Source organism: Janthinobacterium sp. GW822-FHT07H10, from assembly GCF_058798675.1.
In genome coordinates, this window is sequence record NZ_JBXAKS010000003.1 from 284,409 (window position 1) to 396,077 (window position 111,669).

Here is a 111,669-nt window from a genome sequence, read left to right on the forward strand (position 1 = left end):
CGAGGCCAGGTCGGAAGCGATCGCATAGCGCACGGGGATCACGTCCAGGTCCGTCGAGGCGGGCACGTCGAGCGCGGCGATGATCTTCGCCAGGCGCTTGAGGTTATCCGCGTAATCGGTGATCACCAGCGAGTTGTTGCCCGGGTTGGCATTGATCGTGTTGTTCGGCGAGATCAGCGGACGCAGCACGGCCAGCAGGTTGGCCGACGACTCGTAGTTCAGGTAAAACACCTGGGTGGCGATCTGGTCGCCCTTCACCTGGCTGCTGCCGTTGCCCACCTGGGTCGGCACGGATTGCAGCTTGGCGTCCGCTTCCGGCACCACCTTGGCGTAGCCGTCGCCCGAGACCACCGCGTAGCCCTGCAGGCGCAGCGCCGAGGCCAGCAGCCCGAACGCCTGCGTCTTGCTGATCGACTTTTCCGACACCAGCGTGATCGTGCCCTTGACGCGCGGGTCGATGACGAAATTGATGTTGGTGTAATGGCCGACCGCCTTGATCACCGACTCGATGTCGGCGCCGACGAAATTGAGCGCCGCTTCGTCGCCGGGCGCGGCCCAGACGGGCGCCGGCATGCCGGCCACGGAACAGCACAGCAAGGCGGCGGCGGAGAGGCGGCGCAGCGAGAAGGTGGAGGTATTTGGGCTCACGGATGGTTTTTTCATTGTCTAAACTCTAAGGCGATGATGTTTTTTTCGCTATTGCTACGGCGCTGTCCCAGCAAATTCAACAAACTCGCCAAGGTCTCTTCATATCCTGCTGCGGCCTGGGCCTGGCCGGAAAACTGCATGCGCCCCTGATTCAGGCTGCCGCTGCCATCGAGCAGCAGCGGTCCCTTGATGGAGCGCAAGGTCAATGCCGCCTGCTGCCCCTGCCAATCGAAATCGAGTTCATAACTGCCCAGCGGACGCAGGGACGACAGGCGCGACGCCATGTCCGTCATTTGCAGGGTGGTGCGGCCGACGGCGGAAAACTGCCGCTGCTCCAGCGCCAGCTGCAAGGTGCTCCACGACAGGCGCATGCTGCCCGTCGGCGCCACCGTGTTCAGCGGCGCGCCGAGGCCGCCCAGGCCATCGGCCGGCAGCAGCAACGCCGCCGGGCTGACTTGCCAGTGCGACCACGACCCGCGCAGGTTGACGGCCTGCGACAGCGCCTCTGCATTCTGCAGCTCCACGTCGACCGCACCCCACAGCACGGACGGCGAAATGCGCCAGCTGAAGCGTCCCGGCAGCAGCGGCGTCACGGCGCCATTCGCGCTGGCCGCCCCGCCGATAAAGGCCGAGCCGCGCCACAGGGTACCTTGCGCGTCGCCCAAGGTCAAACGTCCGCCCGTCTGCCTTTCCACGATGCCGGCTACCCAGCCGGCCGGGAAAAACACCAGCAGGGTGATGCAGACGCTGGCGATGATGGCCAGCAGCCATCCGAGCACGCGCATCATCGTGCCGCGCCCGGGCTCTGGTGCAGGCTCAGGCTGGCGTCCACCAGGCCGGCCTTGGTCTGCGCCGTGATCTTCGCTTCCTGCACGGCGATGCGGCCTTCGCGGCGCAAGCCATCGAGCCACAGCATGACGCTGGCAAACGGCACGCCCGTCAGCTGCACGCGCGCATATTCGCCCGTCAGCGACAGCGATTGCGGCGTCAGGCCGCGCGCCTTCAGCGATGCCTCGAGGCCGGCGCGGCTCATGGGCGCCACCTGCACCGGCGTCTGGCGCGACAATTCACCGGCTTCGCGCGCCAGCGCCTGCAGCTGGGCCGCGCTCTGGCGCAGCTCGGGCAAGCTCTTTTGCAATTCGATGCGTCCCGTCCAGGCCGGCTCGAAAAACACGGCGTAGACGAGGGCCAGGCCCGCCACCACGCCACCGATGGCCAGCAGCTTGCGCTCCTGCTGCGTGCGTTCGGCCCAGAAGGCCTGCGCGGCTTGCTGGCGGCCGGCCAGCGCGGCGCGGCCCCTGTTCAATGCTGCACTCATGCTTTTGCTCCCGTGGCCGGCGTGATCTTCCACACGCCCGGCTCCGTTTCATTCAGGGCCAGCTTGCGCGCGGCCAGGCCATCGCGCACCTGCGCCTGGGCGCTGGCGTCGACCATGTCCGGCTTCAGGCGCACGATCAGGCTGCGCTCGCGGTATTCGAGCGAAGCCACCACGCCGCGTCCGGCCAGGCCGCCCAGCGCCTCGCCCAGGGCCGCGCTCATGCTGGTGAAGTCATCCATGCTGGCTTGCCCGCCCTGCAGGCGGGCGGCGGCGATATTGCGCCGCATCTGCTCCGCTTCCAGGCCATACACGGGCGCCTCGTTCGGGTAGGCCGCCTTGAAGGTTTGCTGCATCGAGGTGCGCACGGTGGCCACCTCGCGCTTCAGACGCATCCATTCGATATTCATGCCCACCAGGTTGACGACCACCGTCAGCAGCGCCAGGCGCAGCGGCCAGCGCCAGCGGCGCCAGTCGGCGGCCGCACCCGTCGCCGTGCCCAGCGCACCCGCCAGGTCCAGCGCTGCGGCGCGGGCGCCGGCGATCCAGTGCGCCCAATGGTCAAGCTCGACCGTCACGCCATCCATGCCTGCGGCCAATTGTTGATATTGCGCAAGCTCCGCCTGCGCCACGTACACGGTCAGCGGCACGTCGCCGGCAAATGCGCGCGTCGTCAGCAGCGCCTGCTGCGGCTGGGGCGGCAGCACCAGGCCCAGTCCCTCCTGCGGCGCCTGGCGCAAGGCCAGTTCCAGGCCATCGCCGCTCGCCTGCAGGGCGGCCGTCACGCTGCCCGGCTGCAACGGCAGGCACAGCTGCGACGGCAGCAGCGCCACCTTGCGCGCGCCCTGCGCCAGCAAGGCTTTTACCAGCACCTCGACCCAGGCACGCTGCGCCACGGCCACCGTGCGCATGCCGGCCGCATCGGGCGCGCCGGCGGCCAGCAGGCAATCCTGGGCGTCGCCGAGGATGTGCTCTTCCACCAGGCCCGGCAAGGCCGCGCGCAGGCGGGCGCCGGCCAGGGGCGGAGTCTTCAGGCGCAGCAGGGTCACGTCGGCCGCCGCCAGCAGCAGCACCACGCGCTGCGCGCCGGCGATCAGCTGGCCCAGGCCGCCCAGCGGCGCACTGCCCTGCTGCAGCAAGGCGCCGCCGTCGCCGGCCAGCACGAAGGAGCAGGCCGGTGCGCTGTCGGTGGACGCCTTGGCCGGGTGCCGGATATACAAAGTTGTCAAGGTGACTCGCTTTCAGGGGTTAATTTTCCCGCAACCAGACCAGGCTGGTGGTGCGCTGCGGATCCGTTTTTCGATTGACGAGCGCCACGGCATCGAGGGCGGCGCGGTCCAGCCGCACCCGGATCACGGTGAGGAAGTAGCGGCTCTTCACATCGATATCCACGCCGTCGATCGGTTTCTTGCCATTGATATTATTCTGGAAATTTGCTCTATCGACAAACTTTTTACGCGGATTGCTCAAAGTCAGGGCGCTGGCCTCGGACAAGGACATGTCCGTGATGGCCGACAGCACTTCGGCCGGCGCCGTGTTCACGTTCACGGCCGTCAGTTCCGGCAGCACGATGACGAAATCGCGCAGTTTTTCGATGATTTGCGGCGTATAGCCGGGCACGGCCAGCAAATCCTCGACCTGCGTGAAGGCCACCGGCTCGCTGCCGCCGCCCGCCGTCTTGCCGGCCGCCTTGCCATCCTTGCCATCCTTGCCGCTGTCGCTGGCGACGCGCGGCACCGGCTTGGCGCGCAGCACGGCGTCGGCCGTGGCCTGCGCCAGGCCGCTGTCGAGTTGCAAATTGGACAGCAAGCGCTGGTAAGCCTGCACCTGGTTCGGATCGACGCCGCCCGTGGCCGCCGCCAGGTTGGTGATGTTGAAGCGCGCCTGCGCGTCGAGCGCGCGGCCCGACACGGTGGCGTCAAATTTTTCCGTGTCGACCTTTTCACGGTCGACGTAGTCGTCGAGCCGCGCTTCCTCGATGGGCGTGGCCCACACGCCGTCGGCGGCCGTCAGCATGGGATTGTCCTGGCGCAACCAGAAACGGGCGAAGTCGACCATGCCGCGCATGGCCCACTGCGTCTGCAGGCGCAAACGCTGGTTTTCCATCGAGCGCACCTGCACCTGCTGTTGCCAGAACAGGCTGGCAACCACCGTGATGGCCAGCGCCGTCAGCAGCAAGGCCGTGATGACGGCCACGCCGCGCTGGCGCGAGGGGCGGGTGTATGGCTTCATCCCGGCCCCAATAAAAAGACTTTGGACAGGCCCGCCGCCTGGCCCGGCATCTGCAAGGTCACTTCCAGGCCCGGCACCTGCGTGGAAATGGTGGCGCCCGCCGTCAGCACGTTCCAGGCGCCATTGTTCCAGCCGCGCATGACCATGCTGTCGACGCCGCGCATCAGGGTCACGTCGGCGCTGCCCGTGTCCGTATCGTCGCGCGCCGCCTGCCACAGGGTGTCGAGCACGGCCAGGTCGCGCGTGCCGTTCGACTCGCGCCGGATCAGCACGCCGCCGCGCAGCAGGTAAGTGACCACTTGCAACTGTTGCGGTTCCTGCTCCGAGGCGGCCAGGCGCACCAGGGTCAGGCGGTCATTCTCGGCCGTCAGGTTGGTGCGGCCATTGAGCAGGTTGTTGCCCTGGCCGGCGCCGGCCAGGTGGTCGCAATCGCTCTGCATCTGGGCGAATGCCAGCTGCATGCCGCGCGCCTGCTCCAGCTGGCTGGTGAGCACTTCGCGCGAGCGCATGATGCTGTCCAGGCCGCGCCAGCCCAGCACGGCCACCATGGCCAGGATGCCGATGGCCACGAGCAGCTCGATCAGGGTGAAACCCGCAGCGGAAAGGTTGCGGCGCGCCATCAGTCGTTAAACGAAAGCAGGACCAGGCGCACGATGCGCCGGGCCGGATACTGGGCGTCATAGACGTTGACGCGCACTTGCCGGATGCGGGGGTTCGGCGTGGCCACCACTTCTTCCTCGCAAATCAGTTGCAGGTCGCCTTGCGGGCATTCGACCGTGCGCTTGCCCGTCTGCGGGAAGGTTTTCGCCAGGCGCAGGCGCACCAGGTGGTTTTCCGCCGACCAGGTGGCCATCATGGCGCTGCGCAAGCCGTCGCTGTTCTGCGTCAGGCTGCCCACGGCGCGCAGGGACGCGCCCAGGGCCGTGCCGACGATGACGAGGGCCACCAATACCTCGAGCAAAGTAAAGCCGCGCTGGCGGCGTTGGCAGGAGTAGCCCATCATTGCTCGACCGTGAAATGGCCGATGCCGTCAGCGCGGATGGCCACGCTGCGTTCGCCGCTGGCCAGGGTCAGGACAAACGGCTTGTCGACCGGTTCGCGGCCGAAGATGATGCGCAGCGGCTGCGCCACGCTGTTCGATGGCTGCACGCTGAGCAGCATGGGCGTATTCGCAAACGTCCGTTCGCGCAGCAGGTCGTCCTGCGTCACGGGCTGCCACAGCTTTTCATTGAGCACCAGGAAACGGTATTGATTTTCATCCGCCTCGAACGCCACTTGCCGGCTGCGCACGATGGCTTCATCGCGCGCCAGCTGCAGCAGCAGGGCGATGCGCTCGGCTTCCTTTTGCAGGGCTTGCTGGCCATTCGGCATGGCGTTCAGCGACACGAGGCCCAGGGTGACGCCGATGATGACCATCACCACCAGCAATTCGATCAGCGTGAAGCCACGGCTGCGCTGCTGGCCTGCCCTGCGTCGCCGGCTCATGATGGTCATGAAGGGAGAAACTTACAGGTCCCACGAGCCGAGATCGGCGTCGTCGCCGCTACCGCCAGGCTGGCCGTCGGCGCCCAGCGAGATGATGTCGACTTCGCCCTTCAGGCCTGGTGACAGGTACTGGTAGGGATTGCCCCACGGATCTTTCGGCATCTTTTCCAGGTAGCCGCCCGCCTTCCAGCCGTTCGCGGCCGGGCCGGTCGTGGGCTTTTCGATCAGCGCATGCAAGCCCTGCTCGGTGGTCGGGTAGCGCTGGTTGTCCAGGCGGTACAGTTTCAAGGCTTGCATCACGGTGGCGATGTCGACTTTCGCCGCCGCCACTTTCGACTCGCCCGTGCGGGCGATCAGCTTGGGCACCACGAGCGAGGCGAGGATGCCCATGATCACCACCACGACCATGATTTCGATCAAGGTGAAGCCGCGCGCGCGGCGCTGGCGTATCGGATGGTTTGCTGCGTTTTGCATAAGAAAGAGAGAAGAAGGTGAGTAATGAGAGCAGAGTATAAAGCGGAAATATGACAAAGCCTGTCATATGGGGAAAAAATTCTGCAGGGGCTGTCAGGCCGACAAGACCACTTCGCCGCAGACGGCGCAGGCGGGGTCGCGCGCCACGCGCATGCTGCTCCATTCCATGTGCAAGCCGTCGAGCAGCAGCAGCCGTCCGGCCAGCGATTCCCCCACGCCCATCACCAGTTTCAGGGCCTCGGCCGCCTGCATGGCGCCGACCACGCCGACCAGCGGCGCGAACACGCCCATGGTCGAACATGCCTCGTCCGTGAACTGCTGCTCCTGCGGAAACAGGCAGGAATAGCACGGCTGCGTGCCCGTGCGCGGGTCGAACACGCTCACCTGGCCGTCGAAGCGGATCACGGCGCCCGACACCAGCGGCACCCTGGCCGCCACGCAGGCGCGGTTGACGGCATGGCGCGTGGCGAAGTTGTCCGTACAGTCGAGCACGACCGTGGCCGACAAGACCAGTTCGGCCAGGCGCGCTCCGTCGAGCCTTTCCTTTAATGCAACAATTTCGATCTCGGGATTGATACCGAGCAAGGTTTCGCGTGCCGACTGCACTTTCGGCTGGCCCACGCGGGCCGTCGTGTGGGCGATCTGGCGCTGCAGATTGGTCAGGTCGACCGTATCGTCGTCGACCAGGGTCAGCTTGCCGATGCCGCTGGCGGCCAGGTACATGGCGGCCGGCGAACCGAGCCCGCCCGCGCCGATCACCAGCGCATGGGCGTCGAGCAACGCTTGCTGGCCTTCGATGCCGATCTCGTTGAGCAGGATATGGCGCGAATAGCGCAGCAATTGGGCGTCATGCATGGCGGCGACTACGGTTTCTGCACAGGAATCTTTTTATCGTCGGCCTTGATGTCGGAGGCGATCTCGGGCTTGGCGCCGATCTTCTCCACCTTGGCATCGACCTTGGCCAGCTGTACCGGCAAGCCCTGGAAGTGGTTCAAGGCTTGCTGCAATTGGAAATCGTCCTTGGCGCCGTATTCGAGCGGCTTGCGCTTTTTCGCCGTGGCGATCAGGCGCTGCTCTTCCTCGAGCTGCTCGTGCATGCCTTCCATCGTCGGCTTGGCCGCTTCCGGCTTGCCGTCGTCGCTGCTCAAGTGTTTTTCCAGGTCCGCCTCGCGCACGCGCAGGCTGTTCCAGCCATCGCCGTCGGCCGTCTCATCGACCAACAGGTCGGGCACGATGCCGCGCGCCTGGATGGCGCGGCCTTTCGGCGTGTAATAGCGGGCCGTCGTCAGCTTGACGGCCGTATCGGCCGTGATCTGGCGCAAGGTTTGCACGGAACCCTTGCCGAACGTTTGCGTGCCGATGACGGTGGCGCGCTGGTAATCCTGCAGGGCGCCGGCAACGATTTCCGAGGCCGATGCGGAACCGGCGTTGACCAGCACCACCAGCGGCACGGTTTTCAGCGCGGCCGGCAGCTTGGCCAGCGGATCGGCCCTGGTGCCGGGCGGCGCATAGAATTCGCGGCGGCCATAGAACACCTGTTTCGACTCGGGCAGCTGGCCCTTGGTCGAGACGATGATGGAGTTGCCTGGCAGAAAAGCTGTCGCCACGCCGATGGCGCCCGGCACCACGCCACCGGGATCGTTGCGCAAGTCCAGCACCAGGCCCTTGAGCTTGGGGTCTTGCGCATACAGCGCGTTGATCTTTTTGACCATGTCATCGACGGTCGGTTCCTGGAACTGGGCGATGCGCAACCAGGCATAGCCGGGCGCGACCATCTTGGCCTTCACGCTTTGCACGCGGATTTCCTCGCGCACGATGGGGAATACCAGCGGCTTGCTCTCGCCCTTGCGCGACATGGTCAGCACCAGCTTGCTGCCGGGCTGGCCGCGCATCTTCTTGATGACTTCTTCCAGCTGCAAGCCTTTCAGCGGAATATTGTCGAGACGGGTGATCAGGTCGCCCGCCTGGATGCCGGCCTTGGCGGCGGGGCTGTCCTCGATGGGCGAGACCACTTTCACATAGCCGTCTTCCATGCTCACTTCGATGCCGATGCCGACAAACTTGCCTTGCACGCTTTCGCGCATTTCCTTGAAGGCATTTTTATCGAGGTAGACGGAATGCGGGTCCAGCGACGACACCATGCCGGAAATGGCTTCCGTCAGCAGTTTCTTGTCTTCCACCTTCTCGACGTAATCGGTCTTGATCAGGCCGAAGACGTCGGACAGCTGGCGCAGCTCGTCGAGCGGCAGCGGGGCATTCGTGATTTTTTGCGCCACGGCCGGGTACTGCAGCGACAGGCCGATGCCGGCCAGTACGCCCAGACCGATCAGGCCGATACTTTTGACTTTGATGCCCATGTGTTCTTCGCAATCTACAAATTCGATGCCGCAGCAATGGTGGGGAACTTAAAACTTCACCCAGGTGGCTGGATCGAAGGCGCGGCCCTGATGACGCAGTTCAAAGTATAGCCCTGATTCCTCGTTGCCGCCGCTGTTGCCCGCGCTGGCGATGGTCTCGCCGCCCTTGACGGCGTCGCCCACGCGTTTCAGCAAGGACTGGTTATTGCCATAAATACTCATGTACTGGCCGCCATGGTCGACGATGATCAGGTTGCCAAAGCCGCGCAGCCAGTCGGAAAACACCACGCGTCCGCCGGCGATGGCGTGGATCTCGCTGCCCTCGCCCGTGCGGATGAAGACGCCCTTCCAGCTGGGGCCGTCACCGCGCTTGCTGCCGAAACGGGCCGCGATCTTGCCCGCCACGGGCGCGCGCAACTGCCCTTTCAGGCTGGCAAAGGCGCCGGCCGGCGAGGCCGGGCCCAGGCTTGGACGCTCGGGCTCCGGCTTCGGTTCGGGTTTCGGCACCACCTTGGCCACCTGCGGCGGCTCGTCGTCATCGATGGGGTCGAGTTTCACGGGCGGCGGTGGCGGCGTCTGCGGCTTGATCTTGCCCGATTTATTTTGTTGCTCCTTAGCAATGCGTTCGCGTTCGGCCTGCGCCTGGGCCGCCTTGGCGCGCGCGGCCAGCAGGCGTTCGCGTTTTTCCGCGGCAATCTTGGCGTCGGCGGCCGCTTTCGCGGCGGCGCGCTGCTCGGCCAGCAATTGCTGGCGTTTCTTCTCGGCCGCGGCGGCGGCGGCCTGTTCTTCGATCAGCTTGGCCAGCTTGTCGACCAGGTTGCCCATGCGCTGTTCGTCGCGCTCGACATTGCCCACTTCCTTGCGCTGCGCCACCAGGCGCTGCGACAAGCTCGTCAGCAAGGCGGCGCGGCGCGCCTTTTCCTGCACCAGCAGGGCTTTCTGGTCGCGCTCTTCCTGCGCGATCTCTTCCAGCTCATCCTTGGCGTTCTGTACGTCCGCCTGGTTCTTTTCCACGGCCAGCAAGTTGGCGCGCAAGGCTTCCAGCAGGCGCGCCTGCGCCTGCGACACATACGCCATGAATTGCAGGTCGCGGTTGATGCGGTTCGGGTTGTCGCCCGACAAGAGCAGCTTGATGCGGTCCTCGTTGCCGGCGACATATTGTTCACGCAGCAATTTTGACAGCTGCGCCTTCTGTTTCTCGACCGTCGCCGTCAGCCGCTGGTGTTCCTGCCCCAGCGCACCCAGTTTGACGCCCGTCTCGCTTTGTTCCTGCGCCAGGTCGCGCAAGGCGCGGTTGGCGTTGGAAATCGCCTCTTCCGACTCGGCCAGGGTATCGGCCGCGTCATCCTTGGCGCTTTCCGTGCGGCTGATGTCGCGCTTGAGCTCTGTCAGCTTTTGTTGCAGGCCAGCACGTTGTGCTTCCGCGGCCGCCTTCTGCTTGCTGCGTTCGGTGGGTTTGGCGCCCTGCGCCGCGCCGCTCGACAGCAGCAGCGCCAGGCACAGCATGGCACCGGCGCGCCACGCCGGCAGGGGTCGTTCAGCAGAGGGGGCGAGCGCTGTGCCGCGGAAGAAAGACGACAAAGTTACTTGGCCTTCCCTTGGTTCGCGACGGCAGCTTGCGCCGCCGCGATCGCTGCCGGGTCGCCCAGGTAGTAATGACGGATCGGTTTCAGGTCGGCGTCGAGCTCATACACGAGCGGCTGGCCGTTCGGGATGTTCAGGCCGACGATGTCGCTGTCGCTGATGCCGTCGAGCATCTTGATCAGCGCGCGCAGGCTGTTGCCGTGGGCCGAGATGATGATCTTCTTGCCGGCGCGGATGGCCGGGGCGATTTCCTCGTCCCAGGACGGCATCACGCGCGCCACGGTGTCCTTCAGGCATTCCGTCAGCGGAATCGCGGCCTTCGGCAAGCCGGCGTAGCGCGGGTCGTTGAACGAGGCGCGGTCGTCGTCGGCTTCCAGCGGCGGCGGCGGCGTGTCGTAGCTGCGGCGCCATACCAGCACTTGCTCGTCGCCATACTTGGCGGCCGTCTCGCCCTTGTCCAGGCCTTGCAGGGCGCCGTAATGACGTTCGTTCAGGCGCCAGTCGTTCTTGATCGGCAGATACATCATGTCCATCTCGTCGAGGGCCAGCCACAGGGTGCGGATGGCGCGCTTCAGGACCGAGGTGTAAGCGACATCGAACGTAAAGCCTTCCTGCTTGAGGATCTGGCCGGCGGCCCTGGCTTCGTTGACGCCCTTTTCCGTCAGATCGACGTCGGTCCAGCCGGTGAAGCGGTTATCGAGGTTCCAGGTGGACTCGCCGTGACGCATGAAAACGATTTTGTACATAGTTCTATCTTCTCAAGGGGTTCAAATCAAAAAAGCAAAACGTAAAAAGACCTCGTCCAGCTTCTATTTTATAATGCGCGGATTGACTTAAACCATTGGACCCTACGTGAAATTCATTATCGACCACATTTTTCTGTTTGCTATCGTCATTATTTCCGGCGGCGCCCTCCTCTGGCCACTGCTGTCGATGCGCGGCAAGCGCGCGACCGTGCTGGAAGTCACGCAACTGATCAACCGTGGCAAGACCACCATCGTCGACGTGCGCAGCAAGGAAGAATTCGCCACGGGCCACTTGCCTGACGCGAAAAATATTCCGCTGCCGGAACTGGCAAAACGCCTGGGCGAGCTGGAAAAATTCAAAACGCGCCCCATTGTAGTGGTTTGCCAGAAAGGTTCGCGTTCGGCAACGGCTGTCGGCCTGCTGGGCAAAGCCGGTTTCGCTGAAGCAACGAGCCTGGAAGGCGGCATCGACGAATGGAAAAAACAGGGTTTGCCACTGAAAACCTTGTCGCTGGCGAAATAAACATCCGCCTGCACTCATATAAGGAAACATCATGACTGTCCCAGTAATTGTCTATAGCACCGCCGTGTGCCCGTATTGCGTGCGCGCCGAGCGCCTGTTGGAAGCCAAGGGCGTGACCGTGCAAAAGATCCGCGTCGACCTCGACCCGGAAGAGCGCATCAAGATGATGGAACGCACGGGCCGCCGCACGGTGCCGCAAATCTATGTGGGCGATACCCACGTGGGCGGTTTCGACGATTTGTATGCGCTCGATCAAGCCGGCAAGCTGGACCCCTTGTTAAATGGCACGGCAGCCTGATATAAAGCGGGTTCGAGAAATTGCTTGGTTTTTTGTCGTATTGTTTTGATACAATTGCCCTCGCACCTGATCTGGCCGCGCCTACCCGGTGCGGTTTGAATACCGCAAGCACCATATTTGAACGGTGTGCCGTTCTTGTCCTTTACAACGAAAGCGTTCCATGTCTGACGAAAATCTGCAACCAGTCTTCCAAATCCAACGCGTCTACCTGAAAGACATGTCGCTGGAACAACCTAATTCCCCAGCAATCTTCCTGGAACAAGAAGCGCCAGCGATCGAAGTTGCTCTGGACGTGGGCGCCGCGCCTCTGGCCGACGGTATCTTCGAAGCCACCGTGACCATCACCGTGACGGCCAAGGTCGGCGATAAAGTCGCTTTCCTGGTTGAAGGCAAGCAAGCTGGTATCTTCGAAGCACGCAACATCCCTGCCGATCAACTCGATCCGCTGCTGGGAATCGGCTGCCCGAACATCATCTACCCTTACCTGCGCGCCAACATCGCCGACGTGATCACCCGTGCCGGCTTCCCGCCAGTGCACCTGGCCGAGATCAACTTCGAAGTGTTCTACCAACAACGTCTGCAAGCTATTGCTGACGCCGCTGCCGCAGCGCCAGCAGCCAGCGAAACGCACTAAGAACATCTCACCAAACCTGCGGCGCGGCGCGCCTTGCGGCCTGTGATGCGCGCTGTGCTCTGGCACAGCTGCGCTTCTCGGCCACGATGCACTGCCGCTCGCGACGGTTTTGTGAGTGTTCTATACTGCAGGTAAGAAACGGCGGCCTGGCCGCCGTGTTTCGTTAAGGTTCAAAAATATCATGTTGAAAAGTGCGCTCTTGAGCAAGTTCCGCTGGATCGCCGGCGCCGTACTGATGCTGGCCACTGCCGCCAGCCACGCCGTCGATTTCAAGACGGTGGGCGCGGCCCCCGTCATCCTGTATGACGCGCCGTCCGCCAAGGGCGGCAAGCTGTACGTGGCGCCACGCGGCATGCCGCTGGAAGTGGTGCTCAGCTACGGCGAATGGGTCAAGGTGCGCGACGCCAGCGGCGAAATGGCCTGGACGGAAGCGAAAGGCCTGTCGGCCAAGCGCAACGTCGTGGCGCGCGCCGCCAACCTCAAGGTTCGCGTCAGCCCCGACGACAACGCCTCGCCCCTGATCCTCGTCGACAAGGGCGTGCTGCTGGAAATGAGCGAACAGGCAAGCTCCGGCTGGGTCAAGGTGCGCCACAAGGACGGCCAGAGCGGCTACGTCAAGACCAGCGAAGTGTGGGGCCTGTAAGCACCGCCAGATTCATCCGGGCACCGGCCAGCCGTGCCGTGCCTCTCCCCCTGCCAGACTGAGGTTGCATGCAAGTTTCCCCTGAAAACACTCCCGATACCGCCGCCAAGGCCGACGCGCGCCGCATTACCGTGCTGGGCGCCGGCGCCTGGGGCACGGCCGTGGCCATGGCCCTGGCAGGCCGCCACGACGTGCTGCTGTGGGGCCGCAATGGCGAGGCCATGGCCGCCATGGCCGCCAGCGGCGAAAACAGTTATTTGCCCGGCTTCGCCCTGCCGCCGCAACTGCGCATCGGCGCCGATTTTGACGCCGCCGTCGCGCATGCCAGCGGCGAACATGGCCTGCTGATCGCCGCCTGCCCCGTGGCGGGCCTGCGCCCCCTGCTGCATCAGTTGAAAGACAAGGCCATCCCCAACCTAGTGTGGCTGTGCAAAGGGTTTGAAGGCGGCACGGGCATGCTGCCGCACCAGATCGTGCAGCAGGTGCTGGGGGACGCGATCCCCGCCGGCGCCCTGTCCGGCCCCTCGTTCGCGCAGGAAGTGGCGCGCGGCCTGCCGTGCGCGCTGACCATCGCCTCGCACAGCGCCAGTTTGCGCGCCTGCGTCGTGTCGGCATTGCATGGTGGAAATTTCCGCGTGTATGCGAGCGATGACCTGGTGGGCGTGGAAGTGGGCGGCGCCGTCAAGAACGTGCTGGCGATCGCCACCGGCGTGGCCGACGGCCTGGGCCTGGGCCTGAATGCGCGCGCCGCCCTGATCACGCGCGGCCTGGCGGAAATCACGCGCCTGGGCACGGCCCTCGGTGGCCAGACGGAAACCTTCATGGGCTTGACGGGCATGGGCGATTTGATTCTGACCTGCACGGGCGACCTGTCGCGCAACCGCCGCGTCGGCTTGGGCCTGGCGCAAGGCAAGGCGCTGGCCACCATCGTGGCCGAACTCGGCCATGTGGCCGAAGGCGTGCCCTGCGCCAAGGCCGTGCGCGAGCTGGCGCGCAGCATGGGTGTCGAGATGCCGATCACCAATGCGGTGGCCGGCGTGCTGTTCGATGGCGATTTGCCGCACGTGATGGTGCAGCAACTGCTGGCGCGCGATCCGCGCGACGAAGCCACCTGAAAGAATGACGAGGCCGGGCTTAGCGGCCCGCCTTGTGCATGAGTATGGTCAGCAGCAGCAAGCTGTCCTCGCGCGCGGCCAGCGCATGCGCCTGGCCGCCGTGCAGGTACAGCATCTGCCCCGGTCCCAGCACATGCACGCCGCCATGCGCTTCCACCGCCACCTCGCCTTGCAGGCACAGCAGGGTGATTTCTCCCAGTACATGATGCTCGGGCATGGTCTTGCCTTTGGGCATGCACATGCGGATCAATTCCAGTTCGTCCGTCTTGGCCAGCGCAATGGCGGAAAACTGCGACAGATTCTCGCCATCCGCCCCCTGCACGTCGATCACCTGGCCCGATGCTGCATGTACTAATGCCATCATCTTCTCCCGCTTAGCTAGACTACCGGTTCAAGCCGCCTCTTCCTCCGGCTCCTTCGCGCCGCGCATCCACTCGACCAGCGGCCACGCATCCTTCAAGCCTTCCGCCAGGGTTGGCAGCAGTTTCTCGGGCGCGTTGACGGGCAGCGGTATTTCGGTCCAGACAAAAAAGCTCTTCAGCTTGATGAATTCGATATGCTCGGCATCCGCCGCGAAGCCCTTCGGTGGACGCTGCAGCTTGCCCTCGTTCTGGATGGTGCCGTAACGGGCCTTCAGGCGCTTATTTTTCAGCACTTTGGAAAAACCTGGCGCGTCGTTGACCATGTGTTCGCGCAGGGCCTTCAGGCGACCAGAGGGCGGCATGTATTCGCCGGCGCCGAACAGCAAGTTGCCCTGGCCATCGATCTGCAGATAATACGTGGGACCGCCCGCCTTGCTGGGGCGGCGCATGTCGTTCGGCGCGATGGCGGCCGAAAAACGCGTTTTATAGGGGCTCTTGTCGTGCGCAAAGCGCACGTCGCGGTTGATGCGGAACAAGGCCTTCTTCGGATTGCAGTATTTCACGGCCGGGTCAAACTTGCCCAGCTCGCCGATCAGCGATGTCACCAGGGCGAGGAATTCCTCGCGCAGGATGTCGTAGCGGGGCTTGTTCATGACAAACCAGGGCCGGTTGTTGTTATCGCTCAGTTCACGTAAAAATTGGGTCAAGTCACGCACATGCATGTGTCAGCTTCCGATCAGCAACTATTTGGAAAGCTCTTTCGGGATGGGGCGCTTGCCCACCACCACGTCGAGCGCCGCTTCGCGATTCTTGCGCAGCACCGTCATTTTAGCTTTTCCGCCGGGCGCCAGTTGGGCGATCAGGTTCAGCATTTCCGTCGTATCGCCGACGGGCTTGCCATCGACGGCCAGCAGGATGTCGCCGGGCACGATGCCGGCCTTGTCGGCCGGGCCATTGCGCACGACGCCGGCGATGATGGCGCCGCTCGAGCGCTGCAAGCCGAAGCTTTGCGCCAGCTCAGGCGTGATGTCCTGCGTTTCCACGCCGATCCAGCCGCGCACCACGTGGCCGTCCTTGATGATGGCTTCCATCACGGTTTTCGCCGTCGAGACGGGAATGGCGAAGCCGATGCCGACGGAGCCGCCGCTTTGCGAATAGATGGCCGTATTGATGCCGATCAAGTTGCCGCGCGTATCGACGAGGGCGCCGCCCGAGTTGCCGAAATTGATGGCCGCGTCCGTCTGTATGAAGTTTTCGAAACTGTTGATGTGCAGATTGTTGCGTCCCAGCGCGGAGATGATGCCCATGGTCACCGTCTGGCCCACGCCGAACGGGTTGCCGATGGCCAGCACGACGTCGCCCACGCGCGCCAGTTCCGACTGGCCCAGCACAATCACGGGCAGCTTGTCGAGGTCGATCTTGATGACGGCCAGGTCCGTTTCCGGGTCCAGGCCCACCACCTTGGCGGGCGCCTTGCGGCCATCGGTGAGCACGACTTCGATTTCGTCGGCGCCTTCGACCACGTGGTTGTTGGTGAGGATATAGCCTTCATGGCTGACGATGACGCCGGAGCCGAGGCTGTTTTGCAGGGTGTCGTCATCGTCGGCGCCAGGATCGCGCTCGCCGAAGAAACGTTTGAAGAAGGGGTCGCGCGCCAGCGGATGGGCGCCGCGCTTGGGTACTTGCAGGGTGAGGATGTTGACGACGGCGGGCATGGCGCGCGCCGCCGCGTCGCGGTAGGAACCGGGCGCCAGGCTGCTCGACGCCGTTTCCACCACGGGCACCGGTTTCGCCGGCGAGCCCAGCTGCTGTACCCGGCTGGCCGGGCGCAGCGCGCCATACACAAAGTACAGCGCCAACGCGATGGTCACGGTTTGCGCAAACAATAACCAAAATCGTCGCATAGGGCTCTCTGTCCAGGTCAGCCGGCCCGGTGCCGGTCCGGCTTATTTTGCCAGATCGTTGCTCTTCTGTCCGTTCTTCTGCAGGGAGTCGCGGATTTCACGCAGCAGGACGATGTCTTCCGGCGTGGCAGGCGCGGCCGCCGGCGCTTCCGGCTGGGCGCGGCGGGCCTTGTTCATCAGGCGCACCATCTGGAAGATGATGAAGGCGAGGATGACGAAATTGAGCAGAATGGTGAGGAAGTTACCGTAGGCCAGCACGGCGCCCGCCTTTTTCGCTTCCACCAGGGTCAGGGTGGTGGCCTGGCCATTCAGCGGCAGATAATAGTTGGCGAAATCGAGGCCGCCGAAAATGCGCCCGATGGGCGGCATGATGACGTCTTGCACCAGGGAATCGACGATCTTGCCGAAGGCGCCACCGATAATGACACCGACCGCCAGATCGACGACGTTGCCCTTCATTGCAAATTCTTTAAATTCTTGCATCATTGCCATGAATTTCTCCTTCGGATATGTATAAAAAACATGCCGATCATACTATTGATTCCCAGTGCCACCAACTTCTGGTTGCCGGCGAGACCAATTCCGGCACAGCCTTGCGCATCTAGTTCGAAAGAACTAGCCACCTCCTGCAAAAGTATATAAATTATGGTACAAGCAACGTTTTTGTTTTATTCGTTGTTTGCTTCACTTATAATTTGCGGTTGCCAGAAGCACCTTTTTTGCTTCCGGATAATCAACAAGAAACTGGCACGGGCTGCGCCATTGGCCGAAGTTCCGCAGGGATGTTGTCACTTTACCGTACAAAGATGCGGGTTGCGGCAAACAGTGGGAAAGAGCTTCGGCGACGGGTTTTTCGCGGCTGCCACTCATAATAAAGATTCGCATTTTGACTGATTGGGGTTTGCATGAGTAACGAAAAGCAGGTCGATTCAGGCCGTCGCGGCTTGCTCGTCGCCACGTGCGCGGCGGGCAGTGTAGTTGGATTGGCAACCGCGGGAGCCTTGGTAAGCACCTTCCAGCCGTCGGAGCGCGCGAAAGCGGCTGGCGCGCCGGTCGAAGTAGACATCACCACCTTGCAACCCGGCGAAATGCGCACCGTCGAATGGCGCGGCAAGCCGGTCTGGATCATCAAGCGCACGCCGGAAATGGTCGCTTCGCTCAAGAAAACGGACGGCAAGGTCGCCGATGCCGATTCCAAACGCAACCCCGCCGAATTCACGCCCGAATACTGCATGAACGAATGGCGCTCCATCAAGCCTGAAATCCTCATCGCCGTCGGCATCTGTACCCACCTCGGCTGCTCCCCTTCCTCGAAATTTACCCCCGGCCCGCAACCGTCCCTGCCCGATGACTGGGAAGGCGGCTTCCTGTGCCCTTGCCATGGCTCCACCTTCGACATGGCGGGCCGCGTGTTCAAGAACAAGCCTGCGCCGGACAACCTGCAAGTGCCGCGCCATATGTACCTGAGCGACACCAAACTGCTGATAGGTAAAGACGAGAAAGGCGAGGCTTGATCATGGCTGCTTTCAAAGAAACGAAATTTCCCGCCGATGCACCCGCCGCTGAAAAAGCCCTGGGCTGGGTGGATGACCGCTTTCCCCTGACCAAGCTGTGGAATGACCAATGGGGCAAGTACTACGCCCCGAAAAACTTCAATTTCTGGTACATCTTCGGCTCGCTGGCCATGCTGGTGCTGGTGCTGCAGATCGTCACCGGCATCTTCCTGACCATGCACTACAAGCCCGATGCGGCGCTGGCCTTCAATTCCGTCGAATACATCATGCGCGAAGTGCCGTGGGGCTGGCTGGTGCGCTACATGCACTCGACGGGCGCCTCGGCCTTCTTCATCATCGTCTACCTGCACATGACGCGCGGCCTGCTGTACGGCTCCTACCGCAAGCCACGTGAACTGATCTGGCTGTTCGGTTTCGCCATCTTCCTGTGCCTGATGGCCGAAGCGTTCTTCGGCTACCTGCTGCCATGGGGCCAGATGTCGTACTGGGGTGCCCAGGTGATCGTCAACCTGTTCGGCGCCATCCCCTTCATCGGCCCTGACCTATCGCTATGGATACGCGGCGACTATGTGGTGTCCGACGCGACCCTGAACCGCTTCTTCGCCTTCCACGTGATCGCCATCCCGCTGGTCCTGCTGGGCCTGGTGGCAGCGCACTTGATCGCCCTGCATGAAGTCGGCTCGAGCAATCCGGACGGCATCGAAGTGAAGGAAAACCTGGGCGCCGACGGCCACCCGCTCGACTCGATTCCATCGCACCCGTACTACACCGTGCACGACCTGTTCGGCGTGTCGATCTTCCTCGTCATTTTCAGCGCCGTCGTCTTCTTTGCGCCGGAAATGGGCGGTTATTTCCTGGAATACAACAATTTCCTGCCAGGCGACTCGCTGAAGACCCCGCTGCACATCGCGCCAACCTGGTACTTCACGCCGTTCTACTCGGTGCTGCGCGCCACCACGGCCGACTTCATGTATGTGCTGATGGCTGCCGTGGCCGCCTACGTGGTGTTCATCTGGCTCAAGTCGCGCCTGTCGACGACTGTCAAGGCCATCATCGCCGCGATCGCGCTCGTCGCCATCGTCGGCATGCTGCCGCAGGTGCTGGACGCGAAATTCTGGGGCGTGGTGTTCTTTGGCGGTTCCGTCGTGATCCTGGCCTTCCTGCCATGGCTCGACCATTCGCCCGTGAAATCGATCCGCTACCGTCCGACCTGGCATAAATACATCTATGCCATCTTCGGCCTGTCGTTCCTGACCCTGGGCTACCTCGGTACCCAGGCGCCAACGGATGCGAAAACCATCGTCTCGCAAGTGTGCACCCTGATTTACTTCAGCTTTTTCCTGCTGATGCCATGGTGGAGTGCAATGGGCAAGTTCAAGACCGTGCCGTCGCGTGTGACGTTTCACCCGCACTAAGCCGCTCCCACGCCACGCTCAAAGGACATACATCATATGAAGATTGCAAAAAAACTGCTCGCCATCCTGGCACTCGTGCCCGCCATGGCCCTCGCCAGCGAAGGCGGCTTCCCGCTGGACAAGGCGCCCGACCGCCAGACCAACATGGCAGCGCTGCAACATGGCGCCAAATTGTTCGTCAATTATTGCCTCAATTGCCACTCTGCCGTGTCGATGCGCTACAACCGCCTGCGCGACCTGGGCTTGACGGAAGACCAGATCAAGCAGAACCTGTTGTTCACCAGCGATAAAGTCGGCGACCTGATGACCACTTCCCTGGCGCCGCAGGACGCCAAGGCGTTCTTTGGCGTCGTACCGCCCGATTTGTCGGTAATTTCGCGCGCGAAATCATCTTCCGCTGGCACAGGCGGCGACTACCTGTATACTTACCTGCGTACGTTCTATAAAGACGACACTCGTCCGACCGGCTGGAACAATATGGTCGTGCCGAATGTTGCTATGCCGCATGTGTTATGGGAATTGCAAGGTATCCAGACTGCCAAGTTCGTGGAAGAGAATGACCCGCACGAAGCGGGCAAGAAAATCCACAAATTTGTCGGCTTCGAGCAAGTCAAGCCAGGCACGTTGAACAAGATCGAGTATGACACTGCGGTAGCCGACCTGGTCGGCTACATGGAGTGGATGGCCGAACCGGCACAGCAGACACGCAAACGCCTGGGCGTGTGGGTGCTGCTGTTCCTGTCGGTTTTTGCTCTGCTGGCATGGCGCCTTAACGCGTCGTTCTGGAAAGAAGTCAAATAAGTGAGGCGCCGGCCGAAGGCCGGTTGGTGCCTGTTTCTGCGTTGTCCGCACGAGTGGACAAGCGACCTGGGGTGAGCCGTTCGCGGCTTCACCCCCTTTGTTTCTAAGGAACTATAAAAAATGATGGTTCTCTATTCGGGTACAACCTGCCCATTTTCGCAACGCTGCCGCCTGGTCCTGTTTGAAAAAGGCATGGACTTCGAAGTGCGCGACGTCGACCTGTTCAACAAACCGGAAGACATTTCGACCATGAACCCGTACGGTCAGGTGCCTATCCTGGTCGAACGCGAACTGATCCTGTATGAATCGAACATCATCAACGAGTACATCGATGAGCGCTTCCCGCATCCGCAACTGATGCCGGCCGATCCGCTGATGCGTGCCCGCGCGCGCCTGATGCTGTTCAACTTTGAAAAAGAACTGTTCGTGCACGTGCACGTGCTGGAAAGCGAACGCGCCAAGAGCAACGACAAGGCCCACGACAAGGCACGCGCGGAAATCCGCGACCGCCTGACGACGCTGGCGCCGCTGTTCCTGAAAAACAAGTACATGCTGGGCGACGAATTCTCGATGCTCGACGTGGCTGTCGCGCCGCTGCTGTGGCGCCTGGACCACTACGGCATCGAACTGTCGAAGACGGCTGCACCGCTGATGAAATACGCCGAACGCATCTTCTCGCGTCCTGCGTATATCGAAGCACTCACTCCTTCGGAGAAGGTGATGCGCCGCTAAAAGATATCCCCATCAAGCTACTGCGCAGCCCGCTCTCGACTTGGCGTTACTCGCCGTACTCAAGTACGGCTGCGTTGCTGAAGCCGATATCGGGCTTGCTCGCTACGCTTTCTGGGGCATCTTGGGCCATGTGTTAAAGTTGCTTTTTGCGCTGCCCAGTCTTTTGAATTACCGGTGCGCCCGCCTCATGCTTGACGGGGCGCTCCCGCCTCATAGTGCCTACCATGTCTGAAATCTCAACCAAACCTTATATGCTGCGCGCCATCTACGAGTGGTGCACCGACAGCGGCTACACGCCTTATCTCGCGGTCAAAGTCGATTCGCGCACCACGGTACCGATGGAATACGTGAAAAAGGGCGAAATCGTCCTCAACATCAGCTTCGGCGCCACCAGCGGCCTGAAGATGGACAACGACGCCATCCGCTTCCACGCCCGCTTTGGCGGTATCTCGCGCGAAATCTACGTGCCGGTCGACAACGTGATGGCCATCTACGCCAACGAAAACGGCCAGGGCATGGCCTTCGAGCCCGTGCTGGGCAACGACGACCCGGACGCGCAACCGACCGACAGCCCCGCCTCCGCCGACGTCCCGCCGCCAGTACTCGCCCCGGCCGCCAGCGCGCCGACCCTGTCGTCCGTGCCGACCAGCTCCCCCGAACAACGCGACAACGCCACGCCCGGCGACGACGAGCCACCAAAAAAAGGCGGCCGCCCGACCCTGACGCGCATTAAATAGCGTATAATTCGCAACGCGCAGTTTTTGCCGACTTAGCTCATTTGGTAGAGCAGTTGATTTGTAATCATCAGGTGGCCAGTTCGAAACCGGCAGTCGGCACCAGAATTCAGTAGGAAATCAAAGGGTTACCCGCTTCGGCTGGTAGCCCTTTTTTCTTTTCGACTCCTGCCGCTGCACGAGAGCGCACCGACGCTCGCCCCTGCACCGTGACTCCGGCAACGCCTCTGCAAACCCCGGCGGCACGGCAATCCCGTCAGAACGCCGGGGTGCCAACAGCCACCACAAAATGCCAGGCGGGAGTCTTCCCATCGATAGGGCGACCATCCGTACCTCGCCGCGATCAATTTGCGGTGGCCGCCGTAAAGGCACGCCTATTGGACATACCAACTGACCAGCCGCCACGCTGGCTGGCCAACAACAGGCACTTCCTACAGTCCCGACGTGAAATCGTGCTGCCTGTAGCGCGCAATCTGATGCCCCGATCAAGCCAGCCGGTATCACGCTGGACAGCCGCTGGCACTCGCTACGCGCGCAGCTTCTATCTTCAGCCACAACGGCTTTTTGCTCCACTACGGTTTATCAGGTGCCATTCATCTGCGCCCCTCTCACACCCCTAGAAACTTGCCCGATGGAAATTTATAATGCATACTTCTTTATTAATACTTTAGAAATTCATCTTCCATCATTTTTCTGTTACCTACCATACCCTGGAGAACGCTTTGACACTCAAGAAAAAAATTCTGCTGGCCTATTTTTCCATCGCCATCTTGTTCAGTGTATATGGCTGGTTATTTGGAGAGTTCAAGTACCGCGGGTTCTCTTACAACCTTGGCAGAGGCATTGTCTGGCCCGTTACCGTATTCCCCGCATTGGGCGAAATTATCGGTGCAATCATTATTGTGGCCGTTGTCATAGCGGTGCTCATTTTTGGAAAAAATAGAAATCGCTGATACGATTTTTCAAATCAATGACTATTTTCCATTTGCATGCCGACATTTTGCACATGAGGGGAAAAACTCTCCGGCGAACGGCATGCTTGTGAAATTTATTGCACAGATAATTGTCTTTGGCACGGGAGCATATTTTATTTTCCATGCGATAGGATTCTGGCGCCTGCTCTTTGGACCCATCGTGCTTACCCTCGCCAGCACCAAAAAATAACAGGCATCATTCTAAGGATCTATATTTTGAAAGCACAACTGAAGCAGTTGAGAAATTGGGGAGCTGTCATCGCATGCGGTTTCAGTATATTTCTGAGCGGCTGTACCAGCAGCGAGCATGAACAGATTATATCTATCGGGAAGTGTGCAAAAGCAGCCAACTACCTGGAGGACAGCAGCTTGAGAGCGGCGACAGAATACCGGGCCAAAATTGCACTGAAGGATGTTCCTGCCAATCCACGGTATGCGATGGAAGTTGCGCAGGAGATCAGGGATGAAGCTGAGCCTTATGGTTCGTCAACCAGCATTGTGGACGTATTGAAGGTAGCCCTGGAATGGAAAAATTCGTCTTACTGTAAACAAGTGGAGGCAGACTTTGCGACGCATATTGCTGAGCGAGTAAAGAGCAATCTGCCAGTCATTGCAGATACGACTGGCGATCCGGCAAGCTGTCAGAAATATGTCGCGCAAGTCGATATTTATACGAGTCGCCATGCAAAAAAATACCATGCACAAATGGGACAAGTATTGCAGGCAACACTGAACGCTTCTGCGGGACGGCTCAAGGATTTTCAGATGGATGCTGTCAAACACAAAATCAACAGTACGGATTTTGGCGAGTTCGCACTCGATGTATATGCACAATGCCAAGCCGGTGGTGCGCTGTCGGAGAAAATTGGAACAAGTCAATTCGTGCAAAAACTACAATCGCCAGCCACCAAGGAAATTAACTCTTTTTTGACAGAAGCACGCACAACCAAGGGTGATTGCGGCGAATTCCCTCAAGATTATTGCGCTGCTGACTTCATGATCATGGCTGCGGAAAGAGCCTTGCAAAGAAGTGTGCAATGCGATCGCAATCCATTGGAGAAAAATTGCACATCAACTTCCGACATACTGATCAAGCAAGAATTTAAAGCTCTGGAAAATGAAAAGTTAGTGAGCATGCAGGAAAAATATGAGAACTACATAGCCCATCCAGAGAAATATAATTACAACACCTATTCGAATATACATGCCATCGCAGACAAATGTAAACGGGTTGCAATCGATAAGGGCTTGCGTGACGGTGCATACAGCGACTACGTCGCCGCCAACTGCATGCCGCAAGCGAGGATAGCCTTTCTGAAACCACAACAGGAAATATTAGACAGAATAAAGGCTCGCCTGTCGAGTTGATGTCCTATAGCTGCTGATCGGCATCTGGATGGCAGACTCGGTTTTGCCTTCCAGACACCTTACCTTCAGCGATGTTTCAGGCCCGCTGTTTCAGGTAAGCCTCACGCGACGCATTGCTGCACTGCGTAATGACTGCGGCTGCGATTAGGCGCAAGATGGGTGCTTGTTAGCAAAGAAGAACCTTTCGATGTCCGGCTTTCCTACTGGGGAAACATCATGTCCGCACACACTTACAAGCTGATCGAACTGGTTGGCACATCGACCGAGAGCAGCGATCAGGCGATCCGCGATGCCATTGCCAAGGCGGCGCTCACGGTCAAGCACATGGACTGGTATGAAGTGACCGATTCGCGCGGGCATATCGTCGATGGCAAGGTGGCGCACTTCCAGGTCACGCTGAAGGTCGGCTTCCGCCTCGAATAAAGCCATGTGGCATGGGCGGCAGCGGCGTGCCCGCTGCGGCGCCTGGCCCAACCTTGCCCTCTCACTAGCGCCTGGCGACTGACCTGCTCTCCAGCCACTCCCGGCCGCCGTTGTCCAGCGCGGTCTCGATGACCTTGTCCGGCAAGCTGTAGACGGTTGCCCAGCTGGCGCGGCCGTCCTGCGTATTGGCGGGGAAACTGTGCGTCTCGATCGGCCAGTGGTATTTGCGCTTTAACGCCTTGACGATGGCGGCCAGCGAGACGCGGCCTTGCAGCGGTTCGGCGCCGGACTGGTCGCGGTTCGACAGCAGCACGGCCAGGACCTGGCCGCGGCCCGTGCGCGCGCCGGGGAAGGTGGGAGTTTTGTTTGCCATGACCTATTTTACCGGGCGAGGGTCGACTGCCGCACCTTTGATCTGGCGCAAGCGCCGCAGCAGCCTTACGGCCACGATGGGCATTTCGCCAGGCGTGCCGGCGCCCCTCCGGCGGCCTGGGCCATTCATCACGGGGCACAGGAGACAGTCATGGATAGCCTAAACATCCACGCCATGCAGTGGCAGCCCGTCGCCGATATTTCCGCCGTCAATCCCTTGCTGCCCGAGGACGTGGCCTGCTTTCGCGAGCTGCGCGACGTGCTGCAGCGCTACGGCGCACTCGAGCGTTTCGGCATTTCCCTGATCCACCGCCATTTCGATATCGCCGACGACGAGGAGCTGATGGAATACGCGGATGCGCAAGCGCGCACCCTGACGGTAAAACCTGTCAAGAAAAGCGACATCGACTGGCAGCATACGACGATTACCAACTGGAAACTGACGGCAGGCGAGGAAGTGGCGCGCATCGGCTGCGGTTGCGCGCGCAATTCCGGTGGGCATCTCGGCTACCACCGCGGCACCTGAGGCGCGGTAGCGACCGGCCGGCAAGCGGCGTCGGCCATTCTTACACTTTGCTTCCACCAGTCCAACCCGCTTTGCGCAAGCGTTTGATTCGACAGGATTTTCTTGTGTGGCACGCAAGCTGCTTATCTCCGTCTACGAGATGAATCCAGGCAAGTCGTCCTGGATTCTTTATCCCCCCGGATTTTCCGAGACTGACCACGATAAGAGGCTGCGATGAATGTCGATCACACACGAAGCAAGACCCTGGGCTGGCTGGGCGCACTGGCGGCGGCAAGCCTGCTGGCCAGCGGCCAGGCGCATGCCGGGGCGTACGGCCTGGCCGTCAATGAGTTGAGCAATTTCCGCATCACCACCAGCGCCGGCGCGCTGTCGCTGGCCGGCGCCAACCGCAACGCCAGCGACAGCGCCTTTTTCCAGGGCGGCGTGGCCGTCAATCCGCGCGCCGTCAACACGGGCCCGGCCGCCAATGCCGACGTGCCGCAAGTGTGTTCCGGCAGCGGTTGCACGGGCCTGCCGCAGAACCACTACGCCCCCACCACGGCACTGGAGTTTGCGCGCGGCGATGCCCACGCCTTCGGCAACATGCTCAACGGCACTGGATCCACCGTGCTGGCCGTTTCGGAGGCGCAGCGCAACACGGTGGGCGCCGCCTCGGCCACGGCCGGCGACACGCTGACCGGCTCCGTCAACCTGACCCTGTCGAGCGCCGGCTTCATCACCTTCAGCTTCATGGGACGGCGCGACCTGCGCACCAGCGTGACGGCGATGGGCGACAAGTCCAATGTGTCGATCATGGATATCTTCAATATCTCGTGCAACAGCGCCAGCCCCGTCGGCTGCCTGTCGCATGCCAATGCCGACGGCGTGATCTTCCAGTTCGCGCCCGATGGCGACGCCAACAATGGCAGCGACATCAACGGCAACCACGGCGCGGGCAGCCTGGATCCGTTCAGCCTGAACATGACGGCCGGCACCAACGATCCGTCCACAGGGCGCGCCTTCACGAATGGCCTGGCGCAATTTTCTCTGACGTCGAACTTCGCGCTGGCGGCCGGCAGCTACACCTTGAATTTTTCCAAGTCCACGCGCACCGATATCGTCGTGATCGATCCCGTGATCGTCGTGGTGCCGGCACCGGCCACCCTGCTGTTGCTAGGCACGGGCCTGGCGGCCCTGGCCTTCACGCGGCGGCGGCAACCCAAATAATTAGCAGCAAGCAAAAACACGCGGCGCCCGCCAGGGCGCCGCGTGTTTTTGCTTGGGCGGCTGCGCTTCAGCCCAGCCGCGCCAGCGCCTGGCGCGCCAGTTGCAGCTGCTGCAGATAGTAACGGTGCAAGGTGGCGGGGTCGCCGAAGTCGCGCCCGAGTACCAGGCGCAGTTCACTGGCGGGACAGTCGGCGGGCAGGGTTTGCACCGGCATCCCCAGTTGGCGGGCCAGCTGGCGCGCCGCCTGTTCCTGCGCGGGCCGGTATTCGACGCGCGTGCGCGCCACCTGGAACGAGCTGTCATTTCCCAGGCGCACCACCTGCACGGGCCCGCCGGCCAGGCTGCGCGCCAGCGCGGCGGCCATGCCCGGCACGCCATTGCCATTGAGGATTTCCAGGCGCGGACGCGGCGCGCCGGCCAGCGCCGCCGTTGCCGGCGCAGCGACAGCAATGGGGACGCCGCGCTCCGTCGCCGGCACGCGCCGCAACAGGGCCATGCCGTCGCGTTGCGTGATTTCCACGCGCGCCATGGCCGGTGCCGCCGCTACCGGCGCGAGCGCAACGGGTTCCGCCGCGCCGCGCAACAGGGCCGCATCGCGGCGCGGGTCGTGCTCTTGCAAGCTGTTCGCCTGGCGCCGCATCACGGCGGCGCGCTCGTGCTGCCCCAGCCGTTCCAGTACTTGCGCCAGGTGCTGCCAGGCCAGCGCATTGAGCGGATCGAGCAGGCAGGCCTGTTCCAGCACGGGCAAGGCCAGCGCATCGCGGCCGCTCAAGGCATAGGCGTGGCCGAGATTGCTGAACAGATAGGCCTGCTGCGGGCGCGGCGTGCCCGCTTCCTGCGTCAGGGCCAGCCAATGGGCGATGGCGGCGTCATGCTCGCCGCGCTGCGCGTGCAGCACGGCCAGCGCGTTGCGCGCATGCACATGGCGCGGCGCACTGCGCAGCGCTTGCTCATACGCCGCCTGCGCGGCGGGCAGGTCGCCCCGGTCGAAGGACTGGCGCCCCGCCGCATAGGCGCTGTCGGCGTCAGGCAGCGGCGACAACGGCGGCGGCGCGGGCGCCGTGTGGCTGGCGCAGGCGCCCAGGCCCAGGCAGGCGCAGGCGGCGGCCAGGCGGGAAATCGTCGAACGCATGGTATCTCCTTTCAGCGGCTGGCCATGGCCGGCACGAGCACGCGATAGACTTCGATCACGGCCGGCCCCATGAGGACCAGCATGAGGGTGGGAAAGACGCAAAAAATCAGGGGAAACAGCAATTTCAGGGCGATCTTGGCCGCAGCCTCCTCGGCCAGCAGGCTGCGCTTGCTGCGCAGGTTTTCCGAATGCACGCGCAAGGAGTCGCCCATGCTGGTGCCGAAGCGTTCGGACTGGATCAGCATGGCGACCAGCGTGTCGACGTCTTCCACGCCGCTGCGCAGGGCCAGGTTGCGCAACGCCTTTTCCTTGCTGAATCCGGCGCGCATTTCCATCAGCACCAGCTGCAATTCCTGCGCCAGCACCACGCTCTTGATGTGGATCTCGCCCGACACCTTCACCAGCGCCCGTTCCAGGCTCAGGCCCGCTTCCACGCACACGGTCAGCAAGTCGAGCGCGTCGGGAATGTTTTCGAAGATGTCGCGCTGGCGCCGCTTCGCCGTGCCCGACAGCACCAGGTTCGGCAGGTAATAACCGGCCGTGGCGCTGACGCACAGCAACAACAGCAGCACGCTGCGCAACTGCGCCGCCATGGCGCTGGCCGCATACAGCCCCAGCACGGTGGGAAACAGCAGGGCCAGCACGGTTTTCGCCGCAAAGTACAGGGCCGGCGCACTGGCTTGCCGCCAGCCCGCATTCATGAAACGCGTGCGCAGCGGCGAGCGCTCCCAGCCTTCTTCCGGCAGCGACAGCTTGCTGAACGGCTGCGCCACGCGCGCCACGCGCTCCACCCAGCCGCTCTCCGGCACGGCATCGCTGGCGGCCGGCGCCATGGTGCCGGACAGGCGCTGGCGCAAGGCGCCGGGAAAAAAGATCAGCCACGCCAGCAGGGCCAGCGCCACCACCACAGCAAAGACGATCAACAGGAACAGCAGTTGCGGGCCAGTCATGGCATTTCCTCCGATTGATCGACTGACAAAACGTTCGGGGCCAGGCAAGTACGACCGTACGACGAGGCGACGGCACAACGTCACGGACGTTTTTCAGGCGATCGCTTAAATGCGGATGCGGATGACCTTGCGCATCCAGACCACGCCCAGCGCCACCATGCCGGCCGCATACCACAGCAATTTGATGCCGCTGGGGTCGGTCCACAGCAGGCTGATGTACTGCGGGTTGACCAGCGCCATGACGCCGATCATCACCACCGGCATCAGCCCCAGCACCCAGGCCGACATGCGGCCCTCGGCCGACAGCACGCGCACCTGGCCCAGCAGCTTTAGGCGGGCGCGGATGATGCGGGCGATGCTGACCAGCACTTCGGCCAGATTCCCCCCCGATTCGCGCTGCACCAGCACGGCGATGACGAGGTAGCGCAAGTCCGTCAGCGGGATGCGCGCGGCCAGGTTTTGCAGCGCCTCGTTCATCGGCACGCCGTAATTGATCTCCTCGTGCGCCATCTTGAATTCGCCGCTGATCGGCTCGTTCAACTCGTCGCCCACCATTTGCAGCACGTTGGAAAACGAGTGGCCGGCGCGCAGCGCGCGGGCAAGGAAGTCGGCCGCCTCCGGCAACTGCGCCTCGATCTTTTGCAGCCGCGCCGCGCGCGCGCGCAGCACGACCATGACCGGTCCGCCGCCGGCCACGCCCAGCAACAGCACGGCGCCCGGCAGCGGCATGGGCCAGGCGGCCAGCAGCAGCAAGGCCGCCAGCAGCACGGCACCCGTGCCGCCGAGAAATTGCGCCACCGACCAGGACAGGCCCGATTGCAGCAGCAGCCGGTCCAGCTGCGCCGCCTGCGGCGCGCGCCGCAGCAGCCGGTCCAGGCCCGGCGCGCGCGCATAGCGGCGCTGCTTGAGGATGGACACCCGTTCGCCGCCCGCCTCGCCGCGCGCCGCCATCAGGCGCAGGCGCCGGTTGATGCGCCGCGCCGCGCTGCCGTGCGTGCCCGACCACCACAGCCAGGCCCCCTCCACCATCAGGATGCAGGCGGCGAACAGCAGCACGGCAAAGCCGTAGAACACCAGGTCCATGCTGCCTCCTATTCGTAGATGCGGTCCGGATCGAAGACCGTATCCGGCACGGGCGCGCCGAACATGCGCAGGCGCTCCGTGAAGCGGGGCCGCACGCCGGTGGCGCAGAAGTGGCCGAGCACCTTGCCGCCGGCATCGACGCCCGTCTGCTCGAAGCGGAAGATTTCGTGCATGGCGATGATGTCGCCTTCCATGCCCGTCACTTCCTGCAGGCTGACCAGCTTGCGCGCACCATCCGTCAGGCGCGACACCTGCATCACCACCGTCACGGCCGAACAGATCTGCTGGCGCGTGGCGCGCGGCGTCAGGTTCACGCTGGCCATGCCGACCATGTTTTCCAGCCGCGCCAGCGCGTCGCGCGCCGTGTTCGAGTGGATCGTCGCCAGCGAGCCTTCGTGACCCGTGTTCATCGCCTGCAGCATGTCGAGCGCCTCGGCGCCGCGCACCTCGCCCAGGATGATGCGGTCGGGGCGCATGCGCAGCGCGTTGCGCACCAGCGCGCGCTGGCTCACTTCGCCCTTGCCCTCGATATTCGGCGGCCGCGTTTCCAGGCGCACCACGTGCGGCTGGCGCAGCGCCAGTTCGGCCGCATCCTCGATGGTGACGATGCGCTCGCTGCCGGGGATGAAGCCGGACAGCACGTTGAGCAGCGTCGTCTTGCCGCTGCCCGTGCCGCCCGAGATCAGGATATTCACCTTGGCCTGGCCCAGCGCCTGCAGCACCTGCACCATGGGCGGCGTCAGGCTTTTGTAGTCGAGCAGGTTGGCGATCGTCAGCGGCTGCACGGCGAAGCGCCGGATCGACAGAATGGGACCATCGACGGCCAGCGGCGGGATGATGGCGTTCACGCGCGAACCGTCGGGCAGGCGCGCGTCGACCATCGGGCTCGATTCGTCGACGCGCCGGCCCACGCGCGAGACGATCTTTTCGATGATCTTCATCAGGTGTGCATTGTCGTGGAAGGTCACGTCCGTCAGCTGCAGGCGCCCGCCCCGCTCGACATACACCTTGTCGCAGGTGTTGACGAGGATATCGGAGACGCTGGCATCGGCCAGCAGCGGTTCCAGCGGACCAAAGCCGAGCATCTCGTGCTGGATGTCGAGCACCAGGCTATGCCGCTCGTGCTGGTTGAGGACGATGCGCTCTTCCTCGATGACGCGCTGCACCAGCAGCGCCAGCTCGTGCTTGAACTGCTCGGCCGTCAGGCGCTTCAGGCGCTCCAGGTCGATACGGTCGAGTATCGTCTGGTGCATGGTCTTCTTCAGCTCCTGGTACGCATGCAGCGCCAGTGCCCCCTGTCCATTGCTGACCGGCCGTGTCTGTTCATTCGCCGCCAGGCGTTCGCGTAAAGTCATCTCGGCTCCCATGATGGCTCCCGGCGGGAGCCTTTGCTGCTGTGTGCTGCGTCAAATTTCGCTGCGCTCGCCACGGCTGAACAGGCGGTCGAACAGGCCGCGGCTTTCCGTCACGCGGCGCGCCGTCACCAGTTCCACCAGCTCGGCCAGGCTGCGCGCCACGGCGCTGGTGCGCGACAGCTGCAGCAGCGGGATGCCCTGGTTGACGGAATCGGTGGCCGCGATGTAATCGTTGGGCACCGTGTGCACCACTTCCGCGCCCAGCGCCTGCTCCAGGTCCGCCAGGCGCAGGCGGCCGCCCTTCTCGTAGCGGTTGACGATCAGGCGCAGGCGCTCGCCCGGGTAGCCGAGCGAACGGAAGATGTCGAGCAGGCGGCGTCCGTCGCGGATGTCGGGCAGGGCCAGCTGCAGCACCGGGTAGATGGCGTCGGCATTGTCGAGCGCGCGCAGCGACAGCGCGTCGATCTGGCGTCCCACGTCGAGCACGATGTAGTCGTAGTGCTGGCGCGCCACGGCGAGGATGCGGTCCATGTGGTCGGGCTGCATGTCGACCTTGTGCGCCGGGTCGTCGGCCGCCGCCAGTACGCCGAAGTTCGGCGTCACGTGCACCAGGCACGAGGCGAGAAAGGCGCCATCCATGCGCGCGATCTGCGCGCAGATGTCGGACAGGGTCATGGCCGGCTTCTGGTCCGACACATACAGGGTGGCGTCGCCGAACTGGCCGTGCAGGTCGATCAGCAGCACCTTGCAGCCGGCCATCGTCGCCAGCGCGTAGGAAAAATTCGTCGACAGGAAGGTGGCGCCGCTGCCGCCCTTGCAGGAAATGAAGGCGAGCACCTTGCCGTCGCGCATCTGCGTCACGCCGGCCTGGATATCGACGCGGTCCATCGCTTCATGGAAGGCCTTGTGCACGAGCGGCAGCTGCAGCACTTCGCGCATGCCGGCGCGCATGGCGCGGATCAGCACATCCTGCTGCTGGCCGCGCGTGAGCAGCATCAGCACGGCCAGCGGATACTGGCGCGCCAGGCGCTCCAGCAAGTCCGCCTCGTCGGTCTCGATGGCGCTGGCGTCGACGATCACCAGCTCGGGCGGCTCGGGCAGCATGCGCTCGACGGCGTCGCGCAGGCCGCTGCGCCGTTCCAGCAGGCGCAGCACGGGCATGCGGGCCGCGCCCTGCGCCGCGATTTCATCGTGCAAGCTGGCGTCGCGGGTAATCATCAAGGCTTTCATCACACATCCTTCATTTCAGTGCAACACGATCGGCTGCGCCCGCCTGGCGGCGCTCAAGGACAAAAATTCGGATTGCCCGGATAACCGAGCGATTCGGCCACCGCCATGGTGCTGCCCGTGGGCAGGCGCACGGCCTGCGCGCCGGTGGGAAACATCATCCCCAGCAGCGGCAACATGGGCCGGTACGGCACGCCCTCGCAGCGCGCGCCCTGGGCCGGCACACACAGGCGCGCGCGCACGAAACGGATGCAGCTGGCGCCATGCGGATCGTCCAGGCAATTGATGCGGTTGCGCTGCGGACAGCCGGGCATCGCGCTCACCGGCAGCGCCGCCAGCGCCGCGCCGCCGCCCGACTCCGACAGGTAATCGATGCGCACATAGGCGTCGCTGATGGCGCCGCCCAGCGGCAGCGTGCCCGGCGTGGCGCGCAGCACGGCTTGCGCACGCACGGCCTGCAGCGCGCCGGTATTGCTGAAATCGGTGACGGCGGCGCCGCGCGCGGCGCGCCGCGTGACCTCATGCACCATGTTCCACAAATACACGGCGCGCGCCATTTCCAGCAGCGCAAACAGGAACAGGAAGAACAGCAGCGCCAGCATGGCGAACTCGACGACAAAAACGCCGTGCTGGCGCGGCAGGCGGCGCAGGCGGCGCAGGCGGTCAATTAACATAGCGCATCGTCACATTGGCGCGCAGCGGTATCGGCCCCAGCTGCGGCAGCCACTTGCGCGTCAGCTCAGGCAGGAACACCATGGGCATGTCCACGGTGACATTCAGGCGCACCTGCTGCGGCGCCGTCGCATGGTTGCCGCAACTGGAGAGCTCCTCGAAATACACGCAATCGACGCTGACGCGCGTCGATTCCATCTCGGGCCAGCTTTCCGCCATCGCCTCGACCACCATCTGCCGCGCAAACGCGGCGCCCTGGGCCGCTGAGCCGTTCTTGGCCATCTGCGGCAGCGGCATGGTGGCCATGTAGCGCGCCGCGTCGTGCACGCTTTTTTGCAGGGCCGTGTAGGTCAGCAGCGCGCGGCCGAACAGCAGCATGAAGGGCAGCAGCCCCATGAAAAACAGCAGGATCAGCGCCAGTTCGATGGCCGCCACGCCCCGCTGGCGGCGCGCCGTGCGGTACGGCGGCCTCATCGCAGCAACTCCACGGGACCGGCCAGCGTGCCTTCGGGCGCCAGGCCGGCAAATTCGGCGCTCAGCATGCCGTTGCTGGCCGGCGCCGTCATGTAGAAGCGGCCGATGCCGCGCACCTGGGCCAGCACGTCGCTGCCGGCCGGCACGGGACAGGCCAGCAAGGCGATATGCAGCAAGCGCCGCAGCGCCACGCCCGTGTTCACCGTCGGCGCCGTCTGGAAGGCCGGCGTCAGGTATGGCGATTTATCGGCCGGATACGAGGACTTGGCGGCCGGCGCGGCCGACGCGGCCGGATACAGCGCCGCCCAGTTGCTGGTGGCCAGCGCGAAATGGCCGTCGGCCGGCCGCTCGGCGTTGTAGCCCCACGCCCTGCCGAACGACCACAGCGGCCCGTAGCTGGCCGCCGTCGGCAGCGGCACGCTGGTTTCGGGATCGGCCACGGACAGCAGCGGGTTACCGCCGCTGAGGGCGCTGGGCGCGTCGGGCGCATTCGTCATCCACCAGTTCGCGGCCGTGTTCGGATAGGCGCGGATATTCGTGTCGGGCGGCGCCGTGACGGGGTGGCAGCCACCGCCCGCGTACTGGTTGAAGCGCGCATTGAATGCCGGCCACAGCGCGGCGGGAAATGGCCGGTGCACATGCATGCGCGCGCTGCCGATGCGCGGGTACAGCACGCTGCCCGTGCAAACGAATGGCTGCACGGCGGCCTCGCTCACCTGCGCCGACGGGCCCACCAGCCCCGGCTGGCCAAGCGGATTGAGCACGAAGTGTTCGGCCACCGGGCCGTGCGGGTTGAGCTTGAACAAGTTATATGCGACGCCACGGCGGAAGCCGAACTCGAGCACTTCCACCAGCGGCTGCAGCGCCACGTTCGTGCGTTTGGCCGCCGCGCTGGCCGACAGCGCGCAGATGGCCAGCGGCGCCACGCGCAGGCTGGTGCGGCCCGCCACGGCGCGCGCGCCCGTGTCCAGCGTGCGCAGGGCCGGCGACCAGGCGCCCAGGAAGGCCGTCGCCACGTGACCCAGCGGCGGCACGTTGGCCTGCGTATCGATGCGCACGAACAGGGCCGCGCCGGGGTCCGGCACGGCGCCGGCCGCATGCCACTCGCCGTCCGGCGCATCGACCGCGCTGGCGAAACGGATGCTGGCGTCCGACAGGACCACGCCCTGCATGCGGCGGCGGTACATATTCTTCTCGGCCGCGCTGGCCTTGGCTTTCGTCACGGCATTGGCCAGGCCGGCGGGCGTGCCTTCCAGTTCGGCGGCCGCCGCCAGCGCCGCATTGTCAGCCAGGTTCTGCAGTTCCGTCTTGCGGCCGATGACTTGCCCCACGTCGAGCGCCAGGCCGATAAAGCCCAGCACCACGATGAGCAGGATGGAAAAGGCGATCAGCATCGCCCCGCGCTGGCGTCGGCGTCTATTTGCCACTGCCGCCTCCCAGCATGAACTGCACCGGCTGCGGCGCCTGGCCATTCGTCTCGGCAAACGAGGCGCGGTAGCGCTGCATGACGGCATGCGCGCTGGGACCGTCGAGCCCGTCGGCCGGCTGGCGATTGGCGGCGGCGGCCGGATGACGCACCTGCTGCGCCGTGGACAGGCGCACGGCATCGCCAAAGCGCTGGTCCAGCAGCGGCGTGCTGCTGTGCGCGCAGGCGGCCAGCAGCAGCGCCAGGGCCGGCACCGCCAGGCGCCGCGGGCACGTCAGGAGCGAGTTCGGCATGGCGTATCTCCCCGTCTCATTTCAATTCGAAACCATGGGCCGCGCGCGGCGGCGGCACGGCGGGCGATGCTGGCGATGGTGGCGGCACGGGGCCTTCCATCTTGCCGCCCAACATCAGGGTCGCGCGTGACGGCGGTGCCAGCTGCGCCGTCGGCAGGACGGCGTCCGCCGGCAAGGGTTTCACCAGGTGCGCGGTAATGACGAACAGCAGTTCCGTGCGGTCATGCTGGAAGTCCGTGCTGCGAAACAGCGCGCCGAGGATGGGCAGCTCGCTGAGCCACGGCACGCCCGTGATATTGCTCACCTGGTTATTCTTGATGAGGCCGCCGATGGCGTAGCTCTGGCCATCGAACAGCTGCACCGTGGTCGAGGCGCGCCGCGTCGTGATGACGGGCAGGATCGAGCGTCCGCTGACGCCGGCGGCGGAAATGCCCACGCCTTCGCGCGACAGTTCCGACACTTCCGGCGCCACCTTCAGATTGATGCGCCCGCCCGACAGCACGGTGGGCGTGAAGCGCAGGCCGACGCCGTATTCGCGCTCTTCCAGCGTGATCTTGTTGTTGTCCTGGCCGACGGGAATGAAGATCTTGCCGCCCGCCAGGAAACTGCCCTCCTGGCCGCTGATCGCCATCACCGTCGGCTCGGCCAGGATGCGCACCAGGCCATCCTGCTTCTGCGCCTCGATCGTCAGCTGCTGGCCGTTCGACTTGCGCACGTCGAGCAAGCCGTTGGCCGTGCCGCTGAGGAAATTCGACAGCAAGGTGGTGGCCCAGCTGCCCGAGGCGAAGCGCAGGGTGGCGCCCACTTCCAGGCGCTCGAGCAGGGACTTCGACACTTCGGCGATCTGCACGGCCAGCATCACCTGCTGCGGCGCGCTGACGTCGAGCATGTTGATGATGCGGCTGTTCGGCGTGGCGCCGCCGCCGGCGGCCACGGCCGGCGGCGGCATGGCGGCGCCGTCGGCCGGCTTGGGCAGCGCCAGCGGCACGGTGGTGCGCCGCACATAGGCGTGCGCCAGTTCCACGGCGCGCAGCACGGCGCCCGCATCCTGCACCGTGCCAGACAGCACCAGGCTATCGGCCACGGCCGTGACGCGGATGGACTTTTCGTCCGGCATCAGCGCGGCCAGGGTCGCCTGCAGGCCGGCCGGATCCATGCTGACGCTGACGTTGACGACGCTGCACACGCCGCTCTTGCCCTGGATGATCATATTGGTGCTGCCGACGTCGACACCCACCACATACAAGGTGTCGGGCGCCACCAGCATGGCTTGCACGACGGCCGGGTTGCCGACGCTGCGGGCAAACACGGCTTCCGGCAGGCGCAGCATGCTCGACTTACCCACCTGCAGCTGCAAGTTGCCGGGCGACGCCGCCTCGCCGCCGCAGCGGGGACCAGGCTCGGCCGCCGCGCCGGCGAGCGGCGGCAGCAGGCAGCAAAAGAGGAGCAAGGCGCGGTTCATGAGCGTGTCCATGGTTGGCTAAAAACATTCGCGCGACTGGCGCGTACCGTCGATGACGCCGCTGCACTGGCGCGCCGGCTCAGGCCGCGCCTTCGCCACGCGCACCGGGCGCGGCGCCACGGCGGCCATGGGCACGGCGGCGGGCGCCGGCGCGGCAGCCGCTTCCGGCGCGCCGCCCAGCAGAGTCAGCTTGGTGGCACCCGCCGTCACGCCCGGCTGCGGGTCGACCTGGTTGCGCAGCACCAGCGACAGGCTGCCCACGCTGCGCGCCAGGTCCAGGTTTTCCGCCTGTTCCGGCGTCACTTCCAGGGTCACGGCATTGACCACGCGCGGCTTGGTCTCGTCGCGCCCCACTTCCTGCGCCACGGCCAGCACGAGGATGCGTTCGAGCACGATCTTGGAGATATTGCGGCTCTGCGGAAACGCGCGGTCGCCCGCATCCTGCTGCGTACTGACGATGATGTCGACATAGTTGCCCGGCAGGGCGAAGCCGGCCACGCCGATGACGTCGTTGACGCGCACGGTGATGGCGCGCCGCCCTTCCGTGATCAGGGCCGACAGGCCGCCCAGGGTGCCCACGGGCGCCAGCTTGGCTTCGCTCAGCGGCTCGCCGCGCAGCACGCTGCTTTTCAGCACGCGCCCGGCCAGCTTCAAGGGGTCTTGCAGCGCCCCTTGCGGCAAGCTTTCCGCCGGCCATTCGGCCAGGCGCAGCATCTCGGGCGACAAACGCTGGCCCAGGTTGACGTCGCTGGCGGCGACGACGATCTTGCCCTTGCCGGCCGGCGTCTGGCGCAGCAGCCAGTGCGAGGCCAGCAGCACCGCCAGCAAGCCCAGCACGATCGCCAGGCCCATCATCAGCAGGGCGCGCCGGTTTTTCATGCGATGCGCTCGCACAGGCTGGCGGCCGGCATGTCGCAGCGGGCAAACAGGCTGCCCCAGGCTTGCTCCAGCGCCGCCACCGTCAACTGCGCTTCACTGCCGGCAAAGCCGGCGAAGTCGGCTATGCGCGCCAGCAATTCGCGGGGATAGCTGGCCAGCAGCGGCCGCCCCTGCGCGCCATGCAGCTGCTGCATCAGGTGCTGCAGCACCAGCTCGTCAAACGCGATGCCCGCCACCCGGCATTGCTGGCGAAACAGGGCGCGATAGGCGCCGTCGGCCAGCGGCCCCACCTGCACCTTGTAGCCGATGCGGCGCAGCAAGGCGGCATCCAACAGCTCGCCCGGCGGCAAGTTGGTGGCCAGCACGAGGGCATTGTCGAAGGGCACGCTGATCTTCACGCCGCCAGGCAAGCCCAGCTGATCGACGCCGCGCGCCAGCGGCTGCATCAGCCGCGTCAGCAGGTCCGCTGCGGCCAGGCGCTGGCGCCCCAGGTCGTCGACGATCAGCATGCCATTGTTGGCACGCACATGGGGCGGCGCCTGATAGCAGCCGCCGCTGGCGTCGTAACCAAGCTCGAGCATCTCGGCGTCGAGCTCGGCGCCCACGTGGATCACGGGCCGCTGGCACAGCACCCAGCGGATGTCCGTGCTGCGCCGCTCCAGCGCCTGGCGCGCATGGCTGACATGCTGCGCCGCCGGCGGCAGGTGCTGCGCGGGGTCGTACACCTGGATGATGTCCTGGCCGACGACGATGGCATACGGCACGGCCACCAGGCCATGCAGCAATTGTCCCAGCTGCAGCGCCAGCGTCGACTTGCCGCTGCCGGGCGGCCCGTACAGCAGCAGCGAGCGCCCCGAATGCAGGGCCGCGCCCACCACGTCGAGCATGCCCGGTCCCGCATGGGCGCCGCCCAGCACGGCCGCCAGGTCGTCGCTGCCCACACGCAACTCCTGCGCCTGCCACGACTGGCGCGCCACCATGGCGCGGTAGGCGTCCAGCGTGACGGGCGCGGCGCCGATGTAGGCACAGCGTTCGAGAAAGGCGCTGGCGCGCTGCTTGCCGGCACTCGTCAGCTGATACTGCACGTCGATATCGGACTCGCCGCGCCACGCCACTTCCGCCCATTGTTCGCCGACCATGAAGTCGAGCACTTCGCGCAAGACATTGATCGACAGGCGCAGCCGCGTCGTCAGCGCGGACAGGTGCGTCTTGCCGCCCACGAACATGCACTTGGCTATCAGTTCGACCACCAGCTGGCGCTCGAGTCCCGTTTCGCGCAGGCTTTTCGGCTGCGGCGGCAAGGGCGGCATCAGGTTCGCGTCGGCAGGGCGCGGCGCGCTCTCGGTGCCCATGGAATAGTCGACCTCGGTCATGCTGCATCTCCACGCCGGTTAAGACTGCATTGAACAGATTTCATTCTAGCCAGCGGAGGCTGGCGCCCATTGATCAAGAGCAATGAATACCACTCAGAAATAACCGCGTCCCTGCACGGCCAGGCTGCCCAGGGCGATGGCCAGGCCATAGGGCATATTGCCCACGCTGGCATGGCTGTCGAACGGGATGGGCGCCAGCGGGACGCCGGCCGTGCGCGCGATCATCGGCCACAGCAGCTGACGCAGGTTGCGCAGGCAGGCGCGCCACTTGCCCTGGTACGTGATCATCAGCACGGCCATCAGGCCGCCCAGCACGAACGTGGCAAAGCAGATTTGCAAGGCCGGCCATGGACCGACGAAGGTGCCCACCATGGCGATCAGCTTGACGTCGCCGGCGGCCATGCCGCGCAGCACGTACAACGGCAGGAACAGGAAGAAGCCCGTCGCCATGCCGCCCAGCACCAGTTGCGGCACGCGGTGCGGCCACAGCCACAAATGCAGGACCAGCGCGGCGAGCATGCCCGACAGCACCAGCCAGTTCGGAATCTTGCGTTGGATCAAATCACTGACGGCGGCCCCCGTCACGAACAGCAGCAACAGCAGGTCGCACAGGGCATACGCTGGCATGGCATACCTCCTGAAAAAAACCCGCCGCCGGCCGGCCAGCGGCGGGCACCCGCTTAGGGCGTCAACACCAGGTTCGACGAAATATCGGTGAGGACAGCCAGCAAGTTAGTCTTGATCAGCAAGAAACCGGCGGTGATGGCTGTCGCCATCAACGCCGCAATCAGGCCGTATTCGATTGCCGTAATCCCGTCCTCATCTTTGACAAATTGCTGCACTGCCGACAGGAAGGTATGCATGACAAGCTCCCAAAAGTGAATCACAAGTCCCTGGCGCAATCGGGTGTGAAACATTGCCCTTTCCTGCTAATATGTTTCCTGCCGTAAATTTCTGCGCCATTAGAGTAACTATAAAGCGCACGCATTTTGGCAAATTGACGCACCACAAGTTTCCATGTGGAAATTATCAAATGGCGCCTGTATCGGCGCGGATCTTGATAAATATTGCGACGGGGATCAGCAACCGTCGTCAAAGCAAGTTTTTTACAACGCCATGCAGCAATCTCATGAATTTGCATGAAATATTGCATACGTTAATTGCCTATTAGGCAAAAAGACATTATCCTGCTTAGCTCTTCTTTGGAAAGGCCGATCGCCCGGCAGCGACTGACGACAAGAGGCGCGACACTGCGACGTCGAGCCAAGTTGATTGTTGGTTATTGCGCAGCGTGTCATGCCGCCAAATAAACTAGGCTTCTTGTAGACGGACGCGAATTGCTTGACGCAATGTTGGTATGAAGAATCTTGTGTGATTACTTTCCAGAGAACGACAATGGATTCCCTACTGAAACACATGGTGGACATGACAGGGCACCGCGATCACACGATGCTCGACATCTCCGTGATCTCGGCCGTCCAGGAACTCGCTTCCGCGTCGCAGACCCGTGTGCTGGCACTGACCACCGTGCGTGGCCAGGTGTTCGTGCGGTCGCGGGCCATCATCGTGGCGGGCAGCGTTGCCCGCATGGAAGAGCATAACGATCCCACCCTGCCCGGCGAACCGCTGTCCGACTACCCGGCCCTGGCCGCCTGCATCGCGCGCCACGAGGCCAGCGCCGACACCCTGTGCGCCGATGGCCGCCACCTGCTGTGGCTGCCCATCTGGATCGGCGACCAGGTCACCACCTGCCTGGAAATCACCAATCCCACGCCATACACAGGCGCCACCATCCAGGTGATCGGCGGCATCGTCAGCGTCTACCGCAATTTCCAGAACCTGCTCGACTACAGCGAGCGCGATTCGCTCACCGGTTTGCTCAATCGCAAAACCTTCGACGACCAGCTGGCGAAAATCCTGCAAAGCCGCGGCGAACCGGAATCGGACAAGCCGCTGCCCGTCGATGCGGAGCGGCGCCACCACACGGATACCGAGCGGCAATGGCTGGCCGTGATCGACGTCGACCACTTCAAACTGGTCAACGACAAGTTCGGCCACCTGTACGGCGATGAAGTGCTGATCCTCATCGCCAACCAGCTGCAATCGTCGTTCCGTTCGCAAGACCGCATCTTCCGTTTCGGCGGCGAGGAATTCGTCGTGCTGCTGCGCTCGATCACGCTGGAAAATGCGCAGAAAATCATCGACCGCTTCCGCACCAACGTCGAGGCGCACGACTTCCCGCAAGTGGGCAGGGTCACCGTCAGCGTGGGCTTCGTCAGCATCAGCGCCTTCGAGGCGCCCGTCATCATCCTCGGCCGCGCCGACCAGGCCCTGTATTACGCCAAGAGCCATGGCCGCAACCTGGCCTGCCACTATGACGAATTGGTGGCCAAGGGCATGTTGACCACGGTGACCTCGAACGATACGGCGGAATTCTTTTAATTAGGTCAGGCGTCCGCCAGCGATAAAAAGCGCATGGGATCGACCTGCCACTTGGCGGCCGACTCATGGCCGACGATCTTGTCGGCGCCACCAAAGCCGAAGCCGCGCGACAGGTCGACCGTCTCGGGCTTGATGTAGGTCTTGCTCTTCGTACTGAAAAACACATTCACCTTCGGCGCCAGCAGATTGCTTTCGTGCGCCTCGATGACGACGGCCAGGCGGCCCGATTCCAGCATCACCATGGTGCCCACCGGATAGATGCCCACGCAACGCATGAAATCCTGCGCGAACACGGGGTTGAAATGGAATTTGCTCCACTCATAGATCTTGCGCAAGGCTTCGGCCGCCGGAATGCCCCTGTGGTAGCTGCGGTCCGACGTCAGCGCGTCATACACGTCGACGATGGCAGCCATCTGCGCCAGTTCGCTGATGGCGTCGCCGGCCAGCTGGTCCGGATAGCCGCTGCCGTCGCGCCGTTCGTGGTGGTGCAAGGTGATGTCGAGCGGAATCGGGCCCACCTCGGGCGACTGGCGCAGGATCTCGTAGCCGTCGCGCGGATGGCGCTTGATCTGGGCAAACTCTTCCGGCGTGAGGGGGCCGGGCTTGTTCAGCACGCTGTCGGGCACCAGCGCCTTGCCCGTGTCGTGCAGCAAGCCGCCCAGGCCGGCCTGGTGCGTGGTAGCCGCTTCCAGGCCGCGCGAACGGCAAAACGCCACCAGCAGCGCGCACACGCTGACGGAATGCAAAAAGGTGTAATCATCCTTGCTCTTGATGCGCAACAAGCCGACGAGGGCGCCGGGATTGCGCAGGATCGATTCGGTGATATCTTGCACGGTATGCTGCACGCGGTCGATCTCGACGGCCTTGCCCAGGCGCACGTCGGCCATCACCGTGCGCACCAGGCTCGACGCCTGCCGCCGCACTTGCGTGGCGCGCGCCAGCTCCATGCCCAGCGACACGCGCGTGACCACTTGCGGCGCCGTGGCGATCTGCACCAGCGCCCGTTCCGTCTCCGCATGGGCTTGCGCCAGCGTGGGCGCATCCTCCACGTCGAGACCCTTGCCGCTGTCGATCACCACGTCGTGGATGCCGGCTTGCACGATCTTGCGGATCTCGTCTTCGCTGCGCAACAGGAAGCGGTTGCGCACGAACGGATGCGTCATCCAGTCGCAACTGAGGTCATGGATGTACATGCCCACTTTCAATTGCGCGGAATCGACTTTCTTGAGCATGCTTTCATCCCACAAATAAACGGCTGGAGCACCGGAGGCGCTAGAATGAGTATAACAAACTTGTCATGCTGCTGGCCGCGTTCGGCGCGGGGGTGGCAGCGCCTGTTTTCTTTCATCACAGCACTGTTGCCGGCGCGCTTGCCGGGCAATGGCGCACGCTACGCTTCTGGAAGCAACCAAGCATGGAACTGCGCCAATTACGCTACTTTGTTGCCATCGTCGACCACGGTTCCCTGTCGCGCGCGGCCCTCATCCTGCACGTGGCGCAGCCGGCCCTGACGCAGCAGCTGCGCCAGCTGGAAGAGGAACTGGGCGTGCAGCTGCTGCACCGCTCGGCCCAGGGCGTGCTCAGCACCGATGCGGGCAAGGTGTTCTACGAACATGCGCAGGCGATCCTGAAACAGGTGGCCGACGCCCGCTCGGCCGTCACGCAAAGCGCCACGCGGCCGTCCGGCAACGTCACCTTGGGTTTGCCGCACAGCATCTCCGGCGCCCTGGCCCTGCCGCTGCTGCTGGCCGCGCGCGAACGCTATCCCGAGATCACCTTGCAGCTGACGGAAGAAATCACGGGCAACCTGAACGAGCAGCTGAAATCGGGCCGCATCAACCTGGCCGTGCTGTTCGACGATGGGCAGCTGACGCCGTTCGCCTGCAGCCCGCTGGTGGAAGAGGAAATGCGCTTCATCTGCCGCAGCGATTCGCCGTTCGCGCCCGCCGGCAAGGACATCGCATTCCAGCAGGCGCTGGCCGCGACGTTGATCCTGCCGGGCCTGCAGCATGGCGTGCGCCCGCGCATCGACAGCCGCGCGCGCGACGCGGGCCTGGCGGCGGCCAACATCATCGAGATCAACTCGATCGCCATCCTGAAATCGGCCATCCTGGCCGGCATGGGCGCCACCATCCTGCCGGCCGCGCCGCTGCTGGCCGAGCTGGAAAGCGGCGCCATGCGCAGCTACGCCATCCACAGCCCCGCCCTGTCGCGCACGGTAGCCCTGTGCGCCTCGAAAAACATCCCGCTGACGAATGCGGGGGCGGCCGTGAAACACCTGGTGCTGCAAGTGGCTGCCGAGCTGTGCGACAGCGGCCAATGGGTGGGCGCCCACATGCTCTCGCCCACGACATAAGTTTTTCTTATACCCCCATCGGCAAAGCGTATTTGCCCCTTCCTGCCCGCCGTTCTACACTGACCACATTAACTATTTTAAATTTAAAGTAGTCATGTGCCGCCCACACGCGGCAATCCCGTCTGCACAGCGCGCGCCTTACCGGGCGCGCCCCTTGTACAGCCGCTATCTGAAACACCATTTTGGAGACAGCCATGTCCGTGACCACGGAAAACGGCTCCGCAGCGTTCGCTAGAAACGCCGGTGCCGCGCCATCTACACCGCCTGAACCTTCCCGTTTGACCACCGTCAGCCTCGACGACAAATACACGGCCACTTCCGGCGCCATCTTCCTGTCCGGCATCCAGGCCCTCGTGCGCCTGCCCATGATGCAGCGCCTGCGCGACCAGGCCGCCGGACTGAACACGGCCGGGTTCATCTCGGGCTACCGCGGCTCGCCGCTGGGCGGCCTCGACGAAAACCTGTGGAAAGCCAAGAAACAGCTGGAAGCGCACCACGTGCAGTTCGTGCCCGGCGTCAACGAAGACTTGGCCGCCACGGCCGTCTGGGGTTCGCAACAGGTGGACCTGATCGGCCCGGCCAAGTACGACGGCGTATTCGCCATGTGGTACGGCAAGGGCCCGGGCGTGGACCGCTGCGGCGATGTCTTCAAGCACATGAACCATGCGGGCACGGCGAAACTGGGCGGCGTGCTGCTGGTGGCCGGCGACGACCATGGCGCCTACTCGTCGACCCTGCCGCACCAGTCCGACCATCTGTTCTCGGCTTCGATGATCCCCGTCTTGTACCCATGCAATGTGCAGGAATACCTGGACCTGGGCATCCACGGCTGGGCCATGTCGCGCTTTTCCGGCTGCACGGTGGCCTTCAAGGCCCTGGCCGACACGGTCGAATCGTCGGCGTCCGTCGATGCCGACCCGTTCCGCGTGGAAGTGAAGATTCCGCACGATTTCATCATGCCCGAAGGCGGCCTGAACGCGCGCCTGTCGAGCATCCCGCTGGGCCAGCAGGCGCGCAACCAGGAAGCGCTGATGCAGGACTACAAAATCTATGCGGCCCTGGCCTACGCGCGCGAAAACAAGCTCAACCACACCACCATCGACAGCCCGAACGCCAAGCTGGGCATCATCGCGTCCGGCAAATCGTACCTGGACGTGCTTGAAGCGCTGGAAGAGCTGGGCATCGACGAGCAGATGGCGGCCGACGTCGGCATGCGCCTGTTCAAGGTGGCCATGCCATGGCCGCTGGAGCCGGACAGCGTGCGTGAGTTTGCGCAAGGTCTCGATGAAATCCTCGTGGTAGAAGAGAAGCGGCAAATCGTCGAATACCAGCTCAAGGAACAGCTGTACAACTGGCGCGACGACGTGCGTCCCAAGGTCATCGGCAAGTTCGACGAAAAAGGCGAATGGGTGGCGCCGCGCGGCGAATGGCTGCTGACGTCCAAGGCCGACTTTTCCGTCTCGCAAGTGGCCAGGGTCATCGCCAGCCGCATCGCGCGCCTGATTTCCGACCCCGTCACCTGCGACCTGATCAAGGCGCGACTGAGCTTCCTTGACGCCAAGGACGCCGTGCTGAAGAAGGCCGTGAACACGCCGTTCCGTCCCGCGTTCTATTGCTCGGGTTGCCCGCACAACACCTCGACCAAGGTGCCCGACGGCAGCCTGGCGCTGGCCGGCATCGGCTGCCATGTGATGGCCACCTCGATCTATCCGGAAATGAACAAGCTGACCACGCACATGGGCGGCGAAGGCGCGCCGTGGATAGGCCAGGCCGCGTTTTCCGAATTGCCGCACGTGTTCCAGAACCTGGGCGACGGCACGTATTTCCATTCCGGCTACCTGGCCATCCGCGCCGCGCAGGCGGCCAAGGTGAACATCACCTATAAAATCCTGTACAACGACGCCGTCGCCATGACGGGCGGCCAGCCCGTGGACGGCCTCATCACCGTGCCCATGATGGCGCAGCAGGTAGCCGCCGAAGGCATCGCCCGCATCGCGCTGGTGACGGAAGACTTGTCGCGCTATAGCGACTGCAGCAATCTGCCCGCCCACCTGACCTTGCACGATCGCAAGGACATGGATGCCGTGCAACGCGAATTGCGCGAGGTAACAGGCGTGTCCGTGCTGATCTACGACCAGACCTGCGCGGCCGAGAAACGCCGGCGTCGCAAGAAAGGCGAGTATCCCGACTTGCCGAAGCGCATGGTCATCAACGACGCCGTCTGCGAAGGCTGCGGCGACTGCGGCGTGCAGTCGAACTGCGTGTCGATCTTGCCGAAAGAGACGGAATTTGGCCGCAAGCGCACCATCGACCAATCCTCGTGCAACAAGGATTACTCGTGCGCCAAGGGCTTTTGCCCCAGCTTCGTCACCGTCGAAGGCGGCAGCCTGAAAAAAACCAGGACGGGCGCGAGCAAAACGGGCGAGACGGACAACTTCGGCCCGCTGCCGGAACCGGTCCTGCCCGGCTGCGACGCACCGTACAATATCCTCATCAACGGCATCGGCGGCACGGGCGTGATCACGGTCGGCGCGCTGATGGGCATGGCGGCCCACCTGGAAGGCAAGGGCGCCTCCGTGCTGGACATGACGGGCATGTCGCAAAAGAACGGCTCCGTCACTTCGCACGTGAAGATCGCCCAGTCCCCGGCGCACATCCGCGCCCAGCGCATCGCCACGGGCGAAGCGGACCTGATACTGGGCTGCGACATGCTGACGGCCGGCGCGCAGGATGCCGTGTCGAAGATGCGTCCGGGCCGCAGCCTGGCCGTCGTCAACCTGCACGAGCAGCCGCCGGGCACGTTTGCGCAAAATGCCGACTGGCAATATCCGACGGCGGAAGTGCGCCAGCTGATCGAGGAATCCGTGGGCGGCGCCGACGCGGCCGACTTCATCGACGCCACCAAACTGGCCACCGCGCTGATGGGCGACTCCATCGCCGCCAACCTGTTCATGCTCGGCTACGCCTGGCAAAAGGGCCGCATCCCGCTGACGGAAGCGGCCTTGCTGCGCGCCATCGAGCTCAATGGCGTGGGCATCGAGTCGAACAAGAAAAGCTTCCTGTGGGGCCGCCGCGCCGCCGTCGACGTGCGCCGTGTGACGCAGATCGCCACGCCGTCGCAAGCCATCATCGTGCAAATGCCGCAGAGCCTGGATAGCGTGATCAAGAAGCGCGTGGAGTTCCTCACCGCCTACCAGAACGCCGCGTATGCGGATGGTTATGCCACCCTGGTGAAACAGGTGCGCGACCGCGAAAACACCCTGGGACTGGGCCAGAAACTGTCGACAGCCGTGGCCAAGAACTACTTCAAGTTGCTGGCCTACAAGGATGAATACGAAGTGGCGCGCCTGTACACGGATGGCCGCTTTGTCGAGCAACTGCAGCAGCAGTTCGAGGGCAATTTCTCCGTCAAGTTCAACCTGGCGCCACCGCTGTTCGCGAAAAAGGATGCGAAAGGCCACCTCGTGAAAGCGGAGTTCGGTTCCTGGATGTGGCGCGCCTTCAAGCTGCTGGCGAAAGCCAAGGGTTTAAGGGGCGGCACCTTCGACGTCTTCGGCTATACCGCCGAGCGCAAGATGGAGCGCGCGCTGATCGTCGAGTACCGCGAACTGCTGGCGGGCCTGCTGGTGAACCTGACGGCGGAGAACCTCGGCACCTGCGTGGAACTGGCATCGCTGCCCGAGAAAATCCGCGGCTTCGGCCACGTCAAGGAAGCGGCCGTCGCCACGTATCGCCAGGACAAGGCGAGATTGCTGGCCGTACTGGCCGATGGAACGAAGCACGTGGCATAAGCCAGCGGAGCTTGAAGACAAAACGCAGAGCCTCGGCTCTGCGTTTTTTTTGTCAATCCGGACAGCGCCCCACGGTCGCTCCCGGCAACAGCACCGGTTGCCAGATTTCCTGCAACCGTTCCGGCGGCGTGCCGGCCAGCAAGGATTGCAGCATTTCGACCATCTTGGCGCCGGCGCGGCGCAAGTCAGGCTGGTCGATGGTGGTGACGTTGATGCCGATCAAGGTGTCTTCCACATTGCCCCAGACGATGACGGAGATTTCCTTGCCGATTTCGATGCCGGCGTCCATCAGCGCGCGCACCACGCCCACGCCGGACAAATGGTTGTCGACGATGACGGCCGTGGGACGCGGCGAGCAGGCCAGCAATTGCTGCATGGCTTGATAGCCGCTGCGGCGGTCGAGGCTATTGTCGAGCAAATAATTCGGATCGGCCTGCAAGCCCGCCTGCGCCATGCAGCGGATAAAGCTTTCCTTGCGTTCCAGCGCGAAATGCAAATCCAGCGGCGCGCTCAGCAGGGCGATGCGCTGATGCCCATGGGCCACCAGGAAAGACACGGCCAGGTCGATGCCCGTGTCGTTGTCGTAGTCAAAATACGCGTACGGCGCGTCGATGCGCGTGCGGCCATTCGCGACAAAGGGAAAGCCCACCTTCGTCAGGTAGGCGATGCGCTCGTCGATCACCTTGGTGCGCCCCACCACCAAGCCATCGACCTGGCGCCCGCGCACCATGGTTTCATATGACGGCTGTTCGTTTTGCGGCGACACGGGGGCGATGATGAGGCTCATCTTTGACGCTTCGACCGCGTCCGACATGCCATTCACCACGGAAAGGAAGACGCTGTCGCCCAGATCGCTGGGCAGCAGCGGATAGATCATGCCCAGGACATTGGTGCGGCCGACGGCCAGGCTGCGCGCCAGCGGGTTGGGCCGGTAGCCGACTTTCTTGGCGGCGGCGAGGACGATTTCACGGGTGCGGGAATTGACTTCCGGATAGCCGTTCAACGCCCTGCTGACTGTCGTTTTCGACATGCCGAGGGCAATTGCGAGGCTCTTGAGATTCATGTTAACTACCTGTCTGTATGGCAAAAGAAACCAACTCTGACCGTCAATTATAGCCCAGAGCGCCAAACAGGCCGCGCATTCGCGTGCGCCGCCATGGTAGAAAAACAACAACACATTGACTATTTAAAAAGCAATGTTTTAAATGTGATCACGCGTATCCTCTGCGCAGTCCGACATCAGCCATGGCAGGCAGGCAATACACCCCGACAGAAGCGTGTACTCACTTTAACAACAGCGCCGCCAGCTCGCGCATATCAGTTCGGCAACGCCAGGCGCGCGCGAAAAAATTATCAAGAAAACATAATTTACTGGAAGTGTGCGAGAATTTGTCCTACTCTTGATTCAGGTAAAGATTACTGCTTGGCATGTTGTGCCTGGCGCAGTACATCGGCCTGGACTCCCCCGTCTCTTCTGCACACGCTTGGGCATACTTTCAAAGGTGAACAATGTGGTCACGCTAACGTCCGTCAACAATTTGCAAGCCTCGCTGGCCACGGCGCAGCGCAGGGTCGAGCAGGGCCAGAACCAGGTGCAGCGCGACAGCGAACAGCTGGCGCAAAGCCGCCAGCTGCTGGCGCGGGAACAGGAATCGCTGAGCCAGACGCAGCGCAGCAGCCAGCAAGCCGAGGCCAGCGCCCCGGCCGCCGTGAAGGCGCCGCAACTGGAGCAGGCGATCAAGGTGGCCGTGCCGCAGCAAGCGGTCCCCGCCGCACCGAAAAGCGCGCCGCAGCTGAACAGCTATGGCCAGACGCTGGGACGCCTGATCGACGTGACGGCGTAAGGCTGGCCTAGCGCGCCATCTCCTCTTCCAGCATCGCCAGCCACCATTTTTCGCCCTTCTTCGGCCGCGCCAGGTCGACCGCCTCGCCCATCTGCGGCGTGGCCAGATTGACGCCCTGCTTGGCCGCCAGTCCCGTGATGCGGTCGAACGGCTCATGCCATGCATGCAGACCCAGGTCAAACGTGCCGTTGTGCACGGGCATCAGCCACTTGCCGCGCAAGTCCAGGTGCGCCTGCAGGGTCTGCTCGGGCTGCATGTGCACGTCCGGCCACAGTTTGTCATAGGCGCCCGTCTCGATCATGGTCACGTCGAACGGGCCGTACTTGTCGCCGATCTGCTTGAAGCCGTCGAAATAGCCGGAATCGCCGCTGAAAAACACGCGCACGTCCGGCGCGTCGATGACCCACGACGCCCACAGAGTCTGGTTGCCGTCAAACAAGCCGCGTCCCGAGAAATGCTGCGATGGCGTGGCGACCAGTTTCACACCGGCAATCGTCGTCCCCTGCCACCAGTCGAATTGCCGCACCTTGGCTGCCGGCACGCCCCAGGACACCAGGGTATCGCCCACGCCCAGCGGCGTCACGAAGTGCTCCGTCTTGGCAGCCAGCTGCAGCACGGCGGCATGGTCGAGGTGGTCGTAATGGTCGTGCGACAGGATGACCGCCTTGATCGGCGGCAAGTCGGCGATGCTGATCGGCGGCTGGTGGAAGCGCTTCGGCCCCGCCCACTGCACGGGCGAGGCGCGCTCGGAAAAGACGGGATCGGTGAGGAAGAACTCGTTGTTGAGTTTCAACAGCAGGGTCGAATGGCCGAGGCGAAACAAGCTGTTGTCGGGCGCCGCCAGCAGCTGCGCCCGGGTCAGCGCTTGCACGGGCACGGCCGCGGCCGGCACCGTGCTGTCCGGCTTGTCAAAGAAAAATGTCCACATCAGCTTGAGGGTTGCTGCCGTGCCCAGCTTATGCATTTGCACGGGATTGCGGAATTTGCCTTCGTGGCGTTGCGGTGATTCAGCTAGCGCCGCAGGCTCGGCGCGCAAGGTGCAAGAACTCATGATGATCAGGACTCCCAGGAAGAAGAGACGACGTACGACTCGATGCAAGTGCATATGCGGCCCGGTCAATAAAATACAAGGATTAAATTACACTACACAGTGTAGTTCCTATTTCAAGCAAAGTAAACCAGGAGGTGTAAAATATTGTTTTCAAAGGAGATTTCCCGCCATGGCCTCACCGCAACGCCTCACCGACCGCAAGCGCGTCGCCATCGTCGATGCAGCCATCGCCGAGTTCCGCGAGCACGGTTTTGATGCGACCAGCATGGACAAGATCGCCGCCACGGCCGCCGTTTCCAAGCGCACCGTGTACAACCACTTCCCCAGCAAGGACGAGCTGTTCGCGGAAATCCTGCAGCGCATGTGGGAAAGCAGCATGGCCCAGCCTGCCGTGCCCTATGTTGCCGACCAGCCGCTGCGGCCGCAGGTGCTGGCATTGGTCGAGCAGAAAATGGACTTGCTGTGCGATCCGGCCTTCATCGACCTGGCGCGCGTGATCTTTGGCGAAACCATCCACTCGCCTGCGCGCGCGCAAGCGATGGTGACGCGCCTGAATGAAAAGGAAACGGGCCTGAATATCTGGATCCGCGCGGCGCAGCAGGACGGGCGCATCAAGGCCGGCGAGACGCTGGAAGTGGCCCACCTGCTGATGTCGCCACTGAAGACCTTTGCCTTCTGGCCACAGATCACCCTGGGTGAGCCTCTGCTGGGTCCGGCACGCCGGCACGAAGTGACGGAGCTGGCCGTCGATATCTTCCTGTGCTACTACGGCGTGGCAAAACAGACGGCATAGACGGGCGGCAAGTGGGCAGACAGCGTCTGCCAGTGTTCGCCGCCATCGCCCGAATACCAGGCGCCGCCCGTGGTCGACGCCATCAGCAGGCTGCGCCCATCGTCGGCCAGCGCCAGCCCGTGGCGGTACACCAGGTCGTAGCAATGCTGCTGCGGCAATCCCGCGCGCAAGACGTCGAAGGTCTTCCCGCCATCGCGCGTGCGCGTGACGGCCAGCGCGCCGTCGAGCGGGATGCGCAGCACGTCCGCCTGTGCCGGCACGAACCAGGCCGTGTCGCCATCGCGCGGATGCACGGCCACGGCAAAGCCGAAATGCGACAGCGGCGCCGTCGTCACTTCCTGCCAGTGCCAGCCCCCGTCCTGCGAGCGCCAGATGCCGTTATGGTGCTGGCACCACAGCACCTCCGGCGCGCCGGCGCTGCGCACGATGCGGTGCGGGTCTTGCACGGCCTCGTTTTCATCGAGCTCGGGCGGCATGTAGTCGGCGCGCATGCCCGTCGCGCTCAAGGCCCAGCTGGCGCCGCCATCGACCGTTTGCCAGACGCCGCCGCAGGACACGCCGACCAGCACCTTGTTGCTGTCGCGCGGATCGACGCAGATGCTGTGGATGCCGGGCACGTCGTAACCGCCGCCAAACCATTCGGCCCGCTGCGGCACGTTCCACAGCGCGTCCACCAGTTGCCAGCTGTCGCCGCGGTCGCCTGAGCGGAACAGGCCGCCCGGCAAGGTGCCCGCCCACAAGACGCCGGGCTGGTCGGCCCCGCCGGCCGCCAGCGACCAGATCTGCCGCAAGGTCCAGTCCACCGTGTCGCTGCTGTCTGTGGGCTTGGCGGGATAGGCGGGCACGGCGATTTCGCGCCACGCCCCGCCGCCGGCATCCAGGCGGTGCAGCTTGGCGCCGAAATGGCCGAGGTTCAGGGCCGCATACAGGGTGCCGTCGCGGCCATCGTGCAACAGCATGGAGACGGGGTCGCCGGCAAACTGCACCAGCGCCAGCTGCCAGGCGCCGGCCGCATCGACATCGAACTGGAACAGGCCCTTGCGGGTGCCGAGATACGCGCGTTGCGGGACTCCTGTCATGGCGTCAACCTCCGGAAAGTGCCTGCAAGATATACACCTGGCTGTCGGGCAGCAAGGCGTCGTCAAGCACGCGCCGCTCGCGGCAGCGCGCGCCATCGATGAAGATCACCACATTCGGACGCAAGGCCCCCTGCTCGTCGAGCACATAGCCACGCAGGCGCGGCTGCTGCGCAAACGCCGCATCGAGGGCGGCGCGCAGCCGTGGCGCGGCCACCTGCACGGTGGGAACGTCCAGGAAACGTGCCAGTTGCCGGGTGAAATGCAGCTGCGCCATGCTGTCCTTGACGTCGTCGGCCAGCCCTCATTCTAGTCCGCTTTGCCGACGATACAATGGTGCATGGCCTAAAATAGGGCCACGCACACAAGGAGGCCAGGCATGACGATTACCCCGGAAGAACTAGCGGTGCTGATGCAGGAAGTGGAAGTGGCCGATCCCATCGATTTTGCCGACCTGCCGTTCGACGAGCAGGAATTGCGCGGGCTGATCGCCAACCACCTGTGCGAGATGGCCGACGCCATGGAAAGTTTCAGCCCGGAAGACCGCAACCTGGCCCTGCTGGCCGTGGCGGCCAAGCTGGTGCTGGAAAACCTGGTCTTGCACGTGCAGCTGCTGCGCCGCCACGGCTTGCCCGTCAGCGACAGCGTGGAAGCGCTGCTGCAACGCCTCAAGGGCGGCAAGCCGTCCTGAGTTAATGGCCCGTGCGCACGGCGCGCGCCTGCAGGGTGAGGTCGCTTTCCGCCACGGCCACGCAAGGCAGGATGTAGCCGTCGAGCCGTTCATCGGGGCTGATGCCGGGCCAGTCCACCGTGTAGCGCACCTGGCCCGCCGGCATATGGCAGAGACAGGTGCGGCAGGTACCGTTGCGGCAGGAACTGAGCAGGCGGATGCCGGCCAGCTCGGCGGCGGCCAGCAGAGTCGTTCCCGCCTCGGCCGTGAATTGCCAGCCCTGCGGGACGATGGTGATAGTAAAGGTGGTGACGGTCAACGGTGCGCTCATGGCGCCAGTGTAGCAGTCAGCTTGCCAGGGTCGTCCAGCGGGCGCCATCCGCATGGCTGCGCAGCACGGCCTCGGCAAAGGCCAGGCCGGCCACGCCATCGGTCACCGTCGGCAGCCAGCGGGCCGCTTCCGGCACGGGCAAGCCCGCTTGCAGGGCGCGGATGCGCAGGGCCGCATCCAGGTACAGCTGGGCAAACGCTTCCAGGTAGCCTTCCGGATGGCCGGCCGGCACGCGCGTGGCGTGGCGCGCCGCGGCGCTGTCGACGCGGCCCGGACGCAGCAGCTGGCGGTTGCCGCCCTGCGGCGTGAACCACAGTGCATTCGGCTGTTCCTGGTCGAAGTCCAGCTGCGCCTTGCTGCCGAACAGGCGCAGTCGCACCGTGTTTTCGCAGCCGGTCGCCACCTGGCTGGCCCACAGGGTACCTTTTGCCCCGTTCGCATAGCGCAGCATCACCTGCACGTGGTCGTCCAAGGTGCGGTGCGGTACAAAGGTCGACAATTCCGCCAGCACGGCATGCGGCGTCAAGCCGCTGACGAATTGCGCCAGGTGATACGCGTGCAGCCCCACGTCGAGCAGCACACCGCCCGGCCCCGCCTTCTGCGGGTCGTTATGCCAGTTGCCGTCGTTCATGCCGCCCGCCGCGATGGCGTCGGCCAGCCAATCCTGCGAGTATTCCACCTGCACGAGGCGCAGTTCGCCGATCTCGCCCGCCTCGACCATGGCTTTCGCATGGCGCAGCAGCGGATAGCCGCTGTAGGTATGCGTGAGCGCGAACAGCAGGTTTTTCTGCTGCGCCAGCGCCGCCAGCGCCTGGCCTTCCGCCAGCGCAATGCCGAGCGGCTTGTCGCAGATCACGTGGATGCCCGCTTCCAGGAAGGCCGTGGCGACGGGCGCGTGCAAATGGTTGGGCGTGACGATGGCCACGGCCTCGATGCCGTCCGCGCGCGCGGCCTCCATCTGCGCCATGGCGCGGTAATCGCTGTAGCAACGCTCCGGCGCCAGGTGCAGCGCGGCGCCGCTGTCCCGCGCGCGCAGCGGGTCCGACGACAGGGCGCCCGCCACCAGCTCGTACTGGTCGTCGATGCGCGCCGCGATGCGGTGCACGGCGCCGATGAACGCGCCCTGCCCGCCCCCTACCATGCCCAGCCGTAAGCGTCGCTGCATGTCGTCTCCTTATTTCAAGCCAAGCAAGTGATGAATTTGATCCTGGTCAACCGCGCTGCCGGCGAAATCGTCGAACGCGTGCTCGGCCACATGGATGATGTGTTCGCGGATGAAGCGCGCGCCCTCGGCCGCGCCATCCTCGGGATGCTTCAGGCAGCATTCCCACTCCAGCACGGCCCAGCCGGGAAAATCGTATTGCGCCATCTTCGAGAAAATCGCCTTGAAGTCGATCTGCCCGTCGCCCAGCGAGCGGAAGCGCCCGGCCCGGTCCTGCCAGTCGCCATAGCCGCCATACACGCCCTGGCGCCCGTTCGGCCGGAATTCCGCATCCTTGACATGGAACGCCTTGATGCGCGCATGGTAGATGTCGATGAAGGCCAGGTAGTCGAGCTGCTGCAGCACGAAGTGGCTGGGGTCGTACAGGATGGACGCGCGCGGATGGTCGTCGACGGCGGCCAGGAAACGCTCGAAGGTCACGCCGTCGTGCAAGTCCTCGCCCGGATGCAGTTCATAGCAGAGGTCCACGCCGGCCGCGTCGAAGGCGTCGAGGATGGGCAGCCAGCGTTTCGCCAGCTCGGCAAATGCCGTTTCCACCAGGCCGGCCGGGCGCTGCGGCCACGGGTACAGGTAGGGCCAGGCCAGGGCGCCGGAAAACGTCACATGCGCCTTGAGCCCCAGGCGCTGCGAGGCGGTGGCCGCCCACAGCAGCTGCTGCGTGGCCCAGGCCGTGCGGGCCGCGCTGTCGCCGCGCACCTGCTCGGGCGCAAAGCCGTCGAACAGCGCGTCGTAGGCGGGATGCACGGCGATCAGCTGGCCCTGCAAGTGCGTCGACAATTCCGTCACCTGCAAGCCATGGCGCGCCAGCAGGGCCACCACGTCGTCGCAATACTGCTGGCTGGCGGCCGCTTGTTGCAGATCAAACAGGCGCGGCGCCGTCGGCAGCTGCAAGCCCTTGTAGCCCAGGCCGGCCGCCCATTGCGCCAGGTGCTCGAGCGAGTCGAACGGCGGCTCGTCGCCGAGAAACTGGGCCAGGAAGATGGCCGGGCCCTGGATGGTTTTCATGTCAATGTCCTGTTAACCCAAACCGAAACCCGGGATCGTACCCTGAGGATACGACCCCGGCCCTTGTTGTGGGGTGTCGTTAAAAAGGCGAGTTCGGAAAGTAAAACTGCTTGGCGTTCTCGCGCGTGATCAGCACCGACGGGATGATGGTGTTGGCCGGCAATTTTTCACCTTTCAGCCGTGCTTCCGTCGTCAGCTTGATGGCGTCGTACATGAACTTCGGCGAATAGGATACATCGGCCACGATCTGCGGGTCGGAACCGTCCATGATCTTCTTCACGGCGCCTTTCGCACCCGCGCCGCCGAACACTTGCTTGATGTCCGTGCGCTTGGCCTGCGCGATGGCTTTCTGCACGCCGATGGCCATGTCGTCATCGGCGGCCCAGACGGCGTCGATGTGCTTGAAGCGGGTCAGGTAATCCTGCATGACCTTGAAGGCATCGTCGCGGTTCCAGTTGCCGTACTTGGCATCGAGCACCTTGATCTCGGGATGGCCCTTCATCACGCCGGAAAATGCGTCGAAGCGCTCGTTGTCGAGCGTGGTCGGCATGCCGCGCAGCACGACGATATTGCCCTTGCCATTCAGGCTTTTCGCCAGGTACTCGGCCGGCAGCTTGCCGAAGGCCGTGTTGTCGCCCGCGATGTAGGCATCCTGCGACTGCGTATTCGTCAAGCCACGGTCCACCACGGTCACATACACGCCCTTGTTCTTCACCTGCGCGACGGGCTGCGTCAGCGAGGCCGACTCGATGGGGAAGATGACCAGGGTGTTGATCTTGTTCACCGTCAACATGTCCTGCAGCTGGTTCGCCTGCTCGGGCGCCGTGGCGGCCGTCTTGACGATGATCTTCACGCCGGGATGGGCTTTTTCCAGCTCCGCCTTGGCCTGGTTCGCCCACCACACGATGCCCGAGGTAAAACTGTGCGTGGCCGTGGGAATGGCCACGCCGACGACCAGCTTGTCCGCAGGCGCCGCCGCCTGCGCACTCGGCAGCGCCCACGCCTGCATCACCAGCACTGCCATCCCTGCTACCCGTATAAAGCTCTTCATGCTGCTCTCCTCCAAGGTTGTGGGCGCCCGTTGGCTGCCCTTTCAGAACGCCGCCGTATTTTTATTTGCGGCCTCGCTGCAGGAAGGCGACGGCGATGATCACCACGCCTTGCACTGCGGCATTCAGGTAGACACTGATGATGCTGGTCAAATTCAGGATATTGCTGATCACGGACAATAAAATGGCGCCGATCACGGTGCCGACGATGCGCCCCTCGCCGCCCTTCAGGGCCGTGCCGCCGACGACGACGGCGGCGATGGCCTCGAGTTCCCACAGCAAGCCCGTCGTCGGCGTGGCCGAGCCCAGGCGCGGCACGTACAGCACGGTGGCGATGCCCACGCAGATGCCCAAGAGCATGTAGGTGGCGATCTTCACCTTGTCGACGTTGATGGCCGCATAGCGCGCCACTTGCTCGTTGGAACCAATCGCCTGCACGTGGCGGCCAAAGGTCGTGCGGTTGAGGATGATGGCGCCGGCCGCCGCGACGAATAAAAAGATCCAGATCGGTATCGGCGCGCCCAGCACGCTCGTGTAATACACGGGGCTGTACAGCTCGGACAGGGTGGCGTCCAGGGTCAGCGCGCCGCCGTCGGCTAGGTAGGTGAGCACGGCGCGGAAGATGCCGAGCGTGCCCAGGGTGACGATGAACGGCTCGATATTGCCCTTGCTGATCAACAAGCCATGCATCAGGCCGAAGCCGGCGCCCAATACCAGGGCCATGGCAATGCCCAGCACCAGCATGGTGATCGGCGCCAGGTTGCCCCCCGCGCCTTGCGCCAGCGCGTTCATGAAGTAAATCATGCAGCCGGCGATCAGGGCCGCCATCGAGCCCACCGATAAGTCGATGCCGCCCGAGATGATGACGAAGGTCATGCCGACGGCGATGATGCCGATGAAGGCCGTGCGCGTGAGCACGTTCATCAGGTTGTCGAGGGTGGCGAAGTCGCCGTTGAGCAAGGTGCCCGCGATGCACAGGGCCAGCAAGCCCAGCACGGGGCCGAAACCCTTGATGCGCGCGCCCAGTCTGGCGATGCTGGCACCGGTGGCGCCGGTGGATACGGTGGTGTCAGTGCGTGCCGGTTGCATGGGCAATCAACTCCTCTTCAGTCAGGTGGTCAGCGGCCAGGGTAGCCTGCAAGGTGCCGGCGCGCATCACCGCCACGCGGTGGCACAGGCCGATCAATTCGATCAATTCCGAGGAAATCACGATCACGGCGCGCCCTTCGGCGGCCAGGCGGTGGATCAGAAAGTAAATGTCGCGCTTGGCGCCCACGTCCACGCCGCGGCTCGGTTCATCGAGCACGACGACGCGCGGGTCCGAATGCAGGTATTTCGCCAGCGCCAGCTTTTGCTGGTTGCCGCCGGACAGCATGCGCGCGCGGCTGTCAAGGTCGCCCGTGCGGATATTGAAATCCAGCACCGCCCTGGCCAGCGCCGCCTTTTCCCCTGCCACATCGAGCCACGGCCGCGCATAGCGCTCCATCGTCATCATGGTGAGGTTTTCGCGCAAGCCCAGGTGCACGTGCAAGCCTTTTCCCTTGCGGTCTTCGCTCAGGTAGGTCATGCCGTGCTGCATCGCTTGCCTGGGGCTGCGGATATCGACGGGCTGGCCATTGAGCTGGATCATGCCCGCGCTGCGCGCACGCAAGCCCAGCAGCGCCTCGAACGATTCCGTGCGCCCCGCGCCCACCAGGCCCGCAAAGCCCAGCACTTCGCCGGCGCGCACCTCGAACGACAGGTTTTTGGACCAGCCCGGCACGCTGAGCCCATCGACTTTCAGGAGCACGGGCGCGTCGGGTGCCAGCGCCACTTTGGCCGGGAACATGTCGGACAATTCGCGCCCCACCATCAGGTTCGCCATCTGCTGGCGCGTGAGGCTGGCCGTCGGCTCGCGCGTGACGAAACGCCCGTCGCGCATGACGATGACCTCGTCCGTATTGCGCTCCACTTCATCGAGCTTGTGGGAAATATAGAGGATGGTCACGCCGTCGGCCTTCAGCTGCGCCATCACGGCGAACAGGCGCTGGGTTTCCAACGACGTCAGCGTGGCCGTCGGCTCGTCCATGATCAGGAAGCGGGCGCGGCGCGACAGGGCCTTGGCGATTTCCACCAGTTGCTTCTCGGCCACGATGAGGTCGCGGATCTTCGTATCGGGCGACACGTCCAGGCCCACCTGTTTCAGGTAGCGCGCTGCCTGCTCGCGCATGGACGCCTCGTCGAGCAGCCAGCCCTTCGTTTTCTCGTGGCTGAGGAACATGTTCTGCGCCACCGTCAGGTGCTCGGCCAGGTTGAATTCCTGGTGGATCAGCACGATGCCGGCCGCTTCGGCGGCGCGCGAGCTGGCAAAACGCTGGGGCTGGCCATCGATCAGCAGCTGGCCTTCGCTCGCGGCTTCATAGCCGGCAAGGATTTTCATCAGGGTCGACTTGCCGGCGCCGTTTTCGCCCAGCAAACCATACACGCGCCCTGGCGCCAGGCTGAAACTGACGCCATGCAGCACGCGCACGGGGCCGAAATCCTTGCAGACCCCCTCGAAACCGACGGCAACGCTCACTATGCACTCCCTCGCAGAATTAATCGATGTTGCAGCAGCACGCCCGGCACATTGGCCGCCGGATCCGCCAAGCGTTGCAGCAGCAGGCGCGCCGCCGTCTCGCCCAGCTCGCGCATCGGCTGCGCGATGGTGGTCAGGCCCGGCGCCATCTGCGCGGCGATGGCGATATCGTCGAAGCCGATGACGGCCACGTCTTCCGGCACGCGCTTGTGCAACTGGCGCAGCGCGCTGAGCACGCCGATGGCCAGGGTGTCGGAGACGGCAAAGATGGCCGTCGGCGCATCGGGCCCGGCCATCATTTCCAGCGTCGCCTGCGTGCCCGCTGCGTAATCGAGGCTTTGCACCGTGTGCACCCACTGCGGCTGCACCGGCAGGCCGGCGGCGGCCAGGGTGTCGAGGTAGCCTTGCTGGCGTTGCCGCGCATACAGGTAGCGCTCGTCCGAATTGATCAGGCCGATGCGCGTGTGGCCGCGCGACAGCAAATGCGCGACGGCGTCCGAGGCGGCGCGGTGGTTGTCGATGCCCACATACGGCACGGCCACGCCGGGATCGAATTCGCAGCACGCCACCCATGGCAGGCTCACCGACTCATGCGACAAGGCATGCTGCACCGTGTCCGGATCGAGGCAGATGGCGCCATCGGCACGGTGCATGCGCAGCAAGTCGAAATACGAGCGCTCGCGGCCCGCGTCGGCGCCCGTGTCGCACAGCAGCACGAAATAGCCGTGCTCGCGCGCCACCGTGTCGATGCCGCGCACGATCTGCGCATAAAACGGGTTGCCCACGTCGGGCACCATGGTCAGCAGCATGCGGCTCTCGGCCGTGCGCAGGCTGCGCGCCAGGTGGTTCATGCGGTAGCCGAGGGCCGCCACGGACGCCAGCACCTTCGCGCGCGTGGGCGCCCGCACGCCGCTCTGCTCGTTCATGACGCGCGAGACGGTGGCCACCGACACGCCCGCATGCGCGGCAACGGCGCTGATGGAGACGGTTTCTGTGGGCAAAGATGATGGAACGGCTGCTGACATGACGGTTTTGAATAAAATGTAATCGATTACATTTATATGCCAGACCACTAGCCGATGCAAACATTATCGATGCTGCGCTGCGCAAAAAATGGGCAGGAACAGGAACAAAAAACGGCCCTGCGCGGGCCGTCGATGCAGGTGCCGCATGGGGAAGGACAGGCATCTGCTGCACGGCAAAATGGCCGCGCAACAGATCAGGGACAATTTACTGCATCATCGCGCAAAACGTTTCGGGGTTGCCGTCAAGAATGACGCCGCTGGGCCAGCGGTGATTGCGCTGTTGCGCGCGCAGCAGGGAGGCGGCCAGGGCCGAGTCGCCATCGACGGCGTAGACAAAGACGGGCATGTCCAGGCTGGCCGCGTCGCCGAGCAGGGTCGGGTTGGCGTCCAGGCTGCGCGCATCCACGTGCACGCCGACGGGCATGCCGATCTGCTGGCGCACGCGCTGCAGCCACGGCTTGTCGAGCTTGGGCGCGCGGGCATTCTTGGCGATAAAGCGGCTGACCTTGTTCGTGCCGGCCGCCGCCTGCGCGTTGCGCGGGTCGAACACGAGCAGCCCCAGGTAACCGTCCGGGTCGGCGCGGCGCGCGCACGCCAGGTTGTTCGGCACGCCCGACGTCAAGAACCAGTTGCCATGCTTGATGTTGCCGCGCAACTGCGCCACCAGCGCGCCGATCGGCGCGCACGAGGGCACGACATCCTTGATTTCCGCATTCAGGGTCTTGCCGGGAAAGGCCGTGGCCAGGTCGGCGATATCGCTGACGAAGGGCGGCGTCTCGGCCGTCAGCACGCCGCGGTTTTTCATGCTGGCGGCGCGCCAGTCGTCGGCGTTCAGTTTTTTCACCGTGCGGGGCGAGCCCGTGTCGACCACCCGGCCCGTCAACAAGTCGTGGTGCACGACCCAGTTGCCGTCGCCCAACAGCTGCAAATCCGTCTCGACGCCATCCCAGGTGCCGAAATACGTGTTGCGCAGGGCGCTCAGCGAGTTTTCCGGCGCATTGCCGGCGCCACGGTGGGCATGCACCTTCATGCCCAGGCAATCGGCCTGGACGGCCGTGCTGAACATGCAAAGCAGCAAGGCCAGTGCGGCCGCCTTATTTTTGGTGTGCGTGATAGCCATAATGAATTCCCTGCAAAACATGGGTGCGGATCGCTTCGTTGACGGGGTAGCTGTAGCCCTGGCCGACGGCCACAACGTGCGTGATGTTGGCCAGGATGGCCTTGCCCGCGATATTCCAGCGCGTGCTGTCGGGTTCAGGCTGGCGCGTCCAGTCCAGCATTTGCCGGAACAGTTCGCTGCGCGTGACGTTGTTGTCGAGCACGGACAAGACCCCCCAGGTGCCCGCGAACGCCGTCGCCAGCACGCCCGTGGCGATCCAGGCGGAACGGCGGCTCAGCTGTCCATCGGCGCCCGCCTGCTCGCCGCGGCGCATGGCCAGCAGCAATAATACGACGGTAGCGATCAAGTACAGCAATTTCGAGAAATGGCCGATGGCGCCCAGCAGGGAAAAGAACAGGGCCACGGGCGGCACGATGGCGGCGCGCGCCGCTTCCTTGCCTTCATGGAAGAACCTGCCGCCGTTCTCGAAATCCGTGCGGCTGGCGCGGTATTCCACCAGTCTTTCCGCCGTCTGGCGATCGAGGAACTGGTCGAACAGGCGGCCGAACTCGGCCGGATTCGCATACGCGGCCTGCACCGCGGCGCCGGCCGGCAACTTCAAGGCCTCGCGCAATTCCGCCTGCACGCCGGGACGGGCGACAAAGGCGGCAAACGACAGGCCCGGCGGGATGCGCTCGCCGCGCACGGAGACGCCCTTGCTGGCCGCCTCGGCCGTATAGCGGCGCTTGACGGCGGCGCGGAAGCCCCGCTCGTCGTCCGTCTTCCAGTTGGCGGGCACGGGCACTTTCTTGCGCACATTGTTGACGACGGCCGCCTGGCGCCGCATCGGCACCGAATGCGGTTGCCAGCCCCGCCGCGACAGGCTGCTCACGTATTCCTGCCACGACGATTGCTGCTTGGCACGCAAGCCGGCATCCGTGTCGGGAATGATGCCCGCATACAGTTCCCACTTGCCGGCCAGCTCACGCATCGCTTCTTGATATTTGTCATAGTAGCCAGCCGGGCCACCGGCCACCTGGCGCACGTTGGCGCGCACCAGCTGTTCCTTGGCCGGCCCCATGCGCTCGTCGAGGTGCTTCACGGACACGGCCAGAAACGGAAACAGGGCCAGGAAGGATTTGCCTTCCGGCTTGGCGAACAGGGTGGGATCATCGACCAGGCCCTGCAGCTGCAAGCTGCCGCCTACCAGCGAGCGCTGCAGCAAGGTGGTATTGAAGGCCATGCGGCGAAATTCCGCGTCGCGCGTATTGACCAGCACGTTCACCGTGGTTTTCAGCACGCCGAAGACGACGCCGGCCGTGGCCACGCAACAGACGATGATTTTTATCCAGCCGGGGCCAGTGCCGCCCTTGCCGCCATTTTTCAGGCGGCGGCGCCACATCAGTTGCAGTACCACCAGCGCGGCGGCGATGCCGGACAGGCTGCGGCCATAGAATTCCACCCCTTCCACGTCTTCCGGCTTGACGTTGCCGCCCACCACGTCGAGCAGTCGGGCATTGAAGCCCAGCTCGAAGCACAGGTAGATGATCGTCAGGACGATCAGGATCAAGGTCTGCCGGATTTGCAGACTGCGCAAGCTTGCGGCCATCTTATTTCCTCAAATCGATGACGACGGGCTTGATCTCTTCCGTCTGGAAACTCATGGCGGCCGGCACGCGCGAGGCGCTATCGGCAGCGCGCGCGGCTGGGGCTGTCATGACCGGCGCGTTGGGCACCGTGCGCGCGGGTGCGGGCGCTTCCTGCACCACCTGGCGGCGGTTCTTGCCGGCCGCGCGGCTCGTCGCTTTCGGCGCCGGGGCAGGCGCCCGCGTGGCGGCCGGCGGCGCGGGAATCACGCGCCCGCTGTCATTGCCGGGCAGAGTGGCGATGGCCGGGCCCGTCGCGCGCAAGGCGTCGTCGGCAAACGGCTGGGCACGCGTATCGACGCCGGCCGGCACGGGCACGCTGGCGTTGAGCAGGCGGTTGTCTGCATACACCATGCGCGACAGGCGGTTGTGGTTGGGAAAATCGATATTCAGCGATTTCCCGTCCGCCGCCAGCTCCACGCGGGGCCGGTCCTTGCAGTTGCCAACCGTCCACTGCAGCACGTCCGTGCCCTGGAAGGCCAGCACTTCATAGCGGTAGGCGCAGCCGCGCTCCTGGGTTTCGACGATCACCACGGTGCGCTCGCCCACGTTTTCCACGCGCGCCACGCGGGCCGTGAGGGCCTTATCCAATGGCACGACGCGAAACGCCTGCGACAACTTGATCGAATACTTGCCTTTCGGATCCTTGCGCAAAGTGCCTTCCGTGCCGTCGCGCAGGCGGAAGGTGGAGATCGGCGTGCCGAACAGCTCTGCCGTATCGAGGCCCACCATCACGCCGCCACGGCCATTCGGTGTCATGGCGCACCCCGTCAACAGGATGCCGGCGGCCACGCCGGCGATCAACTTGCGCCAGTGCGCAGATGCAAAATTCTTATACGTTGTCATGCTTGATAACTTTCTCTTATTACTGAATTCAGGGATTGATGACGGCCAGCGGATTGCCCGGGCCTGGCGGCGGCAAGACTTTCTGGCGGTCGCGCGACAGCACGGTAAACGCGCCCAGGGTATCCGGGCCGGCGACGATTTCCAGCTGCTCGCGCTGCAGCCAGGTGCGGATTTCCGCTTCCGTCGCCTCGGCGCGGAACAGCACGCGCGTGCGCACGCCCGTCTCGGCGCCGCTGCCGCCGCTGCGGAATTGCGCGTTGTCGACACCAGCCTGTTCCTTCGGCAGGAACAGCCACGCCGATTGCACCACCATCACGCTGGCGGCAACGGCCGTGACGACTTTCAGCCAGCGGTTTGAATTTGCCGCCGTGATCGGCGCAGCCACCTGTGGCGCCGCCGCGTCGGCCACGGCGATCTGCAACTGCTGCAGCCCCTGGCGCAGCAATTGCCGGTACGCCACGCGACCATCCTTGCCCAGTTCGGTCGACAGGGGCGTGCCCGTCAGCGCATAGCCGTCGCCGGGCAAGGCCACGCGGGCGATCACGCCGGGCGCGGCCGCGGCCCCATTCGCGCGGCCGTGCAACTCCAGCCAGCGCGCCGCCTGCAGGCGGTCCGGGCTGAATACACCCAGGCACGCACCCAGGTCCGTCACGGCCACGATGACAGGCAGGTCGCACAGCACCAGGCCGGCGCGCGGATCGACGGGCGCGTCGCGCTCTTCGACCACCAGGCCGCAGGCATCCGCATACGCCGTGTCCGGCGTGACGAGCCAGCCGCGCCAGCGCTGCCGCGTGCTGTCCCAGGCGTCGAGCAGCACGGCGCCAAAGCCCGGGCAGCGCGCCAGCACATGGATTTGCCCGCCGGCGATGGGCCGCGCGGCCAGCGGCGCGGCATCGCTGCGGCGCGCAAAGCGTTCCAGCACATGCTCCGGCACGGCAATGCCGCGCCAGTCGGGGGTCGCGCCGCCCACCTCCGCTTCCAGCAGCTCGGCGGAAGACGGCGGCGACGGCAGGCGCGCGGCAACGATGGCCAGGGTGGGCGTCAATGCAGTCATGCCGGTGGCCTTTCATCAGTGTTCGGGTGGGTGGGCGCGGGGTCCATATGCAGGGATAACGCGGCCACGCAGAGAATATCCAAAACTATTTGCGCCGCCTGCAGGTCGCGCGCGGCCAGGGCGTCCCCCACGCGCAGCTTGAGCAGGGTCAAGACCCAGCTGCCCAGCAGGGTGGCGCGGTGGGCCGGCGCGACGATCTGGCGGGCCGCGCTGATGACATCGCCCTTCTGTTTATGCACGAGGCCCAGCTTGCCGCCGTGGTAATGCGCGGACGCGATCTGCTCGGCCAGTTCCTTGACGGGCATGCCGCCGCAGCCGCAGTGGCGCAGCAGCAAGACCAGGTCGCGCGGCAAGCTGGTGACAAAAACGTCGGCCGCGGCGCGCACCGAGGCGGGCGTCAGCCGGTAGTCGCGCAGCGGTTCCGCATACGCGTCGGGTGCCTGCAAGTCGCAACCGTCCTGCGCATCGGCATCATCGTCATCGCGCTGCTTGCGCAGCTGGTCGATGATGAAACGCTTGAAATACAAAAACAGGGCGCCCACGTGGTGGGGCGCAGCCTCGCTGTCGCTGTTGAGGACTTTTTCGATGAAGAACTGGTGGCGCAAGTCGGCCAGCGAGTCGCCCAGCGACGCCGCCTCGCGCGGACGGCAAGGCGTCAGCGCGGCGATGACGCGCTGGTAAAACTCGCCCAGTTCGCCTTGCGTCAGCTGCTGGCGGCGGGTCCAGAAATCATGAATCCGTTCAAATTGTTCCGATTGCACTGCCGGTCCGATCGTGTGTTGGGCGGCGCGCGCCACTGGCCGGGAGCAAGGCTGGCCGGTAAAGAGGAAATACGCTGGACAACAAGACAAACTTGTCAGTCAGGTAAAATGCATTCAGGCAATTTTCTCATACCGCACTGGAAATCGCTAACTTTTGTTACTTCAACGACAATTTCCGAGACCCCGATGCAGCGCCTGATTCCCCTGTTGTTGTCCCTCTTTTTGCTAGTTAGCAATGTCGCGCCAGCGGCCGTGCCGACAGCGGCGGGCAAGCGCATCGCCCTCGTGATCGGCAATGCGGCCTATGCGCAGCCATTGCTGAATCCCGTGAACGATGCGCGCGCCATGGCCGAGCGCCTGCGCCGCCTGGGCTTTGACGTGCTGCTGCGCACGGATATCACGGCGGCGCAGTTGCAACAGGCGTCGGCCGCGTTTTCCACGCAGGCGCGCGGCGCCGATATCGCCCTCGTGTTTTACGCGGGCCACGGCGCGCAGGCGGGCGAAGCCAATTACGTGCTGCCGCTGGGCGCCAACATGAACGCGCTGAGCGCGGCGGCCATCGCCGCCCAGGGCGTGTCCGTCTCCAGCCTGGCGGGCGACTTGCAGCGCACGGGCGCGCGCGGCGCCGTGCTGATCCTCGACGCTTGCCGCCAGGAATATACGCGCGGCGGCGCGGCCGTTCCCGTGCCCGGCGGCAGCAATGCGGCCAGCCACGGCTTTGCCGATACGCAGGCGCCGCGCGGCGTGGTGATCGCCTACTCGGCCGGCCCGGGCGCCCTGGCGCGCGATTTCTGGTCGCCCGATTCGCGCAACAGTCCGTACACGAGCGCCCTGCTCGACGCGCTCGACGCGCCGGGCTTGCCGATGAGCGACGTCTTTTCGCAGGTGGCGGCCAGGGTGGCCGCCATGACGCACGACGTGCAAAAGCCGCGCGTGTCGTTCGGCGAAACCTCGGCGCGCCTGGTGCTGAACATGGGCAGCGGCAAGGGCGTCAGCCAGCCAACAAGCGGTGTGCTGGCCGCGGGCAACCACGGCATGCGCGCGCCTGGCCCGGCGCCAGCGCCAGCGTCGACGCTGCCTGCCGCCACCGCTGCAGGCGCCAAAGTCTGGCCGGGCAATGTGTTGCAAGACATCAACTATGAAATCCGCATGCAGATCGCGGCGCGGCCGTTTCCCCGCCAGCAGCTGGAAAAGCGCGCGCGCACGGGCGACCTGGTGGCGCTGACGGCGCTCGGTTATGGCATCGGCGGCGGCGACGCCGGCGTCAAGCAGCCGAAGGCGGGCATGCAGTGGCTGGAAAAAGCGGCCGCCAGGGATTTTCCCATCGCCCAGACCTATCTGGCCGAATTGCTGATGGTCAAAGGCGACCCGGCCTCGTTGAAACGCGCGGGCGTGCTGCTCGACGCCGCCTCGCAGGCCGGCTACAGCCCCGCGCACGCGTATAAATTCGACCTGGCGCGGCGCACGGGCGCGCCGCCGCAGGACGCGGCACGCCACTTGCAGGATGCCTTCATGGGCTTGATGAAGGATTACCAGGGCGCCGCCAGGGATGTATTACAGCCGCCGAAAAAATAATTCAAAATAATTTTAGATTTCCCTGAACTGCCCCCGTTATCCGTGGGTACATGCAATACAGCATGACAGTGACCAGGGAAATCTCATGCACACATCCAGCCCGGCAACACCCGCCACCATCGGCCAACGGGGCCGCATCCTCGCCTACCAGCCCAGCGGACAAGGTTCCGTCAGCGTGGCCGGCATTCAACATCCATTCGACGTGGCCACGCACTGGCGTTCGGACACGGCGCCCGCCATCAACGCCGTCGTCGACGTGCGCTTCGATGACGGCGGCAGCCTCGCCACCGTCAGCGCCGTCGCGGCGCAGCAGCTGGCGCAGGAAGAGATGGCCGGCGCGGCAAAGCTGGCGCGCGACAAGGGCCGGCAACTGTGGGGCCGGGCCGTCGATGCGCTCGGCATCAAGGTACTGGCCGCGCTCGGCGTGCTGATCGCCGGCGCCTTTGTCTTCAACACCCTCGGCATCCGCCTGTTCGCCGCCGTCTCGCGCAGCTATTGGCAGCTGCTGGGCCTGTCGGCGGACAGCCTGGAAAGCTTCGCCCGCGACGGCGGCAGCGGTTTTACCTCGGCACAATTGTTCTTCCTGCTGGCCATTGCCGCCTGCTGCGCCACCATGGCCAGCAAGCACCCGAAAGCGGCGCTGGGCAAGTGCGCGCCGCTGCTGTTCATCGTCGTGCACAGCAGCTTGCTGTTAATCAAGATCAAGGGCGCCGTCAGCGATGCGGGCAACGCCATGGGCGGCCTCATGGGCAGCCGCGCGGCCCGCATGGCCGAGCAGATGGCCAGCGAAATGCTGGGGCAGGTGTGGCAAGGCCTGTCCTTCGGCATCGGTTTTTACCTGGTGCTGGCGGCTTCCATCGTCCTGGCCGCTTACGGCGTGGGCGAATACCAGCGCTTAGGAGGCAAGCACTGAAAACCTGCTGCGCTGCCGTGACTTGCATAACGCTAAAAATTAAACCCGTCATTACCGTTTAAATCATCTTGAAGGAAATATCATGCATCGTACCCTGCCCGCCCTGCTCGCCATCGCCCTGCTCCTGTCCGCCTGCGGCAAGACGGATAACGCCGCACCGGCCGCTTCCGCTCCCGTCGCCGCAAATGTCGCCGACCTGGCTGCGAAAGCCCAGGTGAAGGCGGCCGCCGCCAGCCTGCCGCAGGCGGACGCAGCCACGCCAGCGTCCAGCTATGTCGACATCACGAGCGGCAACCAGTTGATGTACAGCTACATCGCCCTGTCCGGCGTGCCGCCCGATTACGCGGCCGTGGCGCAGCGCATCTCGCGCGAATATGCGGGCAGCAACGATGCCTTCCGCAAGCAGGAAGTGCTCGACGCGCTGAAACCGCAGATCGACGCCAAGGTCGGCGAAGCGAAGACGAAACGCTACCTGCGCTACCAGATCAACGGCCAGGGCGCGCTGTCGCCGTACGCCATGGACAAGGCCGCCTTCCCCGCCAAGTTCGCCGAAGCGGGCACGTATTACTACATGTACGACAACGGCGACTACAAGCTGGCGTTCACGAACGGCGACGGCTACTCGCTGCTGAACGTGGCGCAGGATGCGGCGCGCAAGATCGAGGCGGCGCGCAGCGGCTACAAGGATTTCGCCATCATCGTGTATGCCTACGCCCAGGAAGCGGACATGGCCAGCCACCAGGTCAAGGCGCAGATCGTCAAGGTGGCGATCAAGCTGAACGGGGAAGAAATTCCTGTGCAGCAAGCGCTGTAAGCGCCCGGACCTTTGCGTTACACTGTTCGCCACATTGCATCGGGATAGCGACATGGGCGAACAGACACTGGCGGAACAACAACTGGCAAACGGGCAACGGCTGCACCAGGCGGGCAAGCTGATCGAAGCGATCAATGCCTACCAGGCCGCCTATAAACTGGCGCCCAGCCTGGTGGAAGCCCAGCATTTCCAGGGCCTGGCCATGCTGGAGCTGGGCCAGGCCACCATCGGCCTGGGCCTGTTGAAACTGTCGCTCAAGCAACAACCGGACAACGCCCTGTTCCACTACAACCTGGGCAACGTGCTGCGCGGCACGGACAGCGCAGCGGCGCTGGCCAGCTACGCCACGGCGGCGCGGCTGGCGCCGCACGAGCACGATTTCGCCATCGTCCATTCGGAATTGCTGCTGGCCAAACAGCGCTTGCCGGAAGCCATCGCGGAACTCGAGCGCGCCCATGCCTTGCGCCCCGAACGCTGGCAAAACCTGCAAGGCCTGGCGGAAATGTATTACCGCACGGGCCAGCAGGCACTGGCGCTGGCGCGCTACGCGCAGGGTATCGCGCTGCACCCGGCGCTGGCAGACAGTTGCCGCATCGGCTATGCCAACCCGCGAGCGGAACAGACAGAAACATTGACACCGCTCAATGTCGCGCCATCGCTGCATGACTTCCTGCACGAAACGGACTTGCACATCCTCGACGATTTCCTGCCCGACCCGGCCGCCTGGCGCGCGCAGGCGCTGGCCCTGCCGTTCGAGCAGCAGCGCTATGCGGGCCAAAACTATCCGGGCAGCCAGACGGCGGGCCAGCCCTGCCAGGCCGCCATGGAGCGCATCGCCACGGCGCTGGGCCGTCCCATCCGCTTCATTTCGCCCGACAATGGTTCCTACCGCCTCAGCTATGCCGACGCCATGGCGCGCACGGATATCCACGTGGACAACGAAACGGGCAATAATTTCAATTTCTATGCGGGCGTGCTGTATCTGAACCCGCCCGAGCAGTGCCAGGGCGGCACCACGTTCTGGCGCCACCAGCCCAGCGGCTGGTACCGCAGATTAGCCGAGGCGGACGTCAAGGCGGGCGGCTACGCCAGCTTCAAGGATTTCCAGAAGCGCTGGCTGCCGAACAGTAAAGTGCAGAAATTCAATGACTTGCAGGAACAGCGCGACAGTTGGCAAGCGCTGCTGGAAGTGCCGATGCGCCACAACCGCCTGATCGTGTACAAGGGCCACTATTTTCACTCGATCAGCAATGTGTTTGGCGACACGCCCGAGAATGGCCGGCTGGTGCAGCTGTTCTTTTTTGAAGTGCCCGATTAAGCATGCGGCGCGGGTATTGTCGGATTACGCCCTGCGGGCTAATCCGACCTACCAGTCACTGGACCATGCGTAGGTCGGATTGGCGGAACGCGTAATCCGACAACGGCTACCAGTCACTGGGCCATGTGTAGGTCGGATTAGCGGAACGCGTAATCCGACAACGGCCGCTCAGCATTCAATACATGTCCGCAGCCGTCGCGCGCACGGCCTTCAACAACATATCCGCCCCCGGCGACAGCAGATGATCCTGCTGGCGGATGATGCCGAACGCATCCATCTTGCACGGCAGCTCGATGGGCAGGATGCTCAGCACGTTCAACGATTCATAGTAATGCGCCACTTCCGTCGGCATCACGTGCAGGGAATCCGTCTGCTGCAGCAAGGACGTGATCAACAGCAAGGCCGTCGTGTCGACCACGTCGACGGGCGGTTCCAGGCTGGCGCGGCGGAACATCATGTCGAAACGGTGGCGCAGGATGCTGCCTTGCGGCGGCAAGATCCACGGCTGGGCCGCCAGGTCCTTCAACTGCAGATTCTTGCGCGACAGCAGCGGATGGCCATTGCGCGCCACGGCGCTGGCCGGCTCTTCCGTCAATTCTTCGTAGATGAGGCCGGCGCTGCTTTCCTTTTCCAGGATGCGCCCGATCATGAAGTCCAGGGTACCGTGCTGCAGCATGTCCATCAGGGTGTTGCTATGCTCCAGGTGCACGCCGATGCGCATCAGCGGCGCCTGCTGCTTGATGCGGGCTATCGCGCGCGGCAACAGCGCCATGGCCGGCGTCATGATCACGCCCACTTCCACCTGGCCCGTCAGGCCCGACTTCAGGGCGACGATGTCGTCATGCGCCAGCGACAGGCTGGTCAGCGCCATGCGCGCGTGGCGTATCATCGTCTCGCCGTAGATGGTCGGCTCCATGCCACGCGGCAAGCGGTCGAACAGGCGCACGTCCAGCATCTCTTCCAGGTCCTTGATTTGCTTGGACGCGGCCGGCTGCGTCATGTGCAATTCTTCCGCCGCGCGGTGGATATTGCGCTGCTCGTCCAGGGCGATCAGGAGCAGCAATTGCCGCGTCTTCAGGCGGGCTCGCAAGAACCAGTTGGGGTTGAGGGTATCCATGAATAAATCATATCATGATCGATATCGCTTTTAACTCAATATCGATATTATAGATATCGGTGTGTCTCCTTTTTGTACGCGTGATGAAATGGCTCAGGACGCCTTGCAGGCGGCACTCGGGTTGGCGGCCGGGCCCGCCGTTTGAGGGATGAATTCGATGGTGCCGTCGGGCTTGTATTTCAGCTCTTCCACGGCGACGGAACGCCGGTATTCTCCGCCGCCGGGCAACTTGTCGTTGTGATAGAAGATGTAGGACTTGCCGTTGAATGCGATGATGGCCTGGTGGATGGTTTTCACGACGGCATTCTTGTCCATGATGGTGCCGCGGAAATGCCAGGGACCCGTCGGCGTGGGGCCCGTCGAGTAGGCTGTTTCCTCGGGAAAATTGCGCGAGTACGACAAATAATAGGTGTCCGCATGCTTGTGCATGTACGCCGCTTCCGTGAACGCATCCATGCCGAAGGTCAGGATCGGGCCGTCGAGCTCCGTCATGTTCGCTTTCAGCTTGGCGTACTTCAAGACCGTGTTGCCCCAGTAGATGTAGGCCTGGCCATCCGTGTTGATGAAGACGGCCGGGTCGATATCGTCCCACGGGATCGCCGTCTGCTTCGTCATGTCGTTCGTGATCAGGGCGCTGCCGCGCGCATCGACGAACGGCCCCGTCGGGCTATCGGACACGGCCACGCCGATGGCCTTGCCGGGGATGGTCTTGTGGTCGACGGTCGAGTAAAAATAGTACTTGCCGTCGCGCTTGACGATGTCGCCGGCCCACGCATCCTTGCCGGCCCAGGCGAAGGTGGAAAAGCGCACGGGCGAGCCGTGGTCCGTCCAGTTCGCCATGTCGCACGAGGAATACACGCGCCACTCGTGCATGCGGTAATCCGTGTCCGTGGCGCTCGCCTCATCGTGGCCGACGTACAGGTAGACTCGGCCATTGTCGACCAGCGCGGCCGGGTCGCCCGTGTAGATATCCTTGACGATGGGGTTGGCCGCCTGCGCGCCAAAGGCGGCACAGGCGAGCGCCGCCGCCATGCCGATGGCTGCGGCACGTTTGTTCTGCTTCAACATCAATTAACTCCCGTTGGTAGTTTTCTGGCCCATGGCCATCAGTCGTTGCACGACGCAAAAGACAAACAGCAGGCCGCCGATGACGATCTTGGTCCACCACGAGCTGAGCGTGCCGTCGAAGGCGATCAGGGTCTGGATGGTGCCCAGCACCAGCACGCCGGACAGCGCGCCCGCCACATAGCCGTAGCCGCCGCTGAGCAAGGTGCCGCCGATGACGACGGCGGCAATCGCGTCCAGTTCCGTGCCTTGCGCATGCAAGCCATAGCCGGACAGCATGTAAAACGAAAACAGCACGCCGCCCAGCGCGGCGCACAAGCCGCTGAAGGCATAGATCAGCACCTTGGTGCGGCCCACTGGCAAACCCATCATCAGGGCCGACTGCTCGTTGCCGCCGATCGCATACACGGCGCGGCCGAACGGCGTGGCGTGTGCCAGCCAAATGGCCAGCAATAACGTCGCCACGGCGATGGCGACCCCGGGCGAGACGAAGCCGCCGAGAAAACCCAGCTGGGTCTGCGACATGGCGACGAACAGCGGGTCGTCGATGGTGATGGAATTGATGCTGATCAAATAGCACAGCCCGCGCGCCAGGAACATGCCGGCCAGGGTGACGATGAATGGCTGCAACTTGAAATAATGGATCAGCGCGCCCATGCTGGCGCCAAACACGGCGCCCAGCGCCAGCACGGTGGCGATCACCAGCAGCGGCGGCCAGTGCGCCACGTTGAGCAGCCAGGCGGCGATCATGGTCGACAGGGCCAGCACGGAACCGACGGACAGATCGATGCCGCCGGAAACGATGACGAAGGTCATGCCGACGGCGATCACCAGCAAGAACGCGTTATCGATCAACAAGTTAAAGATGACCTGCGTCGACAGCAGGCCCGGATAGGCGGCGCCGCCCAGGCCCAGCATCACCACCAGCAGCAGCACGGTGACGAGCGAGGTGAAATACGGGGTGTGCAGCAAGCCCTTCATGCTTTTCTCCGATGCAGCAATTGCTTGAATTCCGACGATTGCGACAGGCAGACGAGGAAGACGACGACCGACTTGACGACCATGTTCACTTCGGGCGGCACGCCCAGCGAATAGATCGTGTAGGTCAGGGTCTGGATGATGAGGGCGCCGATCATGCTGCCCACGAGGCTGAACTTGCCGCCAGCGAGCGAGGTGCCGCCCAGGGTGACGGCCAGGATGGCGTCGAGTTCCAGCATCAGGCCCGCGTTGTTGGCGTCCGCGCTCTTGATGTTCGAGCTGATCATCAGCCCGGACAGGCCCGCGCAGGCCGCGCAAAACACGTACACGAAGAAAATCAGGGTCGCCGTCCTGATGCCGGCCAGGCGCGCGGCCACGGGGTTGATGCCGACGGCCTGGATGAACAGGCCCAGGGCCGTCTTGCGCATCAGCACGGCCGTGATGAGGAAGACGGCAGCCACGAGGAACAGCGAGAACGGCAAGCCGAACAGGTAGCCGCTGCCGATGAAGAAGAAGGGCTGGTAATAGACGGTGACGATCTGCCCATCCGTCAGCAATTGCGCCAGGCCGCGCCCGGCCACCATCAGTATCAAGGTGGCGACGATGGGCTGCAAGCCCAGGCCCGCCACCAGCACGCCATTCCAGGCACCGCACAGCAGGGCCGCGCCCAGGGCGGCCGCCAGGGCCCAGCCCATGGGAATGTTGCTCACGTAGGTCGGCACGCCATTCTCCATCACCATGGTGCCGCCGATCAGCATGGCGGCCACGGTGCCGGACAGGGCCACGACGGCGCCCACGGAAATGTCGATGCCGCGCGTGGCGATGACGAGGGTCATGCCCAGCGCGGCCAGCATCAGCGGCGCGGCGCGGTTGACGATGTCGATCACGCTGCCGTACAAATGGCCATCGCGAATTTCCAGATGGAAAAAGCCGGGGATGGCAAGGAAGTCGACCAGCAACAGCAAGAACAGCGCGGCCAGGGGCCGGCTCAGGGGGTGATGCAAAACGCTATGCACAATGGAAGAATCCGTGGTGGAAGCCAGACCCGCCGCGGGCGGTGCGCTGGACGGTGTGGACACGCTCATGCTGACTCCCCGGCAATGACTTGCAGCACGGAGCTGTCGTCCAGTTCGCCGCGCGCATAGTCGCCGCAGGCCTTGCGGTCGCGCATGACGAGAATACGGTCGCTACAGCGCAGCACTTCCGGCAACTCGGACGAGATGAAGAGGATGGCCATGCCCTTGCGGCACAACTTGCTGACATAGCTCATGATTTCCTGCTTGGCACGCACGTCGATGCCGCGCGTGGGTTCGTCGAGGATCAGCATGGCGGGCGACGTCACCAGCCAGCGCGCCAGCAAGGCTTTCTGCTGGTTGCCGCCCGACAAGCTGCCGATCGGCGTCTCGATGCTGGCCGTCTTGATGCCCAGCGCTTTCACATACTCGTCGGCCAGCGCCTGCTGGCGCTTGAACGGGATGGCGCGCAGCAAGCCCGTGCGGGCCTGCAAGGCCAGGATGATGTTTTCGCGCACGGACAGCGACAGGATCGCCCCCTCGTGCTTGCGGTCTTCCGAGCAGAAACCGATATCCCGGGCAATGGCGTCGCGCGGCACGTGAAACTGGCGCGGCTTGCCGTGCATGGTGATCGTGCCGGAATCGGCCTTGTCGGCGCCGAACAGCAGGCGCGCCAGTTCCGTGCGCCCCGAACCGAGCAAGCCGGCCAGGCCCAGCAATTCACCCTGGCGGATGTGGAAATCCATGGGCAGCAAGGCGCCCTTGCGGCCCAGCCCCTGCGCTTCGAGCACATTCGCTCCAAAGCTGGCCGCGCCCGCTTCCTGCGCCAGATCCAGCGCTTGTTCCTGCGTGTCAGCCGCCACGCCGATCATTTTATTGACCAGCGCCAGGCGCGACAGTTCGCTACACGCGTATTCCCCCTCGCGCTCGCCATTGCGCATGACCGTGATGCGGTCGGAAATGGCGTAGGTCTGGTCGAGAAAGTGGGTCACGAACAGGATCGCCATGCCCTGCCCGCGCAGGCGGCGCAGCACGGAAAACAGCAGCTTGACTTCCGCCTCGTCCAGGCTGGACGTGGGTTCGTCGAGGATCAGCACGCGCGCGGAAATATTCAGCGCGCGCGAAATGGCCACCATTTGCTGGATGGCCAGGGGAAAGCTGGACAGCTGCGCCGTGACATCGATATCGATCTGCAATTGCTGCAGCAAGGCCCGCGCTTGCTGTTGCATGGTGCGCCAATCGATGGGACCAAAACGCGCGCCGAAGCGGCGCGGATAGCGGCCGATAAAGATATTTTCCGCCACCGACAGGTTCGGGCACAGATTGACTTCCTGGTACACGGTGCTGATGCCCAGCCCCTGCGCATCCGCCGTGGAAGCGGGCGCGATGGGCTGGCCGTCGAGCAGGATCTGGCCGCTGTCGGGCGTGTAGACACCCGTCAGCACCTTGATCAGGGTCGACTTGCCGGCGCCGTTCTGCCCCATCAAGGTATGCACTTCGCCCGGATACAGGCGCAGGGCAACATCGCTGAGGGCTTTGACGCCGGGAAAGGATTTACTGATGCCGCGCAACTCCAGCAAGGGAGCCGGCGCGGCGTCGTGATGCGCTTGCGTCTTCATCATGTGGCAAGCTTAGTACTTACGGTTCGGGAATTCCTTGGCGGCCACCTCGGCAGGGAACACGCCTTCCACCGTCGTGATGCGGGCCGGCACGGGTTTACCGGCCACCACGTCGCGCGCCACCGACATCAGTTGCGGGCCCAGCAGCGGGCTGCATTCCACGGTGACATTGAGCTTGCCGGCGATCATGGCCTCGAACGCGCCTTTCACGCCATCGATCGAGATGATGATGATGTCCTTGCCCGGCTTCATGCCCGCTTCTTCGATGGCCTGGATGGCGCCGATGGCCATGTCGTCGTTATGCGCGTACAGCACGTTGATCTTCTTGCCCTCGGCCTTGAGGAAGGCTTCCATCACTTCCTTGCCCTTGGCGCGCGTGAAGTCGCCCGTTTGCGAACGGATGATCTTCATCTTCGGATTCTTGCCCACCACTTCCAGGAAGCCCGCCTTGCGGTCGATGGCGGGCGCGGAACCGACCGTGCCCTGCAATTCAACGATATTCAGCGTCGCCTCCGGGGTTTTCTTGGCGTGCTCGAGCAGCCACTGGCCGGCGCGGCGGCCCTCTTCCACGAAGTCGGAACCGATGAAGGTGACGTACAGCGATTTATCCGCCACGTTGACGGCGCGGTCCGTCAGGATGACGGGAATCTTGGCAGCCTTGGCTTCGCGCAAGACGGTATCCCAGCCCGATTCGACGACGGGCGAAAAGGCGATGACGTCGACTTTTTGCGCGATGAACGAGCGCAGTGCCTTGACCTGGTTTTCCTGCTTCTGCTGCGCATCGGCAAATTTCAGGGTGACGCCATCTTTCTTGGCGGCATCCTTGATGGAGACGGTATTGGCGGTGCGCCATTCGCTCTCGGCGCCCACCTGCGAAAAGCCCATGACCAGGGGCTTGGCGGCAAAGGCGGACGAGGTGGCGAAAGTGGTGGCAGTAGCGGCCAGCAGCATGGCGCTGGCGAGGAGGGTGCGGCGGCTCAATGTCATTCTTGTCTCCAGTTTTTATTGGAATACCATCACAGCCGGATGCCGGATGGGCGGTTTTTTATGAACCCATGGTAGGAGAAAGCAACATAGCCATCCAATCAATTCTTTTTCGCTTGCGATACCGATTTGCGTATCACTGGATGGCTCACTGCCCTTCTGCTCCCCGTCAGCGCAGCAGGCGCAGCCCGTACAGGCCGCCCGCCACGGAGTCCTTGCCGGCGACAAATTTCACCACCAGCCTGCCCTTGGCCGCCTTGACCAGCTCGGCAGGCAGCGGCACATCCAGCGTATGCAGTTCCTGCGGCGCATCGGCCGCCACGGCGACCGTTTGCAGCCTTGTGCCATTGAGCAGCACATCGAAGACGCGGCCCGCATCGAGCGTGGACAGGGTCAGGCGCAGGGTCTGCGCTTCGCCTTGCGGGTCGCTCAGCGCATAGCTGAACCAGCCCGTCGCATGGCGCCAGTGCCGGCCCTTGTTGACGCCGTTTTCGCCGCCCTCGGCCTGGAAGAAGTGGTCGGACTCGGGCTGCTGTTGCCCCGGCGCCACCTGGTCGATGGTTTGCGCATCGAGCGCCAGGCGCTGCGCCTCGGCCTGGCGCGTGCTGTCCTGCAGCTGTACCAGCCCGGCCGGCGTGGACACGGGCCAGTACAGCATGTAGCGCGCATCATGCAGGCGGAAGAACGGGATCAGTTTCAAGCTCGCCGCATCCTTGCCCTGGATCAAGCCTGGCGCCGTAAACGTCAGCGGCTGGCCCTTCACGGGGCGGATTCTGCGCATGAAATTCCTGGTGTCGCTGACGAACAGCGGCGACGACTCCAGCGGACACACTTGCCCCTGGGCGATATGGCCCATGCGCGTGTCGTCGGCAAGGTAATTGAGTTTTTCGTTGGCAAATGGCTGCGTCTTGGCGGCCAGCACGATGGGGCCGTGCAGCACGGCATAGTAGTTCGACTGGTCCGGCATCTGTTCCAGGCGTGTCGTCATCGGCAAGGTCACGTCGACGGTGTCGCCCGCTTTCCACGCGCGCGCGATGGTCACGTACTCGCCGGGGGCGCCGTTCACGCGCAGGGCCTTGCCATTGAGCGTCAGGCGCAGCTTGCCCTTGGCCACCCACTGCGGATAGCGGATCTTCAGGCTGAACGTCTTCTTGCCCGCGAACTGGCTCAGCGTGATGCGCGTCGTGTCCCGGTCGGGGAATTGCGTGCTCTGGATAATCTTGACGCCCTGCCCCTGCCAGTCCAGCGTGGAAGCCATGAACAGGTTCACGTACAGGGCATCGCCGTCATGGGCGTAGATGAACTCGCCATACTTGGCCTGGCTTTCGATGCCCGAGCCCACGCAGCACCACATGCCCTTGTCCACTTGCGAATACACGCGGTAGTGGTTCGGGCGCATGGGCGTGAAATACACGAAACCGCCCGTGCCGGGGCGTTGCGACGACAAAATATGGTTGTACAGCGCGCGCTCGTAGTAATCCGCGTAGCGCACCTGCTCGTCGCGGCGGAACAGTTGCTCGGTGAGCTTGAGCATATTGTAGGTATTGCAGGTTTCCGGCCCCTCGACCTCTTCCAGCATCGTGGAAAAATCGTGCTCGTCGTGGAAATGCTCCTTGACGCTGTTGCCGCCGATGGCCACCGTGCGCTTGTCGTGCACGGTTTGCCAAAAGAATTGCGCCGCCTGTTGCCAGTCGCGCCGGTCCGTCAGCGCGCCGATGCGCTCGAAGCCGATCACCTTCGGGATTTGCGTATTCGCATGCAGGCCCGTCAACTTGTCCTGCCGCGCCGCCAGCGGCTGCAGGATGGCCTGGTGCGAGAAGCGCACGGCCAGGCCCATGTAGCGCTGATCGCCCGTCATGGCGTAGACGTCGGCCAGCACTTCGTTCATGCCGCCGTGCTCGGCGCGCAGCATCGTTTGCATCTGCGCATCCGTGAGCGAGGCCGAGAGTTTCACGGCCCAGTCCGACAAGGCGATCAGCATGGCCTTGGCCTCCAGATTACCGGCGTACTGGTAGGCGTCGCGCAAGCCGGCAAACACCTTGTGCAGGTTGTACCACGGCACCCAGCGCCCGTTGACGGAAAAGGTATCGGCCTGCAAGTTTCCTTGGGCAATGGCTTGCCAGGCGGCGCTGCCGTCGGGAATACCGCCCAGGTAGCCATTGCCATTGGCGTCCTGGCATTTTTTTAGTTCCGCCACCACATGGTTCAACCGTGCCAGCACCTGGGCGTCGCCCGTGGAAGCGGCCATGCGCGCCAGCGCGGACAGATAATGCCCGCCCATGTGGCCATCCAGCCCCGTCGCTTCCCAGTTGCCATAGCTGGGCTGGATCTGCGGCAAGCCCGCCTCGCGGCGGAATGGCGCCAGCAGCTTGTCCGGCTCGAAGGCCATCAGATACTGCAAATCCGTCGTTTGCGCGTCGAGAAACGGTCCCGCGCCGAGGCGCACGGACGACAGGGGAAACAGTTCCGCCGCCTGGAGCAGCGGCGTGGCAAGGCCGCCGGCGGCCAGCGCCAGCAGCAACACGGTTGTTTTCATGGCGGGGCCTTTACGGTTGGGCGGCGGGCAACTGTTTACTTTGATAGCGGTTCAAGTCGCGCGCATCGACCTGTGGCCAGCCCTCCTTGTCCCACGTCATGGGCAGGATCTTGAGTTTTTGCAAGTAATCATCGGCCGTTTCATACGCATGCAGCACCAGGTAATCCTTGCCGTCAAACGTGTAGGCGCTGTTGTGGCCCAGGCCTTGCCAGTCCTTGTTGCCTTTCAGCAGCACCGTGCCGCCACCCTGCGCCATGTCGCGGCCCTCCCTGTCCAGGTAGGGTCCCGTCACGCTTTTCGAGCGTCCCACGGCCAGGTGATAGGTGCTGTCGGCTTTCTTGCAGCACAGGCCCCACGAGACGAACAAATAATAATCAGCGCCGCGCTGGAAGATGAACGGCGCCTCGATTTCCTCGGGCGCCGGCTTGAATTCGCCCGCGCGCGGCGGCAGCGGCATGCGGCGCGCCAGCGAGTGCCACTCTTGCGGTTCCGCAATACGGGTCCAGTCTTTGTTGAGTTTCACCAGCTTGATGCCGTTCCAGAACGAACCGAACGACATCCACGGCGTGCCCTTGGCATCGGTGATGATGTTCGAATCGATGGCGTTCCACTCGTCGCGCACGGGCACCGATTGCAGCAGCATGCCCTGATCGACCCAGCGGTAGTCGGGCGAGCGGGGATTGAGGGTGGTGTTGACGGTGACGCCGATGCCGGAGGTGTTCTTGCCGAAACCGGAGACCGAGTAGTACAGGTAATACTTACCGTCATGAAACTGCACATCGGGCGCCCAGATATGGTCGTCAAATGAGGGCGCGGCCGTCTTCGCCCACGTGGGCTGGCCCGCAAACACGCGCCCTTCCGGCTGCCAGTCGACCATGTTCTTCGAGCTGTAGAAGGTGATGCCGGGACCCGTGCTGTACAGATAATACGTGTCGCCTTCCCTGGCCATCACGGGGTCGTGCACGCTGACCTGGGCCGCGTGCGCGGCAGCCATGATCGCCAGGGTGCTCAGGATGGCGGCCACGCCGCGCGTCAATGTGTGCATCGTCTTCTCCGATATGAACGGGCCGGCCCATCATGCGGGCCGGCCCAATGAATGACAAGTGACACAGGGCTAGTCGACGGCCACCACGACGACGGCCTTGGCGGGCACGGACACGGTCAGCTTGCCGCCCTGCGCCCTGGCATGAAACGCCACCGGCTGCACGGCTTGCGGTTGCGCAAAGCTGTTGACGGCGTCCATCTTGCCAGCGGTCAGCACGCGGCCATTCACGCTGGCCACTTGCCTGCCGGCCAGGGCCACGTTGACGTCGACGGCCTTGTGCGGGTTCGTATTGACCAGCGACAAGTACACCTTGCCATCCTTGGCGCGCGCGGCCGAGGCGCTCACTTCAGGAATGCTGACCTTGCCCAGGCTGTACTTGCCGTTGCCACTGATGGCGACCGGCAGGGAGGTGGCATCCTGGAACGGCACGTACATTTCAAACGCGTGATACGTGGGCGTGAGGAAATATTTATCCTTGTCCGTGATGATCATGGCCTGCAGCACGTTGACCATTTGCGCGATATTCGTCATGCGCACGCGGTCGGCATGGGCGTGGAAAATGTTGAAGTTCAGGGCGGCCACGAGCGCATCGCGCAAGCTGTTTTGCTGGAACAAGAATCCCGTGTTGGTGCCCGGCTCGACGTCGTACCAGGTGCCCCACTCATCGACATACAGGCCCGTCTTTTTCGACGGATCGTTCTTGTCGATGGCGGCGATATTGTTCTTGATCAAGCTATCGATGCGCAGGGTACGCTCCAGTGTCGATATCCATTGATCTTCGCCAAAGCCCGTGGCGGCGCCCTTCTTTTCCCACACGCCCGTGGGCACCGTGTAGTAGTGGAAACTGATGGCGTCCATCATGTTCGGCTTGATTTCACGGCTCAGGGTGTCGGACCAGCTGATGTCGTCGTCATTGCCGCCGCTGGCGATGAATTTCGGGCGCGCGCTCTCCGGCGTCTTCATGAAGGTGTGATAGTGCTTGTACAGGTCGGTGTAATACTGCGGGCGCATATTGCCGCCGCAACCCCAGGCTTCGTTGCCGATGCCAAAGTAATCGACTTTATACGGCTGGGCGCGGCCATTCTTGCGGCGCAGCTCGGCCAGAGTGGACTTGCTGTCCGACGTCATGTATTCGAGCCACTCGGACATTTCCTGCGGCGTGCCGGAACCGAGGTTGCCATTGATATAGGTTTGCGCGCCCAGCAACTCGGCCAGGTCGAAGAATTCATGCGTGCCGACGGCGTTCGACTCTTCCACGCCGCCCCAGTTGGTGTTGACCTTGGTCGGGCGCTGGGCGCGCGCGCCGATGCCGTCCTTCCAGTGGTACTCATCGGCAAAGCAGCCGCCCGGCCAGCGCACCAGCGGCACGTGTAACTGTTTCAGCGCGCCCAGCACGTCATTGCGCCAGCCCCGGGTATTCGGAATGGAAGAGTCCGGCCCCACCCACATGCCTTCGTAGATGCCTGTGCCCAGGTGTTCGGCGAACTGGCCATACACGTTCTTGTTGATCACGGGACCGGGCTTGGCCGTGTCGATGGTGACGCTGACGGGCGCGGCGAAGGCGCTGCCGACGGCCAGGCTCAAGGCCGCAATGCTGGTATGGATGAATTTCATGCTGTCTCCTGTTTTTGTAGTGAAAACCAAGGGCCGGTATCAAGCCCGGCATAATCTGGATGTGGCGATGCCTCTCCTGCCGCAGGGTTAGGGCGGCAAGAGCGGTATTTCGAAAGAGGAAAGATTTGGCAGGCTGCAACTCTGCGGCCGACAAAACGCCCAGGGCTAGGCGCAGCGTCGAAGACAGTACGCTAGTACGGCGAGACGCTGCAACAACGCCCTGGACGTTTTGTCAGACCCAGCCGGCGTCGACGATGAATTCCTGGGAGGTGCACATCGCACCGTCATCGGAGGCGAGGAACAGCACCATGGCGGCGATGTCCTGCGGCATCAGTTTATTCGGCAGGCACTGGCTTTTCTTGATTTCCGCTTCCGCCGCCTCGTCGACCCACAGCTCGATCTGGCGCTGCGTCATGACCCAGCCCGGCGTGACGGTGTTGACGCGGATATTGTGCGCGCCATAATCGCGCGCCAGGCCGCGCGTGAGGCCGACGACGGCCGCCTTGGTGGTGGCGTACACGGGGTAGCCGCCCGACTTCATGTGCCAGGAGATCGAGCTGACGTTGATGATGGAACCGCCGCCCTGGCGCTTCATGCCGTCGAAGACAGCCTGGCACGTGAAGAACATGGGGCGTTGATTGATCGCAATACGCTCGTTCCAGTATTCCAGGGTCACGTCCTGCGCCTGGTGGCGCTGGTCGTTGGCCGCGTTGTTGACGAGGATATCGAAGTCGCCCAGCTCGCCTGCCAGTTCGGCCATGACGGCTTGCAAGGATGGAATATCCGTGATGTCGCAATGGCGGAACAAGGGTGCCGTCCAGCCCGCTTCAGCCACGCGGCGGCACAGGGCCTCGCTGGCCTCGACGGCGATATCGACAAACGCCACCAGCGCGCCCTGGGCCGCAAATTCGGCCACCAGGGATTCGCCGATGCCGCTGCCGCCGCCCGTGATGAACACGCGCTTGCCCTGCAAGCTGCCATATTTCGCCAATTGCTTCATCTTGTCTCCACCTGTTTATTTTTTATATACAACGTCTGACCAAACCGCGACACGCGGCAAGGCCTGTCGGCCCCGCCGCGCGGCAGGTTTTTAGTCCTTGCCCAGCACGCCATCCTTGCGGCGCCAGATGCCCAGCGGATTATCGTCGCGCAGCGACTCCGGCAGCAAGTCCTGCGCCAGGTTCTGGTACGACACGGGACGCAGGAAGCGGTTGATGGCCGCCGTGCCCACGGACGTGCTGCGCCCATCGGACGTGGCCGGGAACGGGCCGCCGTGCACCATGGCCGTCGACACTTCCACGCCCGTCGGGAAACCGTTGGCCAGGATGCGGCCCACGCGGCGTTCCAGCACGGGCAGCAGGCGGCGCGCGTCTGCCACGTCGCCCTGGTCCATCTGCAGGGTGGCCGTCAGCTGGCCCTCCAGGCTTTCCGTGATCGCCAGCAGTTGCTCGATGTCGCGGCAAGCCACCAGCAGCGACGCGGGGCCGAACACTTCATCGCGCAGATCGTGCTTGGCCAGGAAGGCCGCGCCCGATGTGACGAACAGGGCGGCGGCGCCCTTGCCTTCCTCGCCCGTATTCTGCACCAGCGGCGTCACGTCGGCGTGCTGCGCCAGGGCTGCCACGCCCTTGGCATAGCTGCTGGCGATGCCGGCCGTTAACATGGTGGCGGCCGGCGCCGGCGCCAGCGCTTCGGCGGCGGCGGCGGCGAAGGCCGTGAAGTCGGCCCCTTCCAGGCCCAGCACGAGGCCGGGATTCGTGCAGAACTGGCCCACGCCCATCGTCAGCGAGGCGGCAAAGCCGCTGGCGATCGCGGCGCCACGGGCGGCCAGGGCTTGCGGCAGCACAAACACGGGGTTGATGCTGCTCATTTCCGCATACACGGGGATAGGCTGCGGACGCTCGGCCGCCACCTTCATCAGGGCGATGCCGCCCGAACGCGAGCCCGTGAAACCCACGGCCTGGATGGCAGGATGGGCCACCAGGGTCTGGCCGATGCCATTGCCCGTGCCCGTCAACAGGGCGAAGACGCCGGCCGGCAGCTTGCACAGGGCAATCGCTTTCACGATGGCGCGCGCCACCAGTTCCGAGGTGCCGGGATGGGCCGAGTGGGCCTTCAGCACGACGGGACAGCCGGCCGCCAGGGCCGAGGCCGTATCGCCGCCGGCGACGGAGAAGGCCAGCGGGAAATTACTGGCCGCAAACACGGCGACGGGACCCAGGCCGATCATGCGCAAGCGCAAGTCAGGACGCGGCGGTACGCGCTCCGGAAGCGGGCTGTCGATGCGCGCATCGGTCCATGAACCTTCGCGCAGCAAGCCGGCGAACAGTTTTAATTGACCGACCGTGCGGCCGCGTTCGCCTTCCAGGCGCGCGCGCGGCAATCCGCTTTCCGTCATGGCGCGCACGATCAGCTCGTCGCCCAGTTCGACGATTTGCGCGGCGATGGTGTCGAGGAAATCGGCGCGTTCCGCGTCGCTGGTGGCGCGGAACGGGTCGAACGCGGCTTGCGCCAGGCGGCACGCCTCGTCGATTTGCGCTACGTCAACCATGTGGAAGGCAGGCGCGATGTGCGCGCGCGCGGCCGGATCCCACGCTTCGAAGGAGCCGCCATTGCCCTTGACGGCAACGCCGCCGATCAGTGCTTCACCGGTGATGTTAAAACTCATAATGTGCTCACTTTCGCAAATGCGGTTGGGAAGATGTCGAGGCGGTTGCGCAGGGCGGGGCCAAAGGCCGGCGCTTCGATTTCAAAGGTTTCGCCCGGCGCCACGCTGACGCCATCGGCAAAGCTCAAGGTGGCCGTGCCGAAGAAATGCACGTGTACGTCGCCAGGGCGCTTGAACAGCGGATACTTGAAGTGATGGTGCTCGAGGTTGGCGATCGTGTGCGACATATTCTCTTCGCCGCTGACAAACGCCTTTTCCCAGCGCACATTGCCGGCCACGTCCAGCACGCGCGAAACGCCATCGATGTGCGCAGGCAGTTCGCCCACCAGCAAGGCCGGGCCGACGCTGCAGGCGCGCAGCTTCGAGTGGGCCAGGTACAGGTAATTCTGGCGTTCCGTCACGTGGTCCGAAAATTCATTGCCGATGGCGTAGCCGACGCGGTAGGGCTGGCCGTCGTCGCCGATCACGTACAGGCCGGCGATTTCCGGCTCTTCGCCGCCATCGAGGGCAAAGTCCGGCATGCGCAGCGGCTGGCCGCCGGCGCGCACGATGGAGCCGTCGCCCTTGTAGAACCATTCGGGCTGGGCACCGGCCGTGCCTGGCTCAGGCTTGCCGCCTTCCACGCCCAGGCGGAACATTTTCATCGAGTCGCTCAGGACTGCCGCGTCGCCGCCGATCTTCTTGTGCATGGCGTCGCGCGCGCCGGCGCTGCCCAGGTGGGTCAGGCCCGTGCCCGTCACGTAGCAGTGCGCCTCGTCCGCATGGTCGAGCGGCGCCAGCAGGCGGCCGCTGGCGGCCACGTCCGCATAGGAATGCGTCGTATTGCCGACCGTGGCGTTCACCAGCTCCGCCAGGCTGACCTTCTTGCGGATGGCATCTTGCGCCAGCGCATACGTCGTGTTGTAGCCTTCGATGACGCGGATCTGGTCGTCTTGCAGCAGGCCGACGAGGCGGCCGCCGTGTTCATTCGTAAATTGCAGCAACAGCATGGGAATCTCCGCTTAATGTGAGTGGCGCGGCACGGCGGAACCGCGGTTGCCGACCAGGAAGTCGAAATCGCAGCCTTCGTCGGCCTGCAACACGTGTTCGATGTAGAGCTGCTGGTAGCCGCTCTTCGGTCCTGGCGCGCTGCCCAGTTCGCGGGCCGCCAGGCGCTCGGCGATTTCCGCGTCGCTGATGTCGATGTCCAGGCTGCCGTTATGGCAATCGAGGGCGATCATGTCGCCGTCGCGCACGATGCCCAGCGGGCCGCCCGCCATGGCTTCCGGCGCCACGTGCAGCACGACGGTGCCGTAGGCCGTGCCGCTCATGCGCGCATCCGAGATGCGCACCATGTCGGTGATGCCCTGCGCCAGCAGCTTCGGCGGCAAGCCCATATTGCCCACTTCGGCCATGCCCGGATAGCCTTTCGGGCCGCAGTTCTTCATCACCAGCACGGAATTGGCGTCCACATCCAGGTCCGGATCGAGGATGCGCGATTTATAGTGTTCGAAATCCTCGAAGACGACGGCCTTGCCGCGGTGCTGCATCAGGTGCGGCGAGGCGGCAGACGGTTTCAGCACGGCGCCGCGCGGCGCCAGGTTGCCGCGCAGCACGCAGATGCCGCCATCGGCCAGCAATGGATTGTCCAGCGTGCGCACAACCTCGTCGTTGTAGATCGGCGCTTCGACGCAGTTGTCCCAGATCGACTTGCCGTTGACGGTCAGCGCATTCTTGTGCGGCAGCAAGTCGCCTTCGCCCAGGCGGCGTATCACGGCCGGCAAGCCGCCCGCATAGTAAAACTCTTCCATCAGGAAACGGCCCGACGGCAGCAGGTCGACGATGGTCGGCGTGCCGCGGCCCACCTTGGTCCAGTCCTCCAGCTCGAGCGGCACGCCGATGCGGCCGGCGATCGCCTTCAGGTGGATCACGGCATTGGTCGAACCGCCGATGGCGGCGTTGACCTTGATGGCGTTTTCAAATGCCTCGCGCGTCAGCACTTTCGACAGGCGCAGGTCTTCGTGCACCATCTCGACGATGCGGATGCCCGACATGTGGGCCAGCACGTAGCGGCGCGAATCGACGGCGGGGATGGCGGCGTTGTGCGGCAGCGAGGTGCCCAGCGCTTCGGCCATGCTGGCCATGGTCGAGGCCGTGCCCATGGTGTTGCAGGTGCCTGCCGAGCGCGACATGCCCGATTCGGCCGACATGAACTGGTGCAAGGTGATCGATCCGGCCTTCATCTGCTCGTGCAACTGCCACACGGCCGTGCCGGAACCGATGTCCTTGCCATTGAGCTTGCCGTTCAGCATGGGGCCGCCGCTGACGACGATGGTGGGGATGTCGACGCTGGCCGCGCCCATCAGGAGGGCCGGCGTCGTCTTGTCGCAGCCGACCAGCAGCACGACGGCGTCCATCGGGTTGCCGCGGATCGATTCTTCCACGTCCATCGAGGCCAGGTTGCGCGTCAGCATGGCTGTCGGACGCAGGTTCGACTCGCCGTTCGAGAAGACGGGGAATTCCACGGGGAAACCGCCCGCTTCGAGGATGCCGCGCTTGACGTGTTCGGCCAGCTGGCGGAAATGCGCATTGCAGGGGGTCAGTTCGGACCAGGTATTGCAGATGCCGATGATGGGTTTGCCATGGAACTCGTGGTCAGGTATGCCCTGGTTTTTCATCCAGCTGCGGTACATGAAGCCGTTCTTGTCCTGGGAGCCGAACCACTCGGCAGAGCGCAGGGCTACCTTCTTTTTTGTCTCAGACATGCCATTCTCCTGGTTGTGCCACGCCGATCTCGTCGTCGGCCCGGGCAGCGATGTTGGGATACTAAAGAATCCTGCCATGCCTTTCCAATCAATTTTTAATGCGTTCCGATATCGAAAACGATATCGGCATGTAGCAATGAAAACGCCCTGCGGCGGGTGGCGGCAGGGCGTGGGCGGTTTGCAGTGTGGCGCTTACTCGGCGGAAAAGCGGTACACGGTTTCCGTCCGGTATTCCTCGCCCGGGCGCAGGATGGTGCTGGGGAAATGCGCCTGGTTCGGCGAGTCCGGGAAATGCTGGGTTTCCAGGCACAGCGCGCTGCGGTAGCTGATGGCGCGCAGCTTGCCGTACTGGCTGCTGTCGAGGAAATTGCCCGAATAGAACTGGATGCCCGGTTCCTGCGTGTACACCTGCATCACCCGGCCCGAAGCAGGGTCGCGCACGGTGGCGGCCAGGTTCAGCAGTTGGCCTGCCTTTTGATTGAGCACAAAGTTATGGTCAAAGCCGCGGCCGATGCGGATCTGCTCGTGCGGCAGATCAATATTGTTGCCAATGACCACAGGCTGGCGCAGGTCGAAGGGCGTGCCGGCCACGTCCGCCAGCTCGCCCGTGGGAATCGAACCCGCATCCACGGGCAGGTAGCGCTCCGCGTTGATCGTCACTTCGTGGCCGAGGATATGCCCCTGCCCCGCCAGGTTGAAATAGCTGTGGTTGGTCAAGTTGACGGGCGTGGCCTGGTCCGTCACGGCGTGGTAGCGCAGGCTCAGCGCGTTGTCGTTGTCCAGTTCGTACACGATGGTGACGTCGAGCCGGCCCGGGTAGCCGTCCTCGCCATCCGGGCTGCTGCGGGTGAACGTGACGCCCACCGCATCGTCCTTCGTGAATGGCACGGCCTGCCACATGACCTGGTGCAAGCCCTGATTTCCGCCATGCAAGTGATTGGGCGCATTGTTGACAGCCAGCTGGAAGTCGCGGCCGTCGAGGTGGAAGCGCCCCTCGGCGATGCGGTTGCCGAAGCGCCCGATGACGGCGCCCAGGAAGGCGCTGTTGTGCAGATACGGTTCGATGCGCTCGAAACCGAGCACCACGTCGGCAAAGGTGCCGTTGCGGTCCGGCACGTGGATTTCGCTGATGATGGCGCCAAAGTCGAGCACCTTGACTTGCATGCCCTGGCGGTTCGTCAGGGTAAAGACGCTAACGTGCTGGCCATCGGGCAAGACGCCGAACGGCGCCTCGGTGACGGTGGCGGACGCGGAAACAGGTGCGACAGAGGTCATAAGCGCTCTTCCATGAATTACAGGGTCGATGAACGGCCAAACACGGGCATGCCCTGCGCATCCCAGCGCAGCGGTTTGACAAACGTGTGGCGGTCCGGGTTCCACAGGGGATCGCCGACGATTTCCGTGTAGGTGCGGGCATGGTACACCAGCAACACGCCGTCGCCATCGTCGGCCGTCGTAAAGCTGTTGTGGCCGGGGCCGTAGATGCCGTGCTCGTAGCAGGTGGCAAACACGGGCTCGGGCGACTTGGTCCACGAGAACGGATCGAGCAAGTTTGCCGTGTCATCGGCCCACAGCAAGCCCATCGCGTAGTTTTCATCGGTGGCGCTGGCCGAATAGCTGATGAAAATCTTGCCATTGCGCTTCAGCACGGATGGTCCCTCGTTGACCCAGAAGCCACGGATTTCCCAGTCGAACTCCGGTTTGCTCAGCATCACGGGCGGCCCGCCCAACTGCCATGGCGTGGCCATCGGCGCGATGTACAGGTTGGAATTGCCCTCGATGGCGACATCTTTCTGCGCCCACAGGTAGTACAGCTGGCCATCGTGTTCGAACGTGGTGGCGTCGAGGCAAAAGGTGTCGATACCCGTGTCGATCTGGCCCATGAATTCCCACTCGCCCTCGAGCGGGTTGGCGCTGGTATTGCGGATCGCATACATGCGGTGCTGGAACAGCTGATGTTTGATTTCGCGGCTCGGCGCGGCGGCGAAATACACATACCAGGCGCCCTGGTTGAAGTGCAATTCGGGTGCCCACACCAGTTCGCTGTACGGCCCCGTCTGCGGCATGTGCCACACGTCCACCGTTGGCGCATCGGCCAGGCCGGCGATGCTGTCGGCACGGCGCAGTTCGATGCGGTCGTACTGCGGCACGGAGGCCGTAAAGTAATAATAGCCGTCGCTGTGGCGGTAGATATGCGGGTCGGCACGTTGTTCGATCAGCGGTTTCAGTACTTCAACCATAAGCACTCCAAATCATTTCATTAGATAAAATTAGTTTGCCTTACAACACCTGAGAAAACCGTAGCGAGCGGAAGGGAGAGGTGGCTAAGAAGCGCAACCGTACTCTAGTACGGTGAGCATCGCAGGCCGCCTATACCGACGCGCAGTAGGTTAGCTCAGGTGTCCTCATGCGGCGACGTAGCCACGCTTGTGCATTTCTACCTTGACGCCCGTGTAGTAGCTGTCACTGATGCGGTACTTGAACATCAGCAAGCCCATCAGCAAATGGAAGAAGCCGGGGATGATCGACAGCATCAGGGCGATGCCGTTCAGGGCGAATTGCGTTTGCTCATGGTTGGGCTGATAGTCGAAATACGACAGCAGCATGCCCACCAAAAAGCCGGCCACGGCCATGCCCGCCTTCTGGCAGACGGAAATGCCGCCGAAGGCGAAGCCGGAGACGCGCTTGCCCGTCTTCACTTGACCGTAGTCGATGGTTTCCGCGATGGCCGACCAGAACACGGGCGCATGCAAGTCCACCACAAAGGACAGCAGGAAATACAGGGCGAAGGCCAGCACGGTGTCGCTGGGCTTGACGAAGAAATAGATGGCTAGGCTGATCAGTGCCACGCCGATCTGCGTGTAGCGGAACAGTTTTACCTTGCAATAGAGCTTGGTGATCCACGTCGAGGCGATCATGGCGAGGATGGCCGCCACCACGCCCGTGGTCAAGAAGGCGGCCACGGTTTCCGTGTCGCCGCCCAGATAGTATTTCGCGTAATAGATGGCGACGGAGCCGCGCACCACGTAGCCGACCGTGCCGGTGACGCATACGCCGCACAGCACCAGCCACTGGTCGTTTTTCAGCAGCACCTGCAATTGTTCCAGCAACGATTGTTTTTCCACCACGTGCACGACGCGCTCGGTGGTGGTGAAATAGCAGAACAGGAACAGGGCCACGCCCATGACGGCCATCACGGCCATGGCCGCCTGGTAACCGACGGCCGGGTTGCCGCCGCCCCAGCGCTGCGACAGCACCGGCACGACGATGGTCACCATGAAGGCGCCGATCTTGGCGAAGAACAGGCGGTAGCCATTGGCCGACAGCCGTTCGTGCGGGTCGCTGGTCAGGCCGCTGATCAGGGAAATATACGGGATGCCGACGCCGGCCGTCATGATGGTCATCAAGATATAGGTCGAATACGCCCACACCAGCTTGGCGTCATAGCCCCATTCCGGCGTCGTGAAGACAAAGAAGACGCTGACGCCGAACGGAATGGCCAGCCACAGCAGATATGGGCGGTAGCGGCCCGAGGCAAAGCTGTAGCGGTCCGTGATCTGCCCCATGACCAGGTCGGCGATGGCGCCCACCACCTTCACGGCCACGAACAGCAGGGCCAGGTCCGTGGTTTTCAAGCCATAGATATCGGTATAGAAAAAGGTGATGATCAGCATCATCGACGAGATGACGACATTGAGCGCCATGTCGCCGGCGCCGAAACCGACCTTTTCAACGGTGGATAATTTTTGCGTCTCCATGCTTTCCGTCCATTCTTTTTATGATGAATCGTGCCTGATTGCCCAACTGACAGGGGCGTTGCCGGCCGAAACCATGGCAACGCCCTTGGATACTGCTTTCACGCATGTATAACGTTCAGGGCAAGGCGCGTTGCCGAAGACTGTACGAGGAGTACGGCCAGGTAACGCAGCCATGGACGTTTTACATTTTCCAGCGCAGCGAAAGACCTACCGTGCGGTCATAACGGCGCGTATCGCGCGCATACACGCCCGGCTGGTTCCAGTAATCCTTGAACTTGGTATCGAGCAAGTTATTCCCGTCCAGGGTCACCGTGAACTGGTCGTTGATCTTGTACGACAGCGAACCGTCGAGCTGGGCCGTCGGCGCCACCTTCAAATCCAGGCCGGGGCCGCCCTGGTTATAGCTGTCGATGAATTTCGAGCGCCAGTTGTAGGCCAGGCGGCCCGACCACGCATCCTTTTCATACAGCAGCACCAGGTTGTACGCATAGCGCGACACGCCCGTGATGGCATGGCTGCCCGTCTCGTCATCGGTGCTGCCGCTCATGTACGTGCCGTTCGCTTGCAAGCCCAGGCCGCTCAAGATGCCGGGCAAGCCGTCATAAAACTGCTGGTAGCCGATTTCCAGGCCTTGCAGCTTGCCGGCCGCCGTGTTGTACGGACGGTCCACGTCATACGTCTTGCCGCCGATGCTTTCGCTGGTGATGCGCTGCTGGATATAGCCGTCGAACTTGTGGTGGAATACGGTGGCGTTCACGGAGCCGGCCGGCGCAAAATACCATTCCAGTGCGGCATCGAAATTGTCGCCCGTTACCGGTTTCAAGTTCGGATTGCCGCCGGCACCCGTCGCCTTCACGGTTTCCGTCGAGTTGACGAGGGCCACGCCAGGATTGAGCTGGGCGAAGCCGGGACGGCTGATGGTGCGGCCCGCCGCGAAACGCCCGATCAGGTCGGAGCGCAGCTTGATCTTCAGGGCCACGCTCGGCAGCACGTCGGTGCTGGCCGTGTCGCTGACGACAGGCGTGTACACGCCATCCTCGGACGTGTTGCCCTGCAGGCTTTGCTCGGTGTGCACGACGCGCACGCCGACGGTGCCGTCGACGGGATAGGCGCCGAGCTTGAAGGCGATCTTCGCCTTGGTATAGATGGAATACGTCTTTTCCGTATCCTTGAAGAACGAGCCTGGATCGAGGGCGCGCGCCGCGCCGCTGCCCGTGATAGCTTCGCGCACGGTGCCCGTGTGATTGAGCAGGAAACTGGCGCACGGCGTATACCATTGTGTCAGGCCATAGTTGGGGCCGCCGCTGGACATCGGTTCCGACAGGCAATTCAGGCCGGGAATCGACGTCACGCTCTGGCGGCTGAACGGGAACGCGGCGCCGGACACGTCCGGTGCTTCCGCATTGCCCTCGAAACTCTTGATCGATTGCGCTTCGCGTTTCACGCCGCGCACGCCGACGCTAATTTCCTTGAAAAAACCACCGGCGCCTGGCGTGTACGCGAGGTCGGCGCGCAAGTCTTTCGAGCTGCCCTCATCCTGTCCGTAGCGGTCGAAAAAGCCCTTCAGATAGTAGTTCGACGGATCTTTCAGGTCGATGCCGCTGTAATCGACGTGCAGGGTGCCGTTCAGATTCGTATTGATGGTGGCGTTCGGCACCTGCGTGATGGCGTCGAGGATGGGGTTGCGCCAGTTGAACGTGCTTTTGGTGCTGGCCACTTCCGACGTGAAACGCCACTCCGGATTGATTTCCCACAAGCCGCCCACGGCGAACTGGTGCGTTTTCGATTCGTTCTTGTTCGCCTGCGTCGACATGATGGTATTGACGTTGGTGGACGTGAGCGTTTGCAGCTGGTCGGTGCCGGGAATCTTGGTGGCGGACACGGGCGTGCCCCACCATGGCAGGCCGACGAAGTAATCGGATTCCGCGTCGAGCAGGAAGCGCGTGGCCATGCCTTCCGCGTACAGTTCGACATCGGCATTCGGACGCCATTGCAGGACGGCATTGGCCGTGGTGCGACGGCGGTCGCCCTTGATCGGCAACAAACCGACCTGGTCCGGCGCCGTCAGGCCAGGCAAGAGGAAACTTTTATCCACGGGCGCCGTGTTGAAGGCGCGCTCTTCGTGGTAACGGTGCTGCTGCTGCGACAAGCCCAGCAGCGCGCCCACGTCGCCGATGCCCGTCTTCCAGCGGTTAGCCACCATGCCGCTGACGTTCGGGTCCGTGGCTTTCGATTTGTCGCTGTAGACGGCGCGCGTATTCACGCTGGCGGTGAAGTCCTTGAAATCGAACGGACGGTTGGTGCGCACGTCGATGATGCCGGCCACCCCGCCCTCGACCTGGTCCGCGCCCTGCGATTTGTAGACGTCCACGCGCTGCAGCATGGTGGCGGGAATGTCGGCCAGGTTGACATAGCGGCCCGTGGTGGTGAACAGTTCGCGGCCGTTGAGCAGGGTCGTGACATCGCGCAAGCCGCGGATCATGACGGCGCTCGCTTCGCCCGAATCGCGGCGGATCTGGATGCCGGAAATGCGCGCCAGCGTCTCGGCCACGTTGTTGTCCGGGAATTTGCCGATGTCGTCGGCGACGATGGAATCGATGACCTGGTCCGAGCGCATCTTGATCTGCTGCGAATTCTGCGCCGAGCGGCGCACGCCGCTGACGGTCACCACGGCCACTTCAGCTTCCGCTGCCGGCACGGCCGCAGCTGCCACCTCGGCCGCCTCGGCCGCCGGCGCGGGAGCCACAGTCGCCTGCGCCCATACCGAGGCCGAGCTCAGCAGGCCGATACCGGCCAGAGCCGCAACGGCTGCCTTCAAGGTGAATGGACGAGGGGACGTGGCCGCGAGCGGGCCGGTGGCGTTGCGCATCATGAATCTCCAGATATTGTATTGATATTTTTTCTGCTGCTTGCATGTCGTTCGCATGCTCGGCGTTTATCTTAGGGGCTGGACGATAATCTCTCCAATCAATTTTTCCACTGTTTCGATATCAATTTCGATATCGGCTGGCAGCACCGTGGCGAGGTTGCAAACGGACAACGGCAGGGGCGTCGCGGGCATTTTCCGGAAGAATCTGCACAAAAAATCGGCAGCGCTGGCGTGCAGCATGAAAAGGGGAACAGGATTAAGCTCGTGGACTGGCATCGGCCATCGTTGCCACCACCTGCACAGGAGTCCGCATGAACGTTTTAATGGTATTGACCTCGCATGACCAGCTCGGCGACACGGGCCACAAGACCGGCTTCTGGCTGGAGGAATTTGCCGCGCCGTATTACGTGCTGAAGGACGCGGGCGCGCGCCTCACCCTAGCCTCGCCAAAGGGCGGCCAGCCGCCGCTGGACCCGAAGAGCGATGCGCCCGAATCGCAGACGGCGGCCACGGCCCGCTTCAAGGCCGACCCGGCAGCCCAGGCCGCGCTCGCTTCTACCGTGGCGCTATCCACGGTCAAGGCGGCCGACTACGACGCCGTGTTTTACCCGGGCGGCCACGGCCCCCTGTGGGACCTGGCCGAAGACCAGGACTCGATTGCCCTCATCGAAGCCCTGCACGCAGCCGGCAAGCCCGTGGCCGCCGTCTGCCACGCCCCCGGCGTCCTGCGCCACGTCAAAGGCAGCGACGGCCAGCCATTGGTGAAAGACAAGCAGGTGACGGGGTTCACGAATACGGAAGAAGACGCCGTGGGCTTGACGAAAGTCGTGCCGTTCCTGGTGGAAGACATGCTCAGGGAAAATGGCGGCATGTACTCGAAAGGCGCGGACTGGGCGCCGTATGTGCTGACGGATGGCATCTTGATCACGGGGCAGAATCCAGCCTCGTCGGAGGCGGCGGCGCAGGCCTTGCTGAAATTGCTGAAGTAAGGCTCGTTGCTGAGACGGGTGGCTGCGCAGCGGCAGGCGCAGTCATCTCGTCGCGCGTTGCAATGTGCGGCGCGCTGGCAGAAGAACGGCAAGTCTTGATGTGTCTTGGTGCGGCTGGCGGGGATCGAACCCACGACCCTTGGCTTCGGAGGCCAATACTCTATCCACTGAGCTACAGCCGCGTAGGGGGAATTTCTGAAGTGATGCGAAGGATACCGTTTTTCTTTACCTACGTCTACGGAAACTGTCGTATCGCCGGCAATTGCATGTCACTGCTCAATTTTTGTGCCTATAATTGTGGGTTTCATAAAGGTTTACATCCAGGCATGTAAAAATGCTACCTTACACGGCCATCAGTTTCAAATCTGGACTAAGGACATCATGAGCGACGCACATAACGAACAACAATCAGCGATCAAAACGCCTAAACAATTGCTTGCCGCCGTAGCTGGCTTCTTCCTCGTCACCGTCATCGGCATCATCTTGCTGGTGCAGTTCGTCACCACGCAAAAACTGACGGGCGCCGGCACGGACAGCCAGTCGCCCGAAGCCATCGACGCCCGCCTGAGTCCGGTGGCCAATGAAGGCTTTACCTTCAAGGATGCCAGCGGTCCGAAAGTGCTGCAGAGCGGTGAAGCCGTGTACACGGCCACTTGCGTGGCTTGCCACGGCGCCGGCGTGGCCGGTGCGCCGAAGTTTGGCGACGCGGGCGGCTGGTCGGCCCGCCTGGCCCAGGGTTACGATACGGTGCTGAAACACGCCATCGAAGGCTTGCGCGCCATGCCCGCCAAGGGCGGCAATCCCGACCTCGACGATGTGGAAGTGGCGCGCGCCGTCGTCTACATCGCCAACGCATCGGGCGGCAAGTTCAAGGAACCGGAAGTGCCGGCACCGGCCGCGGCCGCCGATGGCGCCGCACCGGCTGCAGAGCCTGCCAAATAAGCACTGCCAAGTCAGCACTTGCGCTGCATCAAGGAACCGCCCGCTGGGGCGGTTTTTTTTCGCCTGGAAATCTGCAAGAGTATGGCCTGTCGGATGACGCGCGCCGCTCGTCCGGCCTGCGCGACGACCGTTTGTGCCAAATCAAGCGGCGTAAAAAAGCCGCCCGGCTTGCGCGGGGCGGCTGCAACTTATGCCATCAACACACGTCTTACCACATGATGACGCGGTCTTTTGGCGGCAGATACATCTTGTCGCCCGGTTTCACGTCAAACGCCTGGTAGAAGCCGGGCTGGTTGCGCATGGTGCCGTTGGCGCGGAACTGGCCTGGCGAGTGCGGGTCCGTCTTCAGCAAGACCAGTTGCTGCGCTTCGCGCATCTTCATGCGCCATACCTGGGCAAAGCCCGCGTAGAAGCGCTGTTCGCCCGTGAAACCGTCGATGACGGGGGCTTTCTTGCCGTTCAGCGACAATTTATACGCTTTATACGCGATCGCCACGCCCGAGTTGTCGGCGATATTCTCGCCCAGGGTCAGCTCGCCGTTGACGAAGTGACCAGGGACAGGGCTGAAGCTGTTGTACTGCGCCACCAGCTGCTTGGTTTTCTTGGCGAAGTTTTTATGGTCAGCCTTGGTCCACCAGTCGCGCAGGTTGCCATCGCCGTCGTACTGGGCGCCCTGGTCGTCGAAGCCGTGGCTGATTTCATGGCCGATGACGCCGCCGATGGCGCCATAGTTGACGGCGTCGTCCGCGTTGGCGTCGAAGAACGGCGCTTGCAGGATGGCGGCCGGGAAGACGATCTCGTTCAGTTCAGGGTTGTAATAGGCGTTCACGGTCTGCGGCGTCATGCCCCACTCGTCGCGGTCGATAGGCTGGCCCAGCTTGTTCAATTCGCGGTTGTAGTTGAGCAGGTGCGAACGCTGGATGTTGCCGATCAAGTCGTCCTGCGCCACCGTCAGGCCCGAGTAATCGCGCCATTTGTTCGGGTAACCGATCTTGGTGGTGAACTTGGCCAGCTTGATCTGCGCCTGTTTCTTGGTGACGGGGCTCATCCAGTCGAGCTTGTCGATGCTTTGCTTGTAAGCCGTCATCAGGTTTTTCACCAGCGCTTCCATGCGCACCTTGCGCTCGGCCGGGAAATACTGTGCCACGTACAGCTGGCCCAGGGCTTCGCCCAGCGCGCCTTCGACGGCGCCCACGCCACGCTTCCAGCGCGGCCGCATTTCCGTCACGCCCGTCAGCGTGGTGCCGTAAAACGCGAAGTTTTCATCGACATACGCTTTCGGCAGGTAGCCGGCGTTAGCGTGCAGCAAATGCCACTGGAAATACGCCTTCCACGTCTCGAGCGGCGTCTTGTTGGCGATCTCGGCAAACCCCTTCAGGTAGCTGGGCTGGCTGACGATCACGTAATTGACCTTGTCGGCGATGCCCGTATCCTTCAGGTAGCGGGCCCAGTCGTAGCCCGGCGCCACGTCGGCCAGTTTCGCCAGTTCCACCTTGTTGTAGGTCTTGACGGGATCGCGGTTCTGCACATTGCTCCATTGCGCCTTGGCCAGCTCCGTTTCCAGCGCCACGATGGCTTTCGCGTTGGCGGCGGCATTCGCGTCGCCGGACAGGCTGAGCATTTTTTCCACGTGGGCCAGGTATTTGGCGCGCGTGTCGGCCTTGCCCGCTTCCAGATAGTAGTCGCGGTCAGGCAGGCCCAGGCCGCTTTGCACGATGTCGGCCACATATTTCGTGGAATCCTTGGCATCCTGGTGGATGCCGAAATCGTAAGGCGAAGTCACGCCCAGCTTGCTGAAGTGGGCGATCACGCCCGGCAATTCGGCCTTGTCCTGCAGGGCGGCGATCTTCGCCAGCTCCGCGTTCAACGGCGTCAGGCCCAGGCTTTCCAGCTTGGCTTCATCCATGAAACTGTTGTAAAAATCGCCAATTTTCTGCGCGTTCGAACCGGCGGCGCGGGCCTTGTCGGCTGCGGCCCCTTCGACGATGCCGCGCATCTGCGTTTGCGTATCGTCGGCCAGCTTGGCGAAGCTGCCCCAGCTCGACTTGTCGGCTGGAATCACGGTTTCCGCCAGCCACTTGCCATTCAGGTGCTGGAACAGATCATCCTGCGCGCGCACGGCCGGGTCGACGTATTCGATGGCGATGCCGGAGGTGAGCGCCGCTGGCGCGGCGGCCGTGGTGGCGACGGCTTTCTTGGCGGTGTCGGCAGCGCCGGCGGCGCCTGCCATGCCGGACACGCCGGCCAGCAAGCTCAGGGTCAATGCACTTAACAAATAACGATTCACAGTTGTCCTCAGTATCATGTTGTTGAAATAAGGGTCAGAACGCCCGAGGCTTCTGGCCCGGTTTTTGACTGTAGCATACCGCTGTAAGCGCAGAAAGAACTTTGGCCGGAATGTAAAAAAGACCACGCAAGGTGGTCTTTTTTGTTGCTACAGGTTTACGTTTGTGGCATGCCCGCGCTTACCAGATGATGACGCGGTTTTCCGGCGCGACATACATCTTGTCGCCCGGCTTCACGCCAAACGCTTCATAGAAGCCTGGCTGGTTGACCATGGTGCCGTTGGCGCGGTACTGACCCGGCGAATGCGGGTCGGTCTTGATTTGCACGATCTGCTGCGCTTCGCGCATCTTGCTGCGCCATACCTGGCCAAAGCCCATGTAGAAGCGCTGGTCGCCCGTCAAGCCGTCCAGCACGGGCGCCGGCTTGCCGGCCAGCGAGATTTTATAGGCCTTGTACGCAATCGCCACGCCCGAGTTGTCGGCGATGTTCTCGCCCAGGGTCAGGGCGCCGTTGACGTGGTAGCCCGGCAGCGGGCTGTAGCCATCATATTGCTTGGTCAGCGCGTCGGCCTTGGCGGCGAAGTTCTTGCGGTCGGCCGGCGTCCACCAGTCGCGCAGGTTGCCGTCGCCGTCGGACTGGCTGCCCTTGTCGTCGAAGCCGTGGCTGATTTCATGGCCGATGACGGCGCCGATGGCGCCATAGTTGACGGCGTCGTCCGCATTGGCGTCGAAGAACGGCGGCTGCAGGATGGAGGCGGGGAAGACGATCTCGTTCATCGTCGAGCTGTAATAGGCGTTCACCGTCTGCGGCGTCATGCCCCATTCTTCGCGGTCGATCGGCTTGCCCAGCTTGGCCACCTGGCGCGCGGAGCCGAAGTTGGCGGCGCGCATCATGTTGCCCACCAGGTCACCCTGGACGATCTGCAGCTTCGTGTAATCGCGCCATTTGTTCGGATACGCGATCTTCGGCGTGAACTTGGCCAGCTTGGCTTGCGCTTCCTTCTTGGTTTCCGGGCTCATCCAGTCCAGGGTGTCGATGCTGTCCTTGTAGGCGGCCAGCACGTTTTTCACCAGTTCCTGCATGTGCGCCTTGCGTTCTGCCGGGAAATATTGCGCCACGTACAGTTTGCCGACGGCTTCGCCCAGCACGCCTTCGACGGCGCCCACGCCACGCTTCCAGCGCGGCTGGTTCTGCGTCACGCCGCTGAGTACCGTGCCGTAGAAGGCAAAGCTCTCGTCGACGAAGTTTTTCGACAGGTAGCTGGCATAACTGCGCAGCAACTGCCATTCGAAATACGCTTTCAGGGTGTCGAGGTCGGTGGCAGCCAGCACCTTGTCATAGCCGGCCAGGTAGCTCGGCTGGTTGACGATGACGTAATCGACCTTGTTGGCGATGCCCGAGGCGGCCAGGCCCGCTTTCAGGTCGTAGCCCGGCGTCAGGTCGTTGAGCTTGTTAATGTCGGTCTTGTTGTAGCGTTTCACCGGGTCGCGGTTTTCGACCTTGGTCCATTGCACTTCAGCCAGCGCCGTTTCCAGGGCCACGACGGCCTTGGCGCGCGCGGCAGCGTTCTTGTCGCCGGCCATGGCCAGCATCTTTTCCACGTGCGCCTGGTACTTTTCCTTGACGCCAGCCTGCTTGGCTTCCAGGTAATAGTCGCGGTCCGGCATGCCCAGGCCGCTCTGGCTCACGTAGGCCGCATATTTCGTCGAGGCGCGCGCATCCTGGCCCACGTAGACGGCGTACGGCGTCGACACGCCCGTCTGGCTCAGGTGGGCGATCAGGGCCGGCACGCCCTTCTTGTCGCGCAGCGAGCGGATACGGTTCAATTCGCCTGCCAGCGGCTTCACGCCCAGCGATTCGAGCCTGGCTTCATCCATGTAGCTGGCGTACAGGTCGGCGATCTTCTGCGCTTCGGAACCGGCTTTGCGGTTCTTGTCCTGTTGCGTGCTTTCGATGATGCCGCGCAATTGCGGCGTCGTGTCGTCGCGCAGCTTGGCGAACGAGCCCCAGCTCGACTTGTCGGCAGGGATCTCGGCCGTGGCCAGCCACTTGCCGTTCAAATGGGTAAAGAAGTCGTCCTGCACGCGCACGGCAGGGTCGATGTATTGCACGTCGATGCCGGAAACGGGCGCGGCGGCGGCCGGTGCGGCGCCGGGCGCCACGGTCGGTGCGGCCACGGCAGCGGCCGGTTCGGCGGCGTTGGCAAACGCAGCCAACAGGGTCAGGGTCAGGCTGCTCAAGAGATAGCGGTTCACGGATTGTCCTTATGGGGCATGTCAAAAAGACCGGGCGGAAAGCTTCGGGCGGATAGCCCGCCGCGCCAGGCGCTGCAGGAATGTAGCACGCGGACAGGCCCTTTGACCATCGTTGCCCCGGGACTGCCCCGTGGCGCGCCTCAGTTGCCGGGCAAACTCATGCCGGCGCCACCGCCGCCCATGCTCACGCCCATGCCTCCCATGCCCCCCTTGCCGCCGCCCTTGCGTCCGCCATGCTCGCCAGCGGGCGCGCCGCGCGACTCGCTGCGCGGCGCGGCGCCATCCATCACGCGCGCCATCTGGCCGGCGATGAACTGGGCCACGGCCTGGCGCTGGCGTTCATCGAGCGCGTCATTGACGCTCAGCCACCATGCGCGCAGCTGCTTTTCTTCGGCCAGGCTGAGCGTGCTTTCATCGTCCAGGCCACCGAGCAAGTCGCGCAGCTCCAGCTGGGGTGCCTGCAAACCCTGCTGCACGGTCGCCTGCAGGCGCTCGCGCCGTGCCTTGCGTTCGCGCAACATCTGGCGTGTTTTCGCTTCCACCTGCTGCCACAAGATGCTTTGATTCGCATTGAGCTTCAATTCCGTCTTGAAATCGGGCGCCATGGGCAGCAAGTCTTCCAGCCGCATCTCGGCTATCGGCACGGCGGATGCCGTCAGGGCGGCACTGCCCAGCAGCAAGGCCAGGCCGAGGCGGCGCAGGGAGGAAAACGGGGTCAGCGATGTCATGGGGGCTCCGGCGAAAAAAAAGCCTGCATCCGAAGACGCAGGCAAAACCACTTCGGGTCGAGAATGCGAATCCACTATAGGGCCGCCGCACACGCTTTTTTTCGACTCTTACAAATGCTTACTCCCCTCAAGACTAACTATACATCGCATACAAAACCGCAACATTTGGCAAGCTGGCGGCCGCCATTCAGGGCCTAGACTGTGCCTTGGCACGCATTTTCCGCCGGCGCCCCACACCGGCAGAGATTCAGGTCTATACTTTCAGGAAAGCGCCGCTCCACGGGGACTGGCGCTTGTGCAGGACATTCTCAGGTGCAAAGGTGCAATGATGGGCAAACTCAAAAATACCGGCTTGATCGGCCTGGGCGTGGTGGCCGGCGTCGCCGTATCGCTGCAATTTTCAGCGATGGCGCAAAAGACCGTCGAGCCGCCCCTGCCGCTGGAAGAGCTGCGCCAGCTGGCCGACGTGTTTGGCCTGATCAAATCCGATTACGTGGAACCGGTCGAGGACAAGAAACTGCTGACGGAAGCCATTTCCGGCATGGTCGCCTCGCTCGATCCCCATTCCGCCTACCTGGACAAGAAAGCCTATGCCGAGCTGCGCGAAGGCTCCGAAGGCAAGTTCGTCGGCCTCGGCATCGAAATCGGCCTCAGCGAGGACGGCTACATCAAGATCGTCTCGCCCATCGAGGATTCGCCCGCCTACCGCGCCGGCATCAAGGCCGGCGATCTGATTACCCGCCTGGACGGCCAGCCCGTGAAGGGCGTCAGCCTGGACGACAATGTCAAGCGCATGCGCGGCGAACCCGGCACCCAGGTGTCGCTGACCATCGCCCGCAAGGATGAACCGCAGCCGCTGGCCTTTACCATCACGCGCGAGGAAATCCACCAGAAGAGCGTGAAGGCCAAGATGGTCGAGCCGGGCTACGCCTGGCTGCGCGTGTCGCAATTCCAGGAACCGACCGTGGACGACATGGCGGCGCAGATCACGGCCCTGTACCAGCAAGACCCCCATCTCAAGGGCATGGTGCTCGACTTGCGCAACGATCCGGGCGGCGTGCTGCAAGGCGCCATCGGCGTCTCGGCCGCCTTCCTGCCCAAGGACGCGGCCATCGTCTCGACCAATGGCCAGTTGCCGGACTCGAAACAGGTGTTCTACGGCCGCGCCGAATACTATGCGTTCCGCTCGGACGGCGATGCGCTGGCGAAACTGCCGGCGGCCATCAAGCAAGTGCCGCTGGTGGTGCTCGTCAACACCGGTTCGGCCTCGGCCTCGGAAATCGTCGCCGGCGCCCTGCAAGACTACAAGCGCGCCACCATTATCGGCACGCAAACCTTCGGCAAGGGTTCCGTGCAAACCATCCGCCAGCTGACGGCCGACACGGCCGTCAAGCTGACGACGGCCCGCTACTACACGCCGAATGGCCGCTCGATCCAGGCCAAGGGCATCGTGCCCGACCTGCTGGTCGATGAAAATGCGGACGGCGACGGCTTGAACGGCCTGCGCATGCGCGAAGCGGACCTGACCAAGCACCTGAGCAACGACCGCGACAAGGAAAGCGACAAGGCGGCCCCCGTCAACGACGAGATGGAAGAGCAGCTGCGCATCCTGGCCCTGGAAAAAAACCGCAAGCCGCTGGAATTTGGCAGCAAGGACGATTTTCAGCTGAACCAGGCCCTGAACCACTTGAAGGGACTGCCGGTGCAGCTGGCGAAGGCCGAACCGGTGGTGGTGCAGGCCGACGTCAAGAAAGAACAGAAGAAGTAAGCCGCACCGCCAGCAGCGCAACGGGGGGCGCAATGCCCCCCGGTAAGCCGTTCACGCGACAAAAATCAATCTTCCGCCACACATCCCCCTCCCCCGCAACACGAAACTCTCTACAGTCGAGCACGTTTGTGTAAAATTTGCTTCACTTATCGGCATCGCGCCGGTTGCCAAATTTGAAAGTTTAACCATGAAACAAGTCGTTATCAGCGGTACCGGACTGTACACGCCGCCATTTTCGATCTCCAACGAGGAACTGGTCACCTGCTTCAATGCCTACGCGGAAAAGTTCAATGCCGATAACGCCGACGCGATCGCCGCAGGCACCGTCACGGCGCTGGACCTGTCGAGCGTGGCCTTCATCGAAAAGGCGTCCGGTATCAAGTCGCGCTTCGTGATGGAAAAGGAAGGCATCCTCGACCCGGCGCGCATGGTCTCGCGCATCCCGGAACGGGGCGACGACGAACTGTCCTTGCAGGCTGAAATGGCCGTGGCCGCCGCCCGCGACGCGCTGGCGCGCGCCGGCCGCACGCCGGCCGATATCGACATGGTGCTGGTGGCCTGCAGCAATATGCAGCGCGCCTACCCGGCCATGGCCGTGGAAGTGCAGGATGCGCTCGGCATCGACGGTTATGGCTTTGACATGAACGTGGCGTGCTCCTCGGCCACCTTCGGCATCCAGCAAGCCGTGGCCGCCGTGCAAAGCGGCCAGGCGCGCGCCGTGCTGGTCCTGAATCCCGAGATCACCAGCGGCCACCTGAACTGGCGCGACCGCGACAGCCATTTTATTTTCGGCGACGCCTGCACGGCCATCATCGTCGAAGCGAAGGACACGGCCGTGTCCCGGCACCAGTTCGAGATCATCGGCACGGAACTGAAAACCCGCTTCTCGAACGCCATCCGCAACAATTTCGGCTTCCTCAACCGTTTTGACGAGTCCGGCATGGGCAAGGCCGACAAACTGTTCCGCCAGCAAGGGCGCAAGGTCTTCAAGGAAGTGTGCCCGATGGCCGCCGAAATGATCAAGGCGACCCTGGCCAAGGCCGGCGTGGACGTGGCGCAAGTGAGCCGCTACTGGCTGCACCAGGCCAACCTGAACATGAACTTGCTGATCGCGCGCCTGATCCTGGGCCGCGATGCGGAAGCCAACGAAGCACCCGTGATCCTCGACACCTACGCCAACACCTCGTCGGCCGGCTCCATCATCGCCTTCCATAAATATCAGGATGACATGGCGGCAGGCGGCATGGGCGTCATCTGCTCGTTCGGCGCCGGCTATTCCATCGGCTGCGTGGTCGTGCGCAAGGTGTAAGCATGCGGGGCGGGCAGCGCCTGATTCCTTGAATTAGGCGCTGTTCAAGGTGGATAGGCATGCGTTCGCGGCCACCTGGACGAAGATGTAGCGCAAGTTTTTTGCAAAAAAAGCGGCACGATAGTTCCAGCCGCAGCTTTGTTGCGTTTATACTCAATCGCTGAGCAACATCTTCCCATCCGCATCTCCCCATAAGGAACCCACCACGCATGCCCCATGACATCAGTCTGATCACCACCATCGCCGCCGCCCTCGGGTTCGGCCTCATCTTCGGCTTTATCGCCACGCGCATGAAGCTGCCGGCACTCGTCGGCTATCTGGCCGCCGGCATCATCATCGGACCGGCCACGCCCGGTTTCGTGGCGGATGCGGAAATAGCGGGGCAATTGGCGGAAATCGGGGTGATGCTGATGATGTTCGGCGTCGGCCTGCACTTTTCCATCGAGGATTTATGGGATGTGCGCAAGATCGCGCTGCCTGGCGCCATCTTGCAGATCGCCGTCGCCACGGCGATGGGCATGGGCCTGGCCCACTGGTGGGGCTGGAGCATAGGTGGCGGGCTGATCTTTGGCCTGGCGCTGTCCGTGGCCAGCACCGTGGTGCTGCTGCGCGCGCTGGAAGAACGGGGCATCCTCGACTCGCTGAACGGCCGCATCGCCGTCGGCTGGCTGGTGGTGGAAGACCTGGTCACCGTGCTGGTGCTGGTGCTGCTGCCGGCCTTCGCTGGCGCGCTGGGCGGCAAGGTGGCGCCGGGCGCCGAAGCGGTCAGCCTGTGGCAAACCCTGGCCATTACCCTCGGCCAGGTGGCCGGTTTCATCGTCTTCATGCTGGTCGTCGGCCGCAAGCTGTTCCCCTGGATTCTATGGCAGGTGGCGCGCACCGGTTCGCGCGAACTGTTCACCCTGTGCGTGATCGCCGCCGCCGTCGGCATCGCCTACGGTTCGACCAAGCTGTTCGGCGTGTCGTTCGCGCTGGGCGCCTTCTTCGCCGGCATGGTGCTGCGCGAATCCGAACTGAGCCACCGCGCCGCGGAAGAGTCGCTGCCGCTGCGCGACGCCTTTGCCGTGCTGTTCTTCGTCTCCGTCGGCATGCTGTTCGAACCGAACATCCTGCTGGAAAAGCCGCTGCAAGTGCTGGCCGTCTGCGCCATCATCATCTTCGGCAAGTCGATCGCCGCCTTCCTGCTCGTGATGGCCCTGCGCTATCCGCCGAAAACGGCCATCATCGTCTCGGCCAGCCTGGCGCAGATCGGCGAATTCTCGTTCATCCTGGCCGCGCTGGGCCTGTCGCTGGGCCTGATGCCGCAGGAAGGACAAAGCCTGATCCTGGCCGGCGCCATCCTGTCCATCGCCCTCAATCCCGTCGTGTTCAGCATGGCCAAGCCGCTGCTGCGCGTGATGAGCAACAGCGATTTCGCGCGCAAGTTCGAGCGCACGACCGATCCGCTGGCCGAACTGCCAATGACGGTGCCGCAGGAAAAACTCTCGGGGCAAGTCGTGCTCGTCGGTTATGGCCGCGTCGGCCGCCGCATCGCCGCCGCCCTGATGGAGCGGGGCATACACTTCGTCGTGGCCGAGGAAAACCGCGAAATCGTCGACCAGTTGCGCAAGCAGGGCATTCCCGCCGTGGCCGGCAATGCGGGCGAACCGGCCGTGCTGATCCAGGCGCACATCACGCACGCCACCATGCTCGTCATCGCCACGCCCGATACCTTCCACGTGCGCGCCATGATCGAGACGGCGCGCGCGCTCAATCCCACGATCATGACCGTGGTGCGCACGCACAGCGAGGAAGAGGCGGAATTGCTGCGCGCGGAAAATGCGGGCAAGGTGTTTATCGGCGAACACGAACTGGCGAATGGCATGGCCGAACACGTGCTGCAGAGCTTTGATGCGGCCAGGAAAGGACACGGCGCGCATTAATTCGGCGCCCGTTCCTCCAGCAAGCCTGCCCGCTTCCCAGCCGGCAGGCTTTCTTTTTACAGACGGGCGGCCAGCTCCGCGCCTTCGCGGATGGCCCGCTTGGCGTCGAGTTCGGCCGCCAGCGCGGCGCCGCCGATCTTGTGGAAACGCGGACCGCCCGCCTGCAGCGGCTTGCCGTCCTTGTCGACGGGCGGCATCAGTTCCGTCAGGCTGTCCTGGCCGGCGCAGATGACCACGTTATCCACCGCCAGCAGGCGCTGCTCGCCGCCCACCGTGATGTGCAAGCCCTGCTCGTCGATCTTGTCGTAGGTCACGCCGGCCAGCATGGCCACGCCATTGCGCGCCAGCGCCGCGCGGTGCACCCAGCCCGACGTCTTGCCCAGGCCCGCGCCCACCTTCGACGTCTTGCGCTGCAACAGGAAAATCTGGCGCACGGGCGCAGGCGCCACGGGCGGCACCAGGCCGCCGCCCGTGGCCGCGTCCAGGTCCACGCCCCACTCGCCGGCCCAGGTGGCGACCGGCTGGGGCAACGGGTGCGCCGGGTCGTGCAGCAGATACTCGCCCACGTCGAAGCCGATGCCGCCGGCGCCGATAATGGCCACGCGCGCCCCCACGGGCTTCTTGTCCTGCAGCACATCGAGGTAGGACAGCACCTTCCGATGCTCGATGCCGGGGATGGCCGGCAGCCGCACCTTGATGCCGGTGGCGATGATGACGTCGTCATAGCCGCCGGCCAGCAATTGCTCGCGCGTCACGCGCTGGCCCAGGCGCAGCTTGATATTCGACAAGGCGATGCGGCGCGCAAAATAGCGTATGGTTTCCGTGAATTCTTCCTTGCCCGGTATCTGCATGGCCACCTTGAACTGGCCGCCCACGCTGTCGCTGCTGTCGAACAGGGTCACCTCGTGCCCGCATTCGGCGGCCACGGTGGCGGCCGACAGGCCGGCCGGACCCGCGCCGACGACGGCCACCCGGCGCCCCACGGCCTGCTTCGCATACACGAGTTCCGTTTCATGGCAGGCGCGCGGGTTGACGAGGCAGCTGGCGCGCTTGTTGGCAAACGTGTGGTCCAGGCATGCCTGGTTGCAGCCGATGCAGGTATTGATCTCGTCGGCGCGGCCCGCCGCGGCCTTGGCGACAAAGAAGGGGTCGGCCAGGAACGGCCGCGCCATCGACACCAGGTCGCAGTCGCCGCGCTCGAGGATGGCGTTCGCCTCGTGCGGCATGTTGATGCGGTTCGAGGCCACCACGGGAATACTGACTTCGCGGCGCAGCCGGCCCGCCACGCTGGCAAAGGCGGCGCGCGGCACGGAGGTGACGATGGTGGGCACCCTCGCCTCATGCCAGCCGAAGCCCGTGTTCAGTATCGTCACGCCGGCCTGCTCGAGCGCCCTGGCCACCGCCACCACGTCGTCCCAGGTATTGCCGCCCTCGACCAGGTCGAGCAGCGAATGGCGGTACATGATGATGAAATTGGGGCCGACGGCGGCGCGGATGCGGCGCACGATTTCCACGGGCAGGCGCATGCGGTTCTCGATGCTGCCGCCCCAGCGGTCCTGGCGCAGATTCGTGCGCGCGCACAGGAACTGGTTCAGCAGATAGCCTTCGCTGCCCATCACCTCGATGCCGTCGTAGCCGGCCTTTTGCGCCAGGCGCGCGCAGCGCACGTAGTCGCAGATGGTGCGCTCGATGCCGCGTTCGCTCAAGGGACGGGGACGGAACGGCGAGATCGGCGATTTTTTCGCGGAGGCGGAGACGACGAAGGGCTGGTAGCCATAGCGGCCCGCATGCAGGATCTGCATGACGATCTTGCCGCCCTCCTCGTGCACGGCGCGCGTCACCTTGCGGTGGTTCGGCACGTCGCCGAGGAAATTGAGGGTGCCGCCGAACGGCAGCAGCCAGCCCTGGCGGTTCGGCGAGATGCCGCCCGTGACGATCAGCCCCACGCCGCCCCGCGCCCGTTCGCGGTAAAACGCGGCAAGCTTGCCATAATGATAAAACCTGTCTTCCAGGCCCGTGTGCATGGACCCCATGATGACGCGGTTGCGCAAGGTGGTGAAGCCCAGGTCGAGCGGGGCCAGCAAATGGGGATAGGAAGTCATGGTCGGTCCGGTGGAAGATGGTTGCAGGGCGTACGGTAACAAGCATTGCCCGTGGCTGCAGCGTATTTCTCTAGACCGGGAGTTCTAAATCGCCATGGACGCGCCCGGCGGCGGCGCACGCAGCTTGTGTCGGGCGCAACTTTCCCGTAGGCTAGGTGGCATGACGCGACTCTTCCTCTGCCTGCTGATGCTGTGTGCCATCCCCGCAACCGCGCTGGCACAGGCGCAGGCACCGCGGCTGGACAAGCTGAAAGTCGACGTCAAGCGCATCGAGGTCGACGGCCAGCGTATGTACGAAGTCGATGCCAGCGGCAGCGTGCTGGCATCGCCGGCGTCCGTATGGAAGACCCTGACCACTTACGAGCGCATGAGTGAATTCGTGCCCGACCTCAGTTCCTGCCGCGTGCTGTCGCGCAACGGCAATGAAGTCATCATCGAGCAGCAGGGCATGGCGCGCTTCCTGTTCATGAACCACCCGATCCACCTGGTGGTGCGGGCCACGGAATCGCCGCCGACGGCCATCGACATCGCCCTGATCTCGGGCGACATGCGCCATTACGAATCGCGCTGGAATCTGTATCCGGTACCCGAGACGGGCGGCACGCGCATCGTCTTTTCCAGCCGGCTGATGCCGGGCTTCTATGTGCCGGGCATGCTAGGCACGGCCATGATACGCGGCGATATCGAACGCATGATGGCGGCCGTGCTGGCGCGCATCGACAGCCAGCATGCGGACAAGGCTGGTTAACGCCGGTTAACACCGGCGCAATCATCGCGGCAATTACGCCAGGTAGGTGTCGCGGTCGCGGATTTCCGCGAAATTCTCGAGATTGCCCAGCTTCACCGTGACGGGATTGAGGCTCGCTTGCGGCTGCATCGAGCGCCAGGCGAACAGCCATTCCTGTTCAACGGCCTCGGCGCGCGTCTTGGTGAAGGCGGCGCCCAGGGCGGCGCGCTGGCCATATTCGACGATGCCGTCGATGCCGGCCCAGCTGGGCAAGGTGCGCTGCACGGCGCGGTGCAGGCGTTCGCCGAATTCTTCCGTATTGTGGATGATCAGGCAGGCGTCGGCTGGAGCGAACACATCGAACAGTTGCTTGTCCCAGACCTGCGAAAAGCTGAGGGTCAGGCAATTGCCCGCCGGCGTCAGGCGGAACTGCCCCAGGCTCAGCGCCAGTTCGAGTTCGCTGCGCTGGCCGTAGCGGTGCAGGGTGGGGGGGCGTTGGTAATCGTGCATGCTGGACTCGTTCTTCAATAGTAGGGTAAACCGGCGCGGCCGCTTAACGGGGCGGGCGGATATGGCGCCGGATGCGCTGGGCCGTCGCGGCCAGGTAAATTTCGCGCAGTAAATAAATAAAACAGCCGATCAGGCAAATCACGGCCAGCACAAAGAAGGCGGCGATGTATTTGTCCAGGGTCAGGTTCAGAATATCGCCCAAAAACAGCATGGCGATGATGACGCACACGAAGAAACCGCACGCCGTGCTGAGGGAAATCGAATAATTGATCAGATGGGTACGCTTATACAAGGTATCCAGCTCATCCATATAAAAATCGTTGTAACCGATGTCGAGCCGGTCTTCCAGCACGCGCGTGCGGTCGATGATGCGGCCCAGGCGGTTCGTCAGCACCACCAGCATGGTGCCGATGCCGGTCAGCAGGAAAACCGGCGCGATGGCCAGCTGGATGATATGGCCGATGTCGCCGATCTGTATGTTCATGGTTAAAAAGTCGTGGGTTCACACCGGCGCCCGACCGTGGCGCCAGCACAGGCCGTAGTGTAGCAGGCGGCACGCGCAAGGTGCCGGCTTTGCCACCAGGCACGTTTCACGTTCATGCGAAGCCGCGCCCCGGCACGAAGCGCTCGGTGGCCTTCACCAGCGCCGACGCGATGCCGTGCTCGAGCGCGCCATGGCCCGCGTCGGGAATCATTTCCAGCTGCGCGCCGGGCCAGGCCTGGTGCAGGCGGTAGGCCGACAGCGGCGGGCAGATGGCGTCGTAGCGGCCCTGCACGATGACGGCCGGCAAATGCGCGATGCGGTGCATATTACGGATCAGCTGGTCTTCCTCGAAGAAACCGAGGTTGGCCATGTAATGCGATTCGAGCCGGCCCACGCCCAGGTCCAGCGCATCGTTCGGCGTATCTTCCGGCTGCGGCATCAGGTAGACGCGGCGGCCTTCGAAGCGGCTCCAGGCGCGCGCGGCCGGCCAGTACACGGCGGGGTCGCTGCTGAGGATGCGCTTCACATAGGCCGCCAGCAAATCGCCCCGTTCTTCGGGCGGAATCGGCGCGGCGAATTCCTCGTACAGTTCCGGATAAAACCAGCGCACGCCTTCGATGAACCAGTCGATTTCCGCCTGCGTGCATAAAAAGATGCCGCGCAGCACGAAACCGAGGCAGGCCTCGGGATGCGCCTGGCCATACGCGAGCGCCAGGGTCGAGCCCCAGGAACCGCCAAACACCAGCCATTGGGCTATGCCGAACTGGGCGCGCAGCGCCTCGATGTCGGCGATCAGCAATGGCGTCGTGTTGTTGCGCCATTCGCCCAGCGGCGTCGACTTGCCGGCGCCGCGCTGGTCGAACAGGATCACACGATAGCGCTGCGGATCGAAGAAGCGGCGGTGCTGCGGCGACAGGCCGGCGCCGGGGCCGCCATGCAGGAACAGCACGGGAATGCCGTCGGGATTGCCGCACTCTTCCCAGTAGATGGTGTGCAGCGCATCGACCGCCAGCATGCCGTGCCGGTTCGGCGACAGGACGGGAAACAGGGGCGACAGGGAGTCAGGCATGGCGATCCTCTCAATACGCCGGGCAAAACCTGCTGCGCGTCGGTGGTCGCGGCGGTTTTGTCCGGCGTTATCAACATTCAGGGTGCCAGGCAGCAGCTGCATGGCAAAGACCCAATTATAGTGCGGCCCCGGCGGCTCAGGCCAGCGGCAAGGGCAGGCGGTTCGACGACTTGATTTCGCGCATCGACAGGCTGGACTGGATTTCCGCCACGCCGGGCAGGCGGCGCAAGACCGTCGAGACGAATTCGCCATACGCTTCCAGGTCGCGCGCCACCACTTGCAGGAAGTAATCGGCTTCGCCCGCCACATTGTGGCAAGACAATATCTCGGGAATCGTCGCGATCGCCTGTTCGAACTGCGACGGCTGCTCGCCGCCATGGTTGGCAAACACGACGCGCACGAACGCCACCAGGCCGATGCCCAGCTTCTTGCGGTTGAGCAAAGCCTGGTAGCCGGTGATGAAGCCTTCCTCTTCCAGGCGGCGCAAACGGCGCCAGACGGGCGTTTCGCTCAGTTTCAAGCGCTCGGCCAGGCGCGCATTCGACAGCCGTCCTTCATCCTGCAACAGCCTGAGTATCTGTAAATCGGTGGCGTCGAGGCTAACTTCTGAAATTTTCAT

Annotated in this window: 107 protein-coding genes and 2 tRNA genes (1 of these 109 cut by a window edge); 33 read left to right on the forward strand and 76 right to left on the reverse strand. The window is 63.7% G+C overall.

Annotation, left to right across the window (positions count from 1 at the left end; all coding sequences use genetic code 11):
• The 13 genes from gspD to gpmA all read right to left on the reverse strand — a co-directional run.
• Window positions 1-663: the 5' end (the start) of a type II secretion system secretin GspD gene (gspD, locus tag AC1RDJ_RS08995; RefSeq protein WP_071325737.1), read on the reverse strand. 1,581 nt of this gene lie to the left of the window's left edge; only the first 663 of its 2,244 coding nucleotides appear in the window; the start codon lies at window positions 661-663; the stop codon falls past the left edge of the window.
• Window positions 660-1,436: a type II secretion system protein N gene (locus tag AC1RDJ_RS09000; RefSeq protein WP_071325738.1), complete on the reverse strand. Its 777-nt coding sequence runs from the start codon at window positions 1,434-1,436 to the stop codon at window positions 660-662. Before AC1RDJ_RS09000 ends, gspD begins: the two co-directional genes overlap by 4 nt.
• Entirely contained in the window at window positions 1,433-1,966 is a 534-nt protein-coding gene (locus tag AC1RDJ_RS09005) for a type II secretion system protein M (RefSeq protein ID WP_493027250.1), read from the reverse strand. Before AC1RDJ_RS09005 ends, AC1RDJ_RS09000 begins: the two co-directional genes overlap by 4 nt.
• Window positions 1,963-3,192 carry a type II secretion system protein GspL gene (gspL, locus tag AC1RDJ_RS09010; RefSeq protein ID WP_071325740.1) on the reverse strand — a complete coding sequence of 410 codons (1,230 nt, stop codon included), beginning with the start codon at window positions 3,190-3,192 and terminating at the stop codon, window positions 1,963-1,965. Before gspL ends, AC1RDJ_RS09005 begins: the two co-directional genes overlap by 4 nt.
• Before the next feature lie 19 nt (window positions 3,193-3,211).
• A complete protein-coding gene (gene gspK, locus AC1RDJ_RS09015) occupies window positions 3,212-4,195 on the reverse strand; it encodes a type II secretion system minor pseudopilin GspK (protein ID WP_493027251.1) in 984 nt (327 codons plus the stop codon).
• The gene (locus tag AC1RDJ_RS09020; RefSeq protein ID WP_289887781.1) at window positions 4,192-4,815 is read right to left on the reverse strand and encodes a PulJ/GspJ family protein; all 624 of its coding nucleotides are present in this window, start codon (window positions 4,813-4,815) and stop codon (window positions 4,192-4,194) included. The genes gspK and AC1RDJ_RS09020 overlap by 4 nt, the downstream gene beginning before the upstream one ends.
• Window positions 4,815-5,198 (reverse strand): type II secretion system minor pseudopilin GspI, encoded by a 384-nt coding sequence (gene gspI / locus AC1RDJ_RS09025; RefSeq protein ID WP_493027252.1) that lies wholly within the window; start codon window positions 5,196-5,198, stop codon window positions 4,815-4,817. Before gspI ends, AC1RDJ_RS09020 begins: the two co-directional genes overlap by 1 nt.
• Complete coding sequence (gene gspH, locus AC1RDJ_RS09030) at window positions 5,195-5,680, reverse strand: type II secretion system minor pseudopilin GspH (protein WP_289887782.1); 486 nt, start codon at window positions 5,678-5,680, stop codon at window positions 5,195-5,197. Before gspH ends, gspI begins: the two co-directional genes overlap by 4 nt.
• A 21-nt stretch (window positions 5,681-5,701) precedes the next feature.
• A complete protein-coding gene (gspG, locus tag AC1RDJ_RS09035; protein ID WP_071325744.1) occupies window positions 5,702-6,154 on the reverse strand; it encodes a type II secretion system major pseudopilin GspG in 453 nt (150 codons plus the stop codon).
• A 93-nt stretch (window positions 6,155-6,247) separates the two neighbouring features.
• The gene (locus AC1RDJ_RS09040) at window positions 6,248-7,009 is read right to left on the reverse strand and encodes a HesA/MoeB/ThiF family protein (protein ID WP_289887783.1); all 762 of its coding nucleotides are present in this window, start codon (window positions 7,007-7,009) and stop codon (window positions 6,248-6,250) included.
• 8 nt (window positions 7,010-7,017) lie between these two features.
• A complete protein-coding gene (locus tag AC1RDJ_RS09045; RefSeq protein ID WP_071325746.1) occupies window positions 7,018-8,511 on the reverse strand; it encodes a S41 family peptidase in 1,494 nt (497 codons plus the stop codon).
• A gap of 48 nt (window positions 8,512-8,559) precedes the next feature.
• Entirely contained in the window at window positions 8,560-10,017 is a 1,458-nt protein-coding gene (locus AC1RDJ_RS09050) for a murein hydrolase activator EnvC family protein (protein WP_493027253.1), read from the reverse strand.
• Window positions 10,018-10,094: 77 nt separating this feature from the next.
• Window positions 10,095-10,841: a 2,3-diphosphoglycerate-dependent phosphoglycerate mutase gene (gene gpmA / locus AC1RDJ_RS09055; RefSeq protein ID WP_071325748.1), complete on the reverse strand. Its 747-nt coding sequence runs from the start codon at window positions 10,839-10,841 to the stop codon at window positions 10,095-10,097.
• Between the two features lie 106 nt (window positions 10,842-10,947).
• Between gpmA and AC1RDJ_RS09060 the strand changes: the two genes are divergently transcribed.
• The 5 genes from AC1RDJ_RS09060 (at window position 10,948) to AC1RDJ_RS09080 (ending at window position 14,054) form a co-directional block, all read left to right on the forward strand.
• Window positions 10,948-11,364 carry a rhodanese-like domain-containing protein gene (locus tag AC1RDJ_RS09060; RefSeq protein ID WP_071325749.1) on the forward strand — a complete coding sequence of 139 codons (417 nt, stop codon included), beginning with the start codon at window positions 10,948-10,950 and terminating at the stop codon, window positions 11,362-11,364.
• A gap of 31 nt (window positions 11,365-11,395) precedes the next feature.
• On the forward strand, window positions 11,396-11,662 hold the full coding sequence (gene grxC / locus AC1RDJ_RS09065) for a glutaredoxin 3 (RefSeq protein ID WP_034783579.1): 267 nt from the start codon (window positions 11,396-11,398) through the stop codon (window positions 11,660-11,662).
• Window positions 11,663-11,822: 160 nt separating this feature from the next.
• Entirely contained in the window at window positions 11,823-12,296 is a 474-nt protein-coding gene (secB, locus tag AC1RDJ_RS09070) for a protein-export chaperone SecB (RefSeq protein ID WP_010394167.1), read from the forward strand.
• Window positions 12,297-12,477: 181 nt separating this feature from the next.
• Window positions 12,478-12,939, forward strand: a complete 462-nt coding sequence (locus AC1RDJ_RS09075; RefSeq protein ID WP_289887788.1) for an SH3 domain-containing protein — start codon at window positions 12,478-12,480, stop codon at window positions 12,937-12,939.
• A gap of 68 nt (window positions 12,940-13,007) precedes the next feature.
• Window positions 13,008-14,054, forward strand: a complete 1,047-nt coding sequence (locus tag AC1RDJ_RS09080) for an NAD(P)H-dependent glycerol-3-phosphate dehydrogenase (protein WP_289887789.1) — start codon at window positions 13,008-13,010, stop codon at window positions 14,052-14,054.
• Window positions 14,055-14,073: 19 nt separating this feature from the next.
• On the opposite strand, the gene AC1RDJ_RS09085 is transcribed toward AC1RDJ_RS09080, so the two are convergent.
• The 4 genes from AC1RDJ_RS09085 to mscL are packed head-to-tail and all read right to left on the reverse strand — an operon-like array spanning window position 14,074 to window position 16,812.
• The gene (locus AC1RDJ_RS09085) at window positions 14,074-14,415 is read right to left on the reverse strand and encodes a cupin domain-containing protein (protein ID WP_071326754.1); all 342 of its coding nucleotides are present in this window, start codon (window positions 14,413-14,415) and stop codon (window positions 14,074-14,076) included.
• A gap of 30 nt (window positions 14,416-14,445) precedes the next feature.
• Entirely contained in the window at window positions 14,446-15,138 is a 693-nt protein-coding gene (locus AC1RDJ_RS09090; RefSeq protein WP_493027254.1) for a DUF2461 domain-containing protein, read from the reverse strand.
• A 21-nt stretch (window positions 15,139-15,159) separates the two neighbouring features.
• Window positions 15,160-16,320 carry a Do family serine endopeptidase gene (locus tag AC1RDJ_RS09095; RefSeq protein WP_071325753.1) on the reverse strand — a complete coding sequence of 387 codons (1,161 nt, stop codon included), beginning with the start codon at window positions 16,318-16,320 and terminating at the stop codon, window positions 15,160-15,162.
• Between the two features lie 42 nt (window positions 16,321-16,362).
• Window positions 16,363-16,812 carry a large conductance mechanosensitive channel protein MscL gene (gene mscL / locus AC1RDJ_RS09100; protein ID WP_071325754.1) on the reverse strand — a complete coding sequence of 150 codons (450 nt, stop codon included), beginning with the start codon at window positions 16,810-16,812 and terminating at the stop codon, window positions 16,363-16,365.
• Between the two features lie 413 nt (window positions 16,813-17,225).
• Here mscL and petA point away from each other — a divergent pair, with 413 nt between their 5' ends.
• The 10 genes from petA to AC1RDJ_RS09150 all read left to right on the forward strand — a co-directional run bounded on the left by petA (window position 17,226) and on the right by AC1RDJ_RS09150 (window position 24,281).
• A complete protein-coding gene (gene petA, locus AC1RDJ_RS09105; protein ID WP_289887793.1) occupies window positions 17,226-17,834 on the forward strand; it encodes a ubiquinol-cytochrome c reductase iron-sulfur subunit in 609 nt (202 codons plus the stop codon).
• 2 nt (window positions 17,835-17,836) lie between these two features.
• Window positions 17,837-19,249: a cytochrome b gene (locus AC1RDJ_RS09110; RefSeq protein WP_071325756.1), complete on the forward strand. Its 1,413-nt coding sequence runs from the start codon at window positions 17,837-17,839 to the stop codon at window positions 19,247-19,249.
• Between the two features lie 36 nt (window positions 19,250-19,285).
• Window positions 19,286-20,050, forward strand: coding sequence for a cytochrome c1 (locus AC1RDJ_RS09115; RefSeq protein WP_071325757.1), 765 nt, complete (start codon window positions 19,286-19,288; stop codon window positions 20,048-20,050).
• 120 nt (window positions 20,051-20,170) lie between these two features.
• On the forward strand, window positions 20,171-20,782 hold the full coding sequence (locus tag AC1RDJ_RS09120; protein WP_010394154.1) for a glutathione S-transferase N-terminal domain-containing protein: 612 nt from the start codon (window positions 20,171-20,173) through the stop codon (window positions 20,780-20,782).
• A gap of 224 nt (window positions 20,783-21,006) precedes the next feature.
• Window positions 21,007-21,519: a ClpXP protease specificity-enhancing factor gene (locus AC1RDJ_RS09125; RefSeq protein WP_071325758.1), complete on the forward strand. Its 513-nt coding sequence runs from the start codon at window positions 21,007-21,009 to the stop codon at window positions 21,517-21,519.
• A gap of 26 nt (window positions 21,520-21,545) precedes the next feature.
• A tRNA-Thr gene (locus tag AC1RDJ_RS09130) sits at window positions 21,546-21,621 on the forward strand.
• Between the two features lie 617 nt (window positions 21,622-22,238).
• The gene (locus AC1RDJ_RS09135; protein WP_071325759.1) at window positions 22,239-22,469 is read left to right on the forward strand and encodes a hypothetical protein; all 231 of its coding nucleotides are present in this window, start codon (window positions 22,239-22,241) and stop codon (window positions 22,467-22,469) included.
• Window positions 22,447-22,680 (forward strand): hypothetical protein, encoded by a 234-nt coding sequence (locus AC1RDJ_RS09140; RefSeq protein ID WP_156894979.1) that lies wholly within the window; start codon window positions 22,447-22,449, stop codon window positions 22,678-22,680. The genes AC1RDJ_RS09135 and AC1RDJ_RS09140 overlap by 23 nt, the downstream gene beginning before the upstream one ends.
• Window positions 22,681-22,706: 26 nt before the next feature.
• Complete coding sequence (locus tag AC1RDJ_RS09145; protein WP_493027255.1) at window positions 22,707-23,858, forward strand: hypothetical protein; 1,152 nt, start codon at window positions 22,707-22,709, stop codon at window positions 23,856-23,858.
• Between the two features lie 216 nt (window positions 23,859-24,074).
• Window positions 24,075-24,281, forward strand: coding sequence for a dodecin (locus AC1RDJ_RS09150; RefSeq protein ID WP_071325761.1), 207 nt, complete (start codon window positions 24,075-24,077; stop codon window positions 24,279-24,281).
• A gap of 64 nt (window positions 24,282-24,345) precedes the next feature.
• On the opposite strand, the gene AC1RDJ_RS09155 is transcribed toward AC1RDJ_RS09150, so the two are convergent.
• Window positions 24,346-24,654 carry a hypothetical protein gene (locus AC1RDJ_RS09155; RefSeq protein WP_493027256.1) on the reverse strand — a complete coding sequence of 103 codons (309 nt, stop codon included), beginning with the start codon at window positions 24,652-24,654 and terminating at the stop codon, window positions 24,346-24,348.
• Window positions 24,655-24,804: 150 nt separating this feature from the next.
• On the opposite strand from AC1RDJ_RS09155, the gene AC1RDJ_RS09160 reads away from it, so the two are divergent.
• Window positions 24,805-25,179: a hypothetical protein gene (locus tag AC1RDJ_RS09160; RefSeq protein WP_493027257.1), complete on the forward strand. Its 375-nt coding sequence runs from the start codon at window positions 24,805-24,807 to the stop codon at window positions 25,177-25,179.
• Window positions 25,180-25,392: 213 nt separating this feature from the next.
• A complete protein-coding gene (locus AC1RDJ_RS09165) occupies window positions 25,393-26,385 on the forward strand; it encodes an EDSAP-1 family PEP-CTERM protein (protein ID WP_071325764.1) in 993 nt (330 codons plus the stop codon).
• Window positions 26,386-26,452: 67 nt separating this feature from the next.
• Here the strand turns inward: AC1RDJ_RS09165 and AC1RDJ_RS09170 are convergent, their stop codons facing one another.
• The 14 genes from AC1RDJ_RS09170 to AC1RDJ_RS09235 form a co-directional block, all read right to left on the reverse strand.
• Window positions 26,453-27,517, reverse strand: a complete 1,065-nt coding sequence (locus tag AC1RDJ_RS09170; protein ID WP_493027258.1) for a LytR C-terminal domain-containing protein — start codon at window positions 27,515-27,517, stop codon at window positions 26,453-26,455.
• Between the two features lie 11 nt (window positions 27,518-27,528).
• Window positions 27,529-28,467 carry a type II secretion system F family protein gene (locus AC1RDJ_RS09175; RefSeq protein ID WP_071325766.1) on the reverse strand — a complete coding sequence of 313 codons (939 nt, stop codon included), beginning with the start codon at window positions 28,465-28,467 and terminating at the stop codon, window positions 27,529-27,531.
• A 105-nt stretch (window positions 28,468-28,572) separates the two neighbouring features.
• Window positions 28,573-29,550 (reverse strand): type II secretion system F family protein, encoded by a 978-nt coding sequence (locus tag AC1RDJ_RS09180; RefSeq protein WP_493027259.1) that lies wholly within the window; start codon window positions 29,548-29,550, stop codon window positions 28,573-28,575.
• 8 nt (window positions 29,551-29,558) lie between these two features.
• A complete protein-coding gene (locus tag AC1RDJ_RS09185; protein ID WP_289887804.1) occupies window positions 29,559-30,905 on the reverse strand; it encodes a TadA family conjugal transfer-associated ATPase in 1,347 nt (448 codons plus the stop codon).
• Between the two features lie 51 nt (window positions 30,906-30,956).
• Entirely contained in the window at window positions 30,957-32,135 is a 1,179-nt protein-coding gene (locus tag AC1RDJ_RS09190; RefSeq protein ID WP_071325769.1) for a CpaE/TadZ family protein, read from the reverse strand.
• A gap of 53 nt (window positions 32,136-32,188) precedes the next feature.
• The gene (locus tag AC1RDJ_RS09195) at window positions 32,189-32,806 is read right to left on the reverse strand and encodes a TadE/TadG family type IV pilus assembly protein (protein ID WP_493027260.1); all 618 of its coding nucleotides are present in this window, start codon (window positions 32,804-32,806) and stop codon (window positions 32,189-32,191) included.
• The gene (locus tag AC1RDJ_RS09200; protein ID WP_071325771.1) at window positions 32,796-33,278 is read right to left on the reverse strand and encodes a TadE/TadG family type IV pilus assembly protein; all 483 of its coding nucleotides are present in this window, start codon (window positions 33,276-33,278) and stop codon (window positions 32,796-32,798) included. Before AC1RDJ_RS09200 ends, AC1RDJ_RS09195 begins: the two co-directional genes overlap by 11 nt.
• Window positions 33,275-34,705, reverse strand: coding sequence for a pilus assembly protein TadG-related protein (locus AC1RDJ_RS09205; protein ID WP_493027261.1), 1,431 nt, complete (start codon window positions 34,703-34,705; stop codon window positions 33,275-33,277). The genes AC1RDJ_RS09200 and AC1RDJ_RS09205 overlap by 4 nt, the downstream gene beginning before the upstream one ends.
• Window positions 34,695-34,997, reverse strand: a complete 303-nt coding sequence (locus tag AC1RDJ_RS09210) for a hypothetical protein (protein WP_493027262.1) — start codon at window positions 34,995-34,997, stop codon at window positions 34,695-34,697. Before AC1RDJ_RS09210 ends, AC1RDJ_RS09205 begins: the two co-directional genes overlap by 11 nt.
• Before the next feature lie 16 nt (window positions 34,998-35,013).
• Window positions 35,014-36,459 carry a type II and III secretion system protein family protein gene (locus tag AC1RDJ_RS09215; protein WP_493027263.1) on the reverse strand — a complete coding sequence of 482 codons (1,446 nt, stop codon included), beginning with the start codon at window positions 36,457-36,459 and terminating at the stop codon, window positions 35,014-35,016.
• 18 nt (window positions 36,460-36,477) lie between these two features.
• The gene (gene cpaB, locus AC1RDJ_RS09220) at window positions 36,478-37,338 is read right to left on the reverse strand and encodes a Flp pilus assembly protein CpaB (RefSeq protein ID WP_493027264.1); all 861 of its coding nucleotides are present in this window, start codon (window positions 37,336-37,338) and stop codon (window positions 36,478-36,480) included.
• Window positions 37,335-38,711: a DUF8689 domain-containing protein gene (locus AC1RDJ_RS09225; protein ID WP_493027265.1), complete on the reverse strand. Its 1,377-nt coding sequence runs from the start codon at window positions 38,709-38,711 to the stop codon at window positions 37,335-37,337. The genes cpaB and AC1RDJ_RS09225 overlap by 4 nt, the downstream gene beginning before the upstream one ends.
• A 93-nt stretch (window positions 38,712-38,804) precedes the next feature.
• Window positions 38,805-39,338: an A24 family peptidase gene (locus AC1RDJ_RS09230; RefSeq protein ID WP_493027266.1), complete on the reverse strand. Its 534-nt coding sequence runs from the start codon at window positions 39,336-39,338 to the stop codon at window positions 38,805-38,807.
• Between the two features lie 53 nt (window positions 39,339-39,391).
• Window positions 39,392-39,574, reverse strand: a complete 183-nt coding sequence (locus AC1RDJ_RS09235; RefSeq protein ID WP_034752975.1) for a Flp family type IVb pilin — start codon at window positions 39,572-39,574, stop codon at window positions 39,392-39,394.
• A gap of 532 nt (window positions 39,575-40,106) precedes the next feature.
• On the opposite strand from AC1RDJ_RS09235, the gene AC1RDJ_RS09240 reads away from it, so the two are divergent.
• Window positions 40,107-41,153, forward strand: a complete 1,047-nt coding sequence (locus AC1RDJ_RS09240) for a GGDEF domain-containing protein (protein WP_071325776.1) — start codon at window positions 40,107-40,109, stop codon at window positions 41,151-41,153.
• Window positions 41,154-41,158: 5 nt separating this feature from the next.
• Here AC1RDJ_RS09240 and AC1RDJ_RS09245 read toward each other — a convergent pair whose 3' ends face one another.
• A complete protein-coding gene (locus tag AC1RDJ_RS09245) occupies window positions 41,159-42,385 on the reverse strand; it encodes an HD-GYP domain-containing protein (protein ID WP_071325777.1) in 1,227 nt (408 codons plus the stop codon).
• Window positions 42,386-42,567: 182 nt separating this feature from the next.
• On the opposite strand from AC1RDJ_RS09245, the gene AC1RDJ_RS09250 reads away from it, so the two are divergent.
• Window positions 42,568-43,509, forward strand: coding sequence for a LysR substrate-binding domain-containing protein (locus AC1RDJ_RS09250; protein WP_071325778.1), 942 nt, complete (start codon window positions 42,568-42,570; stop codon window positions 43,507-43,509).
• A 194-nt stretch (window positions 43,510-43,703) separates the two neighbouring features.
• Window positions 43,704-47,300, forward strand: coding sequence for an indolepyruvate ferredoxin oxidoreductase family protein (locus AC1RDJ_RS09255; protein ID WP_493027267.1), 3,597 nt, complete (start codon window positions 43,704-43,706; stop codon window positions 47,298-47,300).
• 52 nt (window positions 47,301-47,352) lie between these two features.
• On the opposite strand, the gene AC1RDJ_RS09260 is transcribed toward AC1RDJ_RS09255, so the two are convergent.
• Window positions 47,353-48,363: a substrate-binding domain-containing protein gene (locus tag AC1RDJ_RS09260; protein WP_071325780.1), complete on the reverse strand. Its 1,011-nt coding sequence runs from the start codon at window positions 48,361-48,363 to the stop codon at window positions 47,353-47,355.
• A 448-nt stretch (window positions 48,364-48,811) separates the two neighbouring features.
• Here AC1RDJ_RS09260 and AC1RDJ_RS09265 point away from each other — a divergent pair, with 448 nt between their 5' ends.
• On the forward strand, window positions 48,812-49,144 hold the full coding sequence (locus AC1RDJ_RS09265; RefSeq protein ID WP_071326757.1) for a hypothetical protein: 333 nt from the start codon (window positions 48,812-48,814) through the stop codon (window positions 49,142-49,144).
• 7 nt (window positions 49,145-49,151) lie between these two features.
• Here AC1RDJ_RS09265 and AC1RDJ_RS09270 read toward each other — a convergent pair whose 3' ends face one another.
• On the reverse strand, window positions 49,152-50,195 hold the full coding sequence (locus AC1RDJ_RS09270; RefSeq protein ID WP_071325781.1) for an MBL fold metallo-hydrolase: 1,044 nt from the start codon (window positions 50,193-50,195) through the stop codon (window positions 49,152-49,154).
• A 169-nt stretch (window positions 50,196-50,364) separates the two neighbouring features.
• Here AC1RDJ_RS09270 and AC1RDJ_RS09275 point away from each other — a divergent pair, with 169 nt between their 5' ends.
• The gene (locus AC1RDJ_RS09275; RefSeq protein WP_071325782.1) at window positions 50,365-50,988 is read left to right on the forward strand and encodes a TetR/AcrR family transcriptional regulator; all 624 of its coding nucleotides are present in this window, start codon (window positions 50,365-50,367) and stop codon (window positions 50,986-50,988) included.
• Here AC1RDJ_RS09275 and AC1RDJ_RS09280 read toward each other — a convergent pair.
• Window positions 50,961-52,067: a WD40/YVTN/BNR-like repeat-containing protein gene (locus AC1RDJ_RS09280; RefSeq protein ID WP_071325783.1), complete on the reverse strand. Its 1,107-nt coding sequence runs from the start codon at window positions 52,065-52,067 to the stop codon at window positions 50,961-50,963. The two genes, AC1RDJ_RS09275 and AC1RDJ_RS09280, sit on opposite strands and share 28 nt — an antisense overlap.
• Before the next feature lie 4 nt (window positions 52,068-52,071).
• Window positions 52,072-52,341, reverse strand: a complete 270-nt coding sequence (locus AC1RDJ_RS09285) for a MoaD/ThiS family protein (RefSeq protein ID WP_071325784.1) — start codon at window positions 52,339-52,341, stop codon at window positions 52,072-52,074.
• Between the two features lie 102 nt (window positions 52,342-52,443).
• Here AC1RDJ_RS09285 and AC1RDJ_RS09290 point away from each other — a divergent pair, with 102 nt between their 5' ends.
• Window positions 52,444-52,755 carry a hypothetical protein gene (locus AC1RDJ_RS09290; RefSeq protein ID WP_071325785.1) on the forward strand — a complete coding sequence of 104 codons (312 nt, stop codon included), beginning with the start codon at window positions 52,444-52,446 and terminating at the stop codon, window positions 52,753-52,755.
• A gap of 1 nt (window position 52,756) precedes the next feature.
• Here AC1RDJ_RS09290 and AC1RDJ_RS09295 read toward each other — a convergent pair whose 3' ends face one another.
• The 12 genes from AC1RDJ_RS09295 to AC1RDJ_RS09350 form a co-directional block, all read right to left on the reverse strand.
• Entirely contained in the window at window positions 52,757-53,065 is a 309-nt protein-coding gene (locus tag AC1RDJ_RS09295) for a 2Fe-2S iron-sulfur cluster-binding protein (RefSeq protein WP_071325786.1), read from the reverse strand.
• A gap of 16 nt (window positions 53,066-53,081) precedes the next feature.
• Window positions 53,082-54,230, reverse strand: coding sequence for a Gfo/Idh/MocA family protein (locus AC1RDJ_RS09300; RefSeq protein WP_493027268.1), 1,149 nt, complete (start codon window positions 54,228-54,230; stop codon window positions 53,082-53,084).
• Window positions 54,231-54,239: 9 nt separating this feature from the next.
• A complete protein-coding gene (locus AC1RDJ_RS09305; protein WP_493027269.1) occupies window positions 54,240-55,292 on the reverse strand; it encodes a sugar phosphate isomerase/epimerase family protein in 1,053 nt (350 codons plus the stop codon).
• Window positions 55,293-55,371: 79 nt separating this feature from the next.
• Window positions 55,372-56,343 carry a substrate-binding domain-containing protein gene (locus AC1RDJ_RS09310; RefSeq protein WP_071325789.1) on the reverse strand — a complete coding sequence of 324 codons (972 nt, stop codon included), beginning with the start codon at window positions 56,341-56,343 and terminating at the stop codon, window positions 55,372-55,374.
• 61 nt (window positions 56,344-56,404) lie between these two features.
• Window positions 56,405-57,430, reverse strand: a complete 1,026-nt coding sequence (locus tag AC1RDJ_RS09315; RefSeq protein WP_071325790.1) for an ABC transporter permease — start codon at window positions 57,428-57,430, stop codon at window positions 56,405-56,407.
• Window positions 57,411-58,898, reverse strand: a complete 1,488-nt coding sequence (locus AC1RDJ_RS09320; RefSeq protein ID WP_493027270.1) for a sugar ABC transporter ATP-binding protein — start codon at window positions 58,896-58,898, stop codon at window positions 57,411-57,413. The genes AC1RDJ_RS09315 and AC1RDJ_RS09320 overlap by 20 nt, the downstream gene beginning before the upstream one ends.
• Window positions 58,898-59,923 carry a LacI family DNA-binding transcriptional regulator gene (locus AC1RDJ_RS09325; RefSeq protein ID WP_493027271.1) on the reverse strand — a complete coding sequence of 342 codons (1,026 nt, stop codon included), beginning with the start codon at window positions 59,921-59,923 and terminating at the stop codon, window positions 58,898-58,900. Before AC1RDJ_RS09325 ends, AC1RDJ_RS09320 begins: the two co-directional genes overlap by 1 nt.
• Window positions 59,924-60,128: 205 nt before the next feature.
• The gene (locus tag AC1RDJ_RS09330) at window positions 60,129-61,043 is read right to left on the reverse strand and encodes a glycerophosphodiester phosphodiesterase (protein WP_071325792.1); all 915 of its coding nucleotides are present in this window, start codon (window positions 61,041-61,043) and stop codon (window positions 60,129-60,131) included.
• On the reverse strand, window positions 61,018-62,631 hold the full coding sequence (locus AC1RDJ_RS09335) for a hypothetical protein (RefSeq protein WP_493027272.1): 1,614 nt from the start codon (window positions 62,629-62,631) through the stop codon (window positions 61,018-61,020). The genes AC1RDJ_RS09330 and AC1RDJ_RS09335 overlap by 26 nt, the downstream gene beginning before the upstream one ends.
• A gap of 1 nt (window position 62,632) precedes the next feature.
• Window positions 62,633-63,514 carry a hypothetical protein gene (locus AC1RDJ_RS09340; RefSeq protein ID WP_493027273.1) on the reverse strand — a complete coding sequence of 294 codons (882 nt, stop codon included), beginning with the start codon at window positions 63,512-63,514 and terminating at the stop codon, window positions 62,633-62,635.
• A gap of 28 nt (window positions 63,515-63,542) precedes the next feature.
• Complete coding sequence (locus AC1RDJ_RS09345; protein WP_493027274.1) at window positions 63,543-64,568, reverse strand: hypothetical protein; 1,026 nt, start codon at window positions 64,566-64,568, stop codon at window positions 63,543-63,545.
• Window positions 64,565-65,329 (reverse strand): hypothetical protein, encoded by a 765-nt coding sequence (locus AC1RDJ_RS09350; protein ID WP_493027275.1) that lies wholly within the window; start codon window positions 65,327-65,329, stop codon window positions 64,565-64,567. Before AC1RDJ_RS09350 ends, AC1RDJ_RS09345 begins: the two co-directional genes overlap by 4 nt.
• A 186-nt stretch (window positions 65,330-65,515) precedes the next feature.
• Between AC1RDJ_RS09350 and AC1RDJ_RS09355 the strand changes: the two genes are divergently transcribed.
• The 4 genes from AC1RDJ_RS09355 to AC1RDJ_RS09370 all read left to right on the forward strand — a co-directional run bounded on the left by AC1RDJ_RS09355 (window position 65,516) and on the right by AC1RDJ_RS09370 (window position 69,949).
• The gene (locus AC1RDJ_RS09355) at window positions 65,516-66,904 is read left to right on the forward strand and encodes a caspase family protein (protein ID WP_493027276.1); all 1,389 of its coding nucleotides are present in this window, start codon (window positions 65,516-65,518) and stop codon (window positions 66,902-66,904) included.
• Window positions 66,905-66,989: 85 nt separating this feature from the next.
• Window positions 66,990-67,817 (forward strand): hypothetical protein, encoded by an 828-nt coding sequence (locus tag AC1RDJ_RS09360; RefSeq protein WP_071325797.1) that lies wholly within the window; start codon window positions 66,990-66,992, stop codon window positions 67,815-67,817.
• 82 nt (window positions 67,818-67,899) lie between these two features.
• Entirely contained in the window at window positions 67,900-68,631 is a 732-nt protein-coding gene (locus AC1RDJ_RS09365) for a hypothetical protein (protein WP_289887840.1), read from the forward strand.
• Between the two features lie 52 nt (window positions 68,632-68,683).
• Complete coding sequence (locus AC1RDJ_RS09370; protein ID WP_493027277.1) at window positions 68,684-69,949, forward strand: DUF6445 family protein; 1,266 nt, start codon at window positions 68,684-68,686, stop codon at window positions 69,947-69,949.
• A 175-nt stretch (window positions 69,950-70,124) separates the two neighbouring features.
• Here AC1RDJ_RS09370 and AC1RDJ_RS09375 read toward each other — a convergent pair whose 3' ends face one another.
• The 18 genes from AC1RDJ_RS09375 to AC1RDJ_RS09460 all read right to left on the reverse strand — a co-directional run bounded on the left by AC1RDJ_RS09375 (window position 70,125) and on the right by AC1RDJ_RS09460 (window position 94,235).
• Window positions 70,125-71,066, reverse strand: a complete 942-nt coding sequence (locus tag AC1RDJ_RS09375; protein ID WP_070219038.1) for a LysR family transcriptional regulator — start codon at window positions 71,064-71,066, stop codon at window positions 70,125-70,127.
• Window positions 71,067-71,159: 93 nt separating this feature from the next.
• Window positions 71,160-72,134 carry a glycoside hydrolase family 43 protein gene (locus AC1RDJ_RS09380; protein WP_493027278.1) on the reverse strand — a complete coding sequence of 325 codons (975 nt, stop codon included), beginning with the start codon at window positions 72,132-72,134 and terminating at the stop codon, window positions 71,160-71,162.
• A 3-nt stretch (window positions 72,135-72,137) separates the two neighbouring features.
• A complete protein-coding gene (yjfF, locus tag AC1RDJ_RS09385) occupies window positions 72,138-73,112 on the reverse strand; it encodes a galactofuranose ABC transporter, permease protein YjfF (RefSeq protein WP_493027279.1) in 975 nt (324 codons plus the stop codon).
• Window positions 73,109-74,194, reverse strand: a complete 1,086-nt coding sequence (locus AC1RDJ_RS09390; protein WP_493027280.1) for an ABC transporter permease — start codon at window positions 74,192-74,194, stop codon at window positions 73,109-73,111. Before AC1RDJ_RS09390 ends, yjfF begins: the two co-directional genes overlap by 4 nt.
• Window positions 74,191-75,744 carry a sugar ABC transporter ATP-binding protein gene (locus AC1RDJ_RS09395; RefSeq protein ID WP_493027281.1) on the reverse strand — a complete coding sequence of 518 codons (1,554 nt, stop codon included), beginning with the start codon at window positions 75,742-75,744 and terminating at the stop codon, window positions 74,191-74,193. Before AC1RDJ_RS09395 ends, AC1RDJ_RS09390 begins: the two co-directional genes overlap by 4 nt.
• Before the next feature lie 9 nt (window positions 75,745-75,753).
• Window positions 75,754-76,728, reverse strand: a complete 975-nt coding sequence (locus AC1RDJ_RS09400) for an ABC transporter substrate-binding protein (RefSeq protein ID WP_071325802.1) — start codon at window positions 76,726-76,728, stop codon at window positions 75,754-75,756.
• A gap of 166 nt (window positions 76,729-76,894) precedes the next feature.
• On the reverse strand, window positions 76,895-79,261 hold the full coding sequence (locus tag AC1RDJ_RS09405; RefSeq protein ID WP_493027282.1) for a beta-L-arabinofuranosidase domain-containing protein: 2,367 nt from the start codon (window positions 79,259-79,261) through the stop codon (window positions 76,895-76,897).
• A gap of 10 nt (window positions 79,262-79,271) precedes the next feature.
• Entirely contained in the window at window positions 79,272-80,306 is a 1,035-nt protein-coding gene (locus tag AC1RDJ_RS09410) for an arabinan endo-1,5-alpha-L-arabinosidase (protein WP_493027283.1), read from the reverse strand.
• Between the two features lie 69 nt (window positions 80,307-80,375).
• On the reverse strand, window positions 80,376-81,920 hold the full coding sequence (locus AC1RDJ_RS09415) for an alpha-N-arabinofuranosidase (RefSeq protein WP_493027284.1): 1,545 nt from the start codon (window positions 81,918-81,920) through the stop codon (window positions 80,376-80,378).
• A gap of 232 nt (window positions 81,921-82,152) precedes the next feature.
• Entirely contained in the window at window positions 82,153-82,920 is a 768-nt protein-coding gene (locus AC1RDJ_RS09420) for an SDR family NAD(P)-dependent oxidoreductase (RefSeq protein ID WP_493027285.1), read from the reverse strand.
• Window positions 82,921-83,010: 90 nt separating this feature from the next.
• Entirely contained in the window at window positions 83,011-84,588 is a 1,578-nt protein-coding gene (locus AC1RDJ_RS09425) for an aldehyde dehydrogenase (NADP(+)) (RefSeq protein WP_493027286.1), read from the reverse strand.
• Entirely contained in the window at window positions 84,585-85,577 is a 993-nt protein-coding gene (araD1, locus tag AC1RDJ_RS09430) for an AraD1 family protein (RefSeq protein ID WP_493027287.1), read from the reverse strand. Before araD1 ends, AC1RDJ_RS09425 begins: the two co-directional genes overlap by 4 nt.
• Before the next feature lie 12 nt (window positions 85,578-85,589).
• Entirely contained in the window at window positions 85,590-87,332 is a 1,743-nt protein-coding gene (locus AC1RDJ_RS09435; protein WP_493027288.1) for an IlvD/Edd family dehydratase, read from the reverse strand.
• A 192-nt stretch (window positions 87,333-87,524) separates the two neighbouring features.
• Entirely contained in the window at window positions 87,525-88,607 is a 1,083-nt protein-coding gene (locus AC1RDJ_RS09440; protein WP_493027289.1) for an aldose epimerase family protein, read from the reverse strand.
• A gap of 17 nt (window positions 88,608-88,624) precedes the next feature.
• Window positions 88,625-89,572, reverse strand: a complete 948-nt coding sequence (locus AC1RDJ_RS09445) for a glycoside hydrolase family 43 protein (RefSeq protein ID WP_493027290.1) — start codon at window positions 89,570-89,572, stop codon at window positions 88,625-88,627.
• 165 nt (window positions 89,573-89,737) lie between these two features.
• Complete coding sequence (locus AC1RDJ_RS09450; protein WP_493027291.1) at window positions 89,738-91,090, reverse strand: MFS transporter; 1,353 nt, start codon at window positions 91,088-91,090, stop codon at window positions 89,738-89,740.
• A 181-nt stretch (window positions 91,091-91,271) separates the two neighbouring features.
• Entirely contained in the window at window positions 91,272-93,962 is a 2,691-nt protein-coding gene (locus AC1RDJ_RS09455; protein ID WP_493027292.1) for a TonB-dependent receptor, read from the reverse strand.
• Between the two features lie 63 nt (window positions 93,963-94,025).
• The gene (locus AC1RDJ_RS09460) at window positions 94,026-94,235 is read right to left on the reverse strand and encodes a hypothetical protein (protein ID WP_493027293.1); all 210 of its coding nucleotides are present in this window, start codon (window positions 94,233-94,235) and stop codon (window positions 94,026-94,028) included.
• A gap of 35 nt (window positions 94,236-94,270) precedes the next feature.
• Here AC1RDJ_RS09460 and AC1RDJ_RS09465 point away from each other — a divergent pair, with 35 nt between their 5' ends.
• Window positions 94,271-94,948 (forward strand): type 1 glutamine amidotransferase domain-containing protein, encoded by a 678-nt coding sequence (locus AC1RDJ_RS09465; protein WP_071325814.1) that lies wholly within the window; start codon window positions 94,271-94,273, stop codon window positions 94,946-94,948.
• A gap of 106 nt (window positions 94,949-95,054) precedes the next feature.
• On the opposite strand, the gene AC1RDJ_RS09470 is transcribed toward AC1RDJ_RS09465, so the two are convergent.
• A tRNA-Arg gene (locus AC1RDJ_RS09470) sits at window positions 95,055-95,130 on the reverse strand.
• 199 nt (window positions 95,131-95,329) lie between these two features.
• Here AC1RDJ_RS09470 and AC1RDJ_RS09475 point away from each other — a divergent pair.
• Window positions 95,330-95,890: a c-type cytochrome gene (locus tag AC1RDJ_RS09475; protein WP_071325815.1), complete on the forward strand. Its 561-nt coding sequence runs from the start codon at window positions 95,330-95,332 to the stop codon at window positions 95,888-95,890.
• 208 nt (window positions 95,891-96,098) lie between these two features.
• Here the strand turns inward: AC1RDJ_RS09475 and AC1RDJ_RS09480 are convergent, their stop codons facing one another.
• The 3 genes from AC1RDJ_RS09480 to AC1RDJ_RS09490 all read right to left on the reverse strand — a co-directional run bounded on the left by AC1RDJ_RS09480 (window position 96,099) and on the right by AC1RDJ_RS09490 (window position 101,159).
• Entirely contained in the window at window positions 96,099-98,177 is a 2,079-nt protein-coding gene (locus AC1RDJ_RS09480) for a M13 family metallopeptidase (protein ID WP_493027294.1), read from the reverse strand.
• 178 nt (window positions 98,178-98,355) lie between these two features.
• Window positions 98,356-100,431 (reverse strand): M13 family metallopeptidase, encoded by a 2,076-nt coding sequence (locus tag AC1RDJ_RS09485; protein ID WP_493027295.1) that lies wholly within the window; start codon window positions 100,429-100,431, stop codon window positions 98,356-98,358.
• Window positions 100,432-100,571: 140 nt separating this feature from the next.
• Window positions 100,572-101,159, reverse strand: coding sequence for a hypothetical protein (locus tag AC1RDJ_RS09490; RefSeq protein ID WP_493027296.1), 588 nt, complete (start codon window positions 101,157-101,159; stop codon window positions 100,572-100,574).
• 325 nt (window positions 101,160-101,484) lie between these two features.
• On the opposite strand from AC1RDJ_RS09490, the gene AC1RDJ_RS09495 reads away from it, so the two are divergent.
• The 3 genes from AC1RDJ_RS09495 (at window position 101,485) to AC1RDJ_RS09505 (ending at window position 106,158) form a co-directional block, all read left to right on the forward strand.
• Window positions 101,485-102,927, forward strand: a complete 1,443-nt coding sequence (locus AC1RDJ_RS09495; RefSeq protein ID WP_071325819.1) for a S41 family peptidase — start codon at window positions 101,485-101,487, stop codon at window positions 102,925-102,927.
• A gap of 187 nt (window positions 102,928-103,114) precedes the next feature.
• Window positions 103,115-104,236 carry a beta-ketoacyl-ACP synthase III gene (locus AC1RDJ_RS09500; RefSeq protein WP_071325820.1) on the forward strand — a complete coding sequence of 374 codons (1,122 nt, stop codon included), beginning with the start codon at window positions 103,115-103,117 and terminating at the stop codon, window positions 104,234-104,236.
• Window positions 104,237-104,445: 209 nt separating this feature from the next.
• On the forward strand, window positions 104,446-106,158 hold the full coding sequence (locus tag AC1RDJ_RS09505; RefSeq protein WP_071325821.1) for a cation:proton antiporter domain-containing protein: 1,713 nt from the start codon (window positions 104,446-104,448) through the stop codon (window positions 106,156-106,158).
• A 56-nt stretch (window positions 106,159-106,214) separates the two neighbouring features.
• Here AC1RDJ_RS09505 and AC1RDJ_RS09510 read toward each other — a convergent pair whose 3' ends face one another.
• Window positions 106,215-108,260: an oxidoreductase gene (locus AC1RDJ_RS09510; protein ID WP_493027297.1), complete on the reverse strand. Its 2,046-nt coding sequence runs from the start codon at window positions 108,258-108,260 to the stop codon at window positions 106,215-106,217.
• Window positions 108,261-108,420: 160 nt separating this feature from the next.
• Between AC1RDJ_RS09510 and AC1RDJ_RS09515 the strand changes: the two genes are divergently transcribed.
• Window positions 108,421-109,008, forward strand: a complete 588-nt coding sequence (locus AC1RDJ_RS09515) for an SRPBCC family protein (RefSeq protein WP_335589247.1) — start codon at window positions 108,421-108,423, stop codon at window positions 109,006-109,008.
• A gap of 33 nt (window positions 109,009-109,041) precedes the next feature.
• On the opposite strand, the gene AC1RDJ_RS09520 is transcribed toward AC1RDJ_RS09515, so the two are convergent.
• From AC1RDJ_RS09520 to AC1RDJ_RS09535, 4 genes are all read right to left on the reverse strand, one after another.
• On the reverse strand, window positions 109,042-109,497 hold the full coding sequence (locus tag AC1RDJ_RS09520) for a hypothetical protein (protein WP_493027298.1): 456 nt from the start codon (window positions 109,495-109,497) through the stop codon (window positions 109,042-109,044).
• Window positions 109,498-109,540: 43 nt separating this feature from the next.
• Window positions 109,541-109,981 carry a DUF2721 domain-containing protein gene (locus AC1RDJ_RS09525; RefSeq protein WP_071325824.1) on the reverse strand — a complete coding sequence of 147 codons (441 nt, stop codon included), beginning with the start codon at window positions 109,979-109,981 and terminating at the stop codon, window positions 109,541-109,543.
• Window positions 109,982-110,093: 112 nt separating this feature from the next.
• The gene (gene pip / locus AC1RDJ_RS09530) at window positions 110,094-111,050 is read right to left on the reverse strand and encodes a prolyl aminopeptidase (RefSeq protein ID WP_493027299.1); all 957 of its coding nucleotides are present in this window, start codon (window positions 111,048-111,050) and stop codon (window positions 110,094-110,096) included.
• 136 nt (window positions 111,051-111,186) lie between these two features.
• The gene (locus AC1RDJ_RS09535; protein WP_010393611.1) at window positions 111,187-111,669 is read right to left on the reverse strand and encodes an Lrp/AsnC family transcriptional regulator; all 483 of its coding nucleotides are present in this window, start codon (window positions 111,667-111,669) and stop codon (window positions 111,187-111,189) included.

Excerpts from the sequence above, each read along its gene's own strand:
- AC1RDJ_RS09165 (WP_071325764.1), top strand. The coding sequence starts at position 25,393 with ATGAATGTCGATCACACACGAAGCAAGACCCTGGGCTGGCTGGGCGCA.
- gpmA (WP_071325748.1), bottom strand. The coding sequence starts at position 10,841 with ATGTACAAAATCGTTTTCATGCGTCACGGCGAGTCCACCTGGAACCTC.
- AC1RDJ_RS09345 (WP_493027274.1), bottom strand. The coding sequence starts at position 64,568 with ATGACTGCATTGACGCCCACCCTGGCCATCGTTGCCGCGCGCCTGCCG.
- AC1RDJ_RS09245 (WP_071325777.1), bottom strand. The coding sequence starts at position 42,385 with ATGCTCAAGAAAGTCGATTCCGCGCAATTGAAAGTGGGCATGTACATC.
- AC1RDJ_RS09375 (WP_070219038.1), bottom strand. The coding sequence starts at position 71,066 with ATGGATACCCTCAACCCCAACTGGTTCTTGCGAGCCCGCCTGAAGACG.
- AC1RDJ_RS09120 (WP_010394154.1), top strand. The coding sequence starts at position 20,171 with ATGATGGTTCTCTATTCGGGTACAACCTGCCCATTTTCGCAACGCTGC.
- AC1RDJ_RS09490 (WP_493027296.1), bottom strand. The coding sequence starts at position 101,159 with ATGACATCGCTGACCCCGTTTTCCTCCCTGCGCCGCCTCGGCCTGGCC.
- gspI (WP_493027252.1), bottom strand. The coding sequence starts at position 5,198 with ATGATGGGCTACTCCTGCCAACGCCGCCAGCGCGGCTTTACTTTGCTC.
- AC1RDJ_RS09095 (WP_071325753.1), bottom strand. The coding sequence starts at position 16,320 with ATGCGACGATTTTGGTTATTGTTTGCGCAAACCGTGACCATCGCGTTG.
- AC1RDJ_RS09340 (WP_493027273.1), bottom strand. The coding sequence starts at position 63,514 with ATGACAACGTATAAGAATTTTGCATCTGCGCACTGGCGCAAGTTGATC.
- pip (WP_493027299.1), bottom strand. The coding sequence starts at position 111,050 with ATGCCTGACTCCCTGTCGCCCCTGTTTCCCGTCCTGTCGCCGAACCGG.
- AC1RDJ_RS09110 (WP_071325756.1), top strand. The coding sequence starts at position 17,837 with ATGGCTGCTTTCAAAGAAACGAAATTTCCCGCCGATGCACCCGCCGCT.
- AC1RDJ_RS09295 (WP_071325786.1), bottom strand. The coding sequence starts at position 53,065 with ATGAGCGCACCGTTGACCGTCACCACCTTTACTATCACCATCGTCCCG.
- AC1RDJ_RS09410 (WP_493027283.1), bottom strand. The coding sequence starts at position 80,306 with ATGCACACATTGACGCGCGGCGTGGCCGCCATCCTGAGCACCCTGGCG.
- AC1RDJ_RS09460 (WP_493027293.1), bottom strand. The coding sequence starts at position 94,235 with ATGCCAGTCCACGAGCTTAATCCTGTTCCCCTTTTCATGCTGCACGCC.
- gspG (WP_071325744.1), bottom strand. The coding sequence starts at position 6,154 with ATGCAAAACGCAGCAAACCATCCGATACGCCAGCGCCGCGCGCGCGGC.
- AC1RDJ_RS09510 (WP_493027297.1), bottom strand. The coding sequence starts at position 108,260 with ATGACTTCCTATCCCCATTTGCTGGCCCCGCTCGACCTGGGCTTCACC.
- araD1 (WP_493027287.1), bottom strand. The coding sequence starts at position 85,577 with ATGCTGTTGCTGCAATTTACGAATGAACACGGCGGCCGCCTCGTCGGC.
- AC1RDJ_RS09155 (WP_493027256.1), bottom strand. The coding sequence starts at position 24,654 with ATGGCAAACAAAACTCCCACCTTCCCCGGCGCGCGCACGGGCCGCGGC.
- AC1RDJ_RS09235 (WP_034752975.1), bottom strand. The coding sequence starts at position 39,574 with ATGCATACCTTCCTGTCGGCAGTGCAGCAATTTGTCAAAGATGAGGAC.
- petA (WP_289887793.1), top strand. The coding sequence starts at position 17,226 with ATGAGTAACGAAAAGCAGGTCGATTCAGGCCGTCGCGGCTTGCTCGTC.
- AC1RDJ_RS09360 (WP_071325797.1), top strand. The coding sequence starts at position 66,990 with ATGCACACATCCAGCCCGGCAACACCCGCCACCATCGGCCAACGGGGC.
- AC1RDJ_RS09495 (WP_071325819.1), top strand. The coding sequence starts at position 101,485 with ATGATGGGCAAACTCAAAAATACCGGCTTGATCGGCCTGGGCGTGGTG.
- AC1RDJ_RS09515 (WP_335589247.1), top strand. The coding sequence starts at position 108,421 with ATGACGCGACTCTTCCTCTGCCTGCTGATGCTGTGTGCCATCCCCGCA.
- AC1RDJ_RS09305 (WP_493027269.1), bottom strand. The coding sequence starts at position 55,292 with ATGAAAACCATCCAGGGCCCGGCCATCTTCCTGGCCCAGTTTCTCGGC.
- AC1RDJ_RS09315 (WP_071325790.1), bottom strand. The coding sequence starts at position 57,430 with ATGCAACCGGCACGCACTGACACCACCGTATCCACCGGCGCCACCGGT.
- AC1RDJ_RS09115 (WP_071325757.1), top strand. The coding sequence starts at position 19,286 with ATGAAGATTGCAAAAAAACTGCTCGCCATCCTGGCACTCGTGCCCGCC.
- AC1RDJ_RS09225 (WP_493027265.1), bottom strand. The coding sequence starts at position 38,711 with ATGACCGAGGTCGACTATTCCATGGGCACCGAGAGCGCGCCGCGCCCT.
- AC1RDJ_RS09255 (WP_493027267.1), top strand. The coding sequence starts at position 43,704 with ATGTCCGTGACCACGGAAAACGGCTCCGCAGCGTTCGCTAGAAACGCC.
- yjfF (WP_493027279.1), bottom strand. The coding sequence starts at position 73,112 with ATGAAGGGCTTGCTGCACACCCCGTATTTCACCTCGCTCGTCACCGTG.
- AC1RDJ_RS09020 (WP_289887781.1), bottom strand. The coding sequence starts at position 4,815 with ATGGCGCGCCGCAACCTTTCCGCTGCGGGTTTCACCCTGATCGAGCTG.
- AC1RDJ_RS09380 (WP_493027278.1), bottom strand. The coding sequence starts at position 72,134 with ATGTTGAAGCAGAACAAACGTGCCGCAGCCATCGGCATGGCGGCGGCG.
- AC1RDJ_RS09005 (WP_493027250.1), bottom strand. The coding sequence starts at position 1,966 with ATGAGTGCAGCATTGAACAGGGGCCGCGCCGCGCTGGCCGGCCGCCAG.
- AC1RDJ_RS09325 (WP_493027271.1), bottom strand. The coding sequence starts at position 59,923 with ATGTCAGCAGCCGTTCCATCATCTTTGCCCACAGAAACCGTCTCCATC.
- grxC (WP_034783579.1), top strand. The coding sequence starts at position 11,396 with ATGACTGTCCCAGTAATTGTCTATAGCACCGCCGTGTGCCCGTATTGC.
- AC1RDJ_RS09190 (WP_071325769.1), bottom strand. The coding sequence starts at position 32,135 with ATGAAAGCCTTGATGATTACCCGCGACGCCAGCTTGCACGATGAAATC.
- AC1RDJ_RS09365 (WP_289887840.1), top strand. The coding sequence starts at position 67,900 with ATGCATCGTACCCTGCCCGCCCTGCTCGCCATCGCCCTGCTCCTGTCC.
- AC1RDJ_RS09440 (WP_493027289.1), bottom strand. The coding sequence starts at position 88,607 with ATGACCTCTGTCGCACCTGTTTCCGCGTCCGCCACCGTCACCGAGGCG.
- AC1RDJ_RS09230 (WP_493027266.1), bottom strand. The coding sequence starts at position 39,338 with ATGCCAGCGTATGCCCTGTGCGACCTGCTGTTGCTGCTGTTCGTGACG.
- AC1RDJ_RS09040 (WP_289887783.1), bottom strand. The coding sequence starts at position 7,009 with ATGCATGACGCCCAATTGCTGCGCTATTCGCGCCATATCCTGCTCAAC.
- AC1RDJ_RS09330 (WP_071325792.1), bottom strand. The coding sequence starts at position 61,043 with ATGGCTATCACGCACACCAAAAATAAGGCGGCCGCACTGGCCTTGCTG.
- AC1RDJ_RS09275 (WP_071325782.1), top strand. The coding sequence starts at position 50,365 with ATGGCCTCACCGCAACGCCTCACCGACCGCAAGCGCGTCGCCATCGTC.
- AC1RDJ_RS09520 (WP_493027298.1), bottom strand. The coding sequence starts at position 109,497 with ATGCACGATTACCAACGCCCCCCCACCCTGCACCGCTACGGCCAGCGC.
- gspH (WP_289887782.1), bottom strand. The coding sequence starts at position 5,680 with ATGAGCCGGCGACGCAGGGCAGGCCAGCAGCGCAGCCGTGGCTTCACG.
- AC1RDJ_RS09050 (WP_493027253.1), bottom strand. The coding sequence starts at position 10,017 with ATGCTGTGCCTGGCGCTGCTGCTGTCGAGCGGCGCGGCGCAGGGCGCC.
- AC1RDJ_RS09085 (WP_071326754.1), bottom strand. The coding sequence starts at position 14,415 with ATGGCATTAGTACATGCAGCATCGGGCCAGGTGATCGACGTGCAGGGG.
- AC1RDJ_RS09400 (WP_071325802.1), bottom strand. The coding sequence starts at position 76,728 with ATGACATTGAGCCGCCGCACCCTCCTCGCCAGCGCCATGCTGCTGGCC.
- AC1RDJ_RS09535 (WP_010393611.1), bottom strand. The coding sequence starts at position 111,669 with ATGAAAATTTCAGAAGTTAGCCTCGACGCCACCGATTTACAGATACTC.
- AC1RDJ_RS09170 (WP_493027258.1), bottom strand. The coding sequence starts at position 27,517 with ATGCGTTCGACGATTTCCCGCCTGGCCGCCGCCTGCGCCTGCCTGGGC.
- AC1RDJ_RS09465 (WP_071325814.1), top strand. The coding sequence starts at position 94,271 with ATGAACGTTTTAATGGTATTGACCTCGCATGACCAGCTCGGCGACACG.
- AC1RDJ_RS09270 (WP_071325781.1), bottom strand. The coding sequence starts at position 50,195 with ATGAGTTCTTGCACCTTGCGCGCCGAGCCTGCGGCGCTAGCTGAATCA.
- AC1RDJ_RS09180 (WP_493027259.1), bottom strand. The coding sequence starts at position 29,550 with ATGGACCTGGTGTTCTACGGCTTTGCCGTGCTGCTGTTCGCCGCCTGC.
- AC1RDJ_RS09505 (WP_071325821.1), top strand. The coding sequence starts at position 104,446 with ATGCCCCATGACATCAGTCTGATCACCACCATCGCCGCCGCCCTCGGG.
- AC1RDJ_RS09160 (WP_493027257.1), top strand. The coding sequence starts at position 24,805 with ATGGATAGCCTAAACATCCACGCCATGCAGTGGCAGCCCGTCGCCGAT.
- AC1RDJ_RS09045 (WP_071325746.1), bottom strand. The coding sequence starts at position 8,511 with ATGGGCATCAAAGTCAAAAGTATCGGCCTGATCGGTCTGGGCGTACTG.
- AC1RDJ_RS09280 (WP_071325783.1), bottom strand. The coding sequence starts at position 52,067 with ATGACAGGAGTCCCGCAACGCGCGTATCTCGGCACCCGCAAGGGCCTG.
- AC1RDJ_RS09455 (WP_493027292.1), bottom strand. The coding sequence starts at position 93,962 with ATGATGCGCAACGCCACCGGCCCGCTCGCGGCCACGTCCCCTCGTCCA.
- AC1RDJ_RS09355 (WP_493027276.1), top strand. The coding sequence starts at position 65,516 with ATGCAGCGCCTGATTCCCCTGTTGTTGTCCCTCTTTTTGCTAGTTAGC.
- cpaB (WP_493027264.1), bottom strand. The coding sequence starts at position 37,338 with ATGAAAAACCGGCGCGCCCTGCTGATGATGGGCCTGGCGATCGTGCTG.
- AC1RDJ_RS09260 (WP_071325780.1), bottom strand. The coding sequence starts at position 48,363 with ATGAATCTCAAGAGCCTCGCAATTGCCCTCGGCATGTCGAAAACGACA.
- AC1RDJ_RS09500 (WP_071325820.1), top strand. The coding sequence starts at position 103,115 with ATGAAACAAGTCGTTATCAGCGGTACCGGACTGTACACGCCGCCATTT.
- AC1RDJ_RS09150 (WP_071325761.1), top strand. The coding sequence starts at position 24,075 with ATGTCCGCACACACTTACAAGCTGATCGAACTGGTTGGCACATCGACC.
- AC1RDJ_RS09335 (WP_493027272.1), bottom strand. The coding sequence starts at position 62,631 with ATGGCCGCAAGCTTGCGCAGTCTGCAAATCCGGCAGACCTTGATCCTG.
- AC1RDJ_RS09200 (WP_071325771.1), bottom strand. The coding sequence starts at position 33,278 with ATGAGGCCGCCGTACCGCACGGCGCGCCGCCAGCGGGGCGTGGCGGCC.
- AC1RDJ_RS09250 (WP_071325778.1), top strand. The coding sequence starts at position 42,568 with ATGGAACTGCGCCAATTACGCTACTTTGTTGCCATCGTCGACCACGGT.
- AC1RDJ_RS09185 (WP_289887804.1), bottom strand. The coding sequence starts at position 30,905 with ATGACTTTACGCGAACGCCTGGCGGCGAATGAACAGACACGGCCGGTC.
- AC1RDJ_RS09450 (WP_493027291.1), bottom strand. The coding sequence starts at position 91,090 with ATGGAGACGCAAAAATTATCCACCGTTGAAAAGGTCGGTTTCGGCGCC.
- AC1RDJ_RS09175 (WP_071325766.1), bottom strand. The coding sequence starts at position 28,467 with ATGACTGGCCCGCAACTGCTGTTCCTGTTGATCGTCTTTGCTGTGGTG.
- AC1RDJ_RS09425 (WP_493027286.1), bottom strand. The coding sequence starts at position 84,588 with ATGAGTTTTAACATCACCGGTGAAGCACTGATCGGCGGCGTTGCCGTC.
- AC1RDJ_RS09435 (WP_493027288.1), bottom strand. The coding sequence starts at position 87,332 with ATGTCTGAGACAAAAAAGAAGGTAGCCCTGCGCTCTGCCGAGTGGTTC.
- AC1RDJ_RS09285 (WP_071325784.1), bottom strand. The coding sequence starts at position 52,341 with ATGGCGCAGCTGCATTTCACCCGGCAACTGGCACGTTTCCTGGACGTT.
- AC1RDJ_RS09395 (WP_493027281.1), bottom strand. The coding sequence starts at position 75,744 with ATGATGAAGACGCAAGCGCATCACGACGCCGCGCCGGCTCCCTTGCTG.
- AC1RDJ_RS09290 (WP_071325785.1), top strand. The coding sequence starts at position 52,444 with ATGACGATTACCCCGGAAGAACTAGCGGTGCTGATGCAGGAAGTGGAA.
- AC1RDJ_RS09525 (WP_071325824.1), bottom strand. The coding sequence starts at position 109,981 with ATGAACATACAGATCGGCGACATCGGCCATATCATCCAGCTGGCCATC.
- AC1RDJ_RS09215 (WP_493027263.1), bottom strand. The coding sequence starts at position 36,459 with ATGAACCGCGCCTTGCTCCTCTTTTGCTGCCTGCTGCCGCCGCTCGCC.
- AC1RDJ_RS09415 (WP_493027284.1), bottom strand. The coding sequence starts at position 81,920 with ATGAAATTCATCCATACCAGCATTGCGGCCTTGAGCCTGGCCGTCGGC.
- secB (WP_010394167.1), top strand. The coding sequence starts at position 11,823 with ATGTCTGACGAAAATCTGCAACCAGTCTTCCAAATCCAACGCGTCTAC.
- AC1RDJ_RS09445 (WP_493027290.1), bottom strand. The coding sequence starts at position 89,572 with ATGGTTGAAGTACTGAAACCGCTGATCGAACAACGTGCCGACCCGCAT.
- AC1RDJ_RS09390 (WP_493027280.1), bottom strand. The coding sequence starts at position 74,194 with ATGAGCGTGTCCACACCGTCCAGCGCACCGCCCGCGGCGGGTCTGGCT.
- AC1RDJ_RS09000 (WP_071325738.1), bottom strand. The coding sequence starts at position 1,436 with ATGATGCGCGTGCTCGGATGGCTGCTGGCCATCATCGCCAGCGTCTGC.
- mscL (WP_071325754.1), bottom strand. The coding sequence starts at position 16,812 with ATGGCAATGATGCAAGAATTTAAAGAATTTGCAATGAAGGGCAACGTC.
- AC1RDJ_RS09370 (WP_493027277.1), top strand. The coding sequence starts at position 68,684 with ATGGGCGAACAGACACTGGCGGAACAACAACTGGCAAACGGGCAACGG.
- AC1RDJ_RS09240 (WP_071325776.1), top strand. The coding sequence starts at position 40,107 with ATGGATTCCCTACTGAAACACATGGTGGACATGACAGGGCACCGCGAT.
- gspK (WP_493027251.1), bottom strand. The coding sequence starts at position 4,195 with ATGAAGCCATACACCCGCCCCTCGCGCCAGCGCGGCGTGGCCGTCATC.
- AC1RDJ_RS09080 (WP_289887789.1), top strand. The coding sequence starts at position 13,008 with ATGCAAGTTTCCCCTGAAAACACTCCCGATACCGCCGCCAAGGCCGAC.
- AC1RDJ_RS09195 (WP_493027260.1), bottom strand. The coding sequence starts at position 32,806 with ATGTTAATTGACCGCCTGCGCCGCCTGCGCCGCCTGCCGCGCCAGCAC.
- AC1RDJ_RS09125 (WP_071325758.1), top strand. The coding sequence starts at position 21,007 with ATGTCTGAAATCTCAACCAAACCTTATATGCTGCGCGCCATCTACGAG.
- AC1RDJ_RS09210 (WP_493027262.1), bottom strand. The coding sequence starts at position 34,997 with ATGCCGAACTCGCTCCTGACGTGCCCGCGGCGCCTGGCGGTGCCGGCC.
- AC1RDJ_RS09090 (WP_493027254.1), bottom strand. The coding sequence starts at position 15,138 with ATGCATGTGCGTGACTTGACCCAATTTTTACGTGAACTGAGCGATAAC.
- AC1RDJ_RS09420 (WP_493027285.1), bottom strand. The coding sequence starts at position 82,920 with ATGAAGCAATTGGCGAAATATGGCAGCTTGCAGGGCAAGCGCGTGTTC.
- AC1RDJ_RS09310 (WP_071325789.1), bottom strand. The coding sequence starts at position 56,343 with ATGAAGAGCTTTATACGGGTAGCAGGGATGGCAGTGCTGGTGATGCAG.
- AC1RDJ_RS09475 (WP_071325815.1), top strand. The coding sequence starts at position 95,330 with ATGAGCGACGCACATAACGAACAACAATCAGCGATCAAAACGCCTAAA.
- AC1RDJ_RS09405 (WP_493027282.1), bottom strand. The coding sequence starts at position 79,261 with ATGAAAACAACCGTGTTGCTGCTGGCGCTGGCCGCCGGCGGCCTTGCC.
- AC1RDJ_RS09075 (WP_289887788.1), top strand. The coding sequence starts at position 12,478 with ATGTTGAAAAGTGCGCTCTTGAGCAAGTTCCGCTGGATCGCCGGCGCC.
- AC1RDJ_RS09300 (WP_493027268.1), bottom strand. The coding sequence starts at position 54,230 with ATGCAGCGACGCTTACGGCTGGGCATGGTAGGGGGCGGGCAGGGCGCG.